At 40.6% G+C, this 115,343-nt stretch carries 106 protein-coding genes and 2 pseudogenes (1 of these 108 running past the window's edge); 59 read left to right on the top strand and 49 right to left on the bottom strand.

Features of this window, described 5'->3' with window-relative positions:
* The 3 genes from lepA to FTU05_RS04105 form a co-directional block, all read right to left on the bottom strand.
* A protein-coding gene (gene lepA / locus FTU05_RS04115) for a translation elongation factor 4 (protein ID WP_078192005.1) crosses the window boundary here: on the bottom strand, positions 1 to 1,278 show its 5' portion. It extends 540 nt beyond the left edge of the window; the window shows 1,278 of its 1,818 coding nt (coding positions 1–1,278); it begins with the start codon at positions 1,276 to 1,278; the stop codon falls past the left edge of the window.
* Between the two features lie 195 nt (positions 1,279 to 1,473).
* Entirely contained in the window at positions 1,474 to 1,923 is a 450-nt protein-coding gene (locus tag FTU05_RS04110; RefSeq protein WP_078190331.1) for a thioesterase family protein, read from the bottom strand.
* Between the two features lie 120 nt (positions 1,924 to 2,043).
* Complete coding sequence (locus FTU05_RS04105; RefSeq protein ID WP_168378034.1) at positions 2,044 to 3,426, bottom strand: Do family serine endopeptidase; 1,383 nt, start codon at positions 3,424 to 3,426, stop codon at positions 2,044 to 2,046.
* Positions 3,427 to 3,654: 228 nt separating this feature from the next.
* Between FTU05_RS04105 and nadB the strand changes: the two genes are divergently transcribed.
* A complete protein-coding gene (nadB, locus tag FTU05_RS04100; RefSeq protein ID WP_168378035.1) occupies positions 3,655 to 5,301 on the top strand; it encodes an L-aspartate oxidase in 1,647 nt (548 codons plus the stop codon).
* An 80-nt stretch (positions 5,302 to 5,381) separates the two neighbouring features.
* Here the strand turns inward: nadB and FTU05_RS04095 are convergent, their stop codons facing one another.
* From FTU05_RS04095 to pabC, 4 genes are all read right to left on the bottom strand, one after another.
* Positions 5,382 to 5,801 (bottom strand): PaaI family thioesterase, encoded by a 420-nt coding sequence (locus FTU05_RS04095; RefSeq protein WP_180164294.1) that lies wholly within the window; start codon positions 5,799 to 5,801, stop codon positions 5,382 to 5,384.
* 68 nt (positions 5,802 to 5,869) lie between these two features.
* Positions 5,870 to 6,475 carry a dTMP kinase gene (gene tmk, locus FTU05_RS04090; RefSeq protein WP_180076821.1) on the bottom strand — a complete coding sequence of 202 codons (606 nt, stop codon included), beginning with the start codon at positions 6,473 to 6,475 and terminating at the stop codon, positions 5,870 to 5,872.
* A 9-nt stretch (positions 6,476 to 6,484) separates the two neighbouring features.
* Entirely contained in the window at positions 6,485 to 7,537 is a 1,053-nt protein-coding gene (gene mltG, locus FTU05_RS04085) for an endolytic transglycosylase MltG (protein ID WP_180164292.1), read from the bottom strand.
* A gap of 1 nt (position 7,538) precedes the next feature.
* Complete coding sequence (pabC, locus tag FTU05_RS04080; protein WP_180164290.1) at positions 7,539 to 8,348, bottom strand: aminodeoxychorismate lyase; 810 nt, start codon at positions 8,346 to 8,348, stop codon at positions 7,539 to 7,541.
* 161 nt (positions 8,349 to 8,509) lie between these two features.
* Between pabC and FTU05_RS04075 the strand changes: the two genes are divergently transcribed.
* The 8 genes from FTU05_RS04075 to FTU05_RS04040 all read left to right on the top strand — a co-directional run bounded on the left by FTU05_RS04075 (position 8,510) and on the right by FTU05_RS04040 (position 16,580).
* On the top strand, positions 8,510 to 9,517 hold the full coding sequence (locus FTU05_RS04075; RefSeq protein ID WP_180164287.1) for a sulfate ABC transporter substrate-binding protein: 1,008 nt from the start codon (positions 8,510 to 8,512) through the stop codon (positions 9,515 to 9,517).
* A 177-nt stretch (positions 9,518 to 9,694) separates the two neighbouring features.
* On the top strand, positions 9,695 to 10,708 hold the full coding sequence (locus FTU05_RS04070; RefSeq protein WP_180164285.1) for a sulfate ABC transporter substrate-binding protein: 1,014 nt from the start codon (positions 9,695 to 9,697) through the stop codon (positions 10,706 to 10,708).
* Positions 10,709 to 10,741: 33 nt separating this feature from the next.
* Positions 10,742 to 11,347, top strand: a complete 606-nt coding sequence (locus FTU05_RS04065) for an alpha/beta hydrolase (protein WP_180007628.1) — start codon at positions 10,742 to 10,744, stop codon at positions 11,345 to 11,347.
* 85 nt (positions 11,348 to 11,432) lie between these two features.
* Complete coding sequence (gene cysT / locus FTU05_RS04060; RefSeq protein WP_078190342.1) at positions 11,433 to 12,266, top strand: sulfate ABC transporter permease subunit CysT; 834 nt, start codon at positions 11,433 to 11,435, stop codon at positions 12,264 to 12,266.
* Complete coding sequence (cysW, locus tag FTU05_RS04055) at positions 12,263 to 13,150, top strand: sulfate ABC transporter permease subunit CysW (RefSeq protein WP_180164283.1); 888 nt, start codon at positions 12,263 to 12,265, stop codon at positions 13,148 to 13,150. Before cysT ends, cysW begins: the two co-directional genes overlap by 4 nt.
* A gap of 11 nt (positions 13,151 to 13,161) precedes the next feature.
* Complete coding sequence (locus FTU05_RS04050; protein WP_111883965.1) at positions 13,162 to 14,223, top strand: sulfate/molybdate ABC transporter ATP-binding protein; 1,062 nt, start codon at positions 13,162 to 13,164, stop codon at positions 14,221 to 14,223.
* A 55-nt stretch (positions 14,224 to 14,278) separates the two neighbouring features.
* Complete coding sequence (locus FTU05_RS04045) at positions 14,279 to 15,202, top strand: CysB family HTH-type transcriptional regulator (protein WP_078192020.1); 924 nt, start codon at positions 14,279 to 14,281, stop codon at positions 15,200 to 15,202.
* A 163-nt stretch (positions 15,203 to 15,365) separates the two neighbouring features.
* On the top strand, positions 15,366 to 16,580 hold the full coding sequence (locus tag FTU05_RS04040; RefSeq protein WP_257230080.1) for an OmpP1/FadL family transporter: 1,215 nt from the start codon (positions 15,366 to 15,368) through the stop codon (positions 16,578 to 16,580).
* Between the two features lie 57 nt (positions 16,581 to 16,637).
* On the opposite strand, the gene carO is transcribed toward FTU05_RS04040, so the two are convergent.
* Positions 16,638 to 17,348, bottom strand: coding sequence for an ornithine uptake porin CarO (carO, locus tag FTU05_RS04035; protein ID WP_180164281.1), 711 nt, complete (start codon positions 17,346 to 17,348; stop codon positions 16,638 to 16,640).
* Positions 17,349 to 17,723: 375 nt separating this feature from the next.
* Here carO and dapD point away from each other — a divergent pair, with 375 nt between their 5' ends.
* From dapD to FTU05_RS04010, 5 genes are all read left to right on the top strand, one after another.
* Complete coding sequence (dapD, locus tag FTU05_RS04030) at positions 17,724 to 18,545, top strand: 2,3,4,5-tetrahydropyridine-2,6-dicarboxylate N-succinyltransferase (RefSeq protein ID WP_078190347.1); 822 nt, start codon at positions 17,724 to 17,726, stop codon at positions 18,543 to 18,545.
* A 113-nt stretch (positions 18,546 to 18,658) separates the two neighbouring features.
* Positions 18,659 to 19,369 carry a 7-carboxy-7-deazaguanine synthase QueE gene (gene queE, locus FTU05_RS04025; protein ID WP_180111169.1) on the top strand — a complete coding sequence of 237 codons (711 nt, stop codon included), beginning with the start codon at positions 18,659 to 18,661 and terminating at the stop codon, positions 19,367 to 19,369.
* A gap of 29 nt (positions 19,370 to 19,398) precedes the next feature.
* Positions 19,399 to 20,070, top strand: a complete 672-nt coding sequence (gene queC / locus FTU05_RS04020; RefSeq protein WP_180022497.1) for a 7-cyano-7-deazaguanine synthase QueC — start codon at positions 19,399 to 19,401, stop codon at positions 20,068 to 20,070.
* A gap of 13 nt (positions 20,071 to 20,083) precedes the next feature.
* Positions 20,084 to 20,491, top strand: coding sequence for a hypothetical protein (locus tag FTU05_RS04015; protein ID WP_078190350.1), 408 nt, complete (start codon positions 20,084 to 20,086; stop codon positions 20,489 to 20,491).
* 135 nt (positions 20,492 to 20,626) lie between these two features.
* Positions 20,627 to 21,085 carry a peroxiredoxin gene (locus tag FTU05_RS04010; RefSeq protein ID WP_111883962.1) on the top strand — a complete coding sequence of 153 codons (459 nt, stop codon included), beginning with the start codon at positions 20,627 to 20,629 and terminating at the stop codon, positions 21,083 to 21,085.
* 59 nt (positions 21,086 to 21,144) lie between these two features.
* Here the strand turns inward: FTU05_RS04010 and FTU05_RS04005 are convergent, their stop codons facing one another.
* Positions 21,145 to 21,744 carry a LysE/ArgO family amino acid transporter gene (locus tag FTU05_RS04005; RefSeq protein WP_168378045.1) on the bottom strand — a complete coding sequence of 200 codons (600 nt, stop codon included), beginning with the start codon at positions 21,742 to 21,744 and terminating at the stop codon, positions 21,145 to 21,147.
* 138 nt (positions 21,745 to 21,882) lie between these two features.
* On the opposite strand from FTU05_RS04005, the gene FTU05_RS04000 reads away from it, so the two are divergent.
* Positions 21,883 to 22,770 (top strand): LysR family transcriptional regulator ArgP, encoded by an 888-nt coding sequence (locus FTU05_RS04000; RefSeq protein ID WP_180164279.1) that lies wholly within the window; start codon positions 21,883 to 21,885, stop codon positions 22,768 to 22,770.
* 16 nt (positions 22,771 to 22,786) lie between these two features.
* On the opposite strand, the gene FTU05_RS03995 is transcribed toward FTU05_RS04000, so the two are convergent.
* Both FTU05_RS03995 and FTU05_RS03990 read right to left on the bottom strand, forming a co-directional pair.
* Complete coding sequence (locus tag FTU05_RS03995) at positions 22,787 to 23,353, bottom strand: YceI family protein (RefSeq protein WP_180164278.1); 567 nt, start codon at positions 23,351 to 23,353, stop codon at positions 22,787 to 22,789.
* 87 nt (positions 23,354 to 23,440) lie between these two features.
* Positions 23,441 to 24,010, bottom strand: coding sequence for a nicotinate-nicotinamide nucleotide adenylyltransferase (locus tag FTU05_RS03990; protein ID WP_180164276.1), 570 nt, complete (start codon positions 24,008 to 24,010; stop codon positions 23,441 to 23,443).
* Positions 24,011 to 24,116: 106 nt separating this feature from the next.
* Here FTU05_RS03990 and FTU05_RS03985 point away from each other — a divergent pair, with 106 nt between their 5' ends.
* Entirely contained in the window at positions 24,117 to 24,917 is an 801-nt protein-coding gene (locus FTU05_RS03985; protein WP_078192396.1) for an enoyl-CoA hydratase-related protein, read from the top strand.
* 95 nt (positions 24,918 to 25,012) lie between these two features.
* Complete coding sequence (locus FTU05_RS03980) at positions 25,013 to 25,786, top strand: nitroreductase family protein (RefSeq protein ID WP_180164274.1); 774 nt, start codon at positions 25,013 to 25,015, stop codon at positions 25,784 to 25,786.
* 208 nt (positions 25,787 to 25,994) lie between these two features.
* Here FTU05_RS03980 and FTU05_RS03975 read toward each other — a convergent pair whose 3' ends face one another.
* The gene (locus FTU05_RS03975; protein ID WP_180164272.1) at positions 25,995 to 26,312 is read right to left on the bottom strand and encodes a YqfO family protein; all 318 of its coding nucleotides are present in this window, start codon (positions 26,310 to 26,312) and stop codon (positions 25,995 to 25,997) included.
* 15 nt (positions 26,313 to 26,327) lie between these two features.
* Positions 26,328 to 27,209, bottom strand: a complete 882-nt coding sequence (locus tag FTU05_RS03970; protein ID WP_180164270.1) for a LysR family transcriptional regulator — start codon at positions 27,207 to 27,209, stop codon at positions 26,328 to 26,330.
* Positions 27,210 to 27,365: 156 nt separating this feature from the next.
* Here FTU05_RS03970 and FTU05_RS03965 point away from each other — a divergent pair, with 156 nt between their 5' ends.
* A complete protein-coding gene (locus FTU05_RS03965) occupies positions 27,366 to 29,108 on the top strand; it encodes an FAD-dependent monooxygenase (RefSeq protein WP_180164268.1) in 1,743 nt (580 codons plus the stop codon).
* Positions 29,109 to 29,149: 41 nt separating this feature from the next.
* On the opposite strand, the gene FTU05_RS03960 is transcribed toward FTU05_RS03965, so the two are convergent.
* From FTU05_RS03960 to FTU05_RS03950, 4 genes are all read right to left on the bottom strand, one after another.
* Positions 29,150 to 29,605, bottom strand: coding sequence for a hypothetical protein (locus FTU05_RS03960; protein WP_180023331.1), 456 nt, complete (start codon positions 29,603 to 29,605; stop codon positions 29,150 to 29,152).
* Between the two features lie 78 nt (positions 29,606 to 29,683).
* Entirely contained in the window at positions 29,684 to 29,812 is a 129-nt protein-coding gene (locus FTU05_RS17855; RefSeq protein ID WP_257230079.1) for a KGW motif small protein, read from the bottom strand.
* 328 nt (positions 29,813 to 30,140) lie between these two features.
* Entirely contained in the window at positions 30,141 to 33,977 is a 3,837-nt protein-coding gene (purL, locus tag FTU05_RS03955) for a phosphoribosylformylglycinamidine synthase (RefSeq protein WP_180164266.1), read from the bottom strand.
* A 388-nt stretch (positions 33,978 to 34,365) separates the two neighbouring features.
* Positions 34,366 to 35,256 (bottom strand): M20/M25/M40 family metallo-hydrolase, encoded by an 891-nt coding sequence (locus FTU05_RS03950; RefSeq protein WP_180164264.1) that lies wholly within the window; start codon positions 35,254 to 35,256, stop codon positions 34,366 to 34,368.
* Positions 35,257 to 35,611: 355 nt separating this feature from the next.
* Here FTU05_RS03950 and FTU05_RS03945 point away from each other — a divergent pair, with 355 nt between their 5' ends.
* From FTU05_RS03945 to tolA, 9 genes are all read left to right on the top strand, one after another.
* Positions 35,612 to 36,952: a deoxyguanosinetriphosphate triphosphohydrolase gene (locus FTU05_RS03945; protein ID WP_180009963.1), complete on the top strand. Its 1,341-nt coding sequence runs from the start codon at positions 35,612 to 35,614 to the stop codon at positions 36,950 to 36,952.
* Between the two features lie 127 nt (positions 36,953 to 37,079).
* Positions 37,080 to 37,682 (top strand): Holliday junction branch migration protein RuvA, encoded by a 603-nt coding sequence (ruvA, locus tag FTU05_RS03940; RefSeq protein ID WP_180164262.1) that lies wholly within the window; start codon positions 37,080 to 37,082, stop codon positions 37,680 to 37,682.
* 245 nt (positions 37,683 to 37,927) lie between these two features.
* Positions 37,928 to 38,935, top strand: a complete 1,008-nt coding sequence (ruvB, locus tag FTU05_RS03935) for a Holliday junction branch migration DNA helicase RuvB (RefSeq protein ID WP_168378058.1) — start codon at positions 37,928 to 37,930, stop codon at positions 38,933 to 38,935.
* A gap of 98 nt (positions 38,936 to 39,033) precedes the next feature.
* Positions 39,034 to 39,681 carry a hypothetical protein gene (locus FTU05_RS03930; RefSeq protein WP_180164260.1) on the top strand — a complete coding sequence of 216 codons (648 nt, stop codon included), beginning with the start codon at positions 39,034 to 39,036 and terminating at the stop codon, positions 39,679 to 39,681.
* 24 nt (positions 39,682 to 39,705) lie between these two features.
* Positions 39,706 to 39,831 (top strand): hypothetical protein, encoded by a 126-nt coding sequence (locus tag FTU05_RS17850; RefSeq protein WP_257220673.1) that lies wholly within the window; start codon positions 39,706 to 39,708, stop codon positions 39,829 to 39,831.
* Between the two features lie 66 nt (positions 39,832 to 39,897).
* A complete protein-coding gene (gene ybgC / locus FTU05_RS03925) occupies positions 39,898 to 40,305 on the top strand; it encodes a tol-pal system-associated acyl-CoA thioesterase (protein ID WP_078190367.1) in 408 nt (135 codons plus the stop codon).
* A gap of 27 nt (positions 40,306 to 40,332) precedes the next feature.
* Positions 40,333 to 41,031, top strand: a complete 699-nt coding sequence (gene tolQ / locus FTU05_RS03920) for a protein TolQ (RefSeq protein ID WP_180007610.1) — start codon at positions 40,333 to 40,335, stop codon at positions 41,029 to 41,031.
* Complete coding sequence (gene tolR, locus FTU05_RS03915; protein WP_180007609.1) at positions 41,031 to 41,480, top strand: protein TolR; 450 nt, start codon at positions 41,031 to 41,033, stop codon at positions 41,478 to 41,480. The genes tolQ and tolR overlap by 1 nt, the downstream gene beginning before the upstream one ends.
* 3 nt (positions 41,481 to 41,483) lie before the next feature.
* On the top strand, positions 41,484 to 42,776 hold the full coding sequence (gene tolA / locus FTU05_RS03910) for a cell envelope integrity protein TolA (RefSeq protein WP_180164257.1): 1,293 nt from the start codon (positions 41,484 to 41,486) through the stop codon (positions 42,774 to 42,776).
* Positions 42,777 to 43,112: 336 nt separating this feature from the next.
* On the opposite strand, the gene FTU05_RS03905 is transcribed toward tolA, so the two are convergent.
* Entirely contained in the window at positions 43,113 to 43,772 is a 660-nt protein-coding gene (locus FTU05_RS03905; protein WP_180164255.1) for an IS1595 family transposase, read from the bottom strand.
* Between the two features lie 243 nt (positions 43,773 to 44,015).
* On the opposite strand from FTU05_RS03905, the pseudogene FTU05_RS03900 reads away from it, so the two are divergent.
* The 3 genes and pseudogenes from FTU05_RS03900 to pal form a co-directional block, all read left to right on the top strand.
* Positions 44,016 to 44,321, top strand: a pseudogene (locus FTU05_RS03900) (cell envelope integrity protein TolA); the annotation flags it as partial.
* 553 nt (positions 44,322 to 44,874) lie between these two features.
* Complete coding sequence (gene tolB / locus FTU05_RS03895) at positions 44,875 to 46,158, top strand: Tol-Pal system beta propeller repeat protein TolB (RefSeq protein WP_171319182.1); 1,284 nt, start codon at positions 44,875 to 44,877, stop codon at positions 46,156 to 46,158.
* A 68-nt stretch (positions 46,159 to 46,226) separates the two neighbouring features.
* Positions 46,227 to 46,796, top strand: coding sequence for a peptidoglycan-associated lipoprotein Pal (gene pal, locus FTU05_RS03890; RefSeq protein ID WP_180164253.1), 570 nt, complete (start codon positions 46,227 to 46,229; stop codon positions 46,794 to 46,796).
* A 266-nt stretch (positions 46,797 to 47,062) separates the two neighbouring features.
* Here the strand turns inward: pal and FTU05_RS03885 are convergent, their stop codons facing one another.
* Positions 47,063 to 47,260 carry an NF038105 family protein gene (locus FTU05_RS03885; protein WP_078190373.1) on the bottom strand — a complete coding sequence of 66 codons (198 nt, stop codon included), beginning with the start codon at positions 47,258 to 47,260 and terminating at the stop codon, positions 47,063 to 47,065.
* Between the two features lie 183 nt (positions 47,261 to 47,443).
* On the opposite strand from FTU05_RS03885, the gene FTU05_RS03880 reads away from it, so the two are divergent.
* The 5 genes from FTU05_RS03880 (at position 47,444) to FTU05_RS03860 (ending at position 50,733) form a co-directional block, all read left to right on the top strand.
* Positions 47,444 to 48,418 carry a class 1 fructose-bisphosphatase gene (locus tag FTU05_RS03880; RefSeq protein WP_078192041.1) on the top strand — a complete coding sequence of 325 codons (975 nt, stop codon included), beginning with the start codon at positions 47,444 to 47,446 and terminating at the stop codon, positions 48,416 to 48,418.
* 52 nt (positions 48,419 to 48,470) lie between these two features.
* Positions 48,471 to 49,247 (top strand): RNA methyltransferase, encoded by a 777-nt coding sequence (locus FTU05_RS03875; RefSeq protein ID WP_078192042.1) that lies wholly within the window; start codon positions 48,471 to 48,473, stop codon positions 49,245 to 49,247.
* A gap of 160 nt (positions 49,248 to 49,407) precedes the next feature.
* Positions 49,408 to 50,022 (top strand): RNA polymerase sigma factor, encoded by a 615-nt coding sequence (locus FTU05_RS03870; protein ID WP_111883945.1) that lies wholly within the window; start codon positions 49,408 to 49,410, stop codon positions 50,020 to 50,022.
* Entirely contained in the window at positions 50,019 to 50,339 is a 321-nt protein-coding gene (locus FTU05_RS03865) for a hypothetical protein (protein ID WP_078190377.1), read from the top strand. The genes FTU05_RS03870 and FTU05_RS03865 overlap by 4 nt, the downstream gene beginning before the upstream one ends.
* Positions 50,329 to 50,733, top strand: a complete 405-nt coding sequence (locus FTU05_RS03860) for a DUF3106 domain-containing protein (protein ID WP_078190378.1) — start codon at positions 50,329 to 50,331, stop codon at positions 50,731 to 50,733. The genes FTU05_RS03865 and FTU05_RS03860 overlap by 11 nt, the downstream gene beginning before the upstream one ends.
* A gap of 88 nt (positions 50,734 to 50,821) precedes the next feature.
* Here the strand turns inward: FTU05_RS03860 and FTU05_RS03855 are convergent, their stop codons facing one another.
* From FTU05_RS03855 to cxpE, 4 genes are all read right to left on the bottom strand, one after another.
* Positions 50,822 to 53,236, bottom strand: a complete 2,415-nt coding sequence (locus FTU05_RS03855) for a CSLREA domain-containing protein (RefSeq protein WP_180164307.1) — start codon at positions 53,234 to 53,236, stop codon at positions 50,822 to 50,824.
* Between the two features lie 24 nt (positions 53,237 to 53,260).
* The gene (gene rbtA, locus FTU05_RS03850) at positions 53,261 to 55,072 is read right to left on the bottom strand and encodes a rhombotarget A (RefSeq protein ID WP_180164251.1); all 1,812 of its coding nucleotides are present in this window, start codon (positions 55,070 to 55,072) and stop codon (positions 53,261 to 53,263) included.
* A gap of 118 nt (positions 55,073 to 55,190) precedes the next feature.
* Positions 55,191 to 55,895: a DnaA regulatory inactivator Hda gene (gene hda / locus FTU05_RS03845; RefSeq protein ID WP_078190380.1), complete on the bottom strand. Its 705-nt coding sequence runs from the start codon at positions 55,893 to 55,895 to the stop codon at positions 55,191 to 55,193.
* Between the two features lie 18 nt (positions 55,896 to 55,913).
* A complete protein-coding gene (cxpE, locus tag FTU05_RS03840) occupies positions 55,914 to 57,131 on the bottom strand; it encodes a chloramphenicol efflux transporter CxpE (RefSeq protein WP_180134607.1) in 1,218 nt (405 codons plus the stop codon).
* A gap of 134 nt (positions 57,132 to 57,265) precedes the next feature.
* On the opposite strand from cxpE, the gene purM reads away from it, so the two are divergent.
* Entirely contained in the window at positions 57,266 to 58,336 is a 1,071-nt protein-coding gene (gene purM / locus FTU05_RS03835) for a phosphoribosylformylglycinamidine cyclo-ligase (protein ID WP_078190382.1), read from the top strand.
* Between the two features lie 9 nt (positions 58,337 to 58,345).
* Entirely contained in the window at positions 58,346 to 58,975 is a 630-nt protein-coding gene (purN, locus tag FTU05_RS03830; RefSeq protein ID WP_180040183.1) for a phosphoribosylglycinamide formyltransferase, read from the top strand.
* Positions 58,976 to 59,048: 73 nt separating this feature from the next.
* On the opposite strand, the gene FTU05_RS03825 is transcribed toward purN, so the two are convergent.
* Both FTU05_RS03825 and sppA read right to left on the bottom strand, forming a co-directional pair.
* Positions 59,049 to 59,858, bottom strand: coding sequence for an alpha/beta fold hydrolase (locus FTU05_RS03825; protein ID WP_180040185.1), 810 nt, complete (start codon positions 59,856 to 59,858; stop codon positions 59,049 to 59,051).
* The gene (gene sppA / locus FTU05_RS03820) at positions 59,855 to 60,880 is read right to left on the bottom strand and encodes a signal peptide peptidase SppA (RefSeq protein ID WP_078192397.1); all 1,026 of its coding nucleotides are present in this window, start codon (positions 60,878 to 60,880) and stop codon (positions 59,855 to 59,857) included. The genes FTU05_RS03825 and sppA overlap by 4 nt, the downstream gene beginning before the upstream one ends.
* A gap of 127 nt (positions 60,881 to 61,007) precedes the next feature.
* On the opposite strand from sppA, the gene FTU05_RS03815 reads away from it, so the two are divergent.
* Positions 61,008 to 61,979, top strand: a complete 972-nt coding sequence (locus tag FTU05_RS03815; RefSeq protein ID WP_180008950.1) for a lysophospholipid acyltransferase family protein — start codon at positions 61,008 to 61,010, stop codon at positions 61,977 to 61,979.
* 31 nt (positions 61,980 to 62,010) lie between these two features.
* Here the strand turns inward: FTU05_RS03815 and FTU05_RS03810 are convergent, their stop codons facing one another.
* The 3 genes from FTU05_RS03810 to FTU05_RS03800 all read right to left on the bottom strand — a co-directional run bounded on the left by FTU05_RS03810 (position 62,011) and on the right by FTU05_RS03800 (position 66,487).
* Positions 62,011 to 64,470: a DNA internalization-related competence protein ComEC/Rec2 gene (locus FTU05_RS03810; protein ID WP_180164249.1), complete on the bottom strand. Its 2,460-nt coding sequence runs from the start codon at positions 64,468 to 64,470 to the stop codon at positions 62,011 to 62,013.
* A 105-nt stretch (positions 64,471 to 64,575) separates the two neighbouring features.
* Entirely contained in the window at positions 64,576 to 65,259 is a 684-nt protein-coding gene (gene lolD, locus FTU05_RS03805; RefSeq protein ID WP_111883937.1) for a lipoprotein-releasing ABC transporter ATP-binding protein LolD, read from the bottom strand.
* A complete protein-coding gene (locus FTU05_RS03800; RefSeq protein ID WP_078190389.1) occupies positions 65,252 to 66,487 on the bottom strand; it encodes a lipoprotein-releasing ABC transporter permease subunit in 1,236 nt (411 codons plus the stop codon). The genes lolD and FTU05_RS03800 overlap by 8 nt, the downstream gene beginning before the upstream one ends.
* Before the next feature lie 26 nt (positions 66,488 to 66,513).
* Between FTU05_RS03800 and FTU05_RS03795 the strand changes: the two genes are divergently transcribed.
* A complete protein-coding gene (locus FTU05_RS03795) occupies positions 66,514 to 67,083 on the top strand; it encodes a PilZ domain-containing protein (RefSeq protein ID WP_078192054.1) in 570 nt (189 codons plus the stop codon).
* Between the two features lie 7 nt (positions 67,084 to 67,090).
* Here the strand turns inward: FTU05_RS03795 and FTU05_RS03790 are convergent, their stop codons facing one another.
* Both FTU05_RS03790 and FTU05_RS03785 read right to left on the bottom strand, forming a co-directional pair.
* The gene (locus FTU05_RS03790; protein ID WP_168378072.1) at positions 67,091 to 67,996 is read right to left on the bottom strand and encodes a DMT family transporter; all 906 of its coding nucleotides are present in this window, start codon (positions 67,994 to 67,996) and stop codon (positions 67,091 to 67,093) included.
* A 5-nt stretch (positions 67,997 to 68,001) separates the two neighbouring features.
* On the bottom strand, positions 68,002 to 68,490 hold the full coding sequence (locus FTU05_RS03785; RefSeq protein ID WP_373685259.1) for a YaiI/YqxD family protein: 489 nt from the start codon (positions 68,488 to 68,490) through the stop codon (positions 68,002 to 68,004).
* A gap of 266 nt (positions 68,491 to 68,756) precedes the next feature.
* On the opposite strand from FTU05_RS03785, the gene FTU05_RS03780 reads away from it, so the two are divergent.
* On the top strand, positions 68,757 to 69,689 hold the full coding sequence (locus FTU05_RS03780; RefSeq protein WP_168378073.1) for a hypothetical protein: 933 nt from the start codon (positions 68,757 to 68,759) through the stop codon (positions 69,687 to 69,689).
* A gap of 607 nt (positions 69,690 to 70,296) precedes the next feature.
* Here the strand turns inward: FTU05_RS03780 and serC are convergent.
* Positions 70,297 to 71,376, bottom strand: a complete 1,080-nt coding sequence (gene serC / locus FTU05_RS03775; protein ID WP_078190394.1) for a 3-phosphoserine/phosphohydroxythreonine transaminase — start codon at positions 71,374 to 71,376, stop codon at positions 70,297 to 70,299.
* Between the two features lie 347 nt (positions 71,377 to 71,723).
* On the opposite strand from serC, the gene FTU05_RS03770 reads away from it, so the two are divergent.
* The 4 genes from FTU05_RS03770 to FTU05_RS03755 are packed head-to-tail and all read left to right on the top strand — an operon-like array spanning position 71,724 to position 76,641.
* Positions 71,724 to 73,211: a TolC family protein gene (locus FTU05_RS03770; RefSeq protein ID WP_180164247.1), complete on the top strand. Its 1,488-nt coding sequence runs from the start codon at positions 71,724 to 71,726 to the stop codon at positions 73,209 to 73,211.
* Between the two features lie 21 nt (positions 73,212 to 73,232).
* The gene (locus tag FTU05_RS03765) at positions 73,233 to 74,396 is read left to right on the top strand and encodes an HlyD family secretion protein (RefSeq protein WP_180164245.1); all 1,164 of its coding nucleotides are present in this window, start codon (positions 73,233 to 73,235) and stop codon (positions 74,394 to 74,396) included.
* Positions 74,396 to 75,526: an ABC transporter permease gene (locus FTU05_RS03760; RefSeq protein ID WP_180164243.1), complete on the top strand. Its 1,131-nt coding sequence runs from the start codon at positions 74,396 to 74,398 to the stop codon at positions 75,524 to 75,526. Before FTU05_RS03765 ends, FTU05_RS03760 begins: the two co-directional genes overlap by 1 nt.
* Entirely contained in the window at positions 75,523 to 76,641 is a 1,119-nt protein-coding gene (locus FTU05_RS03755; RefSeq protein ID WP_180162979.1) for an ABC transporter permease, read from the top strand. Before FTU05_RS03760 ends, FTU05_RS03755 begins: the two co-directional genes overlap by 4 nt.
* A gap of 119 nt (positions 76,642 to 76,760) precedes the next feature.
* Here the strand turns inward: FTU05_RS03755 and FTU05_RS03750 are convergent, their stop codons facing one another.
* Positions 76,761 to 77,309, bottom strand: coding sequence for a hypothetical protein (locus FTU05_RS03750; RefSeq protein WP_180039639.1), 549 nt, complete (start codon positions 77,307 to 77,309; stop codon positions 76,761 to 76,763).
* A 459-nt stretch (positions 77,310 to 77,768) separates the two neighbouring features.
* Here FTU05_RS03750 and gltP point away from each other — a divergent pair, with 459 nt between their 5' ends.
* Positions 77,769 to 79,064, top strand: coding sequence for a glutamate/aspartate:proton symporter GltP (gltP, locus tag FTU05_RS03745; RefSeq protein WP_078190399.1), 1,296 nt, complete (start codon positions 77,769 to 77,771; stop codon positions 79,062 to 79,064).
* Between the two features lie 65 nt (positions 79,065 to 79,129).
* Here the strand turns inward: gltP and FTU05_RS03740 are convergent, their stop codons facing one another.
* The 6 genes from FTU05_RS03740 to FTU05_RS03715 all read right to left on the bottom strand — a co-directional run bounded on the left by FTU05_RS03740 (position 79,130) and on the right by FTU05_RS03715 (position 86,791).
* A complete protein-coding gene (locus tag FTU05_RS03740; RefSeq protein WP_180056057.1) occupies positions 79,130 to 79,573 on the bottom strand; it encodes a DUF3887 domain-containing protein in 444 nt (147 codons plus the stop codon).
* Positions 79,574 to 79,646: 73 nt separating this feature from the next.
* Positions 79,647 to 82,631: a DNA gyrase subunit A gene (gene gyrA, locus FTU05_RS03735; RefSeq protein ID WP_180162980.1), complete on the bottom strand. Its 2,985-nt coding sequence runs from the start codon at positions 82,629 to 82,631 to the stop codon at positions 79,647 to 79,649.
* Between the two features lie 290 nt (positions 82,632 to 82,921).
* Entirely contained in the window at positions 82,922 to 83,419 is a 498-nt protein-coding gene (locus FTU05_RS03730) for a hypothetical protein (protein ID WP_257230078.1), read from the bottom strand.
* Between the two features lie 535 nt (positions 83,420 to 83,954).
* Complete coding sequence (locus FTU05_RS03725) at positions 83,955 to 84,887, bottom strand: FAD-binding protein (RefSeq protein ID WP_111883923.1); 933 nt, start codon at positions 84,885 to 84,887, stop codon at positions 83,955 to 83,957.
* An 18-nt stretch (positions 84,888 to 84,905) separates the two neighbouring features.
* The gene (locus tag FTU05_RS03720) at positions 84,906 to 85,658 is read right to left on the bottom strand and encodes an electron transfer flavoprotein subunit beta/FixA family protein (protein WP_078192067.1); all 753 of its coding nucleotides are present in this window, start codon (positions 85,656 to 85,658) and stop codon (positions 84,906 to 84,908) included.
* Positions 85,659 to 86,185: 527 nt separating this feature from the next.
* Positions 86,186 to 86,791: a LysE family translocator gene (locus FTU05_RS03715; protein WP_168378266.1), complete on the bottom strand. Its 606-nt coding sequence runs from the start codon at positions 86,789 to 86,791 to the stop codon at positions 86,186 to 86,188.
* Positions 86,792 to 86,904: 113 nt separating this feature from the next.
* Here FTU05_RS03715 and FTU05_RS03710 point away from each other — a divergent pair, with 113 nt between their 5' ends.
* Positions 86,905 to 87,399 (top strand): Lrp/AsnC family transcriptional regulator, encoded by a 495-nt coding sequence (locus FTU05_RS03710; protein ID WP_078190405.1) that lies wholly within the window; start codon positions 86,905 to 86,907, stop codon positions 87,397 to 87,399.
* A 465-nt stretch (positions 87,400 to 87,864) separates the two neighbouring features.
* Here the strand turns inward: FTU05_RS03710 and FTU05_RS03705 are convergent, their stop codons facing one another.
* From FTU05_RS03705 to FTU05_RS03675, 7 genes are all read right to left on the bottom strand, one after another.
* Positions 87,865 to 88,236 carry a hypothetical protein gene (locus FTU05_RS03705; protein ID WP_218953234.1) on the bottom strand — a complete coding sequence of 124 codons (372 nt, stop codon included), beginning with the start codon at positions 88,234 to 88,236 and terminating at the stop codon, positions 87,865 to 87,867.
* Positions 88,237 to 88,517: 281 nt separating this feature from the next.
* Positions 88,518 to 89,441, bottom strand: a complete 924-nt coding sequence (locus FTU05_RS03700; protein ID WP_180008330.1) for a tyrosine recombinase XerC — start codon at positions 89,439 to 89,441, stop codon at positions 88,518 to 88,520.
* A 71-nt stretch (positions 89,442 to 89,512) separates the two neighbouring features.
* Positions 89,513 to 90,346, bottom strand: coding sequence for an enhanced serine sensitivity protein SseB C-terminal domain-containing protein (locus FTU05_RS03695; protein WP_168378269.1), 834 nt, complete (start codon positions 90,344 to 90,346; stop codon positions 89,513 to 89,515).
* Positions 90,347 to 90,430: 84 nt separating this feature from the next.
* Positions 90,431 to 91,276, bottom strand: coding sequence for a diaminopimelate epimerase (dapF, locus tag FTU05_RS03690; RefSeq protein ID WP_180026692.1), 846 nt, complete (start codon positions 91,274 to 91,276; stop codon positions 90,431 to 90,433).
* A gap of 13 nt (positions 91,277 to 91,289) precedes the next feature.
* Entirely contained in the window at positions 91,290 to 92,534 is a 1,245-nt protein-coding gene (lysA, locus tag FTU05_RS03685) for a diaminopimelate decarboxylase (RefSeq protein WP_180020737.1), read from the bottom strand.
* A 24-nt stretch (positions 92,535 to 92,558) separates the two neighbouring features.
* Positions 92,559 to 92,768 (bottom strand): lipoprotein, encoded by a 210-nt coding sequence (locus FTU05_RS03680; protein WP_372491094.1) that lies wholly within the window; start codon positions 92,766 to 92,768, stop codon positions 92,559 to 92,561.
* A 344-nt stretch (positions 92,769 to 93,112) separates the two neighbouring features.
* The gene (locus FTU05_RS03675; protein WP_078192075.1) at positions 93,113 to 94,516 is read right to left on the bottom strand and encodes an amino acid permease; all 1,404 of its coding nucleotides are present in this window, start codon (positions 94,514 to 94,516) and stop codon (positions 93,113 to 93,115) included.
* A 332-nt stretch (positions 94,517 to 94,848) separates the two neighbouring features.
* On the opposite strand from FTU05_RS03675, the gene FTU05_RS03670 reads away from it, so the two are divergent.
* Positions 94,849 to 96,210 carry a sodium:alanine symporter family protein gene (locus FTU05_RS03670; RefSeq protein ID WP_180039618.1) on the top strand — a complete coding sequence of 454 codons (1,362 nt, stop codon included), beginning with the start codon at positions 94,849 to 94,851 and terminating at the stop codon, positions 96,208 to 96,210.
* Between the two features lie 240 nt (positions 96,211 to 96,450).
* On the opposite strand, the pseudogene FTU05_RS03665 reads toward FTU05_RS03670, so the two are convergent.
* Positions 96,451 to 96,807 (bottom strand): annotated as a pseudogene (locus FTU05_RS03665) (hypothetical protein); the annotation flags it as partial.
* A gap of 185 nt (positions 96,808 to 96,992) precedes the next feature.
* Between FTU05_RS03665 and radA the strand changes: the two are divergent.
* From radA to FTU05_RS03635, 6 genes are all read left to right on the top strand, one after another.
* Positions 96,993 to 98,381 carry a DNA repair protein RadA gene (gene radA, locus FTU05_RS03660; protein ID WP_180003350.1) on the top strand — a complete coding sequence of 463 codons (1,389 nt, stop codon included), beginning with the start codon at positions 96,993 to 96,995 and terminating at the stop codon, positions 98,379 to 98,381.
* A gap of 123 nt (positions 98,382 to 98,504) precedes the next feature.
* The gene (locus tag FTU05_RS03655) at positions 98,505 to 99,506 is read left to right on the top strand and encodes a Tim44 domain-containing protein (RefSeq protein WP_180020733.1); all 1,002 of its coding nucleotides are present in this window, start codon (positions 98,505 to 98,507) and stop codon (positions 99,504 to 99,506) included.
* A gap of 218 nt (positions 99,507 to 99,724) precedes the next feature.
* Positions 99,725 to 100,072 carry a hypothetical protein gene (locus tag FTU05_RS03650; RefSeq protein ID WP_078192079.1) on the top strand — a complete coding sequence of 116 codons (348 nt, stop codon included), beginning with the start codon at positions 99,725 to 99,727 and terminating at the stop codon, positions 100,070 to 100,072.
* A gap of 1 nt (position 100,073) precedes the next feature.
* Positions 100,074 to 101,825, top strand: a complete 1,752-nt coding sequence (locus FTU05_RS03645; RefSeq protein WP_180164241.1) for a PepSY domain-containing protein — start codon at positions 100,074 to 100,076, stop codon at positions 101,823 to 101,825.
* Positions 101,822 to 102,160: a DUF3325 domain-containing protein gene (locus FTU05_RS03640; RefSeq protein WP_180039614.1), complete on the top strand. Its 339-nt coding sequence runs from the start codon at positions 101,822 to 101,824 to the stop codon at positions 102,158 to 102,160. The genes FTU05_RS03645 and FTU05_RS03640 overlap by 4 nt, the downstream gene beginning before the upstream one ends.
* Positions 102,161 to 102,262: 102 nt before the next feature.
* Positions 102,263 to 102,775 (top strand): tetratricopeptide repeat protein, encoded by a 513-nt coding sequence (locus FTU05_RS03635; RefSeq protein WP_180008352.1) that lies wholly within the window; start codon positions 102,263 to 102,265, stop codon positions 102,773 to 102,775.
* 64 nt (positions 102,776 to 102,839) lie between these two features.
* Here the strand turns inward: FTU05_RS03635 and FTU05_RS03630 are convergent, their stop codons facing one another.
* From FTU05_RS03630 to FTU05_RS03620, 3 genes are all read right to left on the bottom strand, one after another.
* Positions 102,840 to 103,364 carry a cysteine peptidase family C39 domain-containing protein gene (locus tag FTU05_RS03630; protein ID WP_180164239.1) on the bottom strand — a complete coding sequence of 175 codons (525 nt, stop codon included), beginning with the start codon at positions 103,362 to 103,364 and terminating at the stop codon, positions 102,840 to 102,842.
* 65 nt (positions 103,365 to 103,429) lie between these two features.
* On the bottom strand, positions 103,430 to 104,377 hold the full coding sequence (locus tag FTU05_RS03625; protein WP_180134621.1) for a DUF4424 family protein: 948 nt from the start codon (positions 104,375 to 104,377) through the stop codon (positions 103,430 to 103,432).
* Positions 104,378 to 104,411: 34 nt separating this feature from the next.
* The gene (locus FTU05_RS03620) at positions 104,412 to 104,714 is read right to left on the bottom strand and encodes a hypothetical protein (RefSeq protein ID WP_111883908.1); all 303 of its coding nucleotides are present in this window, start codon (positions 104,712 to 104,714) and stop codon (positions 104,412 to 104,414) included.
* Positions 104,715 to 104,950: 236 nt separating this feature from the next.
* On the opposite strand from FTU05_RS03620, the gene ahcY reads away from it, so the two are divergent.
* The 6 genes from ahcY (at position 104,951) to FTU05_RS03590 (ending at position 114,944) form a co-directional block, all read left to right on the top strand.
* On the top strand, positions 104,951 to 106,333 hold the full coding sequence (gene ahcY / locus FTU05_RS03615; RefSeq protein WP_168378281.1) for an adenosylhomocysteinase: 1,383 nt from the start codon (positions 104,951 to 104,953) through the stop codon (positions 106,331 to 106,333).
* Between the two features lie 231 nt (positions 106,334 to 106,564).
* Positions 106,565 to 107,401, top strand: a complete 837-nt coding sequence (metF, locus tag FTU05_RS03610) for a methylenetetrahydrofolate reductase [NAD(P)H] (RefSeq protein ID WP_168378282.1) — start codon at positions 106,565 to 106,567, stop codon at positions 107,399 to 107,401.
* A gap of 32 nt (positions 107,402 to 107,433) precedes the next feature.
* Positions 107,434 to 108,147 carry a 16S rRNA (uracil(1498)-N(3))-methyltransferase gene (locus tag FTU05_RS03605; RefSeq protein ID WP_180106419.1) on the top strand — a complete coding sequence of 238 codons (714 nt, stop codon included), beginning with the start codon at positions 107,434 to 107,436 and terminating at the stop codon, positions 108,145 to 108,147.
* A gap of 183 nt (positions 108,148 to 108,330) precedes the next feature.
* Positions 108,331 to 111,207 (top strand): EAL domain-containing protein, encoded by a 2,877-nt coding sequence (locus FTU05_RS03600; RefSeq protein WP_180134622.1) that lies wholly within the window; start codon positions 108,331 to 108,333, stop codon positions 111,205 to 111,207.
* A gap of 140 nt (positions 111,208 to 111,347) precedes the next feature.
* Positions 111,348 to 113,627, top strand: a complete 2,280-nt coding sequence (locus FTU05_RS03595) for an NADP-dependent malic enzyme (RefSeq protein WP_078192090.1) — start codon at positions 111,348 to 111,350, stop codon at positions 113,625 to 113,627.
* A gap of 81 nt (positions 113,628 to 113,708) precedes the next feature.
* Positions 113,709 to 114,944 carry a multifunctional CCA addition/repair protein gene (locus FTU05_RS03590; RefSeq protein WP_180113923.1) on the top strand — a complete coding sequence of 412 codons (1,236 nt, stop codon included), beginning with the start codon at positions 113,709 to 113,711 and terminating at the stop codon, positions 114,942 to 114,944.
* Positions 114,945 to 115,343: the final 399 nt, after the last annotated feature.

The following is a 115,343-nucleotide window of genomic DNA, read 5'->3' as shown; positions in this document are numbered from 1 at the left end:
ATTACCCAAGTATTCTTGCGGTACTAAAATGTGACATTCAGCAATTGGCTCACGTAAGTCTTCAACTGTTGAACCATCAGGCATTTTAGAAGGACTGTCGATATAAATGGTTTGACCATTTTTCATCACCGCTTCATAAATTACGGTTGGTGCTGAAGAAATCAGGTCCAGATCATACTCACGTTCTAAACGTTCTTGTACAATTTCCATGTGCAGCATACCCAAGAAGCCACAACGGAAGCCAAAACCAAGTGCATCTGAACTTTCAGGTTCAAAGAACAACGCTGAGTCATTAATTTGCAGTTTGTGCAGCGCCTCACGGAACGGTTCAAATTCACTTGAATCGATTGGGAATAAACCTGCATAGACCTGTGGTTTCACTTTTTTGAAACCCGGTAAGCTTTGAACTTCTGGTGTAGTTGCCAAGGTAATCGTATCACCAACTGGAGCACCAAAAATATCTTTAATACCCGCGATCACGAAACCAACTTCACCTGCTTCGAGCATGTCAGTTTCTGTATGTTTAGGATTAAAAATACCTACTGAGGTGATGATGTGCGTTTGACCAGTTGATTTCATCAACATTTTATCGCCTTTACGCACACGACCTTCTTTAATACGAACTAAAGAAACCACGCCCAAATAGTTGTCGAACCAAGAGTCAACAATTAAGGCTTGTAATGGTGCATTACGATCGCCTTCGGGTGCAGGAATGACATTGACTAGTGTTTCAAGCACCCCTTCAATGCCTAGACCGGTTTTAGCTGAACATGTAGGTGCTTCAGTCGCTTCGATACCAATAATGTCTTCAATTTCTTGAATAACACGCTCTGGCTCTGCTTGCGGCAAATCGATTTTATTTAAAACAGGTAGGACTTCTAAGCCTTGTTCAATTGCTGTATAGCAGTTAGCAACAGACTGGGCTTCTACACCTTGTGCAGCATCGACCACCAATAATGCGCCTTCACATGCAGCAAGTGAACGTGAAACTTCATAAGAAAAGTCAACGTGCCCAGGTGTGTCAATAAAGTTAAGCTGGTATTCTTCACCGTTAGGATGAGTGTAATACAAAGTCACAGACGTAGCTTTAATCGTAATACCACGCTCACGTTCTAATTCCATAGAATCTAGAACCTGTGCCTGCATTTCACGATCTTGCAGGCCACCACAAGTTTGAATAAATCGGTCGGCAAGCGTCGACTTACCATGGTCGATATGCGCAATGATCGAGAAGTTACGAATGTTTTTTATATCAACAGATTTTTTAGCTTGCGCCATGGGCTACCTTGGAAAAATAAAAGCGCTATGCATGCAATTCTTTATGCATAGCAAAAGCCGAATAGAAATTGCCGAGGATTATAGCAGATGGATTTTTCAAAGTATCGAAAATAATGCATTGCTTTTATGCTAACCACTTTTCCTGCATGTAGAACTTGGCTGGTCTTGGTTTGAAATATTACTTTGAAATCAAACTCAGAGATCATAAGCACTAAAATCCAGCGGATTTAGGCTATCCGCAATAGGTTGATACGCTTGGGTAAAGGTTGGCGACATGCGTTTTGGACGGCCTGTAGCAATTTCAATGCATGCCCACTGTGTATTGCCTGTAAATAATATCGCTTTGTCTTTAGGTCGATAAAATACATACTGACGAAATGAATACAACGCATTGATATCATTGAGCCACGTTCGCAGAATAATCTCCTCACCTTCAACTGCTGCTTTGCGATATTGCACATGATGCTCAACAGCAACCATGGCATGCTTCAATTCAATATATTCTTTTAAACCTAAACCCAAGGCTTCAATATGTGCTGTCGCGACATCTTGCATCCAACTGACGTACACCACGTTATTCACATGATTTAATGTGTCGATATGTTCAGCTTGAACTGTAATTTTTAAATCAAAGATATCGCTCATAGCGTCCTGCAAATTTTAAAATATGCTCCACAGTCTACTCATTTTTATCTAAGGGTAAATTGCAAAAACACTAAAGTTAAAAAAACCACTCGCTTGGAGTGGTTTTCATTCAGCAAATCATTATTGAATGCGCATGCCCACAATCGCACGTTGCCCCTGACGAATCAAAGAAACACGTGCAATGCTGCCATTTTTCAATTCTGAAATAACTTTCACAAAATCTTCTGCATTATTCACAGCTTTATTATTAACTTGAGTCACAACGTCACCCGGCTGAATTCGCGCTTGTGCAGCAATACCACTAGCTCGTACATCTTGAATTAATACACCACCTTTCACACTCAGTTGCTTTAATTCATCTGCAGTTAAATTACGAATTGACACCCCAATCACCGGGCCTTTTTTCACAGGTGCAATTTCAGCTTTTGCAGGCGTATCATCTGGTGCAGTGATCAAGGTTGCTGAAATGTTTTGGCGTTTATCATCACGTAATACTTCAAGCTGAATACTTTGATTAGGACCTGTACGATTGAGATAATTCAGTAGTTCGCCAGTACGTGAAATCGGTGTACCATTAAATTTCAAAATGACATCACCCGCTTTAAAGCCAGCTTTTGCTGCGGGTGAATTCGGTGCAACTTGAGTAATCAATGAGCCCTCAGGTTTTGAAAGATTATACGACTCAGCTAGATTACGGTCGATATCTTGCAGCATGACGCCTAAATAAGCACGTGTCACCTTGCCGTTTTTCTTTAATTGGTCTGCAACATCCATCGCCACATCAATAGGAATCGAGAACGATAAACCCATATAGCCGCCCGTACCACTAAAGATACGAGAGTTCACCCCAACCACTTCACCAGACTGGTTAAACAAAGGACCACCTGAGTTTCCGGGGTTCAACGCCACATCAGTTTGAATAAATGGAACCGAGGTTTCTCCCATCATATTGCGCATTTTCGCACTGACAATCCCTGCCGAAGCTGAATAGTCAAAACCAAATGGTGAACCAATAGCCAACACTGGCTCACCTACACGTAAACGGTCAACATTACCTGTGCGTAGCTCTGGAAAATTTGAACCTTTCACCTTTAGCAAAGCCACATCAGTCCGCTCATCACTACCCACAACGGTGGCATCAATTTCACGGCGGTCATTCAATACGATGGTGACTTTCGATGCATCTTCTACCACATGGTGATTAGTTAATAGATAACCATCTTTACTAATAAAGAATGCGCTTCCATAACCGGTCTTTTCTTGCGGCATTTTTTGCTGCGGGATAACGACCTGATTACCAAAAAAGCGTCGTAATATTTCTGGGACTTGCTGCTGTAAAAGCTCTTCTTGACTGAGCTTTTTAACCACATTCACGCTTACGACAGCTGGGCTGACCTGTTCAACCAAATTGGAAAAATCAACAGGACCTGCTGCCTGCGTTTGTACGCTAGCAACCGTAAACACAGCTGCATAAAGTCCCTTTTGTAAATACGATTTATTCATTGTTAGCATTCACTCAATTGTGCTTATCATTTGAAATACGTTAGTTTTTATCACAATGCAAGTCTAGGCTTCGTAATAAAATGTTTGATGAATATTTAGGATAAACAATCTTAAACATTCCTTAAATATTACAGATCCATGAATATTTTTCATTATTTAGTTAATTTATAGTCATTGCGTTTTTAGGCAAAAACAGTTGTGATGATCGGACATTTTTAAAATTAGCTGATGGACATGTCTAATTTAAACACGACACATCAATTTGATGTGATTATTGTGGGAAGTGGCGGTGCAGGTTTAAGTTTAGCCCTCTCGTTACCAGATCATTTTAATATTGCTGTTTTAGCTAAATCGACGCTGACGGATGCCAGTACATATTTTGCCCAAGGTGGCGTGGCAGCCGTCCTCGATAAAACAGATTCCATTGAACAACATATCGATGACACCATGATTGCAGGTGCACATTTATGTGAAATGGCGGCGGTAAAACAAACCGTTGAAGGTGGTAAGCCCTCTGTCGATTTTCTACTGAATCAAGGGGTGCAATTTACTTTAGACGAACAAGAACAGCTACATCTGACCCGAGAAGGTGGCCACTCTCAGCGCCGTATTATTCATGCAGCGGATGCAACTGGACGTGCAATTTCCACAACATTGGTAGAACGCGCCCAAGAAAAATCAAATATTCAGATCTTTGAAAACTATATCGCGATAGATCTAATTACCGCACAAAAATTAAATCCTGAAGCTGAAAGCCGTGCTCTAGGCCTTTATGCATTAGATGAAAAAACCGAAAAAGTACATACCTTTTTAGCACCATTTACTGCCCTTGCCTGTGGCGGTGCAATGAAAGCTTATTTATATACATCGAATCCCGACATTGCGACGGGTGATGGTATTGCCATGGCTTATCGTGCAGGCTGTCGTGTTGCCAATATGGAATTCAACCAATTCCATCCAACCTGTTTGTACCATCCTCAAGCTCGCTCCTTTTTAATTACCGAAGCGATGCGTGGCGAAGGTGCCTATTTACGTCTTCCTGACGGTGAACGCTTTATGCTGCGCTTTGATGAGCGTGCAGAATTAGCACCACGCGATATTGTAGCGCGCGCTATTGATTATGAAATCAAACGTCTGGGCATACGTCATGTTTGGCTTGATATCACCCATAAACCTGCAGAATTTGTCAAAGAACATTTTCCTACATTGTATGCACGCTTAATGGAACTTGGCATTGATATCACCAAAGAAATGATTCCTGTGGTTCCTGCTGCTCACTACACCTGTGGCGGCGTTGTGGTTGATGAAAACAGTCAGACCGATATTCCAGGCCTATATGCCATTGGGGAAACCTCTTATACTGGTCTACATGGTGCAAACCGTATGGCGAGTAACTCCTTACTGGAATGTTTCGTTTATGGCATGAGTGCATCAGCACATATCACAGCACAGCATCAGGGATCCTATCAGGCGCCTCATGTCCCAGAATGGGATGACTCGCAAGTGACCAACCCTGACGAAGACGTGGTGATTTTGCAGAATTGGGATGAACTTCGCCAAACCATGTGGAACTACGTGGGTATTGTCAGAACAACCAAACGGCTTCAACGTGCGCTCCATCGTATTGAAATGCTCAATCGTGAAATTACCGAGTATTACCAAGACTACCAAGTCAGTAAAAATCTGATTGAATTACGTAACTTAGTGTTGGTTTCAGAAATGATTGTACGCTGTGCAATGGAACGTAAAGAATCACGTGGACTGCATTTCACTTTGGACTATCCTGAACAAGCAGCAGAATTACGAAAAACAGTCCTAACTCCACCCAATTTCCAAGTGGAATGTCCATTGGTGAATACAGAACTGGTTTCTTAAACATCTAAAATGTCTAAAAACCATAAAAAGCCGAATGTAAATTCGGCTTTTTATTTGAATCAGCAAATGCAATTGAGCCTTTATAATCGCTGCGGAGGAATCGAATAGCTACCGGTAATATGAGCCACAGGCTCTTCAACACCCTCTGAATAAACCAATACCTCACCATAAATGATGCTTTTACCGACTTTAAGTAATCGACATTCTCCCCGCAAATCTTTATTCGCCTCAGGCTTCCTTAAAAAGTTAATATTCATACTTGTGGTGACTGCAAGTCCGACAATTCCAATCTCTGCAAGTATTGCCACATACAATGCAAAGTCCGCCAAAGTCATCATAGTCGGGCCTGAAACAGTATTGCCAGGCCGCAAATCTTTTTCAGTCACATGCCAAATTAAAGTGGCAGCCTTTTCACCAACTTCAACGATAGTGCAATGCTTTAAGCTTGGCGCAAATTCAGTCTTAAGGAAATTGATAATCTCCTGTTTTGTAGCATGCATAAAAAATCATCCATAACTTATGCTATGAATGATTTTTAAATCAATTACCTAACAAATACTATGGCATTTTAGATCTGCTGTAGTTGCGATAATGCCTGTTGGAATACATGCTCAGGTGTTTGGGTTGCGTCAAGGCGTTTCATTCGTTCAGGGTGCGTTTGATGAATCTCAGCAAAACCTGATCTTACTTTCTCAAAGAAAGTTGCTTTCTCTTGCTCAAAACGATCTAAAGCACCACGCTCTCTTGCTCTTAACATTCCTGTTTCAATCGGTGCATCAAGCCAAAAAGTAATATCTGGCATACGCGCCACAAAACTTGCATTTAAGACATTGAGCTTGTCACGATCTAAACCACGTCCTGCACATTGATAAGCAAAACTCGAATCGGCAAAACGATCACATAAAACGATTTTACCTTCTGCCAATGCAGGTAAAATCACGCGCGCCAAATGCTGTGCGCGTGCAGCATACATAAGTAACAACTCTGTATCATCACTCATTGCTTCATCATGATTGACGGCCAGAAGTAATGCACGAATTTGTTCAGCCATAGGTGTACCACCCGGCTCACGTGTAAGTACGACATTTTTACCCAAATTTTGGAAATGATCATGTAATTTACGAATGAGTGTAGTTTTACCCACACCTTCCGTACCTTCAAAGCTAATAAACATGCTCACTCCTTAGTTTTTCGCACGAATTACAGATAAATATTCTTGTACCGCGCGGTTATGGTCTTGCAAATTACTGCTAAATTTATGGCCGCCATTTCCTGTTGCAACAAAATATATATTGTTAGATGAATCAGGATGCATCGCGGCTTCAATTGCTTTTTGACTCGGCAAAGCAATCGGTGTTGGTGGTAAACCATTAATCGTGTAAGTGTTATAGGCTGTTGGTGTACGTAAGTCCTGACGCGTAATATTACCGTTGTACTTATCGCCCATACCGTAAATCACAGTTGGATCTGTTTGCAAACGCATCCCTTGTTTGAGACGACGCACAAATACACCAGACACTTGTTCAAGCTCACTATCAATACTGGTTTCTTTTTCAATAATCGACGCCATGATCAAGGCTTCATATTTATCTTTATACGGTAAATTTTGAGCTCGATTGTTCCAAGCCTGATCTAAGGCTTTGATTTGTCGGTTATACAAATCCTTCAAAATTTTGCGATCAGACTCACCTTTGGCAAAGAAATACGTATTCGGAGCAAATAAACCCTCTGGGTGTGAATATGGAATACCCAGTTCCTGCAAAATCTTTGAATAAGGCAGATTGCTAATGTCATGCGTTACCAATGGGTCATTTTTTAAAGCATCAATGAGTTGCTTAAATGTCGTCCCTTCAATCACTAAAATACGATTCATTTGCGCATTTTCAGAATTCGAAATCAACTCCATAACTTCTCGTACACTCATACCTTCATGAATTTCATACACACCTGCTTTTAAGGTGTCATTGATCATGAACTTTTGGTACAACTTCAAAATAATAGGAAAATTAACTTGTTTCTCTTTGGCCAGTCGGTCAATAAATCCTGAATAGGTATCCCCTGCACCAATCGCCAACATTTGCTTTTTGCCTTCCACAGGATAGGCTTTAAACAAACTCGACCACAGTAAGATCGCCACAAGTACAACGATACCAAGTAGCACAACCAAACATGCTTTAAATGGAAAACCTGCTTTGGCAGATTTTTTCTTATTTGTTTTTTTAGACACGGTGGACATATTAACGAATCTGACTTAATTGAAGTGTTCGGAAAAGTTCAATACAAGCTTGAACATCTAACTCAACTCCATTCAGAGTTGATGCAATTTTCATGGGACTTAAGGCATTACAGAAAAAAACACTCTGAAAATGCGTAATTTCATCCATATTGACGTGACGTTGAGTACATGGAATCTGAAGCTGCTGCATCCGTTTTAAAATTTCTGCACGCATGACACCATGCACGCCATTATAACGAAGTTCGGGTGTAATCCATCCTTCATTTGTGCGAATAAAACAATTACTGCTCACACCTTCAACAACTGTACCTTGCACATCCGTAACCAAAGCTTCGCCCCATGGGGTTTGATCCAACTCTGCTTTGAGCATGACTTGTTCTAATCGATTTAAGGACTTTAAGCCCACCAAACTTGGCATGGTTAACCCAATAGCTTGATGTAATACACCACTTTCGACAGTTTCGTACTCAAAATCTGCAACGGTTTTGGGGTAATAAAACACCCAAACATCTGCTGGGTGCTCAGGTAAACTATAGCCACGCTGACCAATACCACGACTCAACACAATTTTTAAAGTGCCATTGACGATATCTTGTTTACGTAACAATTTTAAAGTGTCTTCAATAAGGTTTAAATCTGCATTTAGCTTTAATCGCTCATTGCTCAGTTTTAATCGTGCAATATGCAAAGCTAAAAGTTCTATTTGTCCTTGGCGAATACGTGCCGTGCTAAAACAGCCATCGCCATAGTGAAAGGCTCGATCAAGTAAATTAACTTGTTCTATTTGCTGCGCATTTTTAAAACACTGCATACGTCGTCATCCCAATTACATCACTTTATTTTAAAAAATAATCGCTCAGCATATATTTCTTTTTTGTTCATATTAAATTCTTTTTTAATTATTTTTTCTGCATAAAAACTACAGATATTCTTGCCTCATCCAACAAAACATGTATAAAAATTGAGGACAACATGAATCTATCGAAATTAAAACTTGGGGTTTTGGCTGCATTCATTTCTGCCACAGCATTTAGTGCATCTGCCAAAGATTTCTTAAATGTGTCATATGATCCAACCCGTGAATTGTATGACAACTTCAATAAAGACTTTAGTGTTTACTGGAAAAAAACCACAGGCCAAGACATTAACTTTAAACAATCTCATGGTGGCTCAGGCAAACAGGCTCGTGCAGTTATTGATGGTCTAGATGCAGATGTCGTTACGTTGGCTTTGGCTGCAGATATTGATGAAATTGCTGCACGTGGTTTAGTTGCAAAAGACTGGCAAAAAAAATTCCCACAAAACTCAACGCCATATACATCGACTATTGTGTTCTTAGTGCATAAAGGCAATCCGAAAGGCATTAAAGACTGGGGCGATTTAATTAAACCGGGTGTCGACATTATTACCCCGAACCCAAAAACATCGGGTGGTGCACGCTGGAACTATCTAGCAGCGTGGGCTTGGGCAAAACATCAAGCAGGTGGTAATGATGCAAAAGCCCAAGAATTTGTCCGTCAAATTTATAAGCAAACCAAAGTCCTCGACTCAGGCGCACGTGGTGCAACAACTACATTCGCAGAACGTGGTATTGGTGACGTGTTATTGGCTTGGGAAAATGAAGCACATTTGGCAGTTCGTGAACAGCCGGGTAAGTTTGAGATTGTGACCCCTTCACTTTCTATCTTGGCCGAGCCGCCTGTTGCGATTGTAGAAAAAAATGCCAAGAAAGATGGCAATGAAAATTTAGCCAAAGCGTATTTAAATTATCTGTACTCACCTGCAGGTCAAACCATTGCTGCACAGAACTTTTATCGTCCACGTAATGCTGCGGTACTAGCAAAATATAAAACCGTCTTTAAACCTTTAAAATTAGTGACTATTGATAAAGAGTTTGGCGGTTGGAGCAAAGTGCAGAAAAAGCATTTTGAAAATGGTGGCGTCTTTGACCAAATCGTGAAGACCAATAATTCAAAATAATGCTTTAAATAGCGAAAAGCATCTTCCTTTCGCATAAGGTCGATGCTTTTTTTTTCGTAGATACGTCTGTTATCTTTTTTATTCATATAAAATTCGTTTTTAATTATTTTTTATGCATAAAGATTGGCGCTATTCTTCACCCATATTACAGATAAAGTAAAAATTATTGAGGTTCACATGAGTATTTCCGCAAAGTTAAAATTGGGTGTTCTTGCTGCAGTCATTTCGACGGTTTCTTTTGGCGCAGCTGCGAAAGATTTTTTAAACGTATCTTACGACCCAACGCGTGAACTCTATGAAAGTGTGAATAAAGACTTCAGCAAATATTGGGAAAGCCGTACAGGTCAAAAAATTAATTTTAAACAATCTCATGGTGGTTCAGGCAAACAAGCGCGTGCAGTCATTGATGGCTTAGATGCCGATGTAGTGACTTTAGCACTTGCAGCAGATATTGATGTGATTGCAGAAAAAGCCAAACTTTTACCTGCAGATTGGCAGAAGAAACTTCCACAAAACTCAACGCCATATACCTCAACGATTGTATTCTTAGTCCGTAAAGGCAACCCCAAAGCAGTTAAAGATTGGGGCGATCTAGTTAAACCAGGCGTGGGTATTATCACCCCAAACCCGAAAACCTCAGGCGGTGCACGTTGGAACTATTTAGCTGCATGGGCTTGGGCAAAACATCAAGCGGGTGGTAATGATACAACGGCTCAAGAATTTGTCCGTAAAATTTATAAAAACACCAAAGTGCTCGATTCAGGCGCACGTGGTTCGACTACGACCTTTGCTGAACGTGGTATTGGTGATGTATTGCTGGCTTGGGAAAATGAAGCACATTTAGTGATTCGTGAACAACCGGGTAAGTTTGAAATTGTGACCCCTTCACTTTCAATTTTAGCTGAGCCACCTGTTGCTGTTCTAGAAAAGAATGCGGAGAAAAAAGGCAATCTTTATTTAGCCAAAGGCTATTTAAACTTCCTTTATTCACCACGTGGTCAGCAAATCGCAGCTCAGAACTTTTACCGTCCACGTAACGCTACAACGCTTGCACAATACGCATCAGTCTTTAAGCCACTTAAACTCGTAACCATTGATAAAGAATTTGGTGGTTGGGATAAAGTTCAAAAAGCACACTTTGAAAATGGTGGCGTGTTTGACCAAATCGTTAAAGCCAACAACGGAAAATAAAACCAGTCATTGGCTGAATTAGGAGAACTTGACATGACACATACAGTAATTGTCCCGGGTGTAGGTGGTAGTGAACACGCACATTGGCAATCTTGGTTACAACGTCAGCTCATGTCTAGCTCTCGTGTTCAGCAAAAAGATTGGAATCACCCTGTACTAAAAGACTGGATTAAACAATTTGTTCAAACCGTACGACCTCTACAGGGTGAAATTCAAATTGTGGCGCATAGCTTTGGTTGTTTGACCACAGTGGCAGCATTGGCCTTGTATCCAGAACTTAATAAAAAAATCAAAAATTTAGTTTTGGTTGCGCCAGCCAATCCAGCACGCTTTGGAGAAAACGGCTTTGCACGCGACAGTACAACGGATTACAAAGCATTTTTTCATCAGCTGAGTATTCGTGTGCCGACAACGATGTTGATTAGTGAAAATGATCCTTGGCTTGGCTTTGAAGATGCAAAACAACTTGCTGATGCTTGGAAGCTTTACCCTGTGAATATGGGTGCTGTGGGTCACATTAATGTTGCATCAGGTTTTGGACCGTTTCCTGAAATTTTCAATTACTTAATTTCAGAAAACCACATGAAACATATCAGCTTTACTGATGAAAACAAGTATTTATTTCAATTTGCTTTTTAAGTACTGAGCATTAAGCTTGTCGCAAAATCATTTATTCAATTTTGCTGACCTTTTAAGTCAGCTTTTCTCATTTTGAGGAGTCATCATGTCGCAGCGATCCCGAGTGCTGCCAGGATTTGGTCTTTCTCTAGGCTTTACCCTAGCGTATTTATCCTTAATTGTGCTCATTCCCCTTTCGGCCGTATTTATTAAATCTTTAGGTATCGGTTGGGATGGACTATGGGAAATTTTAAGCTCAGAACGTATTTTAAAATCGTTACAACTGAGTTTTAGTGCCGCCATTATTGCTGCGTTAGTCAATGTGGTTTTTGGTTTGCTCTTAGCATGGTGTTTGGTTCGTTATACCTTCCCGGGTAAACGTATTGTCGATGCATTGGTTGATTTACCTTTTGCATTGCCAACTGCCGTTGCGGGTATTGCATTGACTTCGTTATATGCACCGACTGGTTGGATAGGTCAGTACCTTGAACCCATTGGCATTAAAGTCGCATATACCCCGATCGGTATTACCTTGGCCCTCATCTTTATTGGTATTCCTTTTGTGGTTCGCACTGTACAGCCTGTACTGAGTGATCTAGAAACTGAACTTGAAGAAGCAGCTTCGGCACTGGGCGCAAACCGCTTTCAGATCGTGACCAAAGTGATCTTACCTATTCTATTTCCTGCGCTGTTAACAGGTTTTGCTTTGGCCTTTGCACGCGGTGTGGGTGAGTATGGTTCGGTGATTTTTATCGCAGGTAACCAACCCTTCAAAACTGAAATTGCGCCATTGATGATCATCTCTCGCCTTGAAGAATATGATTATGCAGGTGCGACCACGATTGCGGTTGTGATGCTGGTGATTTCTTTTGCCATTTTATTCTTAATTAACTTGGTTCAAGCATGGGCAAGTCGCCGTACAGGGAGAACTGCACGATGAATACGAACAGTAATGCGCTTGCGGAAAAATTACAGTCGCGTGATGCAACGCGTGAACCGACATGGGTACGCTATACACTGATAGTGATTGCTTTAATTTTCTTCTTAAGCTGCCTGATTCTGCCATTGGTTTTGGTTTTCGTTGAAGCCTTTAAACAAGGTGTTGGCGTTTACTTCCAAGCACTGGTTCATCCAGATACATTATCAGCAGTAAAACTTACGTTACTGACAGCTGTGATTGCCGTACCGTTGAACGTCGTCTTTGGTGTAGCTGCGGCATGGTCTGTTGCCAAGTTTAATTTTCGTGGTAAATCTATTTTAACCACGATTATTGATATGCCATTTTCAGTCTCTCCAGTTATTGCTGGCTTAATGTTGGTATTGATTTTTGGTACTCAAGGTTGGTTAGGCGGCTGGCTGATGGATAACGACATCAAAATTTTATATGCCGTTCCAGCCATTGTCCTTGCTACTGTGTTTATTACCGTTCCTTTTGTGGCACGTGAGTTGATTCCATTAATGGAAGCTCAAGGGACTGAGGAAGAAGAAGCAGCTATCGTCTTGGGTGCTTCAGGCTGGCAGACCTTCTGGAAAGTGACACTTCCAAATATCAAATGGGGCTTAATCTACGGCGTGATTCTCTGTAATGCACGTGCAATGGGTGAGTTTGGTGCTGTTTCTGTAGTTTCAGGTCACATTCGTGGCGAAACCAACACCTTACCGCTACACGTAGAAATCCTTTATAACGAATATACCTTTAGTGCTGCTTTTGCTGTGTCTTCACTATTAGCGCTCTTGGCGATTGTGACCCTGATTTTAAAAACATGGGTTGAACTACGTCAGGAACGACAAGACAAGCGTAAAGAAGATTCACAAGTTTCTTAAGGAATGACCTCATGAGTATTCAAGTAAAAAATATTGAAAAACACTTTGGTGCATTCCATGCACTTAAAAATATCTCTTTAGATTTCCCTGATGGCCAGCTCGTTGCGCTGCTTGGCCCATCAGGCTGTGGCAAAACCACCCTGCTCCGTATCATTGCAGGACTTGAATCTGCCGATAGCGGTCAAGTCATTCTAGAAGGTGAAGATGCCACTAAAGTTCATGTCCGTGAACGTGAAGTTGGTTTTGTATTCCAACATTATGCACTGTTCCGTCATATGACCGTATTTGACAACATTGCTTTTGGTTTACGTGTACGCCCACGTGCAACACGCCCATCTGAAGCCGAGATCAAAAAACGGGTTACTCGTTTGCTTGATCTTGTTCAGCTTGGTTTCTTGGCTGACCGTTACCCAGCTCAGCTTTCAGGTGGTCAACGTCAACGTATTGCCTTAGCACGTGCATTAGCGGTTGAGCCGCGTGTGTTATTACTGGATGAACCTTTTGGTGCATTGGATGCCAAAGTTCGTAAAGAATTACGCCGCTGGTTACGTACCTTGCATGACGAACTCCACATTACCTCTATTTTCGTGACCCATGACCAAGAAGAAGCGCTTGAAGTGGCCGATCAAATCATTGTGATGAATAAAGGCAACGTAGAACAGATTGGCTCGCCACGTGAAGTTTATGAAAAACCTGCAACACCGTTTGTATTTGACTTTTTAGGTCAAGCCAACCGTTTTGAAGGTCAAAATAGCAATGGCCTTATTCAAATTGGTGAAGACCGAATTTTGTTGCCACAAAATGCCAATGCACCGCAAGGCAATGTCATTGCCTTTGCTCGTCCGGATGAACTGCGTATTCATGCACAGCCGCAAGAAAATGCCATCCAAGCGACTTTTGTACGTGAGCTTTGGATTGCAGGTAAAGTCATTGCTGAACTGCATGACCGCCAAGGCAATCTGATCGAAATTTCATTAACGGCTGATGAAGCGAAAGCGCATCAATTCCGCCCAAATCAAACGGTATGGTTAAGTGCAACAAACTTGCATTTATTTGAAAATCAAGTTGCATAAAACAAAAAGTTGGGGCCGTCACAAGCCCCACTTGCTTTTAAGGTAAAATAAAATTATGAATTTCCAACAATTAAGAATTATTCGAGAAACCGTACGTCAGAATTTTAATTTAACAGAAGCATCTGCTGCACTTTACACTTCGCAGTCAGGCGTGAGTAAACACATCAAAGATCTAGAAGATGAACTTGGTGTACAGCTGTTCATCCGTAAAGGTAAACGTTTACTCGGTTTAACCGAACCAGGCCAGTCATTATTGGGTATCGTTGAACGCATGCTTGTAGATGCAGACAATATTAAACGTCTAGCAGATGACTTCAACAAAGTAGATGAAGGGACATTGACGATTGCGACCACACATACGCAAGCACGTTATGTCTTGCCGCCGATTGTGAACCAATTTAAAAAAGAATTTCCAAAAGTTCATCTAATTTTGCAACAAGCAAGCCCTATTGAAATTACAGAAATGCTCCTTCAAGGTGAAGCGGATATCGGGATCGCAACCGAATCATTAACCAATGAAGATAACCTTGCAAGCGTGCCTTACTACAACTGGCAACACAGCATCATTACGCCTAAAGAGCATCCACTGACCCAAAAATCAAATATCACCATTGAAGATTTATCGAACTATCCAATTATTACCTATCACGGTGGTTTTACAGGTCGTTCAAAAATTGATAAAGCCTTTGAAGATTCAGGCTTTGATGTTGATATCGTGATGTCCGCACTTGATGCAGACGTTATTAAAACCTATGTTGAACTTAATATGGGAGTGGGTATTGTCAACGATGTGGCATATGACCCAGAACGTGACTACCGTTTAAAACAAATTCCAACCGATATTTTCGGGGTCAATACCACTTGGATTGCTGTTCGCAAAGGACATTTACTACGCGGTTATGGCTATGAGTTTATTTCTTTATGCTCACCAGATGCTGACATCAAAGCGTTGAAAAAAGTCGCTTACCCAGAAGACTGATATCCCAATTGACGAATTAAAGAGGACACCTGCTGTCCTCTTTTTTTTGGTAAACACATATTTTATCTAGGTTTTCTTGGCTTTATTTTTAATTGTGATTAAAATACATCCAACACAATAAAAATTAAAACTTCATTACTTCCGACCCATAAGCCAGGACTTTATGAAAAATCAATTCGTCGCAGTGGCAGTCGGTATCGTCTGCCCCATACAAATCATGTATGCAGCAGGGATAGAAAACTCAGATCAATCGATCTCGGCCTTTCTTGAACCCGGAAATTATACTGAAGTCAGTTTCGCTTATGTCGATGCTCAAGTTGACGGTAAAGTTCTGAATCAAGGCTTAATTAGTGAATTGGGCATCACTGATTTTTCTACAGGGAATCTCGCCCATCAACAATTTTCTGGGAAATTTGCACTTAAAATTCAACCGCATGAAAATATTTCTGCGGGGGTGATTTATGAACAACCTTTTCATACTGATATCAATTATCAATATAGTCCTCGCTTACCAGATAGCTCAAATATCGATATTGAAAGCGCCGATATTAACTTTAGAACGCATAACCTAACTGGACTGGTAGGCTATCAACCCAATAATAGTTGGAATATTTATAGCGGTTTAAGCCTACAAACATTTAAAGGTGATTTAAAAATTTCTGGGCAACAATATGCTGCTCTCAATGGCTATCATGTTTATTTAAAACAAGATGAAGCGATCGGCTGGCTGCTCGGTTTCAGTTATCAAATTCCTGAATACGCACTTAAAACCAGCCTAACCTATCGTTCAAAAATCAAACATGACAATAAAACATCTGAATCGACTTTGTATTCAAATGGTCCTTTTCAGTTAGTCCCTGACATCCATACATCCATTCAAACGCCACAAAGCGTCAATTTTGAATTTCAAACAGCCATTAGCCCATACAATGTTGTATATGGCACAGTTCGGTGGATTAATTGGAAAGATTTCAACATTCAGCCACCGCAGTTTAATGCCGTGCTTCAATACGCAGCACTCGATCCACAATACCGTGATTTAGCGGATATCCAATTGGTGGAATATCAAAAAGATCAATGGTCAGGTAAATTGGGTATTGCACATCAATTGAATCCAAGTTGGCTGGCCGCTGCAGAATTTATTTGGGATAACGGGACAGGAAATGCAGCGTCTACCTTAAACCCGAGTGATGGCTATCGAGGTTTAGGCTTAGGTGTGATGCACAAATTTAACCCGAAAAATTTTCTAGCGACTGGCCTGTATTATATGAAGCTCTCAAAACCATCGAATACAGAAACATCGCATATTTCAGGTCTTGCCAGTGTCTCAGACAATGATGCCATGATCTATGGTTTGAAATTTGGTCACAGATTTTAAACGCATTCTAAAAATAAAAAAACGAGCCGAAGCTCGTTTTTTTATTTCAGTAAGAACTTACCAATGGTAGCTCACACCTACTTTACCTACTGGAAGCCATTCGTATTTGTCATCTTGTTCGATGCTACGTTCATGGTCAGCAAGTAATTCGCGGTCAGCAGGAGTACCACCAACAGCCGTTAATTTTGCAGTTGGGTTACCAGTGTAATAAGCACCTACTTCACCAAATACGCCCCAGTTTTTATTCAATTTTGGTGCAAAACCAAGACCTAGGTATGGTGCGATATCGTTATCGTAAGACACTTTACCGTTTAGACGATCGAAAGAAGTTTCTTTACCATCGATTTCGATTTCACCGCTTTTCGCTGTAGATTTCAAACCATATTCAGTGTCGATATAACCTACACCCGCAGCAACATAAAGCCCTTGAGCCCATGGATTAGCACTTGCACCCCAAGGACGTACTTCTGCATTTAAGTAACCAACTTTGTTATCCATATCCATGTCGTATTTTACGCCATCTACAGATAAGTCATCTGACCATGAAATATCACCACCGTTATAACCTAAAGCAAGGCCGACGTATGGGTTCGCAGTCCAAAGTAACGCACCACCATAACCAGTCGTACCCACTTCTAGACGAGCGCCAGTTGGGATAAGTTGGTTTTGATCAAATGCATAGCCATCATGAACTACAGAGGTATCTGCCATTGCAGTACCTGCAGCAGTAAGTAGAGCAGCTACTGTTAATAAACGTAATGATTTCATGAGTTTCTCCTCAAAATAAACTGTTATTCAGATTTCTACAGTCTTGTTATATGGCACATGTTAAAAGGAAACACAGCTCAACATTTATGCAAATTTACTGATTTTTTGTTAACTTTTGATACATTTAGATTTTAATATTGATTAATAAAGAGTTTTTGTTTGAATTTTTTAAACATAATAATGATGCTTTAAAACAATTCTGTATATTTTGCGTATTTTTTATACAAATTTTATAAAAGTGCTACATCCATCACCCTTAGTTTCTTGTTTTTAGCGCTTGCTTAATAATTAATTCCGATCCTAGGCCGATTTACCATCTATTTTTGACTCGATTTAGTGTAAAATCTTTGAAAATTTTTTTCTGGATGGAAGAACATGTCTCAGCTTTCAACAATCATTGAACAAGCGTTTGAAGACCGTGCTAATTTCACTGCAGCTGACTGTCCTGCTGAAGTACGTGCAGCAGTAGAAGAAGTAATCGCTGGCCTAGATAACGGTACATTACGTGTTGCTGAAAAAATTGATGGTGAATGGATTGTTCATCAATGGGTGAAAAAAGCCGTTTTGCTTTCATTCAAATTGAACGACAACAAACCAATGGAAGCTTGTGACTTACGCTTCTATGACAAAGTTGACACTAAGTTCTCTGACTGGACTGAAGAACAATTTAAAGCTGCTGGTGTACGTGTAGTACCACCTGCTGTAGCACGTAAAGGTTCTTTCCAAGCAAAAAATGTTGTATTGATGCCTTCATATGTCAATATTGGTGCATATGTTGACGAAGGTACGATGGTTGATACATGGGCAACTGTTGGTTCATGTGCTCAAATTGGTAAAAACGTTCACTTATCTGGTGGCGTTGGTATTGGTGGCGTTCTTGAACCACTTCAAGCGAATCCAACAATCATTGAAGACAACTGCTTTATCGGCGCGCGTTCTGAAATCGTTGAAGGTGTGATCGTAGAAGAAGGTTCTGTGATTTCAATGGGCGTATTCATTGGTCAATCGACTAAGATTTATGACCGTGAAACTGGCGAAATCCATTACGGTCGTGTTCCTGCGGGTTCTGTTGTTGTTTCTGGCAGCTTGCCGTCTAAATGTGGTAAATACAGCCTATACGCTGCTGTAATCGTGAAAAAAGTTGACGCGAAAACTCGTGCGAAAACAAGCTTGAACGAATTATTACGCGAAGACTAAGTCTTTATTTCAGCGGAGCATTCGTGTTCCGTGGAGCTTCTATCGCTCCTCGTCTCTACGGTTAGCAATGATCGTAGAGATTTTTTGTTTTTTTATATCTGGTTAATTTTGTTATGAGTACCCTTCGATCTTCCGCTATTCCTGTTTCTGATCCGTCTGCGGGTTTACGTATTACGGAGATTTTTTATTCATTGCAAGGTGAAGCCAATACCGCAGGTTTGCCTACGGTCTTTATCCGCTTGACGGGCTGTCCGTTACGTTGCACTTATTGTGATACGACCTATTCGTTTGAAGGTGGTGAACGCCAATCATTAGAAGAAATTATTCAAACCACTTTAGATTTTAAAACCCCTTATATTTGCGTGACGGGTGGTGAGCCGCTTGCTCAACCGAACGCCCTTCCCCTCATGACTCGTCTGGCCGATTTAGGCTGCGAAGTCTCTTTAGAAACCAGTGGTGCTTTAGATGTGTCTAAAGTTGACCCACGTGTTTCAAAGGTTATGGATTTAAAAACCCCGACATCGGGTGAAGTTGCACGAAACTTGCTTAGCAACTTCGACCATTTAACAGCGCATGATCAAATCAAATTTGTGATTTGTAATCGTGAAGACTATGAATGGTCAAAACAGCAAGTTGAGCGCTATAAACTAAACGAAAAAGTTAGCACCATTTGGTTCTCTCCGGCCTTTGCCGTTGAAAAAGGTGCTGTTCGTTTGCCTCAGCTTGCACGTGATTTAGCACAATGGATTTTAGAAGACCATCTCCCTGTTCGCTTCCAATTGCAATTACATAAATTGCTTTGGAACGATGAAACTGGTCGTTAAGTTTTAAAGAATTATTTGGAGTAATGCATATGCGCCCTCGTGCCATAGTTTTATTGTCTGGCGGCTTAGACTCAACCACTTGTTTAGCTTGGGCTCAAGCACGTTATGAATGTATTGCCTTAAGTTTTATGTATGGTCAACGTTCTACGACAGAACTGGATGCTGCTCGTGAGTTAACTGAGCAGGCTGGTGTAGAACATCGTGTCATTAATATCGATTTAGGTAACTTAGGTGGCTCTGCGTTAACTGACCATAGCATTGAAGTTCCTGATCATGAACAAGCCGGTATTCCTGTAACTTATGTACCAGCGCGTAACACGATTTTCTTGTCATATGCTTTAGCTGCGGCGGAAGTTTTTGGTGCAGAAGCGATTGTCATTGGTATTAATGCAGTTGATTACTCAGGCTATCCAGACTGTCGTCCAGAGTTTATCGAAGCATTTGCCAACATGGCTCGCCTTGCAACAAAGGTTGGCGTTGAAGGAAAACCACTTAAATTTGAAACACCTCTGTTACATTTATCCAAAGCAAATATCATTCGCTTAGGTATAGAACATGGCGTAGACTACAGTCAAACGGTGTCTTGCTATCAAGCAGATGACCAAGGTCGTGCTTGCGGTAAATGCGATAGCTGCCGTCTTCGTAAACAAGGTTTCGTTGACGCAGGTGTTGAAGATCCGACACGTTACATACCGAAATAACAAGGTAGGGTTTATGAAAAATTTAAAATCAAACATTATTCTTTCTGCTGCTTTCTCTGCGGCTGCATTGTTTGCTTCAGTTGCACACGCTGACAACGACAAGCTTCAACAAGCATATAAGAGCACTAACGTAAAATCTTCGTTAATTAATGTTTGTAAAGAAGAAACTGGCAAAGGTAAAAAACTAACTGCCGCTGAAGTTAGCAAATACTGTACTTGTGCTGTTGAAGCAGATGGTCGTTTAACCAATGCTCAAAAATGGGAAATCCAAAGCACAATCAACCAGAAGAAAAGCCCTGCAACACTCGCTTTTGTTCAAAAACAAAATAAAGACCTTCAAGCATGTTTCGGTCCTCAGTTAACAGGTAAATTAAAAACCTTAACTGAAGAAGCAATGAAATCTGCTCAAGCGAAAAAATAATTTTTCGCCTCAAAAAAGCCTGCAAATGCAGGCTTTTTTATTGCTTTAAGTTCAAAGTAAATTCTGTATGATGGTCATATTTCACATACTTTGTTTAAGCCCGTTTAGGGATAAGACATGAAAAAGGAAATCTTCATGACTGAAATTAGCTTACCAAATCAAACCTTCCCAACCACCTCAGGTGAAGTCAACCTTGCAGAACTCAACAATGACTGGCTGATTGTTTACTTCTACCCTAAAGATTCAACACCGGGATGCACAACGCAAGCTATAGGGTTTTCATGCTTAAAAGATCAGTTTGATGCGCTTAATACACCAATCTACGGCATTTCTCGTGACTCGGTTAAAGCCCATCAAAACTTCACTGAAAAGCAAAATCTAAGCATTGATTTAATCAGTGATAAAGAAGAAGTGCTATGTCAGCATTTTGATGTAATTAAAGAAAAAAATATGTATGGCAAAAAGGTCATGGGCATCGAACGCTCAACCTTTATTTTCCATCATGGCAAGCTGGTAAAAGAATATCGTAAAGTCAAAGCTGCAGGCCATGCAGAACAAGTCTTAGAAGATTTAAAAGCATTACAAGCAGCATAAAAGTAATGATTTGAGCCTGCTCCTTTAGGAATGGGCTCAAATTTAATGAGGACATATAACTAGAGCAATAATGAAATTGCAATTCCCCACATCACAACGCCAATAATAAAGTCTAAAACTTTCCATGCCTTTGCACTTTGGAAGAGCGGTAATAAATAGCGCGCGCCAAATCCGAGGACAAAGAAAAATACCCATGAAGCTGTAATTGCCCCAATCGCAAAATATACTGCTGTCGATTCAAACTTCGTGGAAATAGACCCAATCAGCACAACCGTATCGAGATATACATGTGGATTTAACCATGTTAAAGCCAAGCAAATCAGTACCAACTTCAATAATTTTGTTTCATTCTTCTCACTGGGCGCTAAACTGCTCGAAGTTTTAAAGGCTTGCAGAAAATGCTGTGCTCCATAAACTGCTAAAAACGTTGCGCCCAAATATTTCGCTCCACTCACAATTTCCGGATGACTTTCAACCAATTGAGAGAATCCGAGCACACCTAGTAAGATGAGTATCGAATCAGAAGCAGCACAAATAGCGCAAAGCCAAAAGACATACTGCTTTTTTAACCCTTGCTTGAGAATAAACGCATTTTGCGCACCAATCGCGATAATTAGGCTAAATCCAACTGCGAGCCCTTGCATATAACTGTGCAACATTTTTGACTACACTTTCAAAGCTTTAAATGAATGTTGCTATTATCTAAGCTTATTGCTAAAAATAAGTATTTATAAATAAATATCAATATAACTGAGTTTTTCTTAGTTTATAAAATTTCTAATGCTTATAGGTGACTCATGTTACAAAGCAAACATAGTGAAGCTTTTCTTGCGGTTGCTGAAACAGGAAGCTTTGAACAAGCAGCACTGCGTTTAAACATTACGGCATCTGCGGTCACGCTCAGGCTGCAAACCTTAGAAAAGAAATTAGGTCATGTGCTCATTGTACGTGAACGACCCTGCCGCCCAACACTCGCAGGCCAATCTTTATTGCATTATCTACAACACAGCAAATTACTAGAACATAATTTTCTGCAAAATCTAACAGGACAAACGGCGAATGCTTTCTATCAAGTCAATATTGCAACCAATGCTGACTCACTTGCGACATGGCTGCTTCCGCTACTCAAAGATCTCTTAATTGAAGAAAAAATCGTGATTCATTTTCAGGTCGATGATCAGTCACAAACACATCATTTATTAGAAGCAGGACTAGTCAATGCCTGTGTCACAACAGAATCGGAAGCCATGAAAGGCTGCATTGCAGAATATCTAGGGGAAATGCATTATCGCTTTGTAGCAACCCCTGATTTTATCCAAAGATGGTTCGGTCAAGGTGTGACGCGAAATGCGTTAAGGGCTGCGCCTGCACTGATTTTTAATGAGAAGGATGACCTGCATACGCAATCGATTCAGAAAAATTTCGGGCTCAATCCTTCACAATATCCGCATCATTTCATTCCCTCTTCAACTGCATTTTTTGATGCCATTACGATGGGCTTGGGCTATGGATGGTTACCCGACTATCAAAGCAAAGACTTATTAGCAGCGGGAAAATTGATAGAGCTTTCAACAGAACTCAGTATTGATTTAGCCTTGTATTGGCATCATTGGAACCAACAATCAATTCAATTACAGAAAATAACTGCTTTTATGCTACAACACACCAAAGATCATATGTGTTGAAGCCAGCAAAATAGGGTTATTCAATCCGCCATTGGCCTTTGAGTTGTATTAATACTTGCTCCCCTACACCACCAAGTGCTTTACGCATACCAAAATCACTACGTTTAATGGTTGCTAAAGATTGAACATCCAACACTTTTGGATTTTGTGGACTAGGGGCAAGTGTGGTATCAAAGATCACAGGTTTAGTGATGCCACGAATGGTGAGATCCCCTCGAATCATATACTTGGCATAAGCGACTGGTTCAATTTGTTTACTGAAAAACTTCACGTGCTTAAATTCAGCAGCATCAAAATATTCGCTCCCCAAGATTAATCCTTTCAAGCTTGGGTTACTAAAACTGATGCTATCCACATCTAACACTAAATGCGCTGAACCTTTATGCGGAATTTCAGGATCAAATTTTAGGTTCGATTGAACCTTATTAAAGCGGCCTTCTACAATAGACAGCCCCACAGATTTAATGCCAAATGTGACCTGACTATTAGGCGTTAGCGTCCACTCAGCAGCATGTAGGGGCAATACGCAGCATAAAGCGAAGGCTCCCATATATTTTGCTAACGTTCCGTGACGCAAATTCATGTTTTTCTCCTGAATAAAACACAGCCTAAAATCACTACAATGTTTATTTTTTTACTCCATTGTGGTGCTAGAAATTTAGCGTTTTTTTTATAGCAGATTTGTTTTATCCTGAGTCATAAATTTGTGTTGAAGTTGTTTATAAATGTCTGTCTGTTGAAATTTTTGCAAAAAATCGACGGTACCTTGAGGAAAGGCATCTCTTTCAATTTCACCACGAAAATACGCTTCACGTACTGGTGTCGCAGAAATCGCCCCTTCTAGACTATCCAGCTCAACCATTTCCCACTCGGGGAAGAATTTTAAATAATAAGAAGAATCATCTTTAAAATGCCCGATCAAACCGACTTTTACATTCGTTTCAACTACATCATCTACCAAAGATTTGACTAACTTTTGCCATTTTTCATCGTTATATACATCAATCACATGCACAAACTTGATTCGCTTCTGATCTTGCTCTGAAAAATTCGACAAGATCATCTGCTCACGCTCTACAGCCAAAAATGGATTTTTGATATTACGTTCATTTTGCGCCGAACCCAGTGCTAAAAGCACATATTGACTTTGTTGTAAGGCAATTTTAATGGTTTGCAAATGCGCTAAATGGAACGGCTGAAAACGCCCAATGAAAACCAAATAATCAAATGTATATTTCATATCAAATCAAACTTTTTATGAACTGAGCAGTTGTGCCACAGGCTGAAATATGCGACATAATGTCGAGCATAAAATCAAAACGAAACTTTTACGCAAGGATAGTACGATGACACTGAGCTGTATTCAACAACCCCATGAACATTTGAATGCGAATTTGGACAATGGCGTACTGACCTTAGCCATTAACCGACCTCAGGCGAAGAACGCGCTGTATACAGAATTATATCTGTGGATTGCAAAAGCATTAGATGAAGCTGATCAAGATACTTCAGTGCGTGTAGTAGTACTCCGTGGTCAAGATGCAGACTTCAGTGCGGGCAATGACATGCAAGATTTTATGAAATCTGCTGCTCAAAAAGGACAAGCTCCAGCTTCAGAAGGCGCACCTTTTATTTTGTTAAAATCTGCTGCTCAATTTTCTAAGCCGCTGATTGCTGCGGTTCGCGGTGTTGCCATTGGGATTGGTGTTACGATTCTGCTTCATTGCGATCTTGTCTACAGCGACAATACTGCCCTATTCCAAATTCCGTTTGTGAGCCTTGGTCTATCGCCTGAAGGTGCATCGAGCAAGCTATTGGTTCAACAAGCCGGCTACCATAAAGCGGCGGAATTACTGTTAACTGCTCAGAAGTTTGATAGTGCGACAGCGCTTTCAGCAAATTTGGTCAATAGCATTGAAGAAGATGCTTATGCGACAGCTGCGAAAAAAGCAGCACAGTTATCTGCACTTCCACTAGCATCTTTGGTTCAATCAAAAGCATTAATGAAACATAATGTAGATGAAATCGTGGCATGGATTGACCATGAAGCTGAAATTTTCATGGATCGAGTAGGCTCTCCAGAAATGATGGAAGCTGTTGCCGCCTTTATGCAAAAACGCAAACCTGACTTCTCTCAGTTCAATTAATGTTTTAATGGAACTAAAAAACCACTCATATTTGGGTGGTTTTTTTCATCTCAGCCCCAATCTATTTTCTAAATTAAAAAACTGGATGTTTCCACATGACTGCAGTATCACAAACTGAAACTAAACCTGAAAAGAAACGCTACTACGAGCCTGCGCCTGAAGGCATCGATATCGAGAATTTTAAAAAAGTTGTACAAAGCCGTCGTTCTGTACGTAAGTTTACCGACAAGGCCATTCCAAACGACGTTTTAGATGAATGCTTAGACCTCGCCTTGCTTGCACCGAATTCATCGAATTTACAACCATGGACATTCTATGTCGTTCAAAACCCTACAAAGAAAAAACAGTTGGTGAAAGCTTGCTTAGGGCAATTGGCAGCGAAAACCGCTGCGGAATTGATCGTCTGTGTCGCGCGTACCGACCATGTAGATGAAATGGCAAAACGGAATATTTCGGAATTTCCATTTCCTGAAGCACCTGCAGCGGTACAGAAGTATTACAAGTTTATTCCTTATAACTATAAAACTGGTTACTTCAACGCCCTAGGTAACTTTAAGAAAGTTGCTTTCAAAGTTGCACGTACACTGGATAAACAATTGCCTGTAACAGCTTTTAATGAAGCAGATGCAAAACTTTGGGTGAGCAAAACCACAGCATTGGCTTGTGAAAACTTAGTTTTGGCTTTACGTGCCTATGGTTTTGACAGTTGTATGATGGAAGGTTTTGATGAACCTTTGGTGAAGAAGATTTTAAGATTAAATGCCCAGCAATACCCAGTGATGGTGATTGGTGCAGGTGAACGTGCTAAAGATGGTGTATTCTTCCCGCAGTATCGTTTTGACCGTGATTTATTTATTCAGAAGGTTTAACTTGCTTTCAATTGAATACTCACAACCTCAATTAGCTACGTGACTTTAGTTTATAACGCGTAGGTATTACGTTACTTTGAAGGATCAAAGTAACCAAAATCCCTTGTTAGACAGAAGATTCATCCTTGAATCTCTGTCTAACGGGTGACATCCATGTCACCCTTCGTGTATCTACTTTTTTCTATAACTTAAAAATTTAAAAGCATCATTAAAATTGAATATCCACCATTTGAATAAACTCAAATGCCGGCTCTTCATAAGGATGACTTGCTTTTAAAGCCCTCGCTACCGCACTTGCCTTTTCTTCAGGCACTATCGTTTCCACTCGCCATTCTGGAATTTGCTCCAAAGTATCTAGCTCACCAATAAATGGATTTGCACCTTTTACAGGTTTAAACTGCCCTGTTCCAAGTACTTGCCAAGCGCAGTGTTCATAGTTGCCTATACCGCCTGCTCCTGCTTCAAATACGGCCAGTTTAGTCGACTCTAGGTGAGACTCAGGTACATAATAAATCAGTTTTAACATTGGTTATTCCAGACGCTATTGTGCAGTTACATTATTTAAAGCACTGTAAATCATTTTCAATGCCACATTATTCGATGCATTCGGATAGGTTGCATATAAACCTAGTTTCGGTAATTCCACATCTGTTTGAATGACTTTGACCGAATCATTTAAAAATTTGAGTAAATATTCGGGCACAAAACTCAGGCCCATGCCCATATTAATCAAATTTAAATGCTGCATGACATTTGTTACCCACAGCATATGATCATGTTGATGCTGATCAAAAGGAATCAAGGCATTTAAGGTATCGTAAAACACAGGAGAAGCATTTTGCTCACACATAATAATGGTGTGATTTTTTAATTCTTGAAGTTTTAAGATTCGATCTGATGGATGCAGATGCGCTGCACCGACTAGATAGATCTGCTCACTTAAAACCTGAATATTGGTAAAGTCGTCATGACTTAAGTGATAACGAGTAAAGCTAATATCCAATTCAGTATTTTTAAGTTTTTGAATCTGCTCTGTACACGTCAAGCTATGTAAATGTATGTTTAAATCTGGGATATGTTGTTTTAATTGCGCCAAAATACTCGGCATAATTTTCAATTCTGCGACATTTAAAAAGCCAATATGTATTTGATTATTTTTGGCTTGCGCCACGTGGCGAGCTGCTGCTATAGCTTGTTTGGCATTTTCTAGTGCTTGCTCTGCATATTTCAGAAAAGCCTGCCCCTCATCGGTCAGTAAGACTTTTCGGGCAGAACGTTCGAATAATTGCACCCCAACCTCCTGCTCTAAGTCTTTAATTTGCTGACTGAGCGATGGTTGTGCTGTAAATAGTTTTTCCGCTGCCTTAGTGAAACTCTGTTCTTTCGCCACCGTCACAAAATAACGTAAATGTCGTAATTCCATTCGCTTCACTCCACACACTCACTACATCACCTGTGTCATGCAGTCAAAATACCAATAGATCTATAGTTTATATGAATATCCATTCTACTCGGAAAATCATTTGCCTAGACTGCGGACTATTCAAAGTTTGCGCTTCACATACACATGGAGTTTTGTATGACACAGCAATTCGATACCGATGTTCTGATTATTGGCACAGGGCCTGCGGGTTCTACTTTAGGTTTGGCCTTGGCAAATTACGGCATTCAGGTTCAGCTTTTTACCCAATTTAATTGGTTAGCCAATAGTCCGCGTGCCCATATTACCAACCAACGTGCGATGGAAGTGTTACGTGACTTAGGTATCGAAGAACAAGTTCTCGACATTGCCACACCTTGGGAACAAATGGGTGAAAGCCTCATCACCACAAGTCTTGTCGGTGAAGAAATTGCCCGCATGAGTGCTTGGGGCACGGGCGATGAACGTCATGGCGATTATATTAAAGGTAGCCCCTGTCCATTAGTCGATCTCATTCAGCCGAAAATGGAAGCTTTGTTGGTAAAAAATGCGGCTGAACGTGGTGCAATTTATAATTTTAATACTGAATATTTGTCCCATATGCAAGATGAGCATGGTGTAACAGCAACCTTTTTAAATCGTATTACAAATACTGAATTCAGCTTACGTGCCAAATATTTGGTCGGTATGGATGGGGCAAAATCCAAAGTCCTTGAACAGCTTGATTTACCCCTGGAAGGGGTGATGTCTCGCGCAGGTACAGTCTATGTCACGTTTAAAGCAGATCTTTCACAATATGTGAAAAACCGCCCTGCTATTTTGCAATGGATTGTTAACCCAGAAGCGAGCTTTGGTGATCTGGGTATGGGCTTACTCCGTGCCATTACACCTTGGAATGAATGGATCATGGGTTGGGGCTTTGATATTTCCAAAGGCGAACCACAAGTCACCGAAGAACAAGTTCGTGCTCGACTTAATACCTTTGTCGGTGCTGAAATTGAAAATGTCGAGATTCAAAAATTGTCTTATTGGTATGTGAACCAAACATGGGCAACCGAATATTCAAAAGGTCGTGTATTCTGCGGCGGTGATGCTGTGCATCGTCATCCACCATCAAGTGGCTTAGGTTCAAATACCTGTATGCAAGATGCCTTTAACCTCGGTTGGAAATTGGCGTATGCAATTAAAGGTTGGGCTGCTCCTGCTCTACTTGATTCTTATACATTAGAGCGTGCGCCTGTTGGCAAGCAAATCGTGGCGCGTGCCAATCAATCTAGCTTTGACTATAAATACCTGAAAGATGTTTTCGGCTTTGAACAAGGTGTGACGACGCAAAAACAAATGTTGGAACGAATCTTCGCTGAAAATGAGCAAGGTGCTGAAATTCGTCAAAAACTGTTCCATGCTTTAGAAATTAAAAACTTTGAGTTTAACGCGCAAGGTGTAGAACTAAATCAGCGTTATACATCCAATGCCATGATTGCTGAATCTGAGCCTGAGATCTTTGCCAAAGATCAACAGCTTTACTTGCAAGCAACCACACTTCCGGGGGCTAAAGTTCCACATACTTGGATTATTGATGCCAAAGGCGATAAGCAATCAACGTTAGATATTACAGGGCATGGTCGTTTCACCCTACTGACAGGTCTTTCAGGCAAAGGTTGGAAAACTGCTGCTGAATCGTTGAATCTACCTTATTTAGATGTGATTCAAATTGGTTCACGTGAATACCGTGACGTTTATGGTACGTGGAATGCGAAATCTGAAATTCATGAATCAGGCGCTGTCTTAGTTCGTCCAGATGGTTATGTCGCTTGGCGATACCAAGACAGTACTAATGCTGCTTTTGATTATGAAAATACGTTGAAGGCGGTGTTAAAACAGATTCAATTGGCTGTTTAATCAAAAAAATCACCTTCGGGTGGTTTTATTAATTCAATATTTTAGGATTTTTCTTTCCAACAATGTTGTTTTTTTTCTACACCTATTTCAGCTTTATCTAACAACAATACTAAATTTTGTGTTCGATTATTTGAACTTTTTGGCACAAAACTATTTTGACTATATCCATTTTTATAAACGCAAATCGACCAACTATATTTTGCTGGAAATATATGAATAAATTGCAAACTTTTCTCTGCAGAAAATGTAGCAATTCCGTCCTGTGTTTTTTTTAATGTAGATTCAGTAAAAGACTTGCCTTGCCATGTTGTAAGATTTAAAAATACTTCTGCATCGTCCAACTTTTCATTTTGATCATTGATAACAGTTATATTAATTTTCGGATGCTTCGTTTTTAAAATAGGAAAGCACCCACTTAACAATGTTGACGGAAACATAAAGCCTAAAAGTAAAAATATTTTTATATCTTTTAATAATACAAATTGTTTAAAGCTCATTATTAATTTTTGCAGTTTTTTAATTATGCATTAGTTTACATAAAAAACCGCCTCACGGCGGTTTCAATTGTTCAAATATTACATCTGTAAAACATAACCCAAAACTAAAAACACCAACTGCAAACACACGACTGCACCAAAAAGCTTCCAGCCCTTTCTACGCAGCGCAGACTTATCAACTGCCGAATATTCCGCTGTTTTAATCATGTCATCACCTCATCATGAGTGTTGATACTGAACTCGTTTAGTTATCCATCTTTCTTTTATCTTGCTAGTCTTTAATCTTGCATAGTTATTGCGCAAAAATTACACACTAGCATGTTTCCACAAATATAAAAGCAAAATCTAAACCAAGTTCAGTGGGAGAAATAAAAATTTAAAACCAACAAAAAACCACCCGCAGGTGGTTAAAAATCGAAAGCGATTATATGTGTAAAAACAAGCATTCACAATAATTAATATATCTTTTGGTAAATTTTAACCATAAAAAAAGCCACCCGAAGGCGGCTCTTTTCTATAATTCATCTATCTAAGATTAACCAATAAATTTACGTGCATTACGGAACATACGTAACCATGCACCATCTTGATCCCAATCTTCAGGTTTCCAAGAATGCTGAATCGCACGGAAGTTACGTTCAGGGTGCGGCATCATAATCGTTGCACGACCGTCTTTAGACGTTACACCTGAAATCGCTTCTGGCGAACCATTCGGGTTCATTGGGTAATGCTGCGTTGGGTTGCCTTGACTATCTACATAACGCAAGATCACTTGATCGCCTGCATTGAGTGCTGCAATGTTTTCCGCGCTAGCAACCACACGGCCTTCACCATGTGCTACAGCGATAGGAAGAATCGAACCTTCCATACCTTCTAACAATACAGAGTTCGATTTTTCAACGCGTACGTTGACAGCACGTGCTTCAAACATCTCTGAAGTATTGCGGTGGAAACGAGGCCAAGCTTCTGCACCCGGAATTAATGGTGCAAGCTGAGACAGCATTTGACAGCCGTTACAAATACCTAGAGAGAAAGTTTCATCACGGTTGAAGAATTTCTCAAATTGGTCACGAAGTTTAGGATTGAACAATACAGATTTAGCCCAACCGCCGCCTGCGCCCAATACGTCACCGTAAGAGAAACCGCCACACGCGACTAAACCTTCAAAGTCATCAAGACTGATACGGCCAGCAAGCAAGTCGCTCATGTGTACATCTACAGTGTTGAAGCCGACTTTATCGAATGCAGCAGCCATTTCTACATGACCGTTTACACCTTGTTCACGCAGAATCACCATGTTTGGACGGCGTTCATTGATGTACGGTGCTTCGATTGGCTCGTTCAAATCAAATGTTGGTTTTGCAATTAAACCTGCATGTGATTTGTCCGCGATTAACGCATATTCTTGATCCGCAGTTTCTACGTTGTCACGCAGACGTTGGATTTGATGTGACACTTCAGTCCATGCTTGCTGTAATTCAGCACGGTCTAAGCTCAAACCATTTACAGTTAAAGTATCTGTATCGTTTACAGTACCTACCACTGCAATTGCATCGCGCAATGAAGACGCTGCAACTTCAGCTTCTAATGCAGCCCAATCCGCTTTGCTGATTTGAAGCACTGCACCAATTTCTTCTGCAAACAAGCTTGCAGTCGATTGATCTTCAAGTGCTGCACCTAAGCGTGAAGCAAACATCATTTCTGCAACAGTTGCCAATAGACCACCATCACCGATGTCATGGTAAGCCTTGATTAGACCACGGTTGTTCCAGTCTTGAACCAATGCAAAGAATGCTTTGAAGTCATCGAAGCTGTCTACGTCAGGTGTTACAGAACCAATTGCTTTATAAACCTGAGCAAGGATCGAACCGCCTAGACGGAATTGACCTTTAGACAAATCAATACGTACCAGTACAGACTCGATATTTTTAAGTTCAGGTGTCAATGTTTTGCGAACATCCGTCACAGGTGCAAATGCTGTGATCACGCCTGACATTGGTGAAGTGACAGATTTGTCTTCGCCTTCGTCATTCCAAGTGGTACGCATAGACAATGAGTCTTTACCTACTGGAATTGCGATACCTAGTGCAGGACACATTTCCATACCGATGGCTTTAACACCTTCGAATAGCGCTTGATCTTCACCTTGTTGACCTGCAGCAGCCATCCAGTTTGCAGACAATTTAATGTCACTGATCTGGTCGATTTTTGCAGACATAATGTTTGAAATCGATTCTGCTACAGATAAACGTGCAGAAGCAGCAGGATTCAACAACGCAACTGGTGGACGCTCACCCATTGCCATTGCTTCACCTGTATAACCGACAAGGCTAGTTGTTGTTACCGCAGCATCCGCTACAGGCACTTGCCACTTACCGACGAACTGATCTCGTGCAACCATACCTGTAATCGAACGGTCACCAATGGTGATCAAGAACGATTTAGATGCAACTGTTGGATTTTTAAGAACGCGGTAAATCGCATCTTTCAAATCTGTGACAGTTTCAGCAGTGAAATCATCGCCTTTACGTTCAATGGTTTCATATGAACGGCTCATACGCGGTGTACCACCAAGCATCACTTGCATAGGCATATCCACAGCTTTGTTTTCAAACAATGGATCGTTTACTGTCAATTGACGTGCTTCAGTTGCTTCACCAAGTACGGCGAATGGGCAGCGTTCACGTGCACACAGTGATTCAAACAATTCTAAAGAGCTTGGACGAATTGCCAATACATAACGCTCTTGTGCTTCGTTCGACCAAATCTCCATCGGAGACATGCCTTTTTCCAGTGATGGAATTTTACGAAGATCAAGGATTGCACCTAACTCATGATCGTTCACAAGTTCAGGCATTGCATTTGAAATACCGCCCGCACCCACGTCATGTACAGACACGATTGGGTTATGATCTTCCATGCGCCAGCATGCATCAATCACTTCTTGGCAACGGCGTTCCATTTCTGGGTTTTCACGCTGTACAGATGCGAAATCTAGGTTTTCACCTAACTTACCGCTGTCTACAGAAGACGCAGCACCGCCGCCTAAACCAATCAGCATTGCAGGACCACCTAGTACGATCAGTAAATCGCCTGGTTGAATCGCATCTTTTTCTACATGGTCAGGACGGATGTTACCGTAACCACCGGCAATCATAATTGGCTTATGGAAGCCTTTTACATCACCATTGACATTTTGTTCAAATGTACGGAAGTAACCATTTAACGCAGGACGACCAAATTCATTGTTAAACGCTGCACCACCCAATGGGCCTTCAATCATAATTTGAAGTGGAGATGCCATACGAGATGGTTTGCCGTAGTTTTCTTCCCATGGCTGTTCAAAACCCGGAATGTTCAAGTTAGAAACAGTGAAACCTGTTAAACCTGCTTTTGGCTTACCACCACGACCTGTTGCGCCTTCGTCACGGATTTCACCGCCCGAACCTGTTGCTGCACCAGCAAATGGTGCAATCGCTGTCGGATGGTTATGTGTTTCCACTTTCATCAAGATGTGAGCGGCTTGACTCTTGTATTTATAAACGTGGTGACCTGTTTCAGCATCTAGTTTTGGATAAAAACGCTGTGTGTCAAAACCCACAATTACAGAAGCGTTGTCTTTATATGCCGACAATACATCTGTAGGTGATTCTTTATAGGTGTTTTTAATCATTTGGAACAATGACAATGGTTGAACTTCACCATCAATTGTCCATTCTGAACCAAAGATTTTATGACGGCAGTGTTCAGAGTTTGCTTGAGCAAACATCATCAATTCGATGTCATGCGGGTTGCGACCCATTTTTGTGAATGCATCGGTTAAATAATCGATTTCTTCATCAGAAAGCGCAAAACCAAATTCAGAGTTAGCTTTCACCAACGCTTCTTTACCTTGACCCAAAATATCAATTGAGTTTAAAGGCTTTGGTTCAGTTTCAGAGAAAAGTGCCGCAGCATCTTCAATAGCATTGAAAACGCTTTCAGTCATGCGATCATGTAATGCTAGTTTTACTTCATCAGAAACAGCATTCACACCCTTCAAAGTAAACAAAACACCGCGTTCAAGGCGATGAACCGGTGTATTACAGTTGGCAAAAATGTCTGTTGCCTTAGACGACCACGGAGAGATGGTTCCAACACGTGGCGTCACTAAAATTTGGACTTCGTCACTTGCTGCTTGGTGCAATTCAAAAGATTGACCATCGTTGAGAAGCTGTAAAGCGGATTGCTGTTGTTGCTCGTTGAGCGCTTGGTCAAAAAGGTAAACCCATTGACTTTCAATTGATTGAACAGAACTAATTGACGTTAAACGTGATAATAGTTGAGTTTTCTTAAATGAAGAATGTGCAGGTGCACCGGCAACGATAAACATGCTGATTTTGGCTCCACGGGATGATCGAAAAGACCATGCCACAATGTGACTTGAGAGAGCGCATATTCTACTGTGTATTAGTTAAATCAGCTAGATGTGAAAGTGAAATTGTAGTGCTTATATCGGGAAGTTTAGGCAATAATGCTTTTATTTTTAAATAATAAAATTGAATTTAGTCGCACAGATTAACACAAAATTATCTGATTTTTTCATTTCATCCTAAGAATAATATTCAAACTATAAAAATGTTTTATTTTTCAACAACAACTCACTTTTTAATCAAGCTTTAAAACCATATTTGAAAATGATTTTCAGGTCTAAATGTGTGAGATTTAAACCTGAAATTCATAAAAGACTAAAATCATTTCACATTTGAAATTGAAACATTTTATTTATTCAAATCTGACAATAGATGTTGAATTACATTGAGGGCTAAGTTCAGTGAGTTTACATCTACACCATCAATCGTATCGCAAGCCTTGTGATAGCACGGTGCAAATTCGAGTTCATCACCTTTCATTTGCTCATTAAATAAAATTAGTGAAGTAACGGGAACTTTCCCTAAAAATGGCAAAGTATCGCTTGCTGTTAAAGTCGTTACATCATCTTTAATCTGCATATTATTGGTTTTAAAATATTGACGCATACTTTGTTCTAATGCAGCATCCTGCGGGTGCTTAGGTAATTGACTCATGCTGTCTAAGATTGGCTGATAATCACTTTGTATAAGTCCATTGGCTTTAAACTGTGCCGCCATTTCTGCAATTGATGAATGGTCACCATCGGCAATCATGATATTCGGATTCTTTGTTCCCACCATATCAACATTGATATAGGCTTGAATGCCTTGAAGCTGTTTCTCACTGAGTGATTTCACAAAAGCTTGTGAACCTGCAATACCAACCTCTTCCGAATCCCAAAAGGCAAGATATAGTGTGTGTTTAGGTTTTACCTTTTGCTTCGCATAGTCTTGTAATAATGCTAACAATACTGCAACGCCTGAAGCATTATCATTAATCCCAGGCCCCATTTTCACCGAATCATAGTGCGCGCCGACAATCACAGCGGTATCTTTGAATTGCCCTTCAATCTCAATCACAATATTTTGCCCAACGGTCTTTTCTCGATTTTCAAATGGCAACATTTGCGCGTGCAAGCCTGCTTTCTTGGCTTGTTCAAGAATATATTGTGCAGAAGCCAATCCACCTGCTGTACCTACTGCACGATTGCCACCATTTTGTTCCGCAATTTCTTCAAATGTTTCTAAATGATGCATCATGCTATTTTCTGATGCAGCAACATTTTGGTTTGGCTGCACTTTCGTTATATTTTTTTCTGTATTGAAACTTGTACAACCTGACAAAAAAATGTCACGCCCAAACTTAGTGCAGTCAAAGTAGGAAGAAATTGCTTTCTATACATTTAAATTATTCTCATTGAAAATTAAAAAATGGGATAAAAGGTAAAATTTGCCCATCTATACTAACAGCCCATTTTTAAATTTCTGTTTTGTTTTGCATTTCATTAAGGCAAATCACTCATACATCTTTTAAGACAAGTTGTGTCGCCCCACACTAGTGCTTTTCTGCTAAGTTTGGCATTATTCAATTCAAGTAATAATTGAATAATGATAAATGACTCAAATGCGTTGGCTTGAACTGCTTTCTACAGTTCGTATTGGTAGTAATAAACATAGTTCTGAACAGGCACGTAGCCCCTTCCACAAAGACTACGACCGCATTATTTTTTCGCAAAGCTTCCGACAATTAAACCGCAAGACCCAAGTCCATCCCCTCACCCAACATGATGGCATTCATACTCGCCTGACTCACTCTTTAGAAGTGTCTTGTATTGGACGTTCATTGGGGATGCTCGCGGCTGAAAAAATTAAAGATGAACTCCCGATGTGGATTTCACCTGCCGATGTCGGTGCAATTATTCAAGCTGCGTGCTTGGCACACGATATTGGTAATCCACCTTTTGGCCATGCAGGTGAATATGCTATTCGAGAATGGTTTGATGATGCATCACACACCAACTTTTTACAGGACTTAAGCCCTGAAGAAGAAGCCGATGTGAGACAGTTTGAAGGCAATGCCCAAGGTTTACGCCTACTGACGAAAATTGACTATCACCCGAATGATGGGGGTATGCGTTTAACCTATGCAACTTTAGGTGCATATTTAAAATACCCCTGGCTTTCAAAAACCATTGCATCGCAAGGCAATAAACCTGCGAGCCAACGAGCAAAGTTTGGTTGTTATCAAGCAGAAAAAGAAATCTTGCAGCAAATTGCAGAACAACTCGGTTTAATTCAACTGGGCGAATATCACTACTGTCGTCATCCGTTGACCTATTTGCTTGAAGCCGCAGATGACATTTGTTATGCCTTAATTGACCTTGAAGATGGCATTATCCTCAACATGTTGAACTATAACGAAGTTGAGCCAATTTTCCTTGATCTGGTCGGTGACTATGGCATACCTGCCGAATTGGCGATGACTGATACCACTTGGCAACAAAAAATTGCCGCATTACGTGGTCGAGTGATGAAACGTCTAGTCGAAGAAGTCACGACAGCCTTCGCCCGCCATCATCATGAAATTTTGTCAGGTCAACTTAAAGGCAGTTTATTGCAATATTGCAGTGAAGATATTGAGCGTGGAATTAACCGAGCAAAAGAATTAGCCCGCGATAAAATTTTTGAACATCCACAAAAAGCCGGCTTAGAGATTATTGCGCATCAAAGTCTACAAAATATTTTAGATGCCTTTATTCCTCTAACTACGCCAAATAAAACTTTGAGTTTTAAAGAACAACGACTGATGTCCATTCTTCACCGTTCGGGGGCACATTTTGGGCCGTTGCATTATGAAAACATCATGCAAGTATTGGATATTATCTCTAAATTTTCAGACCATCAGGCTTATAACCTTGCACAGGAACTTCAAGGCAATAAAGTTGGTTTCTTTTAAACCATTAAAATATCGAAGGCTAGCAATTCACTATCCTTCACGCTAATCTCACAACAAATTGGACATGTGGGAAATACCCACAGTGAACTTAAATATAGTCTGAACTTAAATAAAGTGAATAAATGACATGATCGGATGTTTAATTGGCGAAGTGCTGGCATTGGAAGCACCAACAGTATTACTCAATGTAAATGGTGTGGGCTATGAAATTGACACCCCACTTTCTACATTTTGCCAACTACAAAAAGGTCAAAAAATTACCCTGTGGACACACCTTGCCGTACGTGAAGATGCACAACTGCTTTATGGTTTTAGTAACCCACAAGAAAAATTAATTTTCCGCACTTTACTTAAAGTAAATGGTGTTGGGCCAAAAATGGCGCTTGGCATTCTTTCAACGTTAAGTGTTGAAATGCTGATTCATACAGTTGAACATGAAGATGTAAACACTTTAGTCAAAGTTCCGGGTGTAGGTAAAAAAACCGCTGAACGCCTCATGATTGAGTTACGTGATCGCTTTAAAGCCATGGCTTCAGGTACGGCACCAACGAATTCAACTGTTGAACAAATTCAATTTACGGGCAACTCTGCCGTTGCTGAAGCTGAAGCGGCATTGCAATCACTGGGCTACAAACCACTAGAAGCACAAAAATTAGTGAATGCTGCCAAAGGTGATTTTACTGAAGCCAGCGACATTATCCGTGCTGCATTAAAGTCGATGAATAAATAATTTTTAGTTTCTAATGAGCACTGCATCCTTTGCCTTTTAGGGTTATAGACAGTATGTGAATCACGCAGGCGACAAGGATGTCGCCGTTAAACTGTGCTACAAGGACGTAGCATCAGTTTAACAAATGGGTTTTGTCACTTTTGCCCAGTCAAAAGTGAGAATCGCCTATACAATGGCATTTAAAGTTCAATCGCTTTTTGAGGCTGTGATTCTTCCACAACGATATAGAGATTAGTTAAATAATTATGCAAGACCGTCTTATCAGTGGTTCAGAAAAACCCGAAGACCACTTCGACCGCGCCATTCGCCCAACTTCCCTTGATGACTACATCGGGCAACCTGTCGTCCGTGAACAAATGGAAATCTTTATCGGTGCTGCGCGTGGCCGTGAAGAAGCACTCGATCACACCTTAATTTTTGGCCCACCGGGTTTAGGAAAAACCACACTAGCCAATATTATTGCGCGTGAAATGGGCGGCAACTTAAAATCGACATCAGGCCCAGTCCTTGAGCGTGCAGGCGATTTGGCTGCGATGCTAACCAACCTCGAAGAAGGTGATGTTTTATTTATTGATGAGATCCATCGTCTTTCACCGGTCATCGAGGAAATTCTCTATCCAGCGATGGAGGATTACCAACTCGACATCATGATTGGTGAAGGCCCTGCTGCCCGTTCGATCAAACTGGATTTACCACCCTTCACTCTTGTTGCAGCGACGACTCGTGCAGGCCTACTGACCTCTCCTTTACGTGACCGTTTTGGTATCGTACAACGCTTAGAGTTTTATTCTGTCAAAGACTTAACGCATATTGTGACTCGATCTGCAAACTTGATGGATGTACCCATGACTGCCGAAGGCGCACAGGAAGTTGCACGCCGTGCTCGTGGGACACCTCGTATTGCAAACCGTTTATTACGCCGAGTCCGTGATTATGCGCAAGTTAAAGGTACGGGTGAAGTAACCCAAGAGATGGCTCAACGTGCTTTGGACATGCTGAATGTCGATAAAGATGGTTTAGATACGCTAGACCGCCGTTATTTATCAATGCTACTAGAGCGTTTTGATGGTGGCCCTGCAGGCGTAGAAGCTTTAGCTGCTGCTATGGCAGAAGACTCAGGGACGCTAGAAGATGTGATCGAGCCTTACCTCATTCAGCAAGGCTATGTCATGCGTACTGCACGTGGACGTATTGCCACCAATATGGCGTATTTACAGTTTGGGATGACACCACCAGAGCCGAAAGATAAGTAAACGATAATTCACTGAACGACTTCAGGGAGTTAAATGCTCCCTGCATGTTTATTTAAATTTTTAAAATAAATTCAAGCCACTACAAACAATAGACTAAAATGATAAATCTTGAGAATAGAATAATTAACAAAATTAATAGCGACTACATTCAAAACCTACCATTAGACAGTGCCATTGAACACATTCCCAGAGAACAACCTATCAGTTCATTTAGCTCAAAACAAATGAGTGATTTTGAAAGCTTATTCCACACCGAATACAATTATTTTATCACTGTCGAATGTGAAAACATTCTTAGCAAAGAAACCATAGAAGTAAGTGAAGATAATATCTTAACTATTAAACAATCGCCTTCTACATATCGTATAAAAAACCTGAGCTTCAACTATACTTCTGCCCTCATTTTTATTGGGATGTACTATCACGACGACGTACAAGCTTTGGTCAAGGAAAACTTTAAGCCAGCAAAAATTAATACATTGTATTTCAGCTTCTCATTCTTTGCTTTAGTCATACTCGTTTATGTGTTTTTCTGGATAGATCTACCTAATAAACTTTTACTCATGTTAGTTATTGGCCTTGGCTTTTGCTGCTTAACGTATATGTATGAATCTTTAAAAGCATTACTCCCAAAGCAACAGAAAAAGAAAATGGAAGAAACTCACTTTCATATTGCGGGATATTTAGCAGCTCATCTACAAGATTTTGTCGATGCAAAATTTAAATTAGATGAACAAACAAATTAAAAGCAGTCTCTTTTTTAATCAGTAATGACATCTACGAAAGTTAAAGATTTACGTGAGTTGAAACCTTGTGCCATTGGACTGATGACTCACGGTGCTAAACTGCCCGTCATTGAAGCACTTGACGAATCATTGAATTATCGCCATTTTTAAATGCTCTAATTCTATGCTGAAGTGCAGAACAATATTTTTCAGATTTTATAAAGACGGAACACTCTCATGGCGAATAAATTCGAATTCAACATTCGTGTATATATTGAAGATACAGATGCAGGTGGCATTGTTTACCACGCAAATCATATTCGCTTTATGGAGCGTACCCGCACAGAATGGCTACGCGCTTCAGGTGTAGACCATTATTGGCATCAAAAAGATTACAACTTTGTCGTTCATAAAATTAATGTGAAATATTCACGCCCTATATTAATGGATGACCTGATTACTGTTACAGCAAGTGTAGTTTCGTGTAAGGCTACGTCATTTGTGTTGCAACAAAATATTTATCGTGGTGATATTATGCTGGCATCAGGTGAGGTAGAATTGGCATGTATCAGTGCAGAGATGAAACCCCGTCGCCTTCCTGATGAAATACGTGAACTGATTCTGAAAGAATTGGAACAAGATTAAAAAAATTATTTGGCACATGTAGTAACTATGGCAACTCAACTAGAATCAACACTTAAAGTTTCAGACCTCATCTTACAAGCAAGTCCTGTCGTACAACTGGTAATGCTCCTGCTGCTCTTAGCTTCGTTATTCAGTTGGTATCTGATTGCCAAGTTACACATGAGTTATAAAAAAGCGCAGGCCGATGATGAACATTTCCAAAAAATCTTTTGGTCTGGCGCCGAACTCAACACTTTATACAACAATGCTCAGCTCAACTCGAAACGTGTTGGCCTTGAAGATGTTTTCTATCAAGGTTTAGGCGAGTTTTTCAAACTTAAAAAGCGTAATGCCAGCGCAGAACAATCCATTGAAGGTACAGAACGTATTCTTCGTGTGGGTTTAAGCCGTGACCAAGGACATTTAGAAAATGGTTTAGGCGCGCTTGCGAGTATTGGATCGGTTGCACCCTATGTTGGTTTATTCGGTACCGTTTGGGGCATTATGAACGCTTTTATTGGTTTGGCAGATATTGACCAAGTCACCCTTGCTACGGTTGCTCCGGGTATTGCAGAAGCATTGATTGCAACGGCCATTGGTCTTTTTGCGGCAATTCCTGCTGTACTTGCATTTAACCATTTCACAGCCAAAGGTGAAGCCGTTTATAATGATCGTGCGCTTTTTGCCGAAGAAATGGTTGCGTTATTACAACGCCAGTCTGTAGGTTCAACTCAGGACAATGACTAATGGCTATTCAACGTTCTGGACGCTTTGAGCGCATCAAAAAACCATTTAAAAGTGACATGAACGTCGTACCTTATATTGATGTCATGTTAGTTCTTTTGGTGATTTTCATGGTCACGGCACCTATGATCACCACAGGTGTCAAAGTCGATTTACCACAGGCAAATGGCACGCCTATGCAAGCGGAAGATCGCCCTGCGATTGTTACACTTGAGGCGGATGGAACGATCAAACTCGAAGATAAAAATCATCAGAATGATGTACTCACACTTGATGAACTAAAATCTGTTTTAACTGCTTCACAAAATGAAGCGAACGAACAGAAAAAGCAAATGAGTGTCCTGATTAACGGCAGTGAATCTCGTCCTTATGGTGAAGTCATGAAACTCATGTCTGCCCTTCAAGATGCAGGTTTAACACAAGTAGGTTTACTGACTGAGCCATTAAAATAATTTATGAAAGATTTCAACAAGCCGCCTTTTAAACAAAAAGCCGTTGCGATTGGTTTCACACTAGGTGTTCATATCGTCGCTGTGGTTGGCTTACTTTATCTTGGCATGAGTAAACCACCTGAGCCCCCTAAAAAAATAACCACTGTTTTGGTAAAACCGGAAGATTTGAAACCTGTAACTCGTGAAGTCACAGAGTTTGATGAAACCGCGCATGAAAATGTAGCTGAACAAATCACGCAAACAGCAGAACCTAGCGTTGAACCAGCACCCGAGATTCCAACGGCTGCACCACCTAAACCAGCAGAACCACCTAAGGCAGATCCACAGGTTGCTGCTCAACAGGCACTCGCTGCGGCAAAAGCACAGCAGCTTGCTGAACAAAAAGCTGCGGACAATGCAAAGCGTGCTCAAGAACAAGCTAAAGCGGCTGAAGCTGCAAAACTAAAAGCACAACAAGAAGCTAAAGCGGATGCGGCTAAGGCAAAAGCAGATGCTACGGCGAAAGCCAATGCTGAAGCAGCAAAACGTAAAGCAGATGCTGATGCCAAAGCCAAGGCTGAAAAAATCCGTGCCGATGCTTTAAGAAAAGCAGAAGCTGACAAAGCCAAAGCTGCAGCAACGGCAAAAGCCAATGCAGATGCAAAAGCCAAGGCCAATGCGGATGCTGCAAAACGTAAAGCAGATGCAGACGCGAAAGCTAAAGCCAATGCGGAAGCTGCAAAACGTAAAGCAGATGCTGATGCGAAAGCCAAGGCCAATGCAGAAGCTGCAAAACGTAAAGCAGATGCTGATGCCAAAGCTAAGGCCAATGCAGAAGCTGCAAAACGTAAAGCAGATGCTGATGCAAAAGCTAAAGTCAATGCGGAAGCTGCAAAACGTAAAGCAGATGCTGATGCCAAAGCTAAGGCTGATGCAAAGGCAAAAGCCGATGCCGAAGCACGCGAACGTGCAGCCGAAGAAGCCAAAGCTTCATCTGCAAAAAAAGCAGCTGAAGAAGCTGCACAGAAAAAAGCTGAAGCGAAGAAAATTGCTTCAACAGCAAAACGTGATTTTGAAAATAGGATTAAGCGTGCGTGGGATACACCTTCAGACTCTGCGGGTAAAACGGCGACTGCTCGCGTTACCCTTACGGAAAGTGGTTCAGTTCGGTCAGTGATTGTGAACTCTAGTGATCCTGATATGAAAGCCAGTATTGAGGCTGCAGTTCGTGCTGCTGCACCATATCCTATGCCGAGTGACCCAGATGCAAAACGTGAAGCTCAAAGTTTTACGTCCACCTTCAAGTCATCACGTTAATTTTTAAATCCCTGCATTCGTTGCGGGGATTTTTTTATTTACTTACTGATGTTACGCAGTAACACCAGAAGCGTAATTTGATTTAAATAAAAGTATATGATACGCGGTAACGTCATCCGCAAGTGTTTGAGACAGGACTACTTTTAATCAAAAATGTTTTTGCGATACTTTGAATAATTTGACGCTAGTGAATGAGTTTTGCGGATGACAATGGTTTTGGGTACTTTTGCCAAAACAAAAGTACCTCCAGCCGAAGGCTAATCCCTTTATTCACCCCCTAGATGTAAGACTCCGTCGAATAGAATTAAAAATCATTGGGGCTGTACTAGATAAGATTTAAATTCCAGTCCAAACTCGCAAAGTTTTTAACTGTTGACTTGGACTGCCATAATTAAATCTAAACTCACATTCCTTTAGAAACAAGGGAAAAGATTCTTTAGGAATACCATTATATTTTCTCAATATTCTTTTCGCTTGATTCCAAAAAATTCTCAATTCCATTGATATGATTTTTCCCATTTGCGAAATGAGTTGAATGGTTAACTCTATGGTGGCAAAAACCTGCAACATCCAAAGCATTGTAGCTACCCATTGATCTGTATAAACAATGCTATCTGGTGTGATTTTCTTAGAAATTACAGGCATTAAAGTACCAGACTTAGTATCAGGAACAACAACAGTATAAACTTTACCATTTCGCTTCAATAGACCAAATACGATAACTTTGTCAGCAGCTCCACGTCCTCGTTTCCCTTTACGGGTTCCGCCGAAATAGCTTTCATCTAATTCAATCTCACCATCGAATATTTCAAAGGCTTCAACTTCTAAATGATAAGAAATAATTTTACGAATCTTAGTAAAGAAAAGTGCTGCTGAATTATGATGAATTTTTAATAAATCAGCAGCAGCTCTTGCAGTCACTCCTAGCACGAAAAACTCTAGTAGTTTTAATTGAGTTTTCTTATTTAATTTACAGTTAGTTAGCTTCATTTTCATCGATTAACATAGTGCTAATCTAGTACAGCCCCAACATTATTTTTAGTTTCGACACTCTTATTTATAAGCACCCAGACATTTGCTAAAAGTCGGTCAATTTATATCCCCTCTTCGACCATGCCTGACCATATTCCACCTGAACAATTTAATGCTTTGCTGATGGATCATGCTAAAACAACTCAACCTGAGAAATCAGTACAGGACGTAAAAAAGCCTCTTAAACCCATTTCACATGCTCTAAATGAAGAAGATGCAAAGAAAAAAGCGGAAGCCAAGAAAATCGCTTCAACAGCTAAACGTGATTTTGAACATAAAATCAAACGTGCTTGGGATACACCACCTGGCTCTAGCGGTAAAACGGCCATTGCTCGCGTGATTTTATCTAAAACAGGTGCTGTCCAAGCAGTCATCGTAAGCTCCAGTGATCCTGATATGAAAGCCAGTATTGAGGCTGCAGTTCGTGCTGCTGCACCATATCCGATGCCTAGCGACCCAGATGCTAGACGTGAAGCACAAAGTTTTACCTCTACATTTAGATCTTCAAATTAAGTTTGATAAATCCGTGCATTGCTTGCGGGGATTTTTTTGTGGTTAAGTAATGAATCACCCCATACCCATTTTTTCTTATCTTCAATAGATCAAGTTTCATCGCTGGTATGATGTTTATTTTTAAGCTTCTACATCCATCCCCCCAGTTCCCCCCTTTCCTAAAATGAATACTCAATCGATTGTACCTGTGTGTTTCAATACTTGAGCTTTTATAAAGCTCTAGCCCCGACTAATTGATCCATTCTTGTCTTCGTTCTATATAACGCCGTGTATGTGGGACTCAGCAACATCAAGTATTACTAAAATTTTCTAAACACTTGATTCAAAAATAGAATCTTATAACTAAAGAATTATCATTTTCATTCCAAAATGTGATGTTGTGTTCATGATTTTTAAGCTAGACTTGACGAAACTCGGATAAAATCTCTGCATTTTTCACAGTGTTATAACAGTTCAGTCATATTTTCATGCTTTTAATATCCCAAAATCATGCCATTATGTGACACAACCAAATACAGACAATAACTCACATTTTTAGAGTAATTAGCGAATGATGGAAATGACGCGTAAACATCTTCTTTGCTTAGCCGTATTCACTGCTTTGAGCCCAGTTTTAGTGACTCAAACGCATGCGCAGCTTCACCTCGAAATCACTAAAGCTCCTGAAGAAGCACCTAAAATTGCGATCGTGCCTTTTAGTAATGACTCAAATATTTATCCAGTGGTTGAAAATGACTTGAACCGCTCAGGTAAATTTACCAGTGCCTCTAAAAACTTACCTGCAACTGCAACAATAAATTCACCTAATGCAGAAGCATGGAAAGCTGCGGGCGTACCCTATGTCGTGACAGGCACATCAAAAACAACGGCTGATGGCTCTTATGAAATTCACTACCAACTGTATGATGTTGAAAAAAAACAATACCTGTTAAATGAACTACTCACTGTACCTGCTTCACGTTATCGTCAAGCAGCGCATATGATCAGTGATGCAATCTATCAAGCTTTAACTGGCATTCCAGGTGACTTCAGCGGCCGTATTGCCTATGTATTGCGTAATGCAGCAACACCAGATCAGCGCTATACCCTACAAATTGCAGATACAGATGGTGAACAACCCCGTACCATTTTGACTTCACGTGATCCAATCTTGTCCCCTGCATGGACGCCTGATGCGAAAAAGCTAGCCTATGTTTCATTTGAAACCAAACGCCCTGCGATTTACATCCAAGATTTAGCAAGTGGTAACCGTGAAAAAGTAGCAAGTTTCCGTGGCCTGAATGGTGCACCAAGCTTCTCACCTGATGGCAAATCAATGTTATTTACCGCATCGATGCATGGCAATCCTGAAATCTATCAAATGGATTTACAGACTCGCCAATTAAAACGCATGACCAATGACACAGCGATTGATACAGAAGCACGTTATGCCCCTGACGGTAAATCATTTATTTTTACCTCTGACCGTGGTGGCTCTCCACAAATTTACACCTACAACTTAAGTGCTGAAAGTGTCAAACGTTTGACTTTCCGTGGCGCTTTCAATGCACGTGGTACTTTAAGTGCGGACGGTAAAAAATTAGCTTTGGTACATCGTCCTAGCGGTAGTAACTATAAAGTTGCGGTTCAAGACATTGGTTCTGGTGTAACCAATATTTTAACACCAACAAGTTTAGATGAATCCCCAAGCTTCTCACCAAATGGTCAAATGGTGGTGTATGCAACCCGTGAAGCAAACCGTGGTTTGCTCTCGATCATGTCTTTAGATGGCCGTTTCCGCATGAACTTACCAAGTGAACAAGGTGAAGTTCGTGAGCCAGCTTGGGCACCGAAATAAACACTGCATGATTTATTCAACAATAACTTTTTAATGAAACATCATAAATAACCGTCATGGAGATCAATATGAACGCGATGAAACTGATTGCAATACCTGTTTTAGCTACAGCATTAGTAATGACTGGTTGTGCCAGCCGTAAACCTGCAGCAGATGTACAAGCAGGACAAAACCCAAATGGCTCAACCACTGTAAACACTTCAGGTTTAAGTGAAGATGCAGCACTCAATGCACAAAACCTTGCGGGTGCATCATCGAAAGGTGTAACTGAAGCGAATAAAGCATTTTTAGCGAAGCGCGTTGTACACTTTGACTACGACAGTACAGAGCTTAGCAATGAAGACTTACAAACCCTTCAAGCTCACGCTCAGTTCCTAGTTGCTAATGCAAACTCACGCGTGGCTTTAACAGGTCACACCGATGAACGTGGTACTCGTGAATATAACATGGCACTTGGTGAACGTCGTGCCAAAGCTGTTGAAAGCTTCCTGATTACAACAGGTGTAAGCCCTAACCAGCTTGAAGCAGTCAGCTATGGTAAAGAAATGCCAATCAATGCGGGTCATGATGAAAATGCATGGAAAGAAAACCGCCGCGTAGAAATTAACTACGAAGCTGTTCCTCCGCTACTTAAATAAGACTTGAAAAAGTCTGAGCTAAAAAAAAGCACTCATTAATGAGTGCTTTTTTATTTAACCGGTATCATTTAATTTATATCGTTTCATTTGCATCGTTCTGTTGCAACGTTCTGTGCTTTAACTCAATTTAGCCCTTTAACTCAGGATAAATTCAGTTAGCGGCTTTAGAACTTTAAGAAAATATCCAATGAAAATGCAAGTGAACGACTTTAAAAACGAGATCCTTAGCTTTACCAACTAGAAAATTAGCTTAACAATCCAAATCATTACGCTTCTGCTTCTGGATGTTCAGCATTTTCTTTTTCTGTTTGCATCGACTCAATGAGGTCATGTTTATTGAACTTTTTATACTCTGCTTTTGCTTCGTAACTGCTCCATGCAGCTTTTACGGTATCCGCAGAAATATCGTCTAAATTCAATCCCTCAGTTGCAGTCGGAGTCGCATCAAATTTTTGTGTGGTCATTGTTGTGCTCCCTGTCTTTCGATTTATACATTAGATTCAACATAGCATGTTATTCAGGACTTGCAAGGGTAAAATCACGACAAATAGTCTAGTTTAATTTTTCTTTTCCTTCGTTCTCATCTAAAATGTTGCACAATCACATTTTATCATTTTTGATAAATTAATATTTGGAGTTTTCCGGTTATGTCAAATCTCACCCTTTCCCAATTTCTACAACAACAAAGTGGTAATCTTACTCCTGCATTAGCACAAGTTATTGAAACAATTGGTAATACATGCAAAGACATCGACCTTCTTTTACAAAAAGGTGCTTTGGCTGGTGTATTGGGTAGCGCGCAACACGAAAACGTTCAAGGTGAAGAACAAAAGAAACTTGATGTCATTTCAAATGATTACCTCATCGATGCATTAAAAGTTCATCCACATGTCGGTGGTTTGGCATCTGAAGAATTAGATGAATTCACACCAGCTCAAGAAAATGGCGATTATCTTGTCTTATTTGACCCATTAGATGGTTCAAGCAACATTGATATCAATATGTGTGTTGGCACAATTTTCTCAATTCTTCCTGCAAAAAATGCCGTAACACAAGCTGAAGATTTCATGCAAGCGGGTGTTAACCAAGCGGCTGCAGGTTATGTATTGTATGGCCCATCAACAATGATGGCTCTAACTGTCGGTGCTGGCGTAGTCTTTTTTACTTTTGATCCAGAAAGCAAAGAATTCTTATTAACTAAAGATGCGATTGCGGTTGCAGCAGATACTAAAGAATATGCAATTAATGCATCGAACCAGCGTCACTGGGAAGAACCTGTAAAACGTTATATCGACGAACTTCTTGCAGGTAAAACTGGCCCGCGTGAAAAAGACTTCAATATGCGTTGGGTTGCATGCATGGTGGGTGATATTCATCGTATTCTTTGCCGTAGCGGTATCTTCATGTATCCATACGACTTCAAAGATCCGAAAAAAGCAGGCCGTCTACGTTTAATGTACGAAGCAAACCCAATGAGTATGTTGATGGAACAAGCTGGCGGTGCTTCTACAACAGGCCGTGTCCGCATTCTAGACATCCAACCAACAGAACTTCATCAACGTGTTCCTGTGATTATTGGTTCTAAAAACGAAGTTGACCTAGTTACGTCATACCATAATTAATTTCTTATAACGAAAGTCAGTATTTTTGCTGACTTTCGTGGATATCTCCCTCATGGCTCTGATTTATCTCGAATCAAAAGACAACCCTAAAATTAAACACCTCCGTGGCTTAATCGAACAAAATGCCTACCGTAAAAAACAAGGTCAAACTGTTTTGGAAGGCACACACTTGGTGTTGTCATGGTTAGACTCAAAACGTCCAATCAAATCGATTTTCACCACTGAACAAGCAATTAATCATGCCGACTTCGACCGCATTGCGGAACAATATCAAGGTGCGGTGTTCATTCTAAGTGAATCTTTATACAAAGATATCAGTACACTTGGAACATCTATTGCTTGTTTAGCAATTGTGGATTTACCAAGTTCAAGTGAAGCACTTAACTTCAGTGAAGACACCTTAATTTTAGACAACATTCAAGACCCAGGTAATGTTGGCACCCTACTCCGTTCTGCTGCCGCTGCAGGTATTGAGCAAGTTGTTTGTACCAAAGGCTCTGCATCGCTCTGGTCACCGCGTGTATTACGCGCAGGTATGGGCGCACATTTTTCATTAAATACCTTTGAAAATATTGCCCTTGAAGATATTTTGACGAAATTCAAAATTCCAGTGTATGCAACAAGCTCACATCAGTCTGAAAACCTATATAGCAAAAATTTGCGCAAACAATGTGTGTGGATTTTAGGCAATGAGGGTCAAGGTGTTTCTGAGTATGCATTACAACATGCAGAAGCCGTTGCGATTCCTCAACCGGGTGGTCAAGAATCGTTAAACGTAGCCATTGCTGGCTCGATCTGTTTTTTTGAAATGGTACGTCAGCGTCAGTAAAATCGTTATTTTATTGTATTTAGCGCTTAAGCCTGAAAAAAATAGACTACACTAGAAAAAATAATAATTCTTTTTGTCAACCTAACCATTATTTCCATCGTTATTTGTATATGAATATGGAAATAATGGTGGGTATCCAATGACAGGATTTTCCATCTCTATGGATTTAGCACCCAAAAAGTCCGAGACGCAAGACAGCAGTGTTTTAAAAAGCACGGCTGAGTCTCGCCTGAAAAACTTCATGAATGAAGTGACGGGGCGTGCTTTAGTAATGATGGAAAGTGCAACGCACGGTCAACATGGCATTGCCATGGACTTGGTGCAAGAAGCCTTTATTTCCTTACATAAAGCTTATGCTGAAAAGTCCACAGAGGAATGGTATCCCCTGTTTTACACCATTTTAAATAACAAGCTGCAAGACTGGCGTCGAAAAGAAGCACGTCGTTCGCAGCCGTTTTCCTTATTTAGAAAAGTCAGCCTAGATGACGACGATGTCGAGATACAGGATGTGGTAGATGAATCTACACCAAACCCTTTCGACTTTCTGGATCAGGCTGTCACTGCAGAAGAAATACAAGATGCTATCGCAGAACTTCCAGTCCGCCAGCAACAAGCATTTATGTTGCGAGCTTGGGAAGGCTTTGATACGCATACAACTGCAGAAATTATGAATTGTTCCGAAGGCAGTGTGAAAACACATTACCACCGTGCCATTCAAGGTTTACGTACCGCTTTGGCACATTTGAATCCACATATGGGAGGATCATCCGAATGAAACAAGATGATTTCTTAAAGCAAGTAACTTCCAAACTTGATGGACTCGCACAGCACCATAAAGACAAAGCAACTGTCATGAATAACGTGCTTGAAGATATTCATCAGCGCGAAACTTCACGTTATGGTTTCTGGAAAATGTCTGGCTTTGCACTTGCAGCAGCAATTGCAGGTTTTGTCATTTTACCAAATGCGACTGTACTGGATGACAAACCACAAAATCAGGTGATTTCAACCCCTAAGCTCTCCCCTCAAATGGTGGAAGATCTTGAAATGTTGATGGTTCTGGGTGAGGACAAAGTTCCACATGGCAGCTAAAAAATTAGCAATTGCATTCTGTGCTTTTAGTTTTTTGCAAACCAGTTTTGCTGGCTTTGATCGCTTTTGGATATTTTCAAAAGATGCAGATACCCAAGTCAATGAAACTTGGGATTCGCTATCTGAAGCAGAACAACAGGCTTTAATTAAAAAGTACCAGGCACTCAAAGAGATTCCTGCAGATCAACGTGTCAGCTTGCAACAGCGCATGGATTGGTTCACCCAACTTCCAGACAGTGAAAAGCAGCGTATGCGCGAAACGTGGCAAAAAATGAGTACTTTAGAACGTAAAGAACTCGCGACACGTATGCAAAAAGCTAGTCCTGATGAACGACCTGCTATTCGCGATGAATATATCAATAAATACTTACAACCTATCGCTGTCGTTCACTAATCAAAAACAACAGTGTTGTGAAAATCAAATCAATTGCATGAGTTAAGTCATAAAAAAAAGCCTCTTATCGAGGCTTTTTTTTATTGTCTTACTTGCTCAACCGACGCTGACGATACACACTTAAACCAATCAGTGCCAACAGTCCAAATACTCCCATTGAGCCACCGCCGCTAGAAGAAGAGTTGGTATTTTTCGCTGTATTCTTAAGGGTCAGGATTGCATTACTTGAGGCAATACCATCACTATCAATAACGCTATATTCAACAGGATAGTCGAACTGACTGAAGCCATTTTTTACTGAGAAGGTAATTTTTCCACCGTAACAAGTTTCCTTTAGATAACTTGCCGGACAACTGCCACTATACTCAGCTTCAAAGTTTAAACCTGCAGGGATTTTCGTAAAACGAATTGGAATAATTTGACCTTCTTCATTTTTATGCCATACCGATTTACCTGCTGGCATAGATGCAACTGGACCATCACCATCATCATTAGCATTTTCTAATAAATTATTGACGGTAACAGACAAATTATTTGACGGACTAATCGTATATTGCGCAGCTTTGGCCACTGGGGTCATATTTTTAAATGCCACACGTACTACACCAGAGGATTCCGCCTGACTCCCTGTCTTTTGTTTTAGCGTATATTTACAAAAACCGTATTCGGTAGGCGCTGTTGTTGCCCCACTGGTGCGATATATAACGATTTGTTTTATTCCCGCATCCCAATCACAGTGCAGGTCATGTGGTGGATTACCCACAATACTTGCTTCGCCTGTACTAGACACCGTAATTTCACTGCCAATGCCGATTGGTGAAGTCGTTACAGTGTAGTTGTCAGCATTTAAGGCGATTTGTCGTGTTTCAGCACTTCCATTCACAGACTCTTCTTGAGGTAATGATGCTGGGAATGGATCAAAATAAACCGCACGATATTTAAGGTTATTTTTTAATGCACTTAATACCGCTTCGTATTTTGTTAAATCATCCTGATTGGCAACTTTGTATTCTGCATAATCTGGATCTTCGATATCCTTTTTCAAATCATCAATTGTTTTTTGATATTTCTCTTGAATAGCTGCTAAGGACTCGTTGGTAATCTCTGCCATATCTGCTGCAGTTAAATTCATTAATTCAACCGAACCAATCTCACAAGTATTTCGTTGTGCAGGTGATAGCTGCAAGGTACCATTCGTAATCCGCAAAATACCCCGTTGATCGGCTTTACTACATCCCTCTAAGCCAAGATTGATCAAGTCAAAACCACTGCCGATCGCTTTCGGGTAATACAAAGGTAAATACAAGTTATAAGCAGATTTTGTTTGTAGGGCGCTTAATAAAGTGCCCATAGCATAACTACTTACATCATGGTTTTGCAGAAAGCTTTCTGTATTATTCAGCACACTTTCGGGTAAATCACACTGCCCAGCTGCCAGTTCAAAAGCATTATTACTCGCAACAAACTTTTGACCATTATCAGGTACAGCATTATTCAGATAACGACAAGACTTACCACCAGTATTATAGGACAACACATTGAAATACCAAGCTTTTCCACCATTATTGTCATAATAATAAGTACTAGCCGCATTATTTTCGACTATTGTATTACTGGTTAAAACGAAGCTAGAAAAAGCACTTAAACGATCCGTTCCCTGAGAAATGGCACGGATAATACTACCCGCACTTGGATTTGCTTGGTTTTTTGCAATCGTATTTGCTGTCAATTCAACTTTGGCCTTTCCACAGAAGTCCATCACACTATTACTCGTCGATGAACCATTTTGAATAATACTGCTTTGCTGGAACACAATTTCAGGCTGGGTATCCCCCAAGTTCCCGATACAGTCCATAGCAACAACACTTCCTTTAGGTGCGATGTTGCCCTGAACTAAACTGCTCACCAATAATGTTTTCTTCGACATATTATGCGCAACGGAGTAGATCGCACCGCCAGCAACTTTGGCTTGAGAGTTTTCTATTGCACCATTATTTAAGGTAAATGCTCCCCCTAAATATAAGGCACCGCCTCGATCTTCTGCCATCCCGCCAGTAAGGCGTACATTATTGACGATAAAGTTGGCTTCTGAGCGTGAAGTATTAAAAATACGCGATTTGCCTTGGGCATTAATCGTCGTTCTAATATCTTCATAGGCAGGAAATTTCTGCGTCAGTAAATTTTTTGAATCATAGTTAAAGCGACTTTTCCCCTCAATCACGATCTGATTTAGAGGAACTAACTCACCTTTGGTCAGAAGATATTCACCTGCTTCAAGTTGAATATAATCGGTCTGCCCATTATTTGGATTACCGACATTACATCCACCAAAAGATTTGTTTTTACGTGCAGTTTCAATCGCTTCACGTAAAGAACATTGATTGAGATTTTCACCATTTTCATCATCAAAGGTCGTAACTTTGATGATGTTACTTGTCGCTGCCATAGATGACATAGCCGCAAGGACCATGACCGCCAGCAATCCTTTTTTATAATTTTTCATGTGCTGTCCTTAATTCTATCCAGACTATTTTTTAAAGCGACGAAATCCAACTAAGCCAAGCAGCGCAAAAATACTCGCCCAGCCTAGAGCACCACCCGAAGTTTTAACGGTTTTACTTTCCATTTCATTGTTTGGTTCTTGGAAAATACGCACTTCTGCAGCTAAATAATTTTTTGCCGAAGTATTAAAACGGGTTGAAGACGTCACCACACGCAATTCAAAAATATCTGCGCCATGCCAATTTCCATTTGGCGTGTATTCAAAATCACCATTCAAATTCAGTGTAAATTTACCTTTAGATTCGGTGCTTTGTACAATTATTGGGCAACCATCTTGCCATGGCTCACCCGTTGGATTTGCCATACCCATCACTTTTGTACATTCTTCTTTTGGAATTAAATCACTGTCACCTAAGGCATCTAAAATATTAAACTTGGCCACTTCACCTGTACGTATGTCTTTACCTAATCGAGGCATGCTCACAGGAACCACAATTTCGATGGCACCACGATCACACCAAACATCATCCAAATTACGATTTTTTCCACGCTGATCAGAAGACTCACAATACACATGATGCTCATTGCCATCTGCTGTGGTCTTCCCCTTATTTAATATCGGGCTTGAGAAAATCGTTTCGTAATCTAATAAAATACGAGGACGTAAATAACCAATAAATGCGTTATTTGCTGTGGTAAATGGACAGAAAAGTGCATTACGATCTTCTGTTAAGGTTTTACAGCTACCTTCATCTTCACCCGCAATTAAACTCGTCCCAGACCATACATCATTTAAATTTGCAGCAGGCCCAACAGGACAACTCGCAGCCACTAAGTTGTTATAAAAAACAGATTGGTCTGTTCCTGAGTTCAAGACTTTACAATCTTGAGCGGTACCACTGAGCGCATTACCAATCACCACACTATTGGCTAAATAAGCATGCTCAGAGGTACTATTTAGTTCGATACCGCCACTGTTCTTCAGTACTGTAATATTATTGAGTGCTAAACCATCACGTAAGTTGACAGCAAAACCTTTGTTTTTGAAAAAGGTACTATTGGCAATGATATTTTGAGGGTTACTGAATACCAACTTGCTGATGTCTGCGAGCCCATTTTGATTGTAAACAATCGCTCGACCAGAATTGCTTTCATTATTTTTGAACAAAGATGTATAGATTTCATAAGCCGGTGCTTCTGAGTAAATTGCCCCGCCATCTACCGCTTTGTTGTTTTGAAAAATCGTGGTTCGTATATATAGACGGCTCGCTACAGCTGCGCCATCTTCTGAAAATCCAACATTGTAGATTGCACCACCAAGTCGTGCATAGCCATCTTCAAACTTTACATTTTCAAGTGTGAGTTTTTCATTATTAAAAATGATTCCGCCTTTATCAGCACATTGATCTTGCTTACATCCTTTAAATGAAATTTCTTTAAAATTGATTGCAAGTAGTTCTTTTTCGCTATCATTAATATTAAAAATTTGATCCTTACCCGTCATTTCAATGACGGCATTATTAAGACCGAGTACAACATCTTCATTGACGTTACTGTCATACGCCGTTTTCAGATTCAGTTCCGCTTTAATATCAATTTTTTTAGTGAGTTTATAAACTTCATTTTTTTTCAGAGAAATTGAGGCATAGGCGTCTTTACCCCCGCAACCATTATATCCGGCTTCTGGCATACCATTATTGATATATTCTATGGCTTCACGAAGTGAACATTCCTTGTCATCCTTTACAACATCTTCAGTGGTTGTAACGGTAATTTCTGCGCTAAATGCATGACCTGCCATGAGAAGCATGCCAATGCCTATGCTCTGTTTGAGCATATCCATCTCCTTAAATATTTTTTATCTTTTTATTCTTAAGTTGCACAATCCTTGCAACATTAAAATATTTTTATGTACTTTGTCACAGCTTGAGTAATTACTCAAGAATTTTTATTGCTTACCGATATTCATCAATTAGGGCAAAAATTTGTCTTAAATTGGCATGACTCAATTTGACTTTTTCACCTTTTAACATCTGAATCAGTTGTTCTAAAGAGCGAAGTAAAATAGACGCCTGATGCGGCCCATGTGCCAACAAATAATCCACAATTTGTTGATCCATATGGATGCCACGTCGCGCTAAAACAGAGTTAACGAGCGCTTGACGGTCTGCGTATAAGCTACCATTCGGCACTTTCACACTAACAGCCTGAGTTAATCTAGATTGTAGGTCTGGCAGTTCAAGTTTGAGTTCAATTGGCGCCAGTCGAGATGAAAAGACCAATTGACCACCTTCTTCGTTATTATAGTTAATCAGGTGAAAAACGGCTTTTTGCCAATGTGGAACTCCACTGATGGCTTCAATATCATCTAAAGCCACCAAATCATAGCGATCGAGCGAAGTAATCGCTTCAGTGGGCGCATCGAGCAATTCAAGCAATGAAACTTGAATTGCTGATTTGCCAATTTCTAAATATGAATCACATATTGCAGAGAGTAAATGGCTTTTTCCTGTGCCAGCTCCGCCATAGATATAGAAACGATTCATTAATCCTGCATGTAATTGACGTACACCATCGATTACATGTCCCCAACTCGGCCCAGAAAAATCACTAATTCGGGCATCGAGCTGAGGTTCTATATCTAACTGCAATTGACGCATATCTATATTTTAGCCTTATCAATCTTTATGTTCTGATCGTTCAATGTTACTCGAAATTTCAGGATCTTGCAGCGAATTTGCAGACTGATTTTTGAGCTCGATATCGACAGCAATTTGATTGGTTTCTACGCTTAATGTGCCAATTTCAGCATCATTCACTACGAGTACATCATTTCGGTATAAATTACTTTTCTCATAATTTTCACGCGCATGACGTAATAACACCACAATAATCGCTGCGACTGGTAATGCAATGAGCATTCCGAGCAGTCCTGCCAATTGTGCGCCTGCAAGTACTGCAAAAACCACAGCCACTGGAGACAAACCAATTTTGTCGCCCAATAAGAATGGCTGAAGGATATAACCTTCTATCGCCTGTCCCACCATGAAGACAACCAGCACTAAGGCTAAATGCACCCAATCCAAACCGAATTGGAATAGACATGCCACAACTGCCGAAATAATACCGACTGCAAAACCCAAGTACGGAATAATGCTGGCTAAACCCGCAATCATCCCGATGATGATGCCGACCTCAATACCCACCAATTGAAGTCCAACCGCATATACAACGCCCAATAAGAACATTACCAAGAACTGGCCTTTTACAAATGCGCCTAGAACTTCATGACATTCGCCTACGATGGTTAATGTGTTTTTTTCGTATTTGCGTGGAATAAGGCGACGCATGTTTTCTAACATACGTTCCCAATCTAATAGGAAATAGAAGGCAATAATTGGAATTAACACAATCGTGCCACCAATCTGTATGAAATTCAGACCCGATTGTGCCACTTTTAACAACATGGCTTGGATACTGTCTGCACTATAGTTGGTTTGAATATACTCCATGATCGCTGCTGACATTTGCTCTGTATCAATTTCCATCGGTACAAGATTAAATGTCTCTGATAACCACGGCAGGAATGTATAGTTGACCCAATGAATATTGCTTGGAATATTGTTTTTCGCATACATCAACTGTTCCCATACCAGTGGTACGAGGAACCACATTGCAAGGAATATAGCGACACCAATTCCAATAAAGACCAAACTGATAGATAACCAGCGCGGCAAGCCAATATTATGTAATTTATCGACTAAAGGGCTAAATAAATATGCAATTAGAAATGCGCCGATAAAAGGAACAACTACAGGCTTTAATAAGTATAAAACCCATATGATCAATGCTATCCCAGCAAGAATAAATATTCGGCGCAAGGTGCGATCACCCATATAAAGTCACCTTTTTTCAATGTAATCGTTATAGAAAGGAAAATATTTTAATAAAGATAACATTTTAGTGCGAAATAGCATAAGAGTTTTGCATATTCAGGTTATAATCCCCGCGCGAATGCGGAGACTTCATTATGAGCAACTCAACTTCTACCCCAAACACTGGTTTAAGCTACAAAGATGCAGGTGTCGACATTGAAGCGGGCGACGCGTTAGTCGATCGTATCAAATCTGTCGCGAAACGTACTGCACGTCCTGAAGTAATGGGCGGCCTAGGCGGCTTCGGCGCTCTTTGTAAAATTCCTAAAGGTTATGAAGAACCTGTTCTCGTATCTGGCACAGATGGTGTTGGTACAAAATTGCGTTTAGCATTGAATTTGAACCGTCATGACACAATTGGTCAAGACTTGGTTGCAATGTGCGTAAACGATCTTCTTGTATGTGGTGCTGAACCACTGTTCTTCCTTGACTACTATGCAACTGGCCACCTCAACGTTGACGTTGCAGCAAATGTTGTGACTGGTATCGGTGCGGGTTGTGAACTTGCAGGTTGTGCATTGGTTGGCGGTGAAACTGCTGAAATGCCAGGTATGTATGAAGGCGAAGACTATGACCTTGCAGGTTTCTGCGTAGGTGTAGTTGAGCAAAGTAAAATTATTGATGGCTCTAAAGTTAAAGCGGGTGACGTTTTAGTTGGTGTTGCATCTTCTGGCGCACACTCAAACGGTTACTCACTTCTTCGTAAAATTTTAGATGTGAAAAATGTTGACCTTACTCAAATCGTTGATGGTCGTCCACTTGCAGATACAGCAATGGAACCAACACGTATTTATGTAAAACCAATTCTTCAGTTATTGAAAGAAGTGGATGTACACGCTATGGCGCACATCACAGGCGGCGGTTTACCGGGTAATTTACCTCGCGTACTGCCAAATGGTGCTCAAGCGGTAGTGAATGAAGCATCTTGGGAATGGCCAGAATTATTCAAACTACTTCAAAAAGAAGGTGGTGTTGAACAATTTGAAATGTACCGCACATTTAACTGTGGCGTAGGTATGGTTCTCGTGGTTGATGCAGCCGATGCTGACAAAACAGTTGAATTACTCAATAGCCTTGGCGAAAAAGCATTCACAATGGGTCACATTGCAGATAATGCTGAATCTGTTGAAGGCGCTGACGAAAAAATCCGTGTAGTTTTCGCATAAGCAACGTTCATGATTAAAATTGCTGTACTTGTTTCAGGCAGCGGATCTAACCTGCAAGCCCTGATCGATGCCAATCTATCAGGTCAAATCGTTGGGGTGATTTCCAATAGACCTGACGCTTTTGCACTGCAACGTGCAAGAAAAGCAAATATTGCAACTGCAGTCATTGAACATAAGCAATATCCAAGTCGTGAAGCTTTTGATGATGTGATGCATCAACAACTGCTCGACTGGGATGTTGACTTGGTGATTTTGGCAGGCTTTATGCGCATTTTAAGCTCAAAATTTGTCAAAGCATGGGAAGGGAAAATGATTAACATCCACCCTTCTTTGTTGCCAAATTATAAAGGCATGCATACTCATCAACGTGTGTTAAACACTGGTGATGTTTTCCATGGCTGTACAGTTCATTACGTGACTGCAGAGCTAGATGCTGGCCAAGCGCTTGCTCAAGGTGTGCTTAAAGTCAATGTGCATGATCATGCTGAAAGTCTAGCAGATCGCATTCACGTGCTTGAGCATGTGATTTACCCTCAAGTCGCAGAATGGATCTGTAATGGTACGATCCAACATACTGCTGATGGGGTGTTATATCGCAATCAACCGATGCAAGCACCTGTTCAATTCTGCAAGTTTTAAAATCAGTTTTATCTATTTTAAATAGAAATAAAAAACGCATCCTTGGATGCGTTTTTTATTTGACTACATTTAATCATTCATGTTTGGCATGAACCGCTAACATTTGTTTGATCAGCTCCACCGTTTCTACTGGTTTTTCTAATGGAAACATATGACTCCCACCAACCACTTTAAATGGAATCGCAAATTTTTTCTCGACCATTTGTGGAAAGTGCCGAGCCAAAAATGGCCCCTGCTCTGCAATTAACTGCTGCACAGGCACTTGTGGTTGAGCCTGTGGTAACCACCACAGCGAAGGATTGGTTCGAAAAATATGAACCTCATCATCACGTGAAATCGTCAATTCCACCCCACCACGCAGTTTATCGTCCATCAAGGCATGATCAATATAAGCTTGATAACAGTCTGGATCGAAATCTTTATAAAAACCTTTCGGCCTTAAAAGCTCTGCTGCTTGTTCACGGCTGTCCCAATGATCACGACGACGCTTCGACAATCCTGCTGGGGACATTTTATCGAGGACTTTAAGTTTGAGGAGTTTTGCGATGTGCAAAGCAAAAGACTCTTTCCCCATGATCATAGGCGGATCAATCATTAACACTTGTTCAAACAATTCTGGGCGTTGTAAAGCAGCCTGAAATGTTAAAACCGAACCTAATGAATGACCTAATCCAATCACCTTACGACCATTGGCCTGACGTACAATACTGTCAATGACTTGCTGTGTTAAGCTTTTCCAATGGTTATCGATTGGGTAACGCTTATCTGGCCCAAGTAGCGGCACATAGATCACATCATATTCATCACTCAATAAATCAAACAATTTTTGATAAACCAGTGATGGCACGCCATTGGCGTGCGCAAAATGAATTAACGGTTTCATTGTAACTTCGTGCTGTTTTCAGATTGAACCTGTTGTGACAATGCGCTTGCCAAACCTTGACCAAATGAACTTCCCATACGACCAAGTACAGAATCAAATGGACTATTTTCAATGGTGTAGTTCACAGCTTTTTCAGTTTTCAACTCACGTTTCAGGCTATTTAAACTACCTGTACGGTCAGCAATACCCAGCTTCACAGCCTGATCACCTGTCCAAAATAAACCTGAGAAAATAGCCGGATCATTCGATTTTAATTTCTTACCGCGACCTTCTTTCACGGCATTAATAAAATGCGCATGAACGTTATCGAGTACACCTTGAACATGTGCTTTTTGTGCAGCATCGACAGGTTGAGTCATGGATAAAATCGCTTTGTTCTCACCCGAAGTCATGGTGCGATCTTCTACACCAAACTTTTGCATCAAACCACTAACGCCATAGTTCGGCATGATCACGCCAATTGAACCCACTAAACTTGAAGGATTGACAATAATTTCATCTGCGGCAGAAGCAATATAGTACGCACCTGAAGCGCCTGTATCACCAATAATGGCATACAGTTTTTTATCGGTATGGGCTTTTTTCAAGTACTGAATTTCTTGCCAAATTTCATCAGACTGAACAGGTGAACCACCTGGTGAATTAATATTTAAAACAATCGCTTTGCTTTGTTTGTTTTCATAGGCTTTTTTCAAAGCTTTGATAGTATTTGCGCTGTTTACACTTTGCTTGTCCGCTGCAATGGTCCCAATGATATCAACCACGGCAATATGTGAACCCGCTGTCGCTGCTGGATCAGATGACGACATGCTGCAACTTTTTGCCATCGCAATGATAATAAATAGCAAATAAGCAAAGGTTAAAAATTTAAAAAATATACCCCATCTACGTGCTCTACGTTGTTCTTCAACGGAAGAAAGCACGGCTTTTTCTAATATTTTCCATTCATTTCCAGTTGGCTGCTGAATATTGTTTGAAGAACTTTGCTGTTTTTCTTCAGGTTTTGGTGGCCATTCGGACATAAAAAAACCCATTTGATCGTTAATTTGTAGTCATTATATACACGCTAATCGCTATAACTGTCTAATCAATTCATTTTCCCCTATAATTATTTTAAATTTTCTTTCATTTCTTTCAGACTTAAACAAGATGACCGACCAAAATTCACAGGACACCACATATCACCTGTTAAAATTTATCAGCCGTCAACCTATTCAAATTTCAAGATTAATTGCAAAAGGTTTGGCTGGGTTAGTCAATGTTTTAAAAATCTCTAAAACCTACTCTACGATTCAACGCAATCTTAAAATTGCATTGCCTGAATTATCAGAGTCAGCTCGCATTCAACTCACTAAACAAGCGATTCGAAACGAACTTTGTTCTTATTTTGAATTTTTTAACATTTGGGGTGCAAGTACAGAAAAAAATATTCAACGAATTCATCACGTACATGGCGCTGAATATTTACATGAAGCGCTCGCCCTACAAAAAGGCGTTGTACTCGTAGTACCACATTTTGGTACTTGGGAAATCATGAATGCATGGGTTGCGCAATACACTCAAATGACCATCATGTACAAGCCGGTAAAAAGCGAATCTGCCAACAATTTTGTCCGTGCTGCTCGAAGCCGTGAGCAAGCAATATTGGTTCCTACGGATGAATCAGGTGTACGTCAAATTTTCAAAGCCTTAAAACAAGGTGGGACGACTGTAATCTTGCCAGACCATACCCCCAATGCCGGCGGCGAAATGATTCCATACTTTGGTATTCCACTAAAAACCAGCAACTTAAGTGCAAAACTAATTCAAAAAACCAAAGCACGTGCGCTCTTACTATATGCCATTCGTAACGATAATCATGGTTTTGATATGCATATCGAACCTATCGATGACAATATTTATCAAGGTAATGCAGATGATGGCTCAATGGTTATTTTTAAAGCAGTGGAAGATTTAATTCATCGTTATCCAGAACATTATCACTGGAGCTATAAACGCTTTAAAGCCAATCCAAAATTGAGAAATCTATACAATATTAGTGATGAGGAAGCCGCTCAACGCATTCGTGATATTCGTGAGGAATATCAAAGACAGCAAAAAATTAAAAATGTGACAGAATGACATTTTCAAGCAATACACTTGAAGCAGTTTTCTATTCAGATTCTTTAGATAGCCTGCGATATAGATCGAGCCATTTATACTTTGTACGCTCTTCAATTAGTTCAATTTGTTGTTTATTTTGTTTGAAATGAATACTTCCACTTTGTGCAGTTTGCAAGAGTGGAATGTCTAATTGTTTGAGACGTGTTTGGGTCATCTTTGCAGGATGTCCATAACGATTAAAGCGACCTGCGGAAGCAATCGCCAACTTGGGCTTAAAATGGTTTAAAAACGCATAGGATGAACTGTGCCGACTACCATGGTGTCCAAGCACCAAGACATCGACTTTTAGGTCTGGATAATCACTTAACATTTGATATTCCGTCTCCCAACCGGCATCCCCCATCAATAGAAAATGTCGTGGGCCATTGACGCCTTTGACCGTGACATATAGAACACAAGAACGTTCATTGGCATTCCATTTGGCATCTGTCAGATCTTCAGGCTTTGGCGAGAGTATTTCAAAATATACTTGCTGATCCCAATTCCACTGCTGACCACGTTGACATAAACGCTGTGGAGCTTGGTTCGTGGTTTGTACTCGCTCATTACTTGAAAGCTGCCCGATATCAAGCTGTTGCTCCAATGAGAAAAAGCCACCACTATGGTCTTGATCTAAATGAGTCAATAACACCCGATCTAGTCGATGGACACCATTCACACTCAAAAATGGCCGGATGATATTTTGCCCGACACTAAATTGACTTTCATCATAGTTTCCACCGAAGTCTACCATCATATGATGATCTACAGAACGGATATAGATCGCCTGCCCTTGCCCCACATCTAGAATTGAAAGTTGAAAGTTTGCTGAATTTCTCCATGGGATAAACAGAGCAAAAAAGGCAATGACCGCCCAATATTTTGGCAAGATACCTTCAGGTAAAAATAAGATTACTACAACGAGTATCAACAGTATGATTTGAGTTGACGTCAATGCGACATCGTGCATTTTTGGTGCAAAGAGTCGATCTAAGCCATAGAGAAACACATGCAATATTTCCAAACACAGATCATTGAATAAAAAAACCAAATGCGCCAAAGGTGTAGAAATATAAGAAAGTGCCCCTCCGATGATATCTAAAGGAACCACCACAGTCCCTAACCACGGGATGGCAAATAAATTACTTAGTGGGCTAATCCAAGTCACTTGCTTGAAAAAAATCACCATCAATGGAAATAAAGCGACAAAGATTTTCCATTGTGATTCCACCATCAACCACATTGAATGCTTTAACTTTTGCCAAAAACTGGCGTCCGTTTGAGCCAGTAAATGCTTCCTTAAGGTTTGATAAATCCGCAGTAAAATAAAGCATGCGCCATAAGACAACCAAAATGCTGCGGATAAAATACTAAAGGGGTCCACTAGCAATAAAATAGCGGCACTAAAAACCAGCAGTTGAAAAGGCTGAATGGTTTGCCGTAACAACAGCATGCTACTGGCGACAAGGCAGATCGTCAGCGTTCTCAGTGCAGGTATTTCAAAACCGGTAAATGCACAATATACAAGGACACAGAAGATAAAGGGCACGACCAATACATATTGTTTAGGCCATTTGAGATAGATTTTGGGACAATATTTACGGATACCCAACTGCATCGCCCAACAGAACATACTGGCAAAAACCAGTACATGCGGTCCAGAAATCGCCAGTAAATGACTCATGCCAAAACGTTGAAATAATTCACTGGTTCCATCAGTCAGTAAACTTTTATCACCTGTAAGCAATGCTAGCAGTAAGCCATGATTCCGCAGCGGCTGTTGGTATATAAACGCTCTTAAATATAAACGCTGCTGTTCGACTTTTATTTTGAATTGATGCAACACACCTTGATGTCGTTGATACTGATGGCCATATCCCATCGCAGTCATATGTTGGGGTGGTATCAATTCGACAGACTTCACCTTTAAACTGGCATGTATATTTTGCTGTACGCTCCACCGCTCTTGGTCAAATGCACCTTCTGTCACATAGCTTTGGGTAGGTCGTAACTCACCATACATACGGTAGTACTGTCCAGGGACCAACTGAATCGTCTGTTCATTATTTTGCAAAATTGAATTGGGTAAATACGCCATAAAATATTGAATCTGCTGATTCAGATTGAGCACTTCAATTTTTTGCTGAATTGCTTGGTCTTTGAGTTGGCTGATCTGTGGAATATACGCTATAAACTCGCCTTGTCTGCTCTGATGTTCAACCAATGCCAAACGCTGATCGAGTTGAGTATTGGCAAAACTAAAGCCGAGAACTGCGCCCATGCAAAGATTTGTACTGAGCTGTAAGAATTTCGAAAAGATACTTTTTAGTTTTGGTGAAATGTAGAGCTGTAGCACTAGCCAAATCAGGACAATAAAAAGCAACTGAGCTGTCGAGAGTTGTGGATTCCAAAACATGAACCCCATAAAAGAAATGCCTAAAATCCAGCCAATACAAAAGCTTTGCAACATGAGTCATCATTATTTTTATTATGTGCTGGCAATAATAAAGCCCACCGAGGTGAGCTTCAATCAAACAATCTTAATCCACTAATTTTTGCGAAATCAATTTAGCGCTTAGTCATCAACCCATAAACCATCTTGCATATGCAAAATCGCATCAGCAGATTGAGCTAAATATTCATCATGGGTCACGATTAACATGGCCATGTTAAATTCTTTACGCAACTCAGATAGCAACTCAAAAATCTTCACTGCGGTTTTTCGGTCTAAGTTCCCTGTTGGCTCATCAGCCATCATCAACTTAGGTTTTGCTACCAATGCACGGGCCAAAGCCACACGTTGACGTTCACCGCCTGAAAGTTCGCCGGGTTTGTGCGTCATGCGGTGGGAAAGTCCAACACGTTCCAACAGGTATTCAGCTTGCTGCTTGACTTCTTTGAAGTTACTCGACTTCCGTAACATTAATGGCATCGCCACATTTTCAAAGGCGGTAAATTCAGGTAGTAAGTGATGGAATTGATATACAAAACCTAAATGCTCATTACGAATATATCCACGCTCTGCTTCACCTAAAGTGTCAAAGCGTTGACCATTAATCAACACTTGACCCGATGTTGGACGATCTAAGCCACCCAATACATGCAACAACGTACTTTTACCAGAACCACTTGACCCCACAATCGAAACAAACTCACCCGCTTTGACTTGTAATGAAAGTCCTCGAATCACATCGACTGTAGACTTCCCATCGGTAAAAGATTTGGTAATGTTTTGGGCATCTAAAACTAAATTACTCATAGCGTAGAGCCTCTGCAGGTTGAACTTTAGCTGCACGTAATGCCGGATAAATTGTCGCGATAAAGCTCAGGCCCAATGATAAAGATACAATCACCACAACATCTTGCCATCTTAAATAAGACGGTAAATAGTTGATGAAGTAAGCATCAAACATATTTAAGCCCAATGTTGTATTCAACCAACCGACTAAATTACTAATACTTGATGCAGCGATAATCCCTAAAATCGCCCCAGATACCGTACCAATCACCCCAATCACTGTACCTTGCACCATGAAGATCCGTGTGATTGTAGCCGGTGAAGCGCCTAGTGTACGCAAAATGGCAATATCGGATTTTTTATCAGTGACCACCATCACCAATGAAGACACGATATTAAATGCTGCAACCAATACAATCAGGAACAGCAATAAACTTACCATTGCCTTTTCCATTTGAATCGCACTAAATAGGTTGCCGTGTGTATAAGTCCAATCTGAAGCATAGAAGTTTGCTGGTAGATCACGCACAATTTCTTGAGAGACTTGTGGTGCTGCAAAAATATCATCCAACTTCATACGGATGCCTTGTGCACCATCTGGCAGTCTTAATAAAGTTGACGCATCGTTCAGGGCCACATAGCCCATCATCGAATCAACCTCTGCACCAATACTGAAAATACCCACAATTTTAAATCGTTTAAAACGCGGAACGACCCCAGCCGGCGAAGGAGTTGCTTCGGGAAGCACCAAGGTCACACTGTCATTCAAGCCTAAACCTAAGGCATCTGTCATTTGCTTGCCAAGGACAATACCAAACTCACCTTTTTTCAGGTTATCGATACTGCCTTCCACCATATGGTCTTGGATAATTGATACCTTTTTTTCATACTGCGGTTCAATCCCACTGACCATAATGCCAGACACTTGACCTTGTGCCGTCAACATTCCCTGTAATTGGGTGAATGGTGCGACCCCTTGAACATGCTCATGTTGCTCAATTTTTTTTGCAAGTTCAGGCCAATTTGTTAAAATTTGTGTTGAAGAAACAGTGGCTTGAGGTATCATTCCTAAGACACGAGTTTTCAGCTCACGATCGAAACCATTCATCACAGATAAAACTGTAATAAGGACTGCCACACCAAGCGTGAGGCCGATCATGGATACCAGAGCAATAAAAGAAATAAAGTGGTTACTGCGCCGAGCGCGAGTGTATCTCAACCCTATATACAGCGAGATTGGTTTAAACATAACCATCTAGTCCGAGGTAATATATTATGGAAAATTTACAGCATCAAAGCGTTCAAACTGAACGCCGTGTAATGTCGCGTATCGATGCTGCTTTGCGCATCAACTATCAGATTATCTCTGATGATGTTGCACTGAATGATCCTTACGATCCTAATTTTGTATTGCCGCGCTATTTTCTACTACTTGCTGAATTAGATCAATTTGATCATGCACTCAACTACGAATTAGAACAATTAGCTGAGAAAGATCAACAAATTGCTCGAATCTTATCCTTATTTAACCAAAAGTTAAACCTTATTACGGGTTCTTTATACGACGCAATTGTACAAAGCATGTTACCAGTGCCTGAGCATGTGAATTTCTCAGAGACTGGTTTGAGCTTTTTTAGCGAACGCGCGATTAAAGAAGGTACTTATATCCATGTGACCTTAAGCCACCCTGAAAATTTCTTCCATATTGCGGCAACTGCGCAAGTGGTTTATAGCCGTGAAGAAGAAAGCAACTTATACCGTACGGGTGCCTATTTTATCACACTGCTCCCTCAAGACCGCGTCAAACTTGCAGAGTGTATCGCACTGACCCAAAACAAAGAGTGATTTTTAATCAATGTTTTAATTTGTGGGCGAGCTCTCTGTTCGCCCGAAAATCTTTATAAAAATAAACAAACAAGCCTGATAATAGAATCACAGCACCAAGTAAAACCATCAATGATAATTTTTCATCATTCAGTAAAGCACCAAAGAGCATAGCAAGCATGGGTGTGAGTACCGTTGTTAAAGACAAAGTTGTCGCCTTGATGTTTTGTACCAGTTTGAAATAACAAAACATTGCAATCAATGAAGCCATAATCACTGCATAAAATAAGCCAATGAGTGCTTTGGTCGAAGGCATCTGTGTCGGTGCATACTGCCAAATAAACGGTAGCATCGCGGCAGAAAATAGTGCTGAGATAAGAATCGAACCCGTGGCCTGAGACATAGGCTGCAAAGGTGCATTGACTTTTTTCACCCAAAAAATCGACATACAGTAGACGAATACGCTCATTAACATTAAGACAATACCAACAGGCTGTACGTGCTGATCACTGCCGCCTAAGCAAATAATGGCTAAACCACAAACGGCAATCAACATCCCAATCCATTGCAAGCGATGCAGATAGGTATGAAAGAAGAAACGACCGATCAGACCCGTCATAATTGGTGCCAAACCAAACATCAGGGCAATAATGCCTGAGCTGAGATAGGCCGTTGCCATATAGGTAAAAATCTGAGAACCAATAAAACTAAATGCCCCCGCCAAATAACTGTGCAGCGAGGTTTTATCCATCGGCAGTTTATGTTTAAAAATAAACAATAATGCGACAGCCAAGGGTAATGCGATAAAAAAGCGTAATGTCAGTGCCCAAAACGCATTGATATCACTGACACTCCAAACGATGGCAAGTGGCGTGGTCGACCAAATAAAGACCAACAACGCATAGGTGGTCGCTAGATTTGTTTTAGATGGCATGGTTTTTACTTCTGCGCCGTTTTTCGTTTTTGCTTTTGAATGGTTTGATCTAAGCTACTAGAAAATTCGCGCTTATCTCGTTCTGAAATCGGTGCTGGACCACCAGTTTGCACACCTGCGCCCCGTAATGTATCCATAAAGTCGCGTAAATGTAGACGAGCTTTGACATTTGCTGTGGTATAAATCTCACCGCGTGGATGTATCGCTATACCGCCCCGCTCAATCACTTCAGCAGCAAGTGGAATATCCTGTGTCATCACGATGTCGTGCTCTTTCATGCGCTGAATAATTTCTTTATCCGCTGCATCTGCCCCACTCATGACTTGAATCGAGTTAATTCGCACCGAAGGCGTTATCCCAACATTTTGATTGGCGACAAAAGTGACTTCTAAATGGTAACGATCAGAAGCCCGAATAATTACATCACGTAAAATGCGTGGTAACGCATCTGCATCCACCCATAATTTAAATGGCAGCACTGATTTTCCATTCACTTTTAAACATAACTCATAGTAACAAATCTACATGACAATTTGGGGATCTGCATCCGTTGAATGGATCTACATTTCTCTAATCATGAGAATCGAAAAGCTGCAAAATGAGCCAAAGTTGAGACTATTTTCCAATGCTTTAACATTTAAATCCTACTGAAAACATTTTTTATGCATGATTTCATGATAAATATGATGTCGGTGACTTGAAAATTTCAAATAACCCTCGATTTATTAACTATGAAACCAACCCAATATCAATTGTGCATATGAAAAAACAAAATAGCCCTGAAATTATCACTATTGAAGATCAAACTTTTGGTAGTCATGTTGAACATTGGAATTTGCTTACAGGCAACCCGACAACGGATGTACCAGTTTGGCTGGGTCAGGCATTGGATGCACCCATTATGCCGATGGGCTTATGCGCACAAGAATCTGATATGGATCAAAGTACCTGGCTGATTCAAGGTCCATCACAAGCATCGATTCAACTGTGCCAAGTGATTGCGGTAGAAAATAATAAACCTAAAGCCGTTAAAACTGCATTTCCAAGTTTTGATAGCCCATATAAAACCAAAGCCACCATTGAACGTATTATTACCTGTAAATCCAATACGCAAGCTGTGCTTTGCCTCGACTTAGGCGCAAATACCAGTGTGTATGCTTTTGATAGTTTATATAGCGTCAATCACGACCAATATGAAAAAGATGCAAGCTACAGTGTGCAACTCAATGCTTGGGCCTATGAACTTGAAGCTGTCGCTGAACATGAACAGCTCGTCGTTGACGATCCTGCATCGATAAAACATCATCGTGCTTTAAACGATATCTTGACAGCAAATAATGGTGTTGCCCCTGCAGACTTACACGAACAGATTAAAGCGTGGCAACCGAAGTCTGAAGATGACAAAGCACCAGTCACCGTCGATTTTTCTAAAATGGTTGCATACCTATATGGTGAAAACCTCGGACAAGAAGATGAAGCTTGGTTCCAAGGGCATATTGTTGGCAAAACTGCCATGCAATTTAAAGAGCAAGACTATACGCTGTATGATGTGACCTTAATCCACGAAGAAAACCAAGAAGCGGTGATTGTTCGTGTTGCAACACGAAATCCGGCGCATAAAGATTTCAATGTTGGGCAATATATTCGTGGCAATCTGTGGATACAAGCCAATATTTACGCGAAATCTGCCTAATTTGAATTCAAAAACCCTATTTCAAATAAAAAAAACCGCCTCAGTGCGGTTTTTTTATTTCTCGCTAATCATGTGTATTCGCTGAATATTTAAATGATTGATTATTTCTTATCCACAAGCCAGTCAATATATTCTATTTTTAAATTCAAATTAAAATAACTTATCCACAATATTAAATTCAAAATAATGCTGCTAAATAAATCCATCTGCAAAGGATAAAATATAAAAATCTAATATAAATAAATAAGATAGGAAATTTATGAAACTAAATTTAACAATTCAATTGCTCATTTTTAAATAAACTAAATAGTTTAGTAAGTTTATGGCAGATAGTACTTTATTTAATCAAATAATTATGTTAAAAATGCGTTTAAGAAATAGTAATTAACGATAAATAGATCGGAAAGAATATCTATGAAAGTCGTGCAAGAAGAAAACTTATCGCAAGTTGACCATCACATGGAATCTCGATATCAAATCGAGCCAATGTCCTGCTTATTTTTTATGTTAGGTATGCTGATTTGTGCATACGTGTTACATACTTTTATTTTTTAATCTATTCAATAAAAAAAACCGGCAAATGCCGGTTTTTTTTATGCCTTTAGGATTATGCGTTGCGTTTTGCAAAGTCATCCATAAAGTTAACGAGTGCTTGAACGCCTTCTAGCGGAACAGCATTATAAATACTTGCACGCATACCACCCACTGAACGGTGACCAGCTAAATTCAGTAAATGGTTTTCTTCAGCTTCTTTCAAGAATTGTTTTTCCAATTCTGGATTCGCCAAAGTAAATGGTACGTTCATGATTGAACGGAATTCTTTTGCAATTGGATTTGCATAAAAATCGCTTGAATCGATATAACCATAAAGCAATTCAGCTTTTGCCATATTCGCTTTATAAATTGCGTCTACACCGCCCTGCTCAAGTAACCATTCAAAAACGAGGCCAGATAAGTACCATGCATAAGTTGATGGTGTATTCACCATTGAACCATTTTTCGCTTGAGCTGAATATTTCAAGATACTTGGAATATCTGCTTTCGCTTGATCCAATAAATCATCACGAATAATCACTAAAGTTAAACCAGCCGGACCAATATTTTTCTGAGCGCCTGCATAGATTAAACCGAACTTAGAGACGTCTAATGGTGCAGATAAAATGCTTGATGAAAAATCGGCAACCAATGGCTTGTCTGTTTCAGGAATGTTGGCAAACTGAAGACCACCAATGGTTTCATTATCTGCATAATGCACATAAGCCGCATCATCAGATAAGTTCCAGGTGCTTTGATCAGTAATCGCAAGTTTACCGTCAATGCTCGTACCCGCTTCAACGACATTAATGTCGCCATAACGCTGTGCTTCTTTCAACGCTTTTTCAGACCAAATACCAGTGTGGATATAGTCTGCTTTGCTGTTTTTACCCAATAGGTTTAATGGGATCGCAGAGAATTGCAGTGATGCGCCACCTTGAAGGAATAACACTTTATAGTTGTCTGGAATATTCATCAGCTTACGAAGATCAGCTTCTGCTTTCTCTGCCACAGCGACATAGTCTTTACTACGGTGGCTCATTTCCATGATCGAAAGGCCTTTGCCTTGCCAGTCAAGCATTTCAGCTTGAGCTTTTTCTAAAACGGCAGTGGGTAATGCAGCAGGACCAGCACAGAAGTTGTACGCGCGCATGAGTTTTCCTTTCAAAGTGAAACACAATAAAATGATGGCATTTAACCATATCTGACGCGTGCTTGCAGTAGTTAAAGCTGAAAATATTCCAATGCTGTCTGACATTTGAAGTCAAATTTTCAATAAAGATCAAAATTAATTCTTCTTAATTCAAATTATTAGATTTACTGATATTTTTTATCCCTTGAATTGATGCTAATTTAAGGTCTTGATGTGCGAAAATGACGTGCGCTACAAAGATAAAATTTATTTACATATGTATATGAAACAATACAACAACTTAGTGAATTTACCCAACTTCATCACAATGACTATAATGAACCCATCCTAGCTGTGAGTGTGTTTTTATGCCTCTACCTCGAACAGATTATTCTATAAAAATTAAACATACATTTCGTTCAGGATTGCTGCTTGGCCTTGGTTGTTTGAGTGTTTTTTTTAGCCCGACAGTACTTGCGCAAAGTATCAGTTATAGCCAAGCAGAACAAAGTCTACTCACTAGTTCTTTTAGCACTCAGGCCAACCAAGCGCTACAACAATCTGCCGAACTTCAAGCTCAGGCCATTAAAGGCCTTGGTTTACCTCGTGTGGATTTAAACGTCCGTGCCTATACCTTTCATAATGAACTCGATATTCCTCTCGGCGCCTTAAAAAACAACTTAGAACAAACGCTGAGTAATGGCATTAATAATAAAATTGATGAAAGCTTACCGAGTGATTTGGCAGACCCATTAAAAGACAGTCTGCAACAGCCAATCCGTGATGGTGTCGGATTAATTCCAGATTCTTCCCAAGTGGTCTTAGATGATCAAGTGATCCGCCCTACCGTTTCCGTAATGATGCCGCTGTATACCGGTGGGTTAACGTCTAGCGCCAAGGAAATTGCCAATATCCAAGCCAAACGCAGCGCGATAAGCAGTGAACAACAACAAGATGTGCAACGTTTTGAATTAATCCAAGCCTACTTCAATGCTCAATTACAAAAAAAATTAGTCGAAAGCAGCCGCTTCAATTTAAATGCGATGCAACAACACTATGCCAATGCGCTCAAAATGGAACAACAGGGTTTTATTAGCAAAGGCCAGCGTATGCAATTTGAAGTGGCGAAGAATAATGCACTCAGAACTTTTCAAAATACTGAAGCGAATCTTCGCTCTAGCTTATTTAAGTTAAACAACTTAATGCAAAGCAGCCAAATTACTGATCTTTCAACGCCATTATTTATTAATCAGCAACACAATCAAAATATAACCGCCTTGCTGAAAAGTTATCAGGATCAGTCTAGTTTGGTGCGTAAAATGCAATTGGACAGTCAATTGGCTGGTGCCAATGTGAAAGCCCAAAGCGCAGCAAAAAAACCCAACGTCTTTGCCTTTGGTGAATATAGTCTTGACGATAAACAAAACTGGATCGTTGGTGTTGCCGCTCGCTACAACTTATTTTCAGGTCTTGATAAAAACAAATCCGTACAAGCTGCCGAACTTCAACGCTATGCATCTGAGTTAATGACTGAGCGTACCAAACAAGAAATTGAAAGTCTGATTTATAGCTCGTTTAATGAAGTCACCAGCGCTCAGCAAAGTCACCTGTTGTTACAGCAAAATCTAAAAGCCGCACAAGAAAATTTAAGAATCCAACAACTTTCATTTAAGGAAGATATGGGAACAGCCACACAAGTCATTGATGCACAAAATGCACTGAGTGGGCTACAAAGTGAAATGGCGCTCAATGCTTATAAATACGTGATGTCACTCGCAACACTGCTACAAAGTCACGGGAGCATTGACCAGTTCCAAAGCTATATCAATCAATCACACACCGACTATATTCGCTAAGTTTAGCCGAGGGGAAACCATATGAATCAGGAATCGACTGATCACCAAGAAGATGCCTCTGCGAAAGCTGAAACATCCCAATCCAATGTCTCGACTTCAGACATTTCATCTACAGCAAATACTGTTGAAGATACTCAAAAAAAAGTGAATACAAATACCGATGCTGAGACGAAAAATAGCTCAGTGCAAAGTCGCAATAAATCTGCTTTGATCAAGCTCGTGATTGGCATTGTCTTAGTTCTGCTTTTGGCATTGATTGCATTTGGCTTATGGAAAAGTTATCAGCCCAAGCAGGTTGAATTACAAGGTCGAGTTGAGGCTGAAACCATCCACATTAGTACCAAAGTACCTAGTCGTATTGAAGAAATATATGTGCATGACGGTGAAAAAGTACAAGCAGGTCAAGCACTGGTTCGTTTAACCAGCCCCGAAGTCGATGCAAAGAAACAACAGGCTTTAGCTGCACTTCAATCTGCGCAAGCACTGCAATCCACAGCTGAACGTGGCTCTCAACAAGAAAATATTGATAGTTTATATGCCAATTGGCAAAGTCTAAAAGCACAGCAACAATTGGCGCAAACCACCTACCAACGTGGTCAAAACCTTTATAAAGAAGGTGTCATTTCACGACAACGCCGTGATGAAATGCAAGCTGCCGCAGTGTCTGCTGCGCAAATGACAGAAGCGTCTTATCAACAATATGCGCGTGCAAAACGTGGCAGTACACCGCAACAACAAAGCTCGGCAGATGCCCAAGTCAAGATTGCGCAAGCCGCGTTAGCTGAAGCCAATGCACTTGAGGCGGAAACCAAATTGTTTGCACCCTCTAATGGCACCATTTCAAAAACCTATGGCAAAGTTTCAGAATTAGTTGCGATGGGTGTGCCCGTTGTAAGCCTGATTCAAGATGATAGCTTATGGATTAGCTTAAATGTCCGTGAAGACCAGTATGCTCAAGTGTATCAACTCAAGACCATGCAAGGATTTATACCGGCACTGAACAAATCTACCGATTTTAAAATTGATCACATAGAAGCCGAAGGTGAATTTGCAACGATTAAAACCACGCGACAAACGGGCGGCTATGACATTCGTAGTTTTAAAGTCCAACTGAAACCCGCTCAGCCGATTGCTGACTTAAAAGTGGGTATGAGCGTTTTGTTTAAAATTGAAGAGCGTAAATAATGTTTAGGGGCATTCTGCGTGAGTTTCGCTATTTGATGCAGCATAAATGGGACTTGTGTATGGTCACACTTGCCCCTGCCCTTGTGATTTTGCTCTTTACCAATATGTTTGCTCAAGGCAAACCAGATCATTTACCCATCGCGATCATAGACCAAGATCAAAGCAGTTTAAGCCGTAACATTACTCATTTTGCGCAGCTCAACCATACTTTAAAAGTAGCCACCATTACACCTAGTATGGACGATGCTGAAAAGCTGATAAATCAAACCCACATTTGGGGCTATATTCATATTCCTGCTGGCGCAGAGCAACGACTGGTTCAAGCAAAAGATGCAGAAATCAGCATTGCCTATAACCAAAGCTATTTTAGTGTCGGCAATAGTATTTCATCAGCCATGCTGCTAAGTACATTGCAAGCCATGGCCGATTTTAGTGGTCATCAGTATTTAGAAAATACCATTCCCTACCTCGATGCACCGACGCCCAATGTTAAAATTTCACCTTTATATAATCCAGGTTTAAATTATGAGTTCTATTTAGAGCCTTATATGATTCCTGCGATTCTGCATTTATTACTTTGTTGCTGTGTCGCATTTTCAGTCGGTCAAGAAATCAAATATGGCACTGTAAATCAATGGGTGAATCCAAGTTCTATCTTTCAAGCTTTAATCGCTAAAAATCTCAGTTATGTTTTCATTTTTACCGCTTGGACATGGGCGTGGATGTTGTGGCTAATCGCGTTTCGAGGTTGGTTTGTTCAGGGTTCATTATTGCTCATTTTGCTCGGGCAATTGTTTTTTTATACAGCCTATGCCTTTATCAGCTCTACTGTAGTTTTGGCGACACGTGATCTCACCAAGTCCTTTGGTTTTATAGCGGTATATGGTGGCTCATCACTGAGTTTTGCAGGGGTGACATTGCCGCTGAATAACGCGCCGATGTTTACAAAATTCTGGGCCAATATTATTCCCTATACGCCTTATGCCAAATTACAAACAGAACAATGGGTCATTGGTAGCCCAATCTCCATTTCAATCACACCGCTTGTCACCCTGATCATTTACTGTCTGTTCTATTTGGTTCTTGCCAGCTTATTTTTACGGAAAGTACTGAAGGAGCAAATCATATGAATAAAATCGTGTCATTTCTATCAACTTTGCTCAGACACTATATTCAAACCTTTAAAGATATTGTGAAGCACAGTTCGATTTTTACCACCTTAGTGCTTTCTGTTTTTCTTTACAGTTTTTTTTATCCCATTGCTTATCAAGCGGAACACGCAGAATCGCTCCCCATTATTGTGGTGGATGAGGAACAAAGCATACTCACCAATACGATTATTGGTGCTGTAGCCAATAGTCCCAATGTAGAAATTCGAGCTGTGACTGGTAATTTTGCTGAGGCTGAAAATATGCTCCGAAGTCAGCAAGCTGACGGAATTTTACTGCTGCCGAGTAATCTTTCAAATAGCATTCGCCGTGGTGAAACCGGTGGAATTGGTTTATATCTCAGTGCTGCAAACTTTCTAAAGACGCAAAAAATTGGCTTAGGTTTAGCCAGTTCGATGGAAAATGCCCTCGTCGAATATGCAGAAAAATTCCAGAACATATCCGATTTTAGCCCCGCTTTGTCGATCCATAAGATTCCATTATTTAATCCACTTTCAGGCTATGGCAGCTATATTTTCCCAGCGGTTGCACCCTTAATTATTCATCAGACGATTTTATTGGGTCTGTGCATGCTGATTGCGACCTATCGACAAAACACAGCATGGCGTCCGAGCTATACACAATTAGCTGGCATCTTCTTGTGTATTTTGACCATAGGAACGTTGGGATGCTTCTATTTATTTGGTTTTACCTTTTGGCTGAACGACTATCCACGGGGTGGAAATTTTTGGGGCATGTTCATTGCTGTGCCCATCTTCCTCAGTTGTATTATTGCGATGACACTCTTTCTAGCCACCTTTCTTGACCTGCCAGAACGTGCAGGACATCTCATCGTTTTTAGTTCTATTCCGCTATTTCTACTTTCGGGAACGGCATGGCCACATGCAGCTATGCCTAAATGGATGCAAATACTCGCTCAAGCATTACCTTCGACCCAAGGCATTCAAATGTTCCTTCAACTCAATCAGATGGGTGTGCCTACAGTAATCGTCATCCCAAAACTGCTTTATCTCACAAGTATTGGACTGATTTTTTTATGTCTTGCTGTCTGGCGTTTAAAGTTTGCCAAAAGATAAAACTGTTTGTGCTGTAAGACATGTCTGGTCTCAAGCGAAATGCGTTCAAACCTATTCATCATAGACTCGAACGCTTTGTATCTAATCATGTCTCAAATTTAAATTCTTGCTGTCATCTATTAGCTGTATGCATTTGGCGTGACAGTCGATGCTTCATCCACTTGAATATCAAAATCATCTGCATCTGAGGTGATCTCAGTAACCAAATCATCTGATTCTTTTTCTGCAGCGTTTTCGAGCCAGAATCCTTTCACTTTATCGTTCCCATCATGACCTGCAAAGACCACACTCATATACAGTTCTTTTTGCGGATAATCATATTTATACACAATTGTTGTGGTCTTACCTTCTCCCAGCCGAGTATTTGCCATTCGCTGAATTACTTCCGCCTCAGCACTAGGTTGACCTGCAGGAATCAGCTTTTTCATACGTGAAAACAGCTCTGGATCTGCTAGCATCGCATCACGAACATTTTCTTCAACCAATACCAAAAAGCTGTCTTGATGGGGTTGGTGTAGTGCTGCGAATAATTTTTCTGACTTGATACGCTGTGAGCTTGTCTCACTTGGTAGGCTTGATTCGAATTTTGCAATCAAGAAATCGCCGATTTTTTCACAAGCCGTTATAGGTAAGATTAAAGCGATGATGACGACTAATTTTTTCAACACCGTACAAGCCCTCTGGTTATTATTAAAATATATAAAGTTAAAATTTAGTTCGGATAATCTGTGTGATTTATAGAATTTTCACTGATTTATCTGCCTCACAAGTATAAAGCAAACTTCTATATAAAAATGAAAAATACAGGCTCACAATTAGTTTTTCGATCTTTCTAGGCAAATCAGAGATTTTGTGAAGTGTTCATTAATAACTCAATTTTATTCGTTCTATAAATTAAACTTAATAATCAAATCGCTTATACAACTAAAAATGATAATTTATCGATCAAACAGTTTGGTTTTGATCAAAATCGTTGGCTGTATTCTCATATAAACTGCAAAATATTATCGTATTTATCTCCCAAATTATTCAGAACTTTTTGTCATGGCGGATTCAGTCTGTCTGCAACATTTGTTCGTGGATGACTGTGGGCTTTTTTCTCCCAAATCTGACATAAGAGCTGATGTATGAAAAAGATTAAGGTGAGCCTTGCCTGGCAAATCGTGATTGCTCTCATTCTAGGTATACTTGTTGGTGCTTTCCTACACTATTCTCCTGAATATCGTGATGCTTTAGTTAATAACTTTTTGACGCCTTTGGGCTCAATTTTTATTAACCTTATTAAGATGATCGTTATTCCGCTTGTTGTGTCGATGCTTATTTTAGGTATTGCCAATACAAGTCACGGTAGTAACTTAGGTAAACTAGGTTTCAAAACGATTATTTATTTTGAAATCATTACCACCGTTGCTATTTTAGTCGGTTTAGTTGCAGCCAACGTATTCCAACCTGGTGCCGGCATTGATATGTCTGCATTGACGCAAGTCGATATTTCAAAGTATCAAGAAACAACACATGAAGTCAGTGAACATTCTCATGGTTTGATTCAAACAATACTTTCACTTATTCCATCTAACTTTTTTGCAGCTTTGACTAGTGGTCAAATGCTCCCAATCATCTTTTTCTCTGTGATGTTTGGTGTAGGTTTAGGTGCGCTTGATCAGGAAGTAAAACAACCTTTAATTAAAGTGTTGACCGCTGTTTCTGAAACGATGTTTAAAGTTACGCACATGATCATGATGTTTGCACCTATTGGTGTATTCGGCTTGATTGCAGCGACTGTTGCGAATTTCGGCTTCAGCTCTCTTGTGCCACTGCTTAAACTCGCAGTTTTAGTTTATGGTGCAATCTTCTTCTTTATTTTCATTGTATTAGGTGCAGTTGCTAAATTCTGTGGCTTCAGTGTTTGGGCCATTATCAAGATCTTAAAAGATGAATTGATTCTCGCGTATTCAACTGCAAGTTCTGAAACTGTCCTACCCCGTATTATGGAAAAAATGGAAGCTTATGGTGCTCCGAAACCGATTACCAGTTTCGTGATTCCAATTGGCTATTCATTTAACCTCGATGGTTCGACCCTATATCAAAGTATTGCGGCTATCTTTATTGCTCAGCTTTACGGGATCGATCTGACAATCACCCAACAAGTGATTCTGGTCCTAACCTTGATGATTACCTCTAAAGGGATTGCAGGTGTACCTGGCGTTTCTTTCGTGGTCTTGCTAGCGACTCTCGGCAGTGTCGGTATTCCACTTGAAGGTCTGGCATTCATTGCGGGTATTGACCGTATTTTAGATATGGCACGTACTGTACTAAATGTGATTGGTAACGCGCTTGCGGTACTGGTGATCAGTAAATGGGAAGGCCAATTTGATACTGAAAAACAAAAAAATTATGCTGCTAATCTAAAAGATGCCGCTTAATTTTATGTCATAAAAAAGGACGCTTCGGCGTCCTTTTTTACAGCTTTGTTTTATTTTTCCAAACTTTATTTATTTTTTTCACCAAAAACTGAAATATTAAAATCTCGAATTTTGTTACTTCCTTCGGGTTTATCAAAACTTACATCGTACTGTACAAGGTTTTTATTGGTATAACCGTACTCATAAGTGACCGTATATAAAGACGGCTTTTCAGTCGATTTTTCAATGTGCTTTGCCACTATATTTTTGCGTGAGTAATCTTGTTTCGGAATACCTCGTGCAAATTTACGCAGCTCTTTTTCATTCTGTTCAAACTTCGCTTTGAGTTCTGGTTCAAAGTAAGTGTACAGCTTTTCAAAATTGCCTTCACGTAATTGATCATAGGCAGCTTGGGCTACTTCAGTCTGTTCAACACTTGGGTCTGGTATTGCATTTAAGGCTTTTTGGCCAATTTGGTCACAGCCGCCAAGCCCAATAAGTGAAGCCATTGCAAAATATTTTAATTTCATATTGTACTCATCAATCTAAAATTATCTGTCTATAAAAAAGGACGCCGTAGCGCCCTCTTTTCTAAATCTTCAATTAGTCTTCTTCAGGCTCATTGAGATCTGATTCATTGTCATTTTGATCAATAATCGTTGAGTCATCGACAAGTTGCTCAGTTTCGATTGCTTCCACTTCTTCAAAAGTTTCGTCTTCTTCAACTGCTTCGATCGCCACAACACCGACTAAAATTTCGCTTTCACCTAAACGGATCAAACGAACACCTTGAGCATTACGACCTGTTTGTGCCACTTCAGACGCACGTGTACGAACCAACGTACCGCCATCTGAAATTAACATTAGCTCTTTAGACGCATCAATCGCTACCGCACCAACAAGTTCACCGTTACGTTCAGATGTTTTAATTGCAATAACACCTTTACCGCTACGTTTCTTGGTTGGGAAGTCATCTACTGGTGTACGTTTACCATAACCATTAGCTGAAGCACAAAGTACTTCACCAGTTTCCGGAACAACTACCAGTGACACTATACGGCTAATGAGAGCTGAATCAGAGGTATCTTCATCATCAGACTCTACATCCGCATCCTCAGCGTCTTCAGCTTGAGCTGCTGCACCAATGGTCACGCGCATACCACGAACACCTTTGGCAGAACGACCCATTGAACGCACGTCAGTTTCTGCAAAACGAATGGCTTTACCTTCGTTTGAGAACAACATGATTTGTTGTTCGCCGTCGGTAATGGCAACACCGATTAAGGTGTCATCACCATTGAGTTCAATCGCGCGTAGACCGTTTGAACGAACATTCGAGAATTGTTCTAACTCAACACGTTTAATCGTACCGTATTCTGTTGCCATAAATACGTAGAAGTTTTTACGAACGGCTTCTGCTTGCTGTGCAAAGTCATTGATGATTTCATCATCAAGATCAGTGGTAGAAAGCTCTAAGCCCAACTGTTTCAATTGAACACGTAATGCATCAGACAAGTCATCTGCACCGTCTTCAGTCTCAGCAAGTGCAGCTTCTAAACCAGCAAAATGACTATTAATCACTTCATTGGTTTGTAGCTGTGCACTATTGGCTTTTACAAATGCTTTAAAGTCAGCCAAGCGTTCTTTAAATTTCTTCGGCGCATCAACCACAGGTAAAATAGCGGTGATGGTCTCGTTTTCATCTAATGGCAATAAGTTCACCATTGGACGACCTTTCGCACCACGAGATGCTTGAGGTACTTCATACACTTTCAGACGATAAACTTTACCCACATTGGTAAAGCAAAGCACTGTTGCGTGGTTTGAAGTCACGATCAAATGTTGGATGTAATCGTCTTCTTTCATCGAAGTTGCAGACTTACCACGTCCACCACGACGCTGTGCAGCGTAGTCTGACAATGGTTGAGTTTTTGCATAGCCTGATTTAGAAACAGTTAGTACCATTTGCTCTTCAGGGATTAAATCTTCACGAGAGAAGTCGATACGTGATTCCACGATATCGGTACGACGTGCATCGCCATATTGTTGAAGGATTAAAGCTAATTCTTCTTTAATCACGTTCATCAATAAGTTGAAATCGTTCAAAATTGCAGTATATTCAGCAATTTGACCAAGAATTTCTGTATATTCAGCTTGTAACTTGTCTTGTTCTAGACCGGTTAAGCGATGTAAACGAAGTTCTAAGATCGCACCTACTTGGGTTGGAGACAGACGATAAATATCACCTGTTAAACCAAATGGACGTGCTGGATCTTCGCCTTCAATTTCATCTGGACGGACAGATACCGCGCCTGCTTTTTCAAGCAATGCAACAACACCACCGCCTGCCCACTCGCCCGCTTGTAAACGTTCGCGCGCTTCGCTTGGGTTTGCAGAAGTTTTGATGGTTTCAATAATCGCATCGATATTTGCGAGTGCAACTGTCAAACCTTCTAAGATATGTCCACGTTCACGTGCTTTACGCAGTTCGAACATGGTACGGCGTGTAACCACTTCCTGACGGTGACGGATAAACGCTGCAATAATATCTTTCAAGTTCATTAACTTAGGCTGACCATTATCGAGGCAGACCATGTTAATGCTGAATGAATTTTCTAATTGGGTATTTTGGAATAGATTATTTACAATCACTTCAGCGTTTTCACCACGCTTCAAGTCAATTGCAATACGCATCCCTTCTTTATCTGATTCATCACGCAGTTCAGAAATACCTTCAAGTTTTTTCTCTTTGACCAACTCAGCAATACGTTCAATAGTTTTTGCTTTGTTAACTTGATAAGGAATTTCAGTGAAGACAATCGTGCTACGACCCGATTTTTGGTCTTCTTCAATGTGATATTTACCACGGATATGCAAACGGCCTTTACCTGTACGGTACGCATCGACAATGCCTGATTTACCGTAAATGATACCGCCTGTAGGGAAGTCTGGACCAGAAATGTGTTCCATTAACCCTTCAATGCTGATGTGCGGATCGTTGGCATAAGCAAGACATGCATTAATGACTTCTGTCATGTTATGCGGAGCCATGTTCGTTGCCATACCTACAGCAATACCAGCTACACCGTTAATCAACAAGTTAGGCACACGTGTCGGCATGACTTGTGGAATACGTTCAGAACCGTCGTAGTTGTCTTCCCACTCTACGGTATCTTTCTCAAGATCCGCTAAAAGTTCGTGGGTCAATTTACGCATACGAACTTCGGTATAACGCATTGCTGCTGCACTGTCACCATCGACAGAACCGAAGTTACCCTGACCATCAACCAATTGATAGCGTAAGCTGAAATCTTGAGCCATACGAACAATAGTTTCGTATACAGCTAAGTCACCATGTGGGTGATATTTACCGATGACGTCACCGACTACACGGGCAGACTTTTTGTAAGCTTTGTTGTAGTCATTGCCCAATTCGTGCATTGCAAAAAGCACACGACGGTGAACAGGTTTGAGACCATCTCGGACATCTGGCAACGCACGTGACACAATCACGCTCATTGCATAATCGAGATATGAGCTCTTCAGTTCATCCTCAATGGCAATCGGTCTAATTTCCGATACGCTCATGCATACTCCTTGTTATACAAGCAGAATTCTGCCCGCATTTATATACCGTAAATCTGTAAAAATTAGTTCAAAAAACACTGAACCAATATCAAAAATCAAGTCGGACAGTATAGCATAAAAACCCTGATTTTTGTGCCAATCATCTTGCACTAGAACCATGATTTTTTGTATTTATTTTAAGCATTTTGATTTTATTTGCTGTGAAAAAAACCTCTACGAATAGAGGTTGTTTAATGTTCAAAAAATTTCTTTTCGAAGCTTCAAATTTAGACGCATAAATGTGATAAAAATCACTCTTTATGATATTGCATGACCTCTAATTCTTGAGGCACATGATCCTGCTGCATCCATGGGTATGCTGTTAAAAACAAACCTAAAATAAGCGGAAATTCATAAACTTCTTCGATGAAATCTTTATAAGCTAAATCGTACAAAAATAAAAAACTGAGACTTCGACTATGCTCAACTGCATCAGAAATCAGCAAGCCCAATATCACCAAGCCCAATGGCCAAATTGGTAAAGCCAAGGTTTTTAGCTTACGTGCGATTTCTTGGCGTAAATAAGGCGAAAACAGCATAAAGACGACAGGTGCAATCATGAATACCGAAATTAAACGAAAATACGGTTTAGGTACATCAGGGAAATAGTCACGCCCCCAGCTAATGCTACGACCAAATAGCAACAACCACCATGCGACAGCCCACAACCAAAATTGTTTCTTTCCATCTTGCATTTCAAGTGGTCGAATATAGAAAAAAGTAAAAATCGCAAAAAACAGCAATAACAATGCTTAGACCGATTCAACTGCTGTAACAGTCATTCCATCAAATAAAGGAAAAGAGATACTTTGTAAAACAGGAAAAAGTAAACAACAGATCATCAGCACCAATACACTGATTGGTAACTGAAAATCAAATTTCAAAGGGAGACTCCGCCTAAAGGCAAGTTCAATAAAAAAGTAATGTTAACACAAAATATACAATCCTTTAAGCTTGCTTTAAGTTTAAGATTCAAACTTGAAGGATAAATTTTTATTATTTTATTTTAAATCTTTGTATTTTTATAATTTATTGATTTCAACCCCATTACTAAGCGACCACTCCTGCTTACTTACCATTTAAATTTCAACATACACATAGCTTACGCTACAGCAGTGTCTAATACTGAATATAAGAAATCATATCGTAAGAATTTTGAAGTACGAAATTAAGAATCCCTCATCCCATTAAGCATGATCAAGAATATCTACAACGGCATTCATTCCGCAATAAAAAACGCTCCTAAGCCATAAGCTTAGGAGCGCCTTGAACTGTGTTCAGAAATTAGATTTTAGATACTAATTCTGGAACTACAGTGTTCAAGTCACCTACTAACCAGTAGTCAGCTACTGAGTTAATTGGCGCTTCTTCATCTTTGTTGATCGCAACGATCACTTTAGATTCTTTCATACCTGCCAAGTGCTGAATCGCACCTGAGATACCCACCGCGATGTACAAGTCAGGAGCAACGATTTTACCTGTTTGACCAACTTGCATATCGTTTGGTACGAAACCAGCATCAACTGCTGCACGAGATGCACCTTGAGCAGCACCAAGCTTGTCCGCTAATGGGTCAAGTACAGTGTGATAGTTTTCACCTGAACCAACACCACGACCGCCTGAAACAACAATACGCGCAGCTGTTAATTCTGGACGTTCAGATTTCACGATTTCTTCAGAAACGAACTTAGAAATACCAGCATCACCAGTAGATGCAACAGCTTCAACTGCAGCAGAGCCGCCTTCGCTTGCAACAGCATCAAATGCAGTACCACGAACAGTCGCAACTACAACAGACTCGCCAGACTCTACAGTTGCAATCGCGTTGCCTGCATAGATTGGACGTTTGAAAGTTTTAGGACCTTCAACAGCAATGATGTCAGTGATCATGCTTACGTCAAGTAGCGCAGCAGCACGTGGAAGTACGTTTTTGCCCGTTGTCGTAGAAGCAGCAAGGATGTGAGTGTAACCCGCACCGATAGAAGCAACTAATTTAGCAACGTTTTCAGCCAATTGGTTTGCATAAGCAGCGTCGTCAGCAAGTAATACTTTGCTTACACCCGCAACTTTAGCTGCTTGGTCTGCAACTGCTTGAGCGCCTGAACCAGCTACTAATACAGTGATATCACCACCGATTTTTTGCGCTGCAGCAACAACGTTAAGAGTTGCACCATTTAGTGCTTTGTTGTCGTGCTCAGCGATAACTAAAATACTCATGATTTTTATCCTTCTGTATTAGATCACTTTCGCTTCGTTTTTCAATTTATCTACAAGCTCGTCTACAGACTTCACTTGTACGCCCGCTTTACGTTCTGCAGGAGCTTCAACTTTAACAGTTTTAAGCTTAGTCGCAGGTGAAACGCCATAATCAGCAGGTGACTTAGTATCAAGCGGTTTTTTACGCGCTTTCATGATGTTTGGAAGAGCAGCATAACGTGGCTCATTCAAACGTAAGTCAGTTGTGATGATTGCAGGAAGTGCAAGTTCAACAGTTTGTAAACCACCGTCGATTTCACGAGTCACTTGTACTTTATCGCCTTCAACTTTAACTTCTGAAGCGAAAGTACCTTGGCCAGCACCTAAAAGCGCACCAAGCATCTGACCAACTTGGTTAGAGTCGTCATCAATTGCTTGTTTACCAAGAAGGATCAATTGAGGTTGTTCAGCGTCTACAACACCTTTTAGGATTTTTGCAACTTCAAGTGCACCTAACTGGCTGTCGTCAGCTTCAACAAGGATACCGCGGTCTGCACCAAGCGCCATAGAAGAACGGATTTGTTCTTGAGCTTCTTTAGGACCAATAGAAACAACAACGATTTCTGAAACAGTTCCTTTTTCTTTTAAACGAACCGCTTCTTCCACTGCGATTTCACAGAACGGGTTAATTGACATTTTAACGTTCGTTAAGTCAACACCACTGTTGTCCGGCTTAACGCGAACTTTAACGTTGGCATCAACCACACGTTTTACAGCAACAAGAGCCTTCATGTAATCCTCGGCTGTTTTAGCAAATGTAAATGTTGAGAAAAGTTATATTAACTCTTCACTTTAAATTTTTTAGGTGCCCTATCTTGCAATGTGTACGGCATTTCGGTCAAGTCACAATTATCGAAAGACCTGTAAAAAAGCGTAATTTCCTTGAACTTATCGTTCACATTTTTTAAAGAATGGTTCAGTTATCCAAAAAAACGCATTATTCAGTTATTTTTTAAGCATTGATTTTTATTATTTTTTTACTTGATTTAGCTCATCAAAAGATCTGATTTAATATCAATTTTCGATCAATCTTTCTGAAATAGAGCTTTCCCTCTACACATTCGGCAACATATCTAAACTTGTCATTTAAGATAGAAGCATAATGAATTTAGCGCTAATTTCACTTTTCCGAAGCTAATTGGTGGGTTTTTCTCTCTTTCTTGTTCTTAATATGTGTCGATATTCAGCACATATAAAAAAACCTCCGCTTTCACGAAGGTTTTAGTTAAGGCATTTATTTCTATTTACATTTGCTGTTTTTAATTGGCAATTAACCATGTCGCAGCAAGAGCCAACAAACCACCTGATGTACCATCAACCCACTTTTGTTTGCGTTCATCAATTTCAGTTTTTTGTGTAATACGTGCAAAGACCACACTCAAACTACAATACACCACAAAAATCAGCCCAATAAAAATGAAGGACAAAATCAAACCTTGGCTCACAGTATTCGCTGATTTATCGATAAATTGCGGCAAAATTGCAAAATAAATCAACATACCTTTCGGGTTCAGCAAAGCCGTAAAAAAGCCTTTTTTAATCGGGTTTGACGCTGACTTTTTCTCAATACTTAATTTTTTACTGCTAAATACTGAACGTAGCAAATGCGTCGCCAAATATAAAAGATAAGCAATCCCCAACCAGCGGATTGTTTCAAACAGTAGTGGAAATGACACGATAATCGCAGCAATACCCAATGCCACCAAAATCGAGTGAACCAAATAACCTGAGCACACACCTACAGTTGCCATCATGCCTGCTTTTGCATCCTTACCCATCACTTGTGACAGGATAAAAAGCATATCGGGTCCTGGTGTGAAAATAAGGGGAATTACCGTTAAGGCAAACAAAGCAAATACAGACATTTCAATTTTCCCTTTCTATGTCCTGAAAGTGAAATTAGTATGTTTGAATCGCTTTAAAATAGGATATCAAATATTCTATAATAGATATTATTTTTAGAATTATATTCTATTTTATGAAGACATCTTCTAAGTCAATTCTAGTTAAACTAGATCGTATTGATAAAAATATCATTCGCGCACTTCAAAATAATGGTCGTATGCAAAATAATGACTTAGCCAAGGAAATTGGACTCTCTCCTTCTTCTTGTTTACGTCGGGTCAAATTACTCGAAGAAGCAGGTGTGATTCAGAATTACACCACCGTGGTCGATCCACAAAAGATTGGCTTTCAATTAATTTTGTTTTCTCGTATTTGGTTGACTGGGCAGGATGCTGAAACCATCGATACCTTTATCGAAGCTATGAAAGAACTTCCTCAAGTCATGGAGTGCTACATTATTTTGGGTGAGTGCGATGCAATGCTAAAAGTAGTGGTGCCTGACCTAGAAAGTTACCGCAAATTTCAGTCTACTCACTTAACCAAGAAAAATGGCATCACCAGTGTAAAGACTGATTTACCAAGCCAAATCATCAAACAAAGCTTCCAGTTACCGTTAGAAGATTTATAAACAGAAATTGGTCTGCCAAGGAACAACTCAAGCATCAGAAACGACGAGGCTGATACTACAAGCTTGCCAATGTAGTGACGGATTACCTTCACAGCCTCGAATGCAAATACTTAGCTTTGCGGTATTTCATTATATTTTAAGCAAAGAAAAATAATGATTTGCAGCACATTTGCAGCAATTGAATAGGAAACATCTAGGAGGTCTTTGAGCTCAATTGCTCAAGTAGGAAAACCATTGATTGGATTGACAGGCTCTCGCTATCAAAACTAAACGAATTGAATTACTAAGCAGCGAAACGAATTGGCATTTAGAATTTTTTGTTTAGGCAACTAAGCTATGCAAAGAAGATTAACACTCTAACACTCTGCCCACAAGCATCTCAACATGTTATGGAGCGAGTGATATAAGGGCTAAACATTCAATTCCAATGAAGATCGCCCATGAGTAGTTTATTTGCCCTATGGTTTAGGCTGACTGATTTTCCAAAAAGTCACGATGGATGTGGCTTAGGTCAATAAGTTCATATTGTGCCAAATCAAAAATACGCCAAATGGTGAGGGCATCTTCTTTGCTGTCAAATTTAGCAGTTGCTTTATTGCTAAGCTGCCACTGTTTATCCGAAATCCAAATAAAGTATTGGCCCGTCGCCGCATTAAACGCCTGAACTTTACCATCCGCATTAATCCCTTGAAGCTGTGAACCTTCTGGTAATACAGCTTCTATTTCAGGCAAACCAATTTCAACAAAGTGTTTGATTTGGCGTAAGCCGTATCCTGCAAAAATTTCTTTTTGCTGACCATTTAACTGGTCATATTTTTCTTGAATATCTGAAATCATGGTATGGCCTATATATTTTTTTAACGGTACAGCAATTTAGTAAATGGCGAATTTCACTTCAGCACTTACGTCAATTCAATAATGGACAATTTTTATACCCGATAATTTGAATTTTTATAATGCGACAATAGTTCAAAATGTCGGTCAATTTTACCAATATTTTTTCACATCCTTATTTAACTTTCATGAAGCAGACCACTTTTGGATGCAAAATATGAAATCTAGCCTATAAATTTAAGCAATATTTAGACCACTACGAGCTAAAGTCGTATTTGCAATTGTTACGAATCTTTATGCTGCGCCCGTGGATGGGCTTGATCATAAACTTGTGCCAATCGATCAAAATCCACATGGGTATAAATTTGTGTAGTGGTTAAATTACTATGCCCCAACATTTCTTGTACAGCACGCAAGTCACCACTATTGGACAACATATGGCTAGCGAAGCAATGACGCAATAAGTGTGGATGTAAATCGACATTTACACCTGCACGTTGAGCTTGAAATTTAACTCGATTTTCAATTTGCCTTACCCCGAGTGGATTACCTTTTTGGGTGATAAAAACTTGGGCTTCTGGGACAAAATCACCATGCCATGCAGGATATAATTGCAACCAATGCATCACAGCCTCTTTGGCTTTAGAACCAAAAGGTACAATGCGTGTTTTATTGCCTTTACCCGTAATACGTAACAGTTGGCGATTAAAATCAATATCTCGAATGGTTAAGCCCTGCACTTCAGCCAAACGTAAACCACTTGAATATAGCAACTCCAAAATCGCTTTATCACGTATCCAAAGTTGCCGTTGAGTTTCACTTTCAGGCTCAGGTTGTTCCATGATTTGTTTAATGGTTTCAATATCGACCAATCCAGGTAAAGGACGTGATTGGCGTTTGAGCTGAAAATCATCTGCGGGATTAAAACTGAGATAATCCCCTTGTTCTGCCCATTTCATAAATTGGCGAATCGAAGATAACATGCGCTGCAAACTACTTGGACTGAGCTGAAACTGTTCCACTTTATGAGCAACAAATTCACGCAGATCTGACTTTTCAACATCATGCAGTGGCAAGTTGCGTATTGTACAAAATTGGAGAAAATCACTGACATCACGCTCATACGCTTGCAAGGTATGTTTAGACTGATTTTGAATTTCACGTTCCTTCAACCACATAGTCAGTAGTTGACTCTGATCCATCGTCATCTGTCTTCTCCCATTTCAACATGTGCCTTAGCGTTGCGGTACGTTCTCTAAAGCGATTTCACATATCTGTATTATGAAAAGAGTCTAGCAAAGAACCCCTTAGGCTTACCATCAACACGTTGGTAAAAAGCTTGCGTTTCATTAAGCAAATACCCTTCTACACCATCGACACTGTGCGGATTGACATGGATTAAATCCACTGGGCATTGCTCTTTTAAACTATCCTGTGTGATACGACCAATTTTACTGTGCAATTCTTGAATTTGTTGTTCAGATAATCCTGCTTCTAAATCTAATCCGATCAACAAAGTCGGTGAATCATCTCGAGCTTGATTCAGCATTTGCGCTAAATAAGCAGCTTTTACCACACGCTCTGTGCCGAAAAAAATGCTTAATTGATCAATCATAAACTGCGGATATTCCGCCGGCTGACCAATTAAAACTTCCGTATCTTCCGTAACTTCATAGTTTTCTGAGGGCTGAATATACTGCCCGTTCAGCAAATGTTGAATTTCTTCTGGTACAAAGTCCTTCGTCGCATCAGGTGATTGTGGATTCAATACAAGCCTTGCTCCTAAAGTCATTTCAAATAATGCCTTGGTTGGTAGCCGGATATACGACTCCTCTTCAGATATTGCTAAACGCATTTTTTCCAAGGACGTAAAAAATGGAATGACGCAATCATATGTTTCATCTTCCCATGATTTCAATTGAATACGGTCGCCTTCATCCAAGATCAAATCTTCGGCAATACGTGAATCACGTCCCCCTGTTGTTCCCACACAATACACATTGGCTGCCAATAACTGAGCTAAAAATTCGGGTCGATACGCGGGTTCATGTAAGGCTTTATGAAAAAGTTGTTCTAAGATTTCTTCTTTTATTTCTTCGTTTATTTGTTCCATGTTGATTCCAATCCAATTGAATTATAATTTTTTATTCACTTTTTATTTTATGAAAAAAGCCCTGAATGAATCAGGGCTTTGATTTTAACCTTGGAAGTAACTTAAATCTAAGCGTCCTTCGTAAACTGTTGCAGTTGGTCCAGTCATCCAGACTACACCACCTTCTTGCCACTCAATCTGTAGCTTACCACCTGCCAACTCAATTTCGACTGAATTGGCTAATAAACCACGACGCATACCTGATACTGCCGCTGCACAAGCACCTGTACCACAGGCCATAGTCTCACCGACACCACGTTCAAATACACGTAAGCGTGCATGTTTCTCATCCACAATTTGCATAAAACCAGCATTTACACGCTGTGGAAAACGCTCATGCGATTCGACTTGTGGACCAATTTTAGCGACGTCTGCAGTAATGACATCAGGAACGATCGTCACTGCATGCGGATTACCCATACTCACTACATCAATGGTGAGCTGTTCATTATTCGCCAATGCAATGTCGTATAAGTTTTCAGGCTCTTCCGCAATAAATGGAATTTCATGCGGCAAAAAGCGTGGATAACCCATATTGACGCGCACCCAACCATTTACACCTAATTCAGGCTCTACGATACCTGACTTGGTTTGTACTTTGATTTTGGTTTTGCTGGTCAACTTACGTTCATGCACAAAGCGCGCAAAACAACGTACGCCATTTCCGCATTGTTCAACTTCCGAACCATCTGCATTAAAAATACGATATTTAAAATCGACATTGGGTAAATCAGGTGGTTCTACAATCAAAAGCTGATCAAAACCAATACCAAAATGACGGTCGGCCAAACGCTGAATCGTCACTGTATCTAAATAAGCTCGTTGGCTAATCAGATCGACCACCATAAAGTCATTGCCAAGGCCATGCATTTTGGTAAATTCTAATAACATCTCGAATTTCTCCTTAAGGCAATAAACGTTCACGTTCCCATAATGATTCGATGGTTTCACGCTCACGAATCAAATGAGACTGATCACCGTCAACCATTACTTCAGCAGCACGTCCGCGGCTGTTGTAGTTTGAACTCATGACAAAACCATAAGCACCTGCACCCAATACTGCAAGCACGTCATTTTCTTGAATCGCCAACTGACGTTGCTTTCCGAGGAAATCGCCAGTTTCGCAAATCGCGCCAACAACATCCCAGTCTTTCTTTTCTGTATCAGTACGAGGCGTTACTTCCTGAATATCCATCCATGCTTCATATAAAGCAGGTCGGATTAAGTCGTTCATAGCAGCATCAATAATGGCAAAATTACGATGATTGGTCGGTTTGAGTAAATCAACTTTAGTTAACAACACACCTGCATTTGCAGAAATACTACGCCCCGGTTCCATATACACCTTAAGGCCTAATTTTTCTAAAGCCGGACGCATTGCCTGAGCATATTCTTCAACGGTAGGCGGAACTTCGTCTTTGTACGTTACGCCTAAGCCACCACCGATATCGATGTGTTTTAGCTGAATACCCATCTCTTTCAGTTGATTGATCATCACAATGACACGATCAAGTGCATCAACAAAAGGCTGAGTTTCAGTCAACTGTGAACCGATATGGCAATCAATCCCGATAATCTCAAGATTTGGCAATGTCGCCGCATACGCATAGGTGTCAAAAACGCTGTCTGAAGGAATACCGAATTTATTTTCTTTTAAACCCGTAGAGATATAAGGATGCGTTTTAGCATCCACATCTGGATTTACACGCAATGAAATCGGTGCTTTCTTACCCATTGCCGCAGCAACTTTTTGGATTCGATCTAGCTCTGCATGAGATTCAACGTTAAAACATGCAATACCCACGTCCAATGCTTTTTGGATATCGGCTTCAGTTTTACCCAAACCTGAGAATACAATTTTAGAAGCTTCACCACCGGCTTTTAACACACGTGCGAGTTCACCACCCGTCACGATATCAAAACCAGCGCCCTGCTTGGCAAGTACGTTTAACACCGCAAGATTAGAGTTTGACTTTACCGCAAAACAAATTTGATGGTCGATAAAGCTAAATGCACGATCCATATCTGAATAATGCTTTTCAAAAGTAGCTTTTGAATAAACATAAAGCGGTGTGCCATATTGCTGTGCAAGCTGTTGTAAAGAACATTGCTCTGCATGCAATACCCCATTCGTACGGGTGAAACTCATGAAAGTATCCTTTCTATAAAAGCATTAAGGTGTAGGGTTAGAATTTGAAGATTCCGATTCAGTTGCAACAGGAGCCGCTTGTTTTTCCTGCTTTTGCTGTGCAGGCGTATCTGGATAAATCAGATATTTTGCGCGCTTATCTGCATTTGCATCTGAAGGTAAATGCAATGCACCAGACTGACCACAAGCGGTCAGCAGCACAGCACTTGCTAATACAATAATTTTATAATTCATAAAACGATACATAAACGTACCTAATGAAAAGATTTTTCCGAGTATAACGTGATCAACCCGCGGATAAAAGAAAAGCCCTGTAATTCCAAGTGAGCTTTTTGCCATTCTGCACTAAATTTAAGCAAAATTTGATGGTGCTGTTTTCAATCCTTATTTGTCTTTATTTCTAGCTCGATCAGGCTATTGATTTCACTGAAATAGCATATCAATTTGAATGCTGTTTAATACAAATCGAAACGCTAATAAACAGTCTGTTTTAACTTAAAATAAGTCCATATCCAAATAAAAAAGCTGCCCCCTCAGGAGCAGCTTTTTATGTTTTTACATCAGATCAAAAATGTAAATTAATGGTGCTTTTTCTTATAAAAACCGAAATAGCCAATAATCAAAATGATGAACCAAATTGGGCTCACCATGAGCGCTTTCATGGTATCTGCTTCTAATGACAAAACATAAATCATGCCGATGAAGAAGATAATCACGAGCCAACAGGTATATAAACCACCCGGTAGTTTAAAGGTTGATTTCGCATGCAACTCAGGACGAGTTTTATAGTAAACGATATAACTCCAGATAATCATGAGCCATACGCAGATAAATAAAATCGTCGACAGTGTAGTTGCTAAAGTGAAGGCTTCAACCGTGTTCGGTACGAAATACTGTAATGCCGCACCCAACAGTAAACAAACTGCCGAGAAATACAACGCATTTGCCGGAACTGCACGTGAGTTTAGACGGCCAAACGCTTTTGGACCTTGCTCTTCACGAGATAAACCAAACAACATACGTGAAGTCGAGAACACACCACTATTCATCGATGACATGACCGATGACAACACCACCAAGTTCATAATAATCGCAGCAGCAGCAATACCGGCTTGGCTAAACAAGTTCACGAATGGTGAAATGCTTGGGTCAATGGCATTCCATGGCGTAACGGACATCACAATCACAAGTGCCAGCACATAGAAAATAATGATACGAATCGGAATCGAGTTCACAGCTTTAGGCAAGTTGTGCTCTGGATCTTTGGTTTCTGCAGCCGTAGTACCAACGAGTTCTACGCCGACAAAGGCAAAAATAGCGATCTGGAAACCTGCCAAGAAGCCGGTTACACCTGTTGGGAATAGACCACCATGCGACCATAAATGTGTGAATGATGCGATTTCACCTGTCGATGAGGTAAAACCGGTAAAGATCATCCAAAGACCGACACCAATGAGCACCACGATTGCAATAATCTTAATCAATGCAAACCAAAACTCTAATTCACCAAAAAGTTTAACCGTAACAAGGTTCAAACCCATGATAAAGACAATGGCGGCAACACTGATCATCACCCCTTCTTCGGGCGAGAATGGGTTACCTCCATTAAAGAATTGCAGGTAATAAATAATGGCCGATAAATCTGCAATCCCTATAGTGATCCAGCACAGCCAATAGGTCCAACCCACAAAATAACCTGCCCACGGGCCGATTAAGTCGGTTGCAAAATCGATAAAAGATTTATATTCAAGATTTGATAGTAATAACTCGCCTAATGCACGCATGACGAGGAAAACCATAAAACCAATAATCATATAGATAATAAGGATGGACGGACCAGCTAAACTGATGGTCTTTCCTGACCCCATAAATAAACCTGTACCAATCGCACCACCAATCGCAATCAATTGCAGGTGTCGATTGGACAAGCTTCGTTTCAAATCGCCGCTATCAGCGTGCGATCCATGAATTTCATTTGACATTATTTAATTCAACTTCGCGTTCCAATTGCGACAAATTAACGTAAAAATTTCAGAAAATACAAAATTATTTTTCATCATCTATATTTTCGGATTAAGTGACAAAGTTAATTTATTTTTCTTATATATAAAAATCTTAGCGCCAGTTCACATTTTAAAGCGACCAATAAAACAACAATTTACTTGTAATAACTTAAATTTTATGCAAAAAATATTTTACCAACGATAAAAAATTATGCCAAAAATCATGGAAGTTTCTAACAATGGCATATCAATTGCTACAGATATCAAAAATGTAGCATTCACTCACTCTGGGCCGATAAGAAGAAGATACTATGCAAGAAATTCAAAATATCATGGAAACACTCAGTGGATGGGTCTGGGGCCCATACATGTTGGTCCTCATTGTCGGAACAGGTGTATTCCTCACCTTCCGATTACTTTTCTGGCAATTTCGCATGTTGCCTTTCGCATTCAAACAAGTCTTTGGCAAACATCCTAAAGTAGATCATCATGATGGGGACATTTCTCATTTCGCCGCACTCATGACTGCACTTTCTGCCACCATTGGTACAGGTAATATTGCTGGTGTAGCCACCGCTTGTGTACTCGGTGGACCAGGCGCAGTGTTTTGGATGTGGATGACCGCACTCTTTGGTATGGCAACCAAATATGGTGAAGGTGTACTCGCTGTAAAGTTTCGTCATAAAAATGAAAATGGTGAAATGAACGGTGGTCCGATGTATTACATCGAACGTGGACTTGGGCCTAAGTGGAAATGGTTGGCAGTGGTATTTGCCCTATTTGGTACTTTGGCATCCTTTGGTATTGGTAGTTCAGTACAGTCCAATACTGTCGCGCTTGCTGTGGAAAATAGCTTAGGGATCAGCACACTCACCACGGCTATAGTCATCACCATATTCTCTGCCCTCGTTATTTTAGGCGGCATCAAATCCATTTCTAAAGCCTCTTCATTTATTGTTCCAATTATGGCGGTAGGTTATGTATTGGGTGGCTTAATGATTATTTTCAACAACCTTGAATTAGTTGTGCCTGCACTAAAAATGATCTTTAGCTATGCATTTACGGGCGAAGCTGCTGCAGGTGGTGCGATTGGTGCTGCGATTCGTTATGGTGTAGCACGTGGTGTATTCTCTAACGAAGCAGGCATGGGCTCTGCACCTATTGCCGCTGCGGCCGCAAAAACTGACCATCCAGCACGTCAAGGTCTTGTCTCTATGACAGGTACGTTCTTAGACACCATCATTGTTTGCTCAATTACAGGTATCGTACTTGTGATGGGCTTCATCATGGCGGGACAAAGCTTTGGTGATCAAACTGGTGCTGTATTGACGATTAGTGTTTTTGACAAACTACTTCCGGGCTTCGGTGGTTGGGTCGTAACTTTCGGTATTATTTTCTTCGCTTATTCAACCATTCTGGGTTGGAGCTATTATGGTGAAAAATGCTGTACATACCTCTTAGGTGAAAAGTCAGTACTGATTTATCGCTTAATTTACATCGCATCAGTCTTTGTCGGCTGTGTCGTAACACTCGATCTCGTTTGGTTATTTGCCGATACCTTTAACGGTTTGATGGCTGCACCAAACTGTATTGCACTGTTATTGCTCTCAGGCATCATTGTAAAAGAATCGAAAGATTTTATTGAACGTCGTAAATCAGGTGAATTGTACTAATCCCCTGCTAAACAAAAAGCCACGTGAATTCACGTGGCTTTTTTATTCGGACTGAAAATCGATATTTACTTATTGAATCGTACCAATTTGACCATCATCAAATTTGTCGTTTTTCGTCTTGCTTTCATTGGCCGCTTCATCTTTTGGATCTGATTCAGCATCTTCAATAAAGCCTTCACCAAATTGGTCACCAAACTCATTTTCAGCATATTCAGAATCTACAGCACTGGCTTCCATCAGATCAGCTTCGATTTCTAGGGCAATTTCCAAGGATAAAGAAAAGAACAATACCCCCTGAATTTTCATGTTCCCTTGTTCATCTTCAAGGTATTCACTGAGAGTTTTATATGCAGGGCTGCTTTCATCAAAAGGTACGTCAAGGTATAAATCACCTGTATAGCTATCGATCAAAGACTCACCTTCTAGCCCCATACAAGGGAAATAGTCGAGATTTTGCAGGTCAAACCAGTGCATAACGTCATTACGTACCGTATTTTTCTCAGGATGTTGATGATCATATTCTTCAAAATGCACAAATAACACATCACGATTTTTTTCACGTGCAATGGCATCGATATGTCGTAATAGTTCAGTCATGTGGTGACCCATTTCAAAAAATATAATGCGCTATTATAAAGTGCTTACTATATAAAAGTGCAGCTATTGAAAATAAAACGACATCAATTGACCTTCAACAGTCATTTCATGCGATAAAAACTTGGTTTTTCGATGTATTCACCGCTATGCTGTGACTCAATTTGAGTTTGTGCACAGTAAATATTATGGCGAAAGCAAAAAGTGTCTATCGATGTGAACAATGTGGTGCTGATCATCCCAAATGGGCCGGTCAATGTACCGAATGTGGTGAATGGAATTCATTAGTCGAAGTCAATATTGCACCCGCCGTTACACACCGTGCACAGCCTAAAATGGGCGGTGGCTATGCAGGTCAAGCCGCTGCTGTGACCACCTTAAATCAAGTTTCTGTTTCGCATGAAACCCGAATGGCAACAGGTATTGGTGAATTTGACCGTGTACTCGGTGGTGGACTGGTCACAGGTTCAGTTGTGCTGATTGGTGGTGACCCCGGCATTGGTAAATCCACTATTTTGCTACAAACCGCAACCTATATGGCGGCGAGTAAAAGTTCTGCCTTATATGTCACAGGTGAGGAATCTTTGTCTCAGGTGGCGCTACGTGCCCAGCGCCTAGATTTGCCGACCGATCAACTTAAAGTCATGGCAGAAACCTGTGTCGAGCGTATTTGCGAAGTATTGGCACATGAACGCCCTGCCGTGGCCATTTTAGATTCGATCCAAACCCTATACACCGAAACACTCCAGTCTGCGCCGGGCGGTGTTTCCCAAATTCGTGAATCGGCTGCACTCCTGACCCGCTTTGCCAAAAATAGTGGCACTGCACTGTTTATTGTCGGTCACGTAACAAAAGAAGGTTCTTTGGCCGGCCCTCGCGTGCTTGAGCACATGGTCGATTGTGTTTTGTATTTTGAAGGTCAGTCTGACTCTCGCTTCCGTATGATTCGGGCGGTGAAAAACCGTTTTGGTGCAGTCAACGAGCTTGGTGTATTTGGCATGACTGATAAAGGACTGCGCGAGGTATCAAACCCATCCGCTATTTTCCTGAGTCGTTATGATGAAGCCATTCCGGGTTCCATTGTCATGATTAGCCGTGAAGGTACACGTCCACTTTTGGTTGAAGTTCAAGCTTTGGTAGATGATGCGCACGGACAACCTCGGCGCGTGGCCTTAGGTTTAGAACAAAACCGTTTAAACATGCTTTTAGCGGTTATGCACCGTCATGGTGGCGTACAAACTGCAGGACAAGATGTCTATGTCAATGTCGTCGGTGGTTTAAAAATCACAGAAACAGGTTCTGACCTTGCGGTACTTTTAGCCTGCGCCTCTAGCTTAAGAGCTAAAGCCCTGCCACAGCATTTGGCGGTATTTGGCGAAGTTGGACTTTCAGGCGAAATCCGCCCTGTACCCAATGGACAAGAACGACTCAAAGAAGCCATTAAGCATGGCTTCAAAACCATTATTTTACCGCGTGGGAATGCACCGCAAAAACCAATTTCAGGTGTAGAGATTATTTCTGTCGCACGTTTACATGAGGCATTGAGTCAGGCAATTACGCTGACCGATGAGTCTTAGTCACGTTGAATAGTTTATTTTGAATGAATTTTCAATTTTTTACCGATGTTCTATTGAAATTCAGTACAAATGGCGGCATAACTAGATGGCTATTTTAACTTTATATAGATATAGGAAAATTTGATGGAAGTTCGACAGCGTGGTTTGATGACTGCTCTTTTAACAGCAGCCCTTTTGGTAGCGCCGATTGCAGAAGCGAAACGTGCCGGTGGTGGTAAAAGCCATGGTATGAGCCGTCAAGCTGCTCCAACTCAGTCTTATCAGCAACCTCGTCAATCTGCTCCTGTTCAACAGCCTGCAACTGCTGGCGCTCCAGCTAAATCTGGCTCGAATGTGGGCGGAATGGTTGCAGCTGGTGTGGCTGGTGCTGCAATTGGTGCAGTCGCTGCAAATGCGATGGCCGATGACAATAACGGTCAAGCAGCTTCTGAAGCGCAAGCTCAACAACAGGAAGAGAAAGGTGGTATTCCAGGCTGGATCTGGATTTTACTTGCCGCTGCTGTTGCCTTCTTCATTTTCCGTAAGATGGGCGCAAAAAAAAAACTAGCCACTAACAATCCGTATGCGCCAAACAGCGGTGCAAACAATGCACCGTTTGGCCAGCAAAATGCCGCACCTCGTGCAGGTAATGACAATACGAATATTTTTGGTAATTCTGTAGGCGGTAATTCAGCAGCTTCAAATGCTCCATTTGGTGCAGCTGCAGCAACGAACGCGCCTTTTGGTGCTGCCTATACCAACAGCGGCAATCAATTGCCTGATGGTACAGAACCAGCAACATTTTTACGTGTTGCACGTCAGCGTTTTAACCACATTCAATCGATGAATACTGCAAGCAACATTTCTGAAATTCAGCGTTACTTAACGCCTGATCTTTACCAGTCGATGTATAACGACATTATGGCGAATAAAGATGAAGACGTTGCTGAGTTTTCTAACTTAAATGCTATGGTTGTCGATTCTGCTAACGAAAATGGTCAATACGTTGTAAGTGTGCGTTTTACAGGTACGGTAAGTGAAGACTTAAATAGCCTGCCACAGCCATTTGCTGAAGTATGGCATTTTGTTAAGCCTGCGGGTTCTGATCAAGACTGGTTAGTTGCAGGCATTCAACAAGAGCAATAATGTAGACAATCAAGCATTCATGCATTCATGCATTCATGCATTCTAAAATAGCGACTTCAGTCGCTATTTTTTTGCCTTCAATTCCCCTCTTTTTAAATCCATTTCTACTCAGCATGCTGAAAAATCAATAATTTTGTGAATACATTATTCTAATTATTAATAATAATTGTTATCATTTAGATTAACTTTAATACAATTCCCAAGCGCTTAAGTATTTTATGAATAGCTCACCACCTGAGGCACTTGTGACACCCCTCACATCTGCGCTGCCTAAAACGCGTAAAGACACTCCTTCTCTATTGACCTATCGCTTGATGATTTTCTATCGCTTTGCCCTCGCTTTAGTGGGCGGATATGTTGTCGCGATGCTATCGGCCATCGTGATCGCAGATGTGTTTAGCGAAGACCGTGGAAGTGCAGCCATGAGTGCAACTTTAATTGCATTTATCCTGTGGAGCTGTGCATTTATTTGGGTCTTTATGGTGAATAAAACCCTCAAAGCAACTTTAGGCATTGTGATCCCTGCGGTGTGTTTGTATGCCATTTACATGATGATGGGAAGCTAAAATGCGTGTTGATGCAAAAGTAGAGGGACCGCGCCAGTCCATGTCTTGGCTGCATACATGGGCTAGCCTAATCTTAGGTTGGTTGCTGTATGCTATTTTCCTGACCGGAACCCTGAGCTTTTTTAAAAATGAAATCAATGTTTGGATGACACCTGAGCTGCATCAATCTGTTCCAGCCAGTTCACAAGTCCAACAAACTCAAGTCGCACTGAATTATTTACAGCAAAATCATCCAAATGCAGGTGCTTGGAATATTTTGCTGCCGAATACGCGTCAAAATGCCACCTTAATTACCGTGCGTGAACAAGGTGAAGACCCTCGCGCACGCCGTGGCGGTAAACAAATCTACATTGATAGTGCTACAGGTGAAGTGCTTGAGCCGCGCGATACGCGTGGTGGTAATTTTCTCTATCGTTTCCATTTCGAACTATATGGTATGCCACGTATGTGGACGCGATGGTTTGTCGGGATAGCCACACTGTTGATGTTAGTTGCCATCATTAGTGGTGTGATTACTCATAAAAAAATCTTTAAAGATTTCTTTACCTTTCGTTCAGGTAAAGGACAACGTTCTTGGCTCGATGCACATAATGCAACCGCAGTATTTGCGCTTCCCTTCCACATCATGATCACCTTTAGTGGCCTGTTGCTGCTGTTATTTACAATCATGCCTTGGGGGATTGAGCGTATTTATGAAAACCGTGGACAATTTTTACAAGAACAAAATCGTGCATTGGTTCAGGAAAATAAACCTGAAGGACGTGAATCTGCTCAAGGACGTGAAGAACGTGGCGAACGCCCACAGCAAACCCGTGCCAATTCTGCACAAAACCAAGGCGAAAATCGTGCTGAGAGCCGTGGTGAAGGTCGAGGAGATCGTCGCTCTAAACGTGAAGAGCAACCTGTCGTTGCTGCGCCGTTGACCAATTTAGCGCCGATCGTGACTGCGGTTCAGAATGAATGGAAAACTAATCCGATTAGTACCGTTAGCATCATTGCACCGAATACAGACCAAGCTAAAATTGAACTACGCGCCTTACATGGTGAAAGTGTCGCGTATCGAAATGTCTATGCAAGTAAACAATTTGATGGCGTAACTGGCAAAGACTTAACTGACGAAAGTGCCAAGTTAAAGCAGCCTTCTGTACCGATGGGTATTTACAATGTAGTGACTACGCTGCATGAAGCACGCGGTGTAGATTTAGCACTACGTTGGCTGCTGTTTATTTCAGGGATTGTAGGCACACTGATGGTCGCTACAGGTCTCATTCTGTGGTGTGTAAAACGTGCGCCGCAACAGCAAAAACAAGGCTTTAAATCATTTGGCTACCGCACGGTTGAAGTGACCAATATTGCAGCGATTATTGGTTTGCCGATTGCCTGCGCAGCATTTTTCTATGCCAACCGTTTTATTCCCGCACAACTTGAAAACCGTTCGGAATTAGAAATTCGTAGTTTCTTTATTGTTTGGCTACTAACGCTTATTTATGCGATGTTCCGTACGCATCGTCAAGCGTGGCTAGAACTTTTAGCTTTTGCCACAGCAATTTTTGCCTTACTGCCGATTGTAAACTTCATGACTGGTGGTCAAGCGCTTTGGAATACCATGGCAAATGGCCAATGGATGATTGCATCCTTTGATCTTGCAATGTGGCTTTTGGCTATCTTGTTTGCCTATTCATTTTACAAAGTGAAAAAGCATAAAGGGCTGCCTGTTAAAAAAGCACGTGGCACAAAGGAGGTTGAAGCATGATGCTCTTTCTCCTGATTTGGGCACTGAGTAGCTTAGGTTTTTTTGCCTTGGCATACAGCATGTCTAAACATCAAAAGCAGTTCTACAGCAAAGAGTTAAGTGTGGGCCAAACACGGTTAGCCACGCTAGTCGGCTGGGCGCTATTGATCATCGCCTTGATAATTTGCCTCTCTCTTGGCACGCCGAGCAATAACATCAGTTATTGGTTTGGCGCGCTGACTATTGCGGCTTTATTTGTCGGGCTATGTATTAGTTATATCGCTGAATATTTTTGGAAAATTATTGGTGCATTGGTTGTCGTATTTGTATTGTCAGCTGTGTTATTGAAATTTTAATTCATTAGACAAGCTTCTCTAAACATTGAAAGCCAATCTTCGGATTGGCTTTTTTCATGCCAACCGATTAGGCTATGCCTATTCTGCTCTTTTGGATTACACATGTCTGAACTTTCGATCTCTCCTGCTTTATATAACCGTGCCATGGCAGGCAATAAAGATGCTCAATTTGAACTGGCTGAAATTTATATGCAAAGTGAAAATGATGAGCATGTTGAACTTGCAGAAGAATGGGCACTCAAAGCAGCTCAGTTAGGTCATGTAGAAGCAATGTATTGGCTGGGTGAAGGCTATGCAGTCTATGCCAAAGATATGCTCGAAGAAGATCCGGAAGAATCTAAAACCTATTTTGAACATGCGCACCGCTGGTTAGAACAAGCGGCGAAGCATGACCATCCTGCTGCTATTTTAGAATTGGCCAATTTTTACCGTCGCGGCGATGTGGTGGAAAAAGATGTCGCTAAATCCATTGAACTGGTTGAACAATCTGCAAAATTAGGTGAAGTTCAGGCCATGCGTGATTTGGCTTTTATTTATGCCAATGGATTAGGCATCGACGCCGATGAAGAAAAAGCAGATTTTTGGAATGAAAAAGCCAATATGGCTGAGCAATAATCCAATTATTTTCTAAAAAATAAAGCCCATCTCATGATGGGCTTTTTTCATTCAACAATATGGCTCAGCTCGCCACATAATCATTTACATCCACAATAATGACTTGTCGGCAAATGCCCTCTGCCCCACGCTGCTGTTCAAATACGTCTGCTGGCATGGCTTCAAAGCTGTCAAAAAAACTGATCTCTGTTTTGTCAATGTCATACACCAAAGAATGGTTCCCCACGCCTTCTAGGGTGTCGTAATAGACAATCACAAACTGATTTTGTTCAAAAGCCTGCTGAATTTGTGCATAGCCAATTGCGGGCAATATAGGCAGTTCCAATTGGTCTGCTTCTGCATAACTGCGTTTTTCACTGTCCTGCAGCTCAGGATCATGCTCTGTGTAAAACTTTACTTGGAAGCCAAACTTCTTTAACCCAACGGCTAAACCAATGGTTGTTGTGCCATGGTCAGCTTCATAAGCACAAACTTCGATGAGCTGCTGAATGTCTGCATCTATACCTAAGTGCTGCAGCAACATCCACACTGCATAAATGCCGCCATTGGCTTCTAAATTTGCCAACTCATCAGGTATTTCCATCGACATATATCAAAACTCAAAATTGCTTATGGACGATGATAAACAAATCGCAGCAGTTTTGCCTGCAAGTTTTAATCCAGACCTGATTTCACATGCACAAAAATAATGTCCAAATCTTGTTTGGGTACAAAATTCTTTTCAACCATTTGAAACTGCGTAGCGCTCAGTTTTTTGACTTTACCTGCCCAGCAAAATGAAACCAGTTCGTTAGCATCCCGCTCAATAGTCAGCTTAAAATCTTGAATAGGTTTTGCCCAATTGGCACCTGTTTTTAAGATATAGCCCAGTGCTTGAAATGGTGCATGCTGTGATTTGGCCTTTCTGAGTCCTGCCTTAAAGTTTTTATCCATACAAAATTGTTGATTATACTCATCTGGATATAACGCCACAGAGCCACCCACCAGCGGTGCATATTGATGCTGTACGCGAGTAAATGCTTTGGCTTTAAAGGTTTGCTTCCAGCTGTAAATTACCTGAGATGACCATGAAATGACTTCACTCGGATCTTTGGGCAAAACTTTTTGCAAAGCTGCATTTTTACAGTTTCTGAGTTTTTCCTCGAAAGTTTCATATTCATCATCTTGCCTGCTCCACGGATTCAGCATGTCTTTTTCCGTAAACCCGCATTGCTTAAAACTCTCCGTCATATCAATCGGGGCTGTTTTTTCATCTTTTTGAATAAAAGTGCGCACATGCATTTCAGGCTGAATCGTTTTTCCATTCACTTGAACTTTAAAACGTTTGAGCAACTTTTCTGTATTGGCAAAATCTGATTCAAAGAAGTTTTTAACTTTTGGCAACGGAAATAAGACCGTTTCAATCACATCTTGATTGCTCAGATTTTTAAACTGATAATCGACCTTGATCATTTTTTTACTGATAAACAGGTCTTCACTGAACATTTGAATGTCTTTATTTTTCAGGTACTGCACCCCTCCCGTTGCCACATAGCCTGTTGAATCGTTGGCATATGTTAGTGCTGAAAAACACAAGCATATGAATGCAGTTAATTTTTTCATTATTAGCTTCCAATTTTTTATATTTAAAATTGCACTAGAATATCATCGACCATTTTTCAGGAATATACTCAGAAATTAGCCCTATCCCGATAATTATAAGGGCAATGATGCCAATCAAAATAATAAAACTCACTGCTTTTATGACTACTCTAAGGGTTAAATTTAAGCCTTTCGTATAATTTTCAATAAAGCCTGAAAATTTAAATAAGGATAAAACCCCAATCAAAATTAAAGGCAGAAAAAAAATATCTTGTGGTGAAAAGTCGCCTCGCCTTGCTGAGACAGCTTGTGAAGATACGAGTAAAACTAGGAAAATATTAAATTTTAATATATTCATGATATGTACGTTATTATCTTTTTATTATCAGATTATTCATCTACATATTAACCAATTTTTGATTGGAACTCACTCTATTTCCAAGTACAATACTCCGCTAGTCGAGGGATGCTGCGACTTTCTTATAGGCACTAAATATAAGATCGCTAGGCTCGACGATTCGGTTGGACACTCGTTCCAATCAACAACGGCATCCGCGAACTGAATGATCAATTGTTTTTATTAAGGAGATCGTGATGAACGCGGTTAATGCTTCATTTACAGATTACAAAGTTGCCGACATTTCACTAGCTGACTACGGCCGTAAAGAAATCAAACTCGCAGAAGCAGAAATGCCAGCCCTAATGGGTCTTCGCAAACGCTATGCAGCGGCTAAACCGCTTGCTGGCGCGAAAATCCTTGGCTGTATCCACATGACCATTCAAACTGCAGTTTTAATTGAAACTCTAGTTGAATTAGGTGCAGAAGTTCGCTGGACTTCATGCAACATCTTCTCTACTCAAGACCACGCTGCTGCTGCAATCGCTGCTGCAGGTATTCCTGTATTTGCTTGGAAAGGCGAAACTGAAGAAGAATACATGTGGTGTCTTGAACAGCAAATTAATGTGAATGGTACGCCTTGGGATGCCAACATGATTCTGGACGATGGCGGTGACTTAACTGCACTTGTTCACGAAAAATACCCAGAAGTGATTGCTAAAATTCACGGTATTACAGAAGAAACCACTACAGGTGTTCAACGTCTTTACGAAATGCACCGCGACGGTACTTTAAAAGTTCCAGCGATTAACGTAAATGACTCTGTCACTAAGTCTAAAAACGACAACAAATACGGCTGCCGTCACTCACTTAACGATGCAATCAAACGTGGTACAGATATGCTTTTATCTGGTCGTCGTGCGCTTGTAGTCGGTTATGGTGACGTAGGTAAAGGTTCTGCTCAATCACTTCGTCAAGAAGGCATGATTGTACGTGTCACTGAAGTTGACCCTATCTGTGCAATGCAAGCATGCATGGACGGTTTCGAAGTTGTTGCTCCGTATAAAAATGGCATTCAAACGGGTAAGAAAGAAGACATCAACCTTGATCTTCTTCAAAATACTGACTTGATCGTAACAACAACTGGTAACTACCACGTATGTGACGCTGCAATGCTTGATTCATTAAAAGCTGGCGCTGTAGTTTGTAACATCGGTCATTTCGATACTGAAATCGACACAAATTACTTACGTGGTTATAAGTGGGTTGAAGTTAAGCCACAAGTTCACCAAGTGTATCGTTCAGAAAATGAAAATGATTACTTAATCCTTCTTTCAGAAGGCCGTTTGGTGAACCTTGGTAATGCAACCGGTCACCCTTCACGTATTATGGATGGTTCTTTTGCCAACCAAGTATTGGGTCAAATGCACCTATTCGCTGAAAAATTTGCTGATCTTCCTGAAGATCAAAAACAAGCTGCAATCCGTGTAGAACTTATTCCTAAGAAATTAGACGAAGAAGTTGCTGCTGCAATGGTTGCAGGTTTCGGCGGCGTATTGACGACTTTGACTCAAGAACAAGCGGACTACCTCGGTGTTCAAGTTGAAGGCCCGTTCAAAGCTGAGGCTTATAAATACTAAGTTTTATAAATACCTCTCCCTAACCCTCTCCTGAGCGTGCTTCAAGCACTGCTTTGAAGCTCAGCGCAAGAGAGGGAACTCTTCATTGTGAAAGCAAATTTGTTGTTAACTCCAAATAACTATTACTTTCATAATGGAAGTCCCTTCTCTTGCGCCATATATGGCTCAGGGAGAAGGTTAGGATGAGGGGATTTTTTTAAATAAAAGTATTTATAAAAAAAGGATTTGAACATGTCAAAACAGATTCCTATTTCCTTTGAGTTCTTCCCGACCAAAACTGATGCGGGCGCGGAAAAACTTAAAGTTGTACACCAAGAACTACAATTATTAAATCCTGAATTTTTCTCTGTAACATACGGTGCAGGCGGTTCTACCCGTGAACGTACTTTGTCTACATTGAACGACTTCAACGGTAAAGGCACACCTGTTGCCCCTCACCTGTCTTGTATTGGTGACAGCAAAGAACGTATTGCCGAATTGCTGGATTTGTATAAGTCACAAGGCATTGACCGTATTGTTGCGCTGCGCGGTGACTTGCCCTCTGGTCAGGTGGGCTTAGGCGAATTGCCTTATGCAACAGATCTTGTGCGTTTCATCCGTGAACATACTGGTGATCACTTCAAAATCGAAGTGGCTGCTTACCCTGAAATGCATCCGCAAGCAGACAGCTTTGATCTCGACATCAAACGTTTCTGCGATAAAGCCAATGCAGGCGCAAATGCAGCACTCACACAGTTCTTCTTTAATCCAGATGCATACTTCTACTTTGTAGAGCGCATTCAAAAAGAAGGCGTGAATATTCCTGTTGCTCCAGGCATTATGCCGATTACCAATGCAAGCAACTTAATCCGCTTTGCAGATGGTACAGGTGCAGAAATTCCTCGCTGGATTCGTAAACAGCTTGCGACTTATGGCGACGACACAGCATCGATCAAAGCCTTTGGTCATGAAGTGATTGTAAAACTTTGCGAACGCCTGATTGCTGGTGGTGCGCCAAGCTTGCACTTCTATACCATGAACACCACTGACCCTACACGCCAACTTGTGAAAGACCTCGGTCTTGCATAAGACATTTCGACCTATTTGAGAGTAAAACTTTAATGCCACGTTTTTATATTGAAGCTGATTTAACTGTTGATACGACTGTTGAATTAACGGAAACAGTGTTTCATCACTGGGTAAAAGTTTTACGTGCTCACGTGGGCGAAACTGCCACTTTGTTCAATGGGCAAGGTGGCGAATACCATGTTGAATTGGTTGAAGTCGCTAAAAAGTCGGCTGCCGTCCAAGTTTTGCAATTCAATCCAAGCAATCGCACACCACATTTTACGGCACTCTTGGGTCAAGTGATGAGCAAAGGCGACCGCATGGATTATGCGATTCAAAAAGCGGTTGAACTCGGTGTTTCTGAAATTCAACTACTCACATCCGAACGTTGTGAAATGCGTTTGAAGTACGATCGTGATCAAAAGAAACTCGACCATTGGCAAGGTATTGCCATTGCTGCATGTGAACAATGTGGTCTCAACATTGTCCCTAAAGTACTTGCGCCCCTTTCCCTTGAAAAATGGCTGGAGAGTAATCTTCCGACTACCAAGTTGGTACTCGCACCCAATAAAGATGAAGTTGATGTATTAGCTGATGCTGACCCACAATTTGCCTTACTGATAGGCCCTGAAGGTGGCTTGAGCGAAGCCGAGATCAGCGCAGCAAATGAGAAAGGTTTTGTGAACTGGTGTATCGGTGAACGTGTCCTTCGCACAGAAACTGCACCTGTAGTTGCACTTTCAATTTTAAATTATAAATTTATTTAATTTTTACTCGATAGTTCATCTGAAAGCATCAATGATGACATCCTCGATATTGCTTTTTATTTGTAACGCAATTACCCTAGAGTCAATAAAAACAAATGATTTGTTACTAAGAATAAACAAATATTCTCAGGAACAATACAAATACAACGATCTAAATTTGGTTAAGGCAGGGTTTTTATATTCATGACGTATAAACAAGATGAATATATCAAGCAGTACAATCATACTGCTCAAATTGCGAACACGATTCGCCATAGCCGCTATTTTTTAGTCAGTATTCTGATTATTTGCTTATATATTTTTTCGATATATCAAATTTTTTATAAATCGCCATCTTTATATTTCAATATTTGGTTTATTTTTACCGAAGTTTTTGTCAGTTTATGTTGGCTGATTAGCACCGTTTATTTTAAACCTGAACAATATTCACTGATGATTGCGCATCGTTGGCTACAGTTTCAGTGTTTTTCAGTCGGCACACTGATTGCGAGCGGTATTTTTTTAATTTTTTATTATTTGCCTGCGACCAATCAAAGCTTTGAACCAATTCAAGCCCTGACGCTCTCTGCCCTACTCTTGATCGTGACGCAAACCTTTGGTTTGACCTATTTGACGCAAAAACTCAATTATTTTTGTTTAGCCTTTATCCCGTCTATCGTGCCCTATCTGATTGCACAGTTCTTTTTCTTAGATGGTTCAAATCACTTATTTAGCCTGAGTATTAATTTTGGGCTCATTGTGATTTTAATGTGCGCCATGACGTCATATCGAATTCATCGTCGTGTATCGACATTACATGCTAAAAATAACCTACTGGTCGATAGTGCGAAGCAACAAGTCAAATGGACTGATGAACTGTGTCAGCAGCTCCAAGATGAAGTCAACAAATCACGAGACATCGAATTACAGCTACAACTGGGTAACCAAATCCTTGAACAGAAAGTCAAAGAGCGGACCTTCGACATTGAGCAAATGAACAAGGATTTAGAAAACCAACAAGCCAATTTAGTCCTTGCGCATGAAATTGCAGGTTTACGCCCTTGGGATTGGAATATCAAAGATCGTAAAATCGTTGTCACCAACTATAAGCAAGAAAAAACCCTAAGGCATTCGAAAGAGCATCAGCAACAGTTACAGCATGTGATCCATCCTGATGATATTCCTCATTTTAAGTCGGCAATGATTCAACATCTACGTGGATTTAAAGATCGTTATGAGGCCACCTATCGAATTCAAAACAGTCAAGGAAAATGGAGTTGGGTACATGATATTGGGCGGGTCATTCAACGCGATCCAGATAACCGTAAGCCCTTGCGCATGGTCGGTATTCGTCGTGACATTCATCAGGAACGGACGTCTCAAGAACGTTTAAAACTTGCAGCCAGTGTACTCGAACAAGCTGCTGAAGGGATTTTCATTTTAAATGAAGAGCTGTGCTATATCGAAGTCAATCCATTTTACGAACAATTAACCGGCTTTAACTACGACCAAATTATTGGTAAACATCTTTTTGATATCACTGCAAATTACAAATCAATTCAACGTAGTATGCACTATTCGATCATTAAGCAAGTGCTGAAAATTGGTGAGTATGATGGTGAATTGCACGAAAAATTTCTTTCAGGTAAAGAACTGACACTATGGATGCATATTAATGCGATTACCGATGATCAAAATCGCGTCACCCATTACATTGGAATTGTCTCAGATTTAACAGAACGTAAATTGCAAGAACAACGTTTATCTTATTTAGAAAACTATGACACCTTAACAGATTTACCTAACCGTTTTTATTACAACTATCAACTGCATCAATATTTAGTTTCACAGCAAGATTCGATTAAACAGTTGGCCGTTATTCGTTTAAACATCGACCGTTTCCGTCCATTAAATGAATATCTCAGCAACAATGGTGGTGACGAACTGTTACGCCAAGTCGCACAGCGTTTACGTCTAACCAATGCCGAAGCTCTGTTTGTAGCACACTTAAATGGCGATGATTTTGCGATAGTGTATGAAATTTCACATATCCGCCCTTCTGTGCAAGAGCATTGTGAACGCATCAATAAAGCCTTTAGCATTCCATTTAATATTTTTGGCCAAGATCATGTTATCACTTTATCGATGGGTGTCGCGTTCTACCCTGAGCATGGTCGTCAGCTAGATTATCTGAATAATTGTGCAGAACAAGCGCTGAGCGAAGCAAAAAATTTAGGTGGCAACACCACTCGTTATTATTCCAATGAAAATACCGCATTATTAGAGCAGGGGATCTTCTTGGAACGCGACTTGCGTAAAGCCATTCAAAATAATGAGTTGGTGGTGTATTACCAACCGAAGATTAATTTCCGTGATAAAAATATTTATGGTTTTGAAGCCTTGGTGCGTTGGAATCACCCTGAAAAAGGCTTAATACCACCAGGCTTATTTATTCCTCTAGCAGAACAAACCAGTTTAATTTCGGATATCGGGCGTTTTGTCCTGCAAAAAACCGCACAGCAAATTCGTTTTTGGAACAATTTGGGTTATCAAAATATTTGTGTATCCGTCAATATTGTCGCGCAGCAACTGCGCCGTGGACAATTGTTAAATGATCTTGATGAAGCGATAGATGCCAATCAAATTGATGGAGCAAGTTTAGAACTGGAAATTACCGAATCCTCTTTGGTCGAAAATCTAGATTCAGTACGTGAACTGTTAAACGAAATCAAAAAACGTAAAATCAATATTTCACTTGATGACTTTGGTACGGGCTACTCATCATTATCTTATCTAGCTGATTTCCCAATTGATATCTTAAAAATTGACCGGAGTTTTATCTCTAAAATTGGTGAAAATAAACAATTGGCCATCGTCAGTGCCATGATTGCCATGGGCAAAGCGATGGGCATGACGGTAGTCGCTGAAGGGATTGAAACCGAACAACAGTTACAGTATCTACAAGACTTAGAATGTGACATTGCTCAAGGCTATTTTTTCTCTAAGCCATTGCCACAAGAAGAGGCAACCGTGTTCCTTGAAAATAATATCTCTTCGCCTGCTTATACATACTTAATATAAGTCACTATGCCTGAGCTATAAGATTGTCTGAAAAAGACGCGACTTCGACTGTCCCAACTGTGCAACTAATGTTATATTCAAGCGGATAAAGCAAGCATTTCAGCTTTATATTGGATAAACAAAACACAATCGAGATACAGATGGACGATCAATCTTTAAAACAGCAGGCTTTGTATTATCACGAATTTCCAACTCCGGGGAAAATCAGCGTTACACCAAGCAAACAATTGGTCAACCAACACGATTTAGCCCTCGCATACTCGCCAGGTGTCGCTGCACCTTGTTTAGAAATTGAACGCGACCCATCTACTGCTGCACTTTACACAGCGCGCGGTAATCTTGTTGCTGTAGTCAGTAACGGTACAGCCGTACTGGGCTTAGGTAACATTGGTCCTTTAGCGTCAAAACCTGTTATGGAAGGTAAAGGCGTTCTATTCAAAAAATTCGCTGGTGTTGATGTTTTTGACATTGAAATTGCTGAAAACGATCCAGACAAAATCGTAGATATCGTTGCAGCATTAGAACCAACTTTTGGTGGTATCAACCTTGAAGACATCAAGGCCCCAGAGTGTTTCTACATCGAGCAAAAACTTCGTGAACGCATGAATATTCCTGTGTTCCATGATGACCAACACGGTACATCGATCATTGTGGGTTCTGCATTACTGAATGCACTTCAACTCAATGGCAAAAAAATTGAAGAAATCAAAATTGTCGCTTCTGGCGCAGGTGCTGCTGCCCTTTCATGTTTGAACTTACTTTGCGCACTTGGCGTAAAAAAAGAAAACATCGTTGTGGCAGATTCACGCGGTTTATTGACGACTAAACGTGAAGGCTTGGATGAGTCGAAAAAGGCATACGTTCAAGACATCGAAGGCTCTCAGCTTGCTGATGTAATGGAAGGTGCGGACATGTTCCTTGGTCTTTCTGCAGCAGGTATTTTAACCAAAGAAATGGTTAAAGTCATGGCGAAAGATCCGATCATCTTTGCCCTTGCTAACCCTGACCCTGAAATTCTTCCTGAACATGCACATGAAGCACGTCCAGACGTGATTATGGCAACTGGTCGTTCAGACTATCCAAACCAAGTGAACAATGCGCTTTGCTTCCCTTATATCTTCCGTGGCGCACTCGATGTTGGTGCAACCACGATTAATGAAGAAATGAAGATTGCTTGTGTACATGCGATTGCTCGCATGGCGCATGTTGAAGCAGACGCTGCATCGTATGGTGAAAAATCTGCTTCATTTGGTCGTGATTACCTCATTCCGCGCCCATTAGATCAACGTTTGATTCTTGAGATTGCACCCGCAATTGCACAAGCAGCGATGGATTCAGGTGTTGCAACTCGTCCAATTCAAGACTTCTCTGCGTATCGTCAACGTTTGTCTGAGTTTGTTTATAACTCTGCATTCATGATGAAACCAATTTTTGCGCAAGCGAAAACTGATCCAAAACGTATTGCATATGCTGAAGGTGAAGATTTACGTGTACTTCGCGCAGTACAAATTGCTGTTGATGAAGGTTTAGCAAAACCAATTCTTGTAGGCCGTCCTGCAGTCATTGAAGCAAACATCAAAAAATTAGGTCTACGTCTTGAAGACGGCGTGAACATCACTATCGTCGATCAAGAGAAAAACCCTGATTATGATAAGTTTGCTGACGATTACTACAGCATCATGCAACGTAAAGGTGTAACGCCTGAATACGCTCAGCGTGAAGCACGTCGTCGTTCAACACTTATCGCGGCAATGTTGGTTCGTCATGGTGTAGCTGACGGTATGTTATGTGGTACTTATTCTAGCTATGACATTCACTTAGACTTTGTCAGCAATGTGATTGGACTAAAAGAAGGCCGCAATAACTTCTTTACGCTGAATGCATTGATGCTTGAAGACCGTAACTTGTTTATTGCTGATACTTACATTAACCGTAATCCAACAGCTGAACAGTTGGCTGAAATGACTATTTTAGCGGCTGAAGAAGTACGCCGTTTTGGTATTACGCCGCGTGTAGCATTGCTTTCTCACTCAAGTTTCGGTTCTGACCAAAATGATCCTAGCGCACAAAAAATGCGTAAGGTTTATGATATTTTGTCAGAAATTGCACCAGAACTTGAAGTTGAAGGTGAAATGCATGGTGATGCCGCACTGGATGAAAATATTCGTCATTTCGCATACCCGAACTCACGTTTTAAAGGTTCTGCGAACTTGCTGATTATGCCTAATCTGGATGCAGCGAACATTTCGTTCAACTTGTTGAAATCAACTTCAGGTAGTAACGTGACGATTGGCCCAATTCTTTTGGGTGCTGCAAAACCTGTTCATATTTTAACGCCAACAGCGACAACTCGCCGTTTAGTGAATATGACTGCATTAACAGTTGCAGAGATTCAAGAAAACGAAAAATTAGCACTCTAATTTAGTTGACTTGAACACACTTTGTGACTTGAGAAAACCTCTGTTCTGTAGCATGATTGCTCTAAGAATAGAGGTTTTTTCATGCAAGTTTATTTAGTAGGCGGTGCAGTTCGAGATCACTTGCTCGGGCACCCCTATCACGAAAAAGATTATGTCGTTGTCGGTGCAACGCCGGAACAATTACTTGCTCAAGGTTATCAACCTGTGGGTAAAGATTTCCCTGTTTTTCTTCATCCAGAGACCAAAGACGAATATGCCTTAGCCCGTACAGAACGTAAGTCTGGACATGGGTATCATGGCTTTGAATTTTATACCGACGTCAATGTCACACTCGAACAAGATCTCATTCGACGTGACCTCACGATCAATGCGATTGCCATGGATGATGCTGGCCAAATTTATGATCCCTACCATGGTCAACAAGATTTAGAGCGACGCATCCTTCGCCATGTGTCTGATGCCTTCGTCGAAGATCCTTTGCGAGTTCTGCGGATTGCACGTTTTGCAGCACGTTATAAAGCTTTAGGTTTTAAAGTGGCTGAAGAAACACTTGCGCTGATGCAAGAGCTTGCCAAATCTGGCGAGCTTGAAGCCCTTACACCTGAACGTGTATGGAAGGAAACGTCCCGTGCCTTAATGGAAGACCACGCAGATGAATATTTTGAGGTCTTAAGAGCCTGTGGCGCTTTAAAAGTCTTGTTCCCTGAAATTGATGCGTTATACGGTATTCCACAGCGTCCTGAATATCACCCTGAAATAGACTGTGGTATTCATACCATGATGTCGTTGCAGCAAGCCTGTCGTGCCAATTATTCTTTGGATGTTCGTTTTGCTGTACTTGTACACGACTTGGGCAAAGCACTCACTCCAGTGGATGAATTACCGCGCCATATCATGCATGAAGAACGTGGTGTAAAACCCGTTACCGAAGTCTGTGACCGTATGCGTGTACCCACCAATACCAAACAATTGGCCATCTCAGTGTGTAAAGAGCATTTAAAATGCCATCAAGCCTTGAGTTTAAAACCGGGTACCTTGTGGCGCCTGTTACAACGTATGGATGTGCTACGCCGTCCTGAACGCGTAGAGGCCTTTGTACAAGCCTGTGAATGTGATTCACGTGGTCGTTTAGGTTTAGAGGATCGCGCCTATCCACAAGCTCAATACGTTTTAGATGCCATGCAAGTGGTTCGTAATATTAAAGCTGCCGACCTTCCACCTGATGTATCCGGGCCGGATATTGGTGAAATGTTGATTGAACGACGTATTCAAGCCATTGCTGCACTTAAAACCAGTCAATATGCAGTCGAAGCTTAATTAGAGCACCTTCGGGTGCTTTTTTAATTTACCTTTTCTATATTCTTAAAACTTTAACTTTTGCAATATTTCACCTTGCCCTTTCAGATATAGATATGCTTTGAAAAATATCTGCACTCACATCAAGGCTCATTCATCTATGCTCTAAGGAAAACCATCGAGCTGACAATATGCATCCCCAAATTCGCTCACTACACCTCCCAAAAGATCTCCTCGACATTCATCAACTCACACTCCAATTGGGTTATGAAATACCACTAGAGCGACTCCAACGTAAGCGTCCGCTGAACACACCTTCTGAATTCATCCTATAAGCCTTAATTTAGTCCCCACTTAGAAACAAGTGGGGACTTAAATTTATGACTACAAATCATCAGACATCCATCGCATCTCTTGCGA

Origin of the sequence: Acinetobacter sp. YH12049, assembly GCF_013419875.1 — a bacterium.
Taxonomy (GTDB): Bacteria; Pseudomonadota; Gammaproteobacteria; order Pseudomonadales; family Moraxellaceae; genus Acinetobacter; species Acinetobacter amyesii.
This window is presented reverse-complemented; position numbering and strand designations above follow the sequence as displayed.

Bases quoted from the DNA above. Each gene is read 5' to 3' on its own strand.
- FTU05_RS04110 (WP_078190331.1), bottom strand. From the start codon at position 1,923: ATGAGCGATATCTTTGATTTAAAAATTACAGTTCAAGCTGAACATATC.
- FTU05_RS04105 (WP_168378034.1), bottom strand. From the start codon at position 3,426: ATGAATAAATCGTATTTACAAAAGGGACTTTATGCAGCTGTGTTTACG.
- nadB (WP_168378035.1), top strand. From the start codon at position 3,655: ATGGACATGTCTAATTTAAACACGACACATCAATTTGATGTGATTATT.
- FTU05_RS04095 (WP_180164294.1), bottom strand. From the start codon at position 5,801: ATGCATGCTACAAAACAGGAGATTATCAATTTCCTTAAGACTGAATTT.
- tmk (WP_180076821.1), bottom strand. From the start codon at position 6,475: ATGTTTATTAGCTTTGAAGGTACGGAAGGTGTGGGTAAAACTACACTC.
- mltG (WP_180164292.1), bottom strand. From the start codon at position 7,537: ATGTCCACCGTGTCTAAAAAAACAAATAAGAAAAAATCTGCCAAAGCA.
- pabC (WP_180164290.1), bottom strand. From the start codon at position 8,348: ATGCAGTGTTTTAAAAATGCGCAGCAAATAGAACAAGTTAATTTACTT.
- FTU05_RS04075 (WP_180164287.1), top strand. From the start codon at position 8,510: ATGAATCTATCGAAATTAAAACTTGGGGTTTTGGCTGCATTCATTTCT.
- FTU05_RS04070 (WP_180164285.1), top strand. From the start codon at position 9,695: ATGAGTATTTCCGCAAAGTTAAAATTGGGTGTTCTTGCTGCAGTCATT.
- FTU05_RS04065 (WP_180007628.1), top strand. From the start codon at position 10,742: ATGACACATACAGTAATTGTCCCGGGTGTAGGTGGTAGTGAACACGCA.
- cysT (WP_078190342.1), top strand. From the start codon at position 11,433: ATGTCGCAGCGATCCCGAGTGCTGCCAGGATTTGGTCTTTCTCTAGGC.
- cysW (WP_180164283.1), top strand. From the start codon at position 12,263: ATGAATACGAACAGTAATGCGCTTGCGGAAAAATTACAGTCGCGTGAT.
- FTU05_RS04050 (WP_111883965.1), top strand. From the start codon at position 13,162: ATGAGTATTCAAGTAAAAAATATTGAAAAACACTTTGGTGCATTCCAT.
- FTU05_RS04045 (WP_078192020.1), top strand. From the start codon at position 14,279: ATGAATTTCCAACAATTAAGAATTATTCGAGAAACCGTACGTCAGAAT.
- FTU05_RS04040 (WP_257230080.1), top strand. From the start codon at position 15,366: ATGAAAAATCAATTCGTCGCAGTGGCAGTCGGTATCGTCTGCCCCATA.
- carO (WP_180164281.1), bottom strand. From the start codon at position 17,348: ATGAAATCATTACGTTTATTAACAGTAGCTGCTCTACTTACTGCTGCA.
- dapD (WP_078190347.1), top strand. From the start codon at position 17,724: ATGTCTCAGCTTTCAACAATCATTGAACAAGCGTTTGAAGACCGTGCT.
- queE (WP_180111169.1), top strand. From the start codon at position 18,659: ATGAGTACCCTTCGATCTTCCGCTATTCCTGTTTCTGATCCGTCTGCG.
- queC (WP_180022497.1), top strand. From the start codon at position 19,399: ATGCGCCCTCGTGCCATAGTTTTATTGTCTGGCGGCTTAGACTCAACC.
- FTU05_RS04015 (WP_078190350.1), top strand. From the start codon at position 20,084: ATGAAAAATTTAAAATCAAACATTATTCTTTCTGCTGCTTTCTCTGCG.
- FTU05_RS04010 (WP_111883962.1), top strand. From the start codon at position 20,627: ATGACTGAAATTAGCTTACCAAATCAAACCTTCCCAACCACCTCAGGT.
- FTU05_RS04005 (WP_168378045.1), bottom strand. From the start codon at position 21,744: ATGTTGCACAGTTATATGCAAGGGCTCGCAGTTGGATTTAGCCTAATT.
- FTU05_RS04000 (WP_180164279.1), top strand. From the start codon at position 21,883: ATGTTACAAAGCAAACATAGTGAAGCTTTTCTTGCGGTTGCTGAAACA.
- FTU05_RS03995 (WP_180164278.1), bottom strand. From the start codon at position 23,353: ATGAATTTGCGTCACGGAACGTTAGCAAAATATATGGGAGCCTTCGCT.
- FTU05_RS03990 (WP_180164276.1), bottom strand. From the start codon at position 24,010: ATGAAATATACATTTGATTATTTGGTTTTCATTGGGCGTTTTCAGCCG.
- FTU05_RS03985 (WP_078192396.1), top strand. From the start codon at position 24,117: ATGACACTGAGCTGTATTCAACAACCCCATGAACATTTGAATGCGAAT.
- FTU05_RS03980 (WP_180164274.1), top strand. From the start codon at position 25,013: ATGACTGCAGTATCACAAACTGAAACTAAACCTGAAAAGAAACGCTAC.
- FTU05_RS03975 (WP_180164272.1), bottom strand. From the start codon at position 26,312: ATGTTAAAACTGATTTATTATGTACCTGAGTCTCACCTAGAGTCGACT.
- FTU05_RS03970 (WP_180164270.1), bottom strand. From the start codon at position 27,209: ATGGAATTACGACATTTACGTTATTTTGTGACGGTGGCGAAAGAACAG.
- FTU05_RS03965 (WP_180164268.1), top strand. From the start codon at position 27,366: ATGACACAGCAATTCGATACCGATGTTCTGATTATTGGCACAGGGCCT.
- FTU05_RS03960 (WP_180023331.1), bottom strand. From the start codon at position 29,605: ATGAGCTTTAAACAATTTGTATTATTAAAAGATATAAAAATATTTTTA.
- FTU05_RS17855 (WP_257230079.1), bottom strand. From the start codon at position 29,812: ATGATTAAAACAGCGGAATATTCGGCAGTTGATAAGTCTGCGCTGCGT.
- purL (WP_180164266.1), bottom strand. From the start codon at position 33,977: ATGTTTATCGTTGCCGGTGCACCTGCACATTCTTCATTTAAGAAAACT.
- FTU05_RS03950 (WP_180164264.1), bottom strand. From the start codon at position 35,256: ATGATGCATCATTTAGAAACATTTGAAGAAATTGCGGAACAAAATGGT.
- FTU05_RS03945 (WP_180009963.1), top strand. From the start codon at position 35,612: ATGACTCAAATGCGTTGGCTTGAACTGCTTTCTACAGTTCGTATTGGT.
- ruvA (WP_180164262.1), top strand. From the start codon at position 37,080: ATGATCGGATGTTTAATTGGCGAAGTGCTGGCATTGGAAGCACCAACA.
- ruvB (WP_168378058.1), top strand. From the start codon at position 37,928: ATGCAAGACCGTCTTATCAGTGGTTCAGAAAAACCCGAAGACCACTTC.
- FTU05_RS03930 (WP_180164260.1), top strand. From the start codon at position 39,034: ATGATAAATCTTGAGAATAGAATAATTAACAAAATTAATAGCGACTAC.
- FTU05_RS17850 (WP_257220673.1), top strand. From the start codon at position 39,706: ATGACATCTACGAAAGTTAAAGATTTACGTGAGTTGAAACCTTGTGCC.
- ybgC (WP_078190367.1), top strand. From the start codon at position 39,898: ATGGCGAATAAATTCGAATTCAACATTCGTGTATATATTGAAGATACA.
- tolQ (WP_180007610.1), top strand. From the start codon at position 40,333: ATGGCAACTCAACTAGAATCAACACTTAAAGTTTCAGACCTCATCTTA.
- tolR (WP_180007609.1), top strand. From the start codon at position 41,031: ATGGCTATTCAACGTTCTGGACGCTTTGAGCGCATCAAAAAACCATTT.
- tolA (WP_180164257.1), top strand. From the start codon at position 41,484: ATGAAAGATTTCAACAAGCCGCCTTTTAAACAAAAAGCCGTTGCGATT.
- FTU05_RS03905 (WP_180164255.1), bottom strand. From the start codon at position 43,772: ATGAAAATGAAGCTAACTAACTGTAAATTAAATAAGAAAACTCAATTA.
- tolB (WP_171319182.1), top strand. From the start codon at position 44,875: ATGGAAATGACGCGTAAACATCTTCTTTGCTTAGCCGTATTCACTGCT.
- pal (WP_180164253.1), top strand. From the start codon at position 46,227: ATGAACGCGATGAAACTGATTGCAATACCTGTTTTAGCTACAGCATTA.
- FTU05_RS03885 (WP_078190373.1), bottom strand. From the start codon at position 47,260: ATGACCACACAAAAATTTGATGCGACTCCGACTGCAACTGAGGGATTG.
- FTU05_RS03880 (WP_078192041.1), top strand. From the start codon at position 47,444: ATGTCAAATCTCACCCTTTCCCAATTTCTACAACAACAAAGTGGTAAT.
- FTU05_RS03875 (WP_078192042.1), top strand. From the start codon at position 48,471: ATGGCTCTGATTTATCTCGAATCAAAAGACAACCCTAAAATTAAACAC.
- FTU05_RS03870 (WP_111883945.1), top strand. From the start codon at position 49,408: ATGGATTTAGCACCCAAAAAGTCCGAGACGCAAGACAGCAGTGTTTTA.
- FTU05_RS03865 (WP_078190377.1), top strand. From the start codon at position 50,019: ATGAAACAAGATGATTTCTTAAAGCAAGTAACTTCCAAACTTGATGGA.
- FTU05_RS03860 (WP_078190378.1), top strand. From the start codon at position 50,329: ATGGCAGCTAAAAAATTAGCAATTGCATTCTGTGCTTTTAGTTTTTTG.
- FTU05_RS03855 (WP_180164307.1), bottom strand. From the start codon at position 53,236: ATGAAAAATTATAAAAAAGGATTGCTGGCGGTCATGGTCCTTGCGGCT.
- rbtA (WP_180164251.1), bottom strand. From the start codon at position 55,072: ATGCTCAAACAGAGCATAGGCATTGGCATGCTTCTCATGGCAGGTCAT.
- hda (WP_078190380.1), bottom strand. From the start codon at position 55,895: ATGCGTCAATTGCAGTTAGATATAGAACCTCAGCTCGATGCCCGAATT.
- cxpE (WP_180134607.1), bottom strand. From the start codon at position 57,131: ATGGGTGATCGCACCTTGCGCCGAATATTTATTCTTGCTGGGATAGCA.
- purM (WP_078190382.1), top strand. From the start codon at position 57,266: ATGAGCAACTCAACTTCTACCCCAAACACTGGTTTAAGCTACAAAGAT.
- purN (WP_180040183.1), top strand. From the start codon at position 58,346: ATGATTAAAATTGCTGTACTTGTTTCAGGCAGCGGATCTAACCTGCAA.
- FTU05_RS03825 (WP_180040185.1), bottom strand. From the start codon at position 59,858: ATGAAACCGTTAATTCATTTTGCGCACGCCAATGGCGTGCCATCACTG.
- sppA (WP_078192397.1), bottom strand. From the start codon at position 60,880: ATGTCCGAATGGCCACCAAAACCTGAAGAAAAACAGCAAAGTTCTTCA.
- FTU05_RS03815 (WP_180008950.1), top strand. From the start codon at position 61,008: ATGACCGACCAAAATTCACAGGACACCACATATCACCTGTTAAAATTT.
- FTU05_RS03810 (WP_180164249.1), bottom strand. From the start codon at position 64,470: ATGTTGCAAAGCTTTTGTATTGGCTGGATTTTAGGCATTTCTTTTATG.
- lolD (WP_111883937.1), bottom strand. From the start codon at position 65,259: ATGAGTAATTTAGTTTTAGATGCCCAAAACATTACCAAATCTTTTACC.
- FTU05_RS03800 (WP_078190389.1), bottom strand. From the start codon at position 66,487: ATGTTTAAACCAATCTCGCTGTATATAGGGTTGAGATACACTCGCGCT.
- FTU05_RS03795 (WP_078192054.1), top strand. From the start codon at position 66,514: ATGGAAAATTTACAGCATCAAAGCGTTCAAACTGAACGCCGTGTAATG.
- FTU05_RS03790 (WP_168378072.1), bottom strand. From the start codon at position 67,996: ATGCCATCTAAAACAAATCTAGCGACCACCTATGCGTTGTTGGTCTTT.
- FTU05_RS03780 (WP_168378073.1), top strand. From the start codon at position 68,757: ATGAAAAAACAAAATAGCCCTGAAATTATCACTATTGAAGATCAAACT.
- serC (WP_078190394.1), bottom strand. From the start codon at position 71,376: ATGCGCGCGTACAACTTCTGTGCTGGTCCTGCTGCATTACCCACTGCC.
- FTU05_RS03770 (WP_180164247.1), top strand. From the start codon at position 71,724: ATGCCTCTACCTCGAACAGATTATTCTATAAAAATTAAACATACATTT.
- FTU05_RS03765 (WP_180164245.1), top strand. From the start codon at position 73,233: ATGAATCAGGAATCGACTGATCACCAAGAAGATGCCTCTGCGAAAGCT.
- FTU05_RS03760 (WP_180164243.1), top strand. From the start codon at position 74,396: ATGTTTAGGGGCATTCTGCGTGAGTTTCGCTATTTGATGCAGCATAAA.
- FTU05_RS03755 (WP_180162979.1), top strand. From the start codon at position 75,523: ATGAATAAAATCGTGTCATTTCTATCAACTTTGCTCAGACACTATATT.
- gltP (WP_078190399.1), top strand. From the start codon at position 77,769: ATGAAAAAGATTAAGGTGAGCCTTGCCTGGCAAATCGTGATTGCTCTC.
- FTU05_RS03740 (WP_180056057.1), bottom strand. From the start codon at position 79,573: ATGAAATTAAAATATTTTGCAATGGCTTCACTTATTGGGCTTGGCGGC.
- gyrA (WP_180162980.1), bottom strand. From the start codon at position 82,631: ATGAGCGTATCGGAAATTAGACCGATTGCCATTGAGGATGAACTGAAG.
- FTU05_RS03725 (WP_111883923.1), bottom strand. From the start codon at position 84,887: ATGAGTATTTTAGTTATCGCTGAGCACGACAACAAAGCACTAAATGGT.
- FTU05_RS03720 (WP_078192067.1), bottom strand. From the start codon at position 85,658: ATGAAGGCTCTTGTTGCTGTAAAACGTGTGGTTGATGCCAACGTTAAA.
- FTU05_RS03715 (WP_168378266.1), bottom strand. From the start codon at position 86,791: ATGTCTGTATTTGCTTTGTTTGCCTTAACGGTAATTCCCCTTATTTTC.
- FTU05_RS03710 (WP_078190405.1), top strand. From the start codon at position 86,905: ATGAAGACATCTTCTAAGTCAATTCTAGTTAAACTAGATCGTATTGAT.
- FTU05_RS03705 (WP_218953234.1), bottom strand. From the start codon at position 88,236: ATGATTTCAGATATTCAAGAAAAATATGACCAGTTAAATGGTCAGCAA.
- FTU05_RS03700 (WP_180008330.1), bottom strand. From the start codon at position 89,441: ATGACGATGGATCAGAGTCAACTACTGACTATGTGGTTGAAGGAACGT.
- FTU05_RS03695 (WP_168378269.1), bottom strand. From the start codon at position 90,346: ATGGAACAAATAAACGAAGAAATAAAAGAAGAAATCTTAGAACAACTT.
- dapF (WP_180026692.1), bottom strand. From the start codon at position 91,276: ATGTTATTAGAATTTACCAAAATGCATGGCCTTGGCAATGACTTTATG.
- lysA (WP_180020737.1), bottom strand. From the start codon at position 92,534: ATGAGTTTCACCCGTACGAATGGGGTATTGCATGCAGAGCAATGTTCT.
- FTU05_RS03680 (WP_372491094.1), bottom strand. From the start codon at position 92,768: ATGAATTATAAAATTATTGTATTAGCAAGTGCTGTGCTGCTGACCGCT.
- FTU05_RS03675 (WP_078192075.1), bottom strand. From the start codon at position 94,516: ATGTCAAATGAAATTCATGGATCGCACGCTGATAGCGGCGATTTGAAA.
- FTU05_RS03670 (WP_180039618.1), top strand. From the start codon at position 94,849: ATGCAAGAAATTCAAAATATCATGGAAACACTCAGTGGATGGGTCTGG.
- radA (WP_180003350.1), top strand. From the start codon at position 96,993: ATGGCGAAAGCAAAAAGTGTCTATCGATGTGAACAATGTGGTGCTGAT.
- FTU05_RS03655 (WP_180020733.1), top strand. From the start codon at position 98,505: ATGGAAGTTCGACAGCGTGGTTTGATGACTGCTCTTTTAACAGCAGCC.
- FTU05_RS03650 (WP_078192079.1), top strand. From the start codon at position 99,725: ATGAATAGCTCACCACCTGAGGCACTTGTGACACCCCTCACATCTGCG.
- FTU05_RS03645 (WP_180164241.1), top strand. From the start codon at position 100,074: ATGCGTGTTGATGCAAAAGTAGAGGGACCGCGCCAGTCCATGTCTTGG.
- FTU05_RS03640 (WP_180039614.1), top strand. From the start codon at position 101,822: ATGATGCTCTTTCTCCTGATTTGGGCACTGAGTAGCTTAGGTTTTTTT.
- FTU05_RS03635 (WP_180008352.1), top strand. From the start codon at position 102,263: ATGTCTGAACTTTCGATCTCTCCTGCTTTATATAACCGTGCCATGGCA.
- FTU05_RS03630 (WP_180164239.1), bottom strand. From the start codon at position 103,364: ATGTCGATGGAAATACCTGATGAGTTGGCAAATTTAGAAGCCAATGGC.
- FTU05_RS03625 (WP_180134621.1), bottom strand. From the start codon at position 104,377: ATGAAAAAATTAACTGCATTCATATGCTTGTGTTTTTCAGCACTAACA.
- FTU05_RS03620 (WP_111883908.1), bottom strand. From the start codon at position 104,714: ATGAATATATTAAAATTTAATATTTTCCTAGTTTTACTCGTATCTTCA.
- ahcY (WP_168378281.1), top strand. From the start codon at position 104,951: ATGAACGCGGTTAATGCTTCATTTACAGATTACAAAGTTGCCGACATT.
- metF (WP_168378282.1), top strand. From the start codon at position 106,565: ATGTCAAAACAGATTCCTATTTCCTTTGAGTTCTTCCCGACCAAAACT.
- FTU05_RS03605 (WP_180106419.1), top strand. From the start codon at position 107,434: ATGCCACGTTTTTATATTGAAGCTGATTTAACTGTTGATACGACTGTT.
- FTU05_RS03600 (WP_180134622.1), top strand. From the start codon at position 108,331: ATGACGTATAAACAAGATGAATATATCAAGCAGTACAATCATACTGCT.
- FTU05_RS03595 (WP_078192090.1), top strand. From the start codon at position 111,348: ATGGACGATCAATCTTTAAAACAGCAGGCTTTGTATTATCACGAATTT.
- FTU05_RS03590 (WP_180113923.1), top strand. From the start codon at position 113,709: ATGCAAGTTTATTTAGTAGGCGGTGCAGTTCGAGATCACTTGCTCGGG.